The organism is Pantoea sp. ICBG 828 (assembly GCF_002928355.1).
Lineage (GTDB): Bacteria > Pseudomonadota > Gammaproteobacteria > Enterobacterales > Enterobacteriaceae > Pantoea > Pantoea dispersa.
The window spans coordinates 1-113,181 of the sequence record NZ_POWN01000010.1; the positions used below are offsets into that span (position 1 = coordinate 1).

At 58.1% G+C, this 113,181-nt stretch carries 107 protein-coding genes and 1 tRNA gene (1 of these 108 only partly in view); 49 read left to right on the forward strand and 59 right to left on the reverse strand.

Features of this window, described 5'->3' with window-relative positions:
- The first annotated feature begins 490 nt into the window (after positions 1-490).
- The 11 genes from glmU (at position 491) to C1Y43_RS20230 (ending at position 11,969) form a co-directional block, all read left to right on the forward strand.
- Entirely contained in the window at positions 491-1,861 is a 1,371-nt protein-coding gene (glmU, locus tag C1Y43_RS20180) for a bifunctional UDP-N-acetylglucosamine diphosphorylase/glucosamine-1-phosphate N-acetyltransferase GlmU (protein WP_104189482.1), read from the forward strand.
- 180 nt (positions 1,862-2,041) lie between these two features.
- Entirely contained in the window at positions 2,042-3,871 is a 1,830-nt protein-coding gene (gene glmS / locus C1Y43_RS20185; RefSeq protein WP_104189484.1) for a glutamine--fructose-6-phosphate transaminase (isomerizing), read from the forward strand.
- A 233-nt stretch (positions 3,872-4,104) separates the two neighbouring features.
- The gene (locus tag C1Y43_RS20190; RefSeq protein ID WP_058775623.1) at positions 4,105-4,587 is read left to right on the forward strand and encodes a fimbrial protein; all 483 of its coding nucleotides are present in this window, start codon (positions 4,105-4,107) and stop codon (positions 4,585-4,587) included.
- A complete protein-coding gene (locus C1Y43_RS20195) occupies positions 4,588-5,079 on the forward strand; it encodes a fimbrial protein (protein WP_104189486.1) in 492 nt (163 codons plus the stop codon).
- 35 nt (positions 5,080-5,114) lie between these two features.
- Entirely contained in the window at positions 5,115-5,924 is an 810-nt protein-coding gene (locus C1Y43_RS20200) for a hypothetical protein (protein WP_104094320.1), read from the forward strand.
- Positions 5,925-6,067: 143 nt separating this feature from the next.
- On the forward strand, positions 6,068-7,111 hold the full coding sequence (pstS, locus tag C1Y43_RS20205) for a phosphate ABC transporter substrate-binding protein PstS (protein ID WP_021506928.1): 1,044 nt from the start codon (positions 6,068-6,070) through the stop codon (positions 7,109-7,111).
- An 86-nt stretch (positions 7,112-7,197) separates the two neighbouring features.
- Positions 7,198-8,160 carry a phosphate ABC transporter permease PstC gene (gene pstC / locus C1Y43_RS20210; RefSeq protein WP_104189488.1) on the forward strand — a complete coding sequence of 321 codons (963 nt, stop codon included), beginning with the start codon at positions 7,198-7,200 and terminating at the stop codon, positions 8,158-8,160.
- Positions 8,157-9,044, forward strand: a complete 888-nt coding sequence (gene pstA / locus C1Y43_RS20215) for a phosphate ABC transporter permease PstA (protein WP_104189490.1) — start codon at positions 8,157-8,159, stop codon at positions 9,042-9,044. Before pstC ends, pstA begins: the two co-directional genes overlap by 4 nt.
- Positions 9,045-9,088: 44 nt before the next feature.
- Positions 9,089-9,862, forward strand: a complete 774-nt coding sequence (pstB, locus tag C1Y43_RS20220; protein WP_021506925.1) for a phosphate ABC transporter ATP-binding protein PstB — start codon at positions 9,089-9,091, stop codon at positions 9,860-9,862.
- A gap of 14 nt (positions 9,863-9,876) precedes the next feature.
- Positions 9,877-10,611: a phosphate signaling complex protein PhoU gene (phoU, locus tag C1Y43_RS20225; protein WP_021506924.1), complete on the forward strand. Its 735-nt coding sequence runs from the start codon at positions 9,877-9,879 to the stop codon at positions 10,609-10,611.
- A gap of 119 nt (positions 10,612-10,730) precedes the next feature.
- The gene (locus C1Y43_RS20230) at positions 10,731-11,969 is read left to right on the forward strand and encodes an MFS transporter (protein ID WP_104189492.1); all 1,239 of its coding nucleotides are present in this window, start codon (positions 10,731-10,733) and stop codon (positions 11,967-11,969) included.
- A gap of 313 nt (positions 11,970-12,282) precedes the next feature.
- On the opposite strand, the gene yieH is transcribed toward C1Y43_RS20230, so the two are convergent.
- Positions 12,283-12,945: a 6-phosphogluconate phosphatase gene (yieH, locus tag C1Y43_RS20235; protein ID WP_104189494.1), complete on the reverse strand. Its 663-nt coding sequence runs from the start codon at positions 12,943-12,945 to the stop codon at positions 12,283-12,285.
- Positions 12,946-13,096: 151 nt separating this feature from the next.
- Here yieH and C1Y43_RS20240 point away from each other — a divergent pair, with 151 nt between their 5' ends.
- The gene (locus C1Y43_RS20240) at positions 13,097-14,410 is read left to right on the forward strand and encodes an NCS2 family permease (RefSeq protein ID WP_058770726.1); all 1,314 of its coding nucleotides are present in this window, start codon (positions 13,097-13,099) and stop codon (positions 14,408-14,410) included.
- 27 nt (positions 14,411-14,437) lie between these two features.
- Here the strand turns inward: C1Y43_RS20240 and C1Y43_RS20245 are convergent, their stop codons facing one another.
- Positions 14,438-15,202 carry a 4'-phosphopantetheinyl transferase superfamily protein gene (locus C1Y43_RS20245; RefSeq protein WP_031279602.1) on the reverse strand — a complete coding sequence of 255 codons (765 nt, stop codon included), beginning with the start codon at positions 15,200-15,202 and terminating at the stop codon, positions 14,438-14,440.
- 293 nt (positions 15,203-15,495) lie between these two features.
- Here C1Y43_RS20245 and C1Y43_RS20250 point away from each other — a divergent pair, with 293 nt between their 5' ends.
- Positions 15,496-16,005, forward strand: a complete 510-nt coding sequence (locus tag C1Y43_RS20250) for a flavin reductase family protein (RefSeq protein WP_031279601.1) — start codon at positions 15,496-15,498, stop codon at positions 16,003-16,005.
- A 41-nt stretch (positions 16,006-16,046) separates the two neighbouring features.
- Here the strand turns inward: C1Y43_RS20250 and C1Y43_RS20255 are convergent, their stop codons facing one another.
- The 8 genes from C1Y43_RS20255 to rpmH form a co-directional block, all read right to left on the reverse strand.
- Entirely contained in the window at positions 16,047-16,637 is a 591-nt protein-coding gene (locus tag C1Y43_RS20255) for a malonic semialdehyde reductase (protein ID WP_021506918.1), read from the reverse strand.
- 149 nt (positions 16,638-16,786) lie between these two features.
- Positions 16,787-18,097, reverse strand: coding sequence for a type II toxin-antitoxin system HipA family toxin (locus C1Y43_RS20260; RefSeq protein WP_104094319.1), 1,311 nt, complete (start codon positions 18,095-18,097; stop codon positions 16,787-16,789).
- Positions 18,097-18,354: a helix-turn-helix domain-containing protein gene (locus C1Y43_RS20265; protein WP_104189496.1), complete on the reverse strand. Its 258-nt coding sequence runs from the start codon at positions 18,352-18,354 to the stop codon at positions 18,097-18,099. Before C1Y43_RS20265 ends, C1Y43_RS20260 begins: the two co-directional genes overlap by 1 nt.
- A gap of 207 nt (positions 18,355-18,561) precedes the next feature.
- A complete protein-coding gene (mnmE, locus tag C1Y43_RS20270; protein ID WP_021506917.1) occupies positions 18,562-19,926 on the reverse strand; it encodes a tRNA uridine-5-carboxymethylaminomethyl(34) synthesis GTPase MnmE in 1,365 nt (454 codons plus the stop codon).
- A gap of 80 nt (positions 19,927-20,006) precedes the next feature.
- Complete coding sequence (yidC, locus tag C1Y43_RS20275; RefSeq protein WP_021506916.1) at positions 20,007-21,653, reverse strand: membrane protein insertase YidC; 1,647 nt, start codon at positions 21,651-21,653, stop codon at positions 20,007-20,009.
- A gap of 2 nt (positions 21,654-21,655) precedes the next feature.
- A complete protein-coding gene (gene yidD / locus C1Y43_RS20280; protein ID WP_071813586.1) occupies positions 21,656-21,913 on the reverse strand; it encodes a membrane protein insertion efficiency factor YidD in 258 nt (85 codons plus the stop codon).
- Positions 21,877-22,236 carry a ribonuclease P protein component gene (gene rnpA, locus C1Y43_RS20285; protein WP_040679622.1) on the reverse strand — a complete coding sequence of 120 codons (360 nt, stop codon included), beginning with the start codon at positions 22,234-22,236 and terminating at the stop codon, positions 21,877-21,879. Before rnpA ends, yidD begins: the two co-directional genes overlap by 37 nt.
- Positions 22,237-22,251: 15 nt before the next feature.
- Positions 22,252-22,392: a 50S ribosomal protein L34 gene (gene rpmH, locus C1Y43_RS20290; protein ID WP_000831330.1), complete on the reverse strand. Its 141-nt coding sequence runs from the start codon at positions 22,390-22,392 to the stop codon at positions 22,252-22,254.
- Between the two features lie 601 nt (positions 22,393-22,993).
- On the opposite strand from rpmH, the gene dnaA reads away from it, so the two are divergent.
- The 4 genes from dnaA to gyrB all read left to right on the forward strand — a co-directional run bounded on the left by dnaA (position 22,994) and on the right by gyrB (position 29,186).
- Complete coding sequence (gene dnaA / locus C1Y43_RS20295; protein WP_031279599.1) at positions 22,994-24,397, forward strand: chromosomal replication initiator protein DnaA; 1,404 nt, start codon at positions 22,994-22,996, stop codon at positions 24,395-24,397.
- A gap of 5 nt (positions 24,398-24,402) precedes the next feature.
- A complete protein-coding gene (gene dnaN / locus C1Y43_RS20300) occupies positions 24,403-25,503 on the forward strand; it encodes a DNA polymerase III subunit beta (protein WP_010617831.1) in 1,101 nt (366 codons plus the stop codon).
- Positions 25,504-25,674: 171 nt separating this feature from the next.
- Positions 25,675-26,760 (forward strand): DNA replication/repair protein RecF, encoded by a 1,086-nt coding sequence (gene recF / locus C1Y43_RS20310; protein ID WP_058758201.1) that lies wholly within the window; start codon positions 25,675-25,677, stop codon positions 26,758-26,760.
- Positions 26,761-26,777: 17 nt separating this feature from the next.
- Positions 26,778-29,186: a DNA topoisomerase (ATP-hydrolyzing) subunit B gene (gyrB, locus tag C1Y43_RS20315; RefSeq protein ID WP_104189500.1), complete on the forward strand. Its 2,409-nt coding sequence runs from the start codon at positions 26,778-26,780 to the stop codon at positions 29,184-29,186.
- A 42-nt stretch (positions 29,187-29,228) separates the two neighbouring features.
- Here gyrB and C1Y43_RS20320 read toward each other — a convergent pair whose 3' ends face one another.
- Both C1Y43_RS20320 and C1Y43_RS20325 read right to left on the reverse strand, forming a co-directional pair.
- Positions 29,229-29,534, reverse strand: a complete 306-nt coding sequence (locus C1Y43_RS20320) for a helix-turn-helix domain-containing protein (RefSeq protein ID WP_058758199.1) — start codon at positions 29,532-29,534, stop codon at positions 29,229-29,231.
- Positions 29,531-29,884 (reverse strand): type II toxin-antitoxin system RelE/ParE family toxin, encoded by a 354-nt coding sequence (locus C1Y43_RS20325; protein ID WP_058758198.1) that lies wholly within the window; start codon positions 29,882-29,884, stop codon positions 29,531-29,533. Before C1Y43_RS20325 ends, C1Y43_RS20320 begins: the two co-directional genes overlap by 4 nt.
- 206 nt (positions 29,885-30,090) lie before the next feature.
- Between C1Y43_RS20325 and yidA the strand changes: the two genes are divergently transcribed.
- From yidA to C1Y43_RS20360, 7 genes are all read left to right on the forward strand, one after another.
- Positions 30,091-30,900, forward strand: a complete 810-nt coding sequence (yidA, locus tag C1Y43_RS20330; protein WP_058758197.1) for a sugar-phosphatase — start codon at positions 30,091-30,093, stop codon at positions 30,898-30,900.
- A gap of 215 nt (positions 30,901-31,115) precedes the next feature.
- Positions 31,116-31,814: a FadR/GntR family transcriptional regulator gene (locus C1Y43_RS20335; RefSeq protein WP_021506909.1), complete on the forward strand. Its 699-nt coding sequence runs from the start codon at positions 31,116-31,118 to the stop codon at positions 31,812-31,814.
- Complete coding sequence (locus C1Y43_RS20340; RefSeq protein WP_058758195.1) at positions 31,811-32,689, forward strand: 2-dehydro-3-deoxygalactonokinase; 879 nt, start codon at positions 31,811-31,813, stop codon at positions 32,687-32,689. The genes C1Y43_RS20335 and C1Y43_RS20340 overlap by 4 nt, the downstream gene beginning before the upstream one ends.
- On the forward strand, positions 32,673-33,290 hold the full coding sequence (locus tag C1Y43_RS20345; protein WP_021506907.1) for a 2-dehydro-3-deoxy-6-phosphogalactonate aldolase: 618 nt from the start codon (positions 32,673-32,675) through the stop codon (positions 33,288-33,290). The genes C1Y43_RS20340 and C1Y43_RS20345 overlap by 17 nt, the downstream gene beginning before the upstream one ends.
- On the forward strand, positions 33,287-34,435 hold the full coding sequence (gene dgoD / locus C1Y43_RS20350; RefSeq protein WP_104189502.1) for a galactonate dehydratase: 1,149 nt from the start codon (positions 33,287-33,289) through the stop codon (positions 34,433-34,435). The genes C1Y43_RS20345 and dgoD overlap by 4 nt, the downstream gene beginning before the upstream one ends.
- Positions 34,436-34,679: 244 nt before the next feature.
- Positions 34,680-35,972 (forward strand): MFS transporter, encoded by a 1,293-nt coding sequence (locus tag C1Y43_RS20355; protein WP_104189504.1) that lies wholly within the window; start codon positions 34,680-34,682, stop codon positions 35,970-35,972.
- Positions 35,973-36,078: 106 nt separating this feature from the next.
- A complete protein-coding gene (locus C1Y43_RS20360) occupies positions 36,079-37,341 on the forward strand; it encodes a DUF3748 domain-containing protein (RefSeq protein ID WP_104189506.1) in 1,263 nt (420 codons plus the stop codon).
- Here C1Y43_RS20360 and C1Y43_RS20365 read toward each other — a convergent pair.
- Positions 37,319-37,678, reverse strand: a complete 360-nt coding sequence (locus C1Y43_RS20365) for a YceK/YidQ family lipoprotein (protein WP_040679624.1) — start codon at positions 37,676-37,678, stop codon at positions 37,319-37,321. The two genes, C1Y43_RS20360 and C1Y43_RS20365, sit on opposite strands and share 23 nt — an antisense overlap.
- Before the next feature lie 285 nt (positions 37,679-37,963).
- On the opposite strand from C1Y43_RS20365, the gene ibpA reads away from it, so the two are divergent.
- Positions 37,964-38,380, forward strand: coding sequence for a small heat shock chaperone IbpA (ibpA, locus tag C1Y43_RS20370; protein ID WP_010617843.1), 417 nt, complete (start codon positions 37,964-37,966; stop codon positions 38,378-38,380).
- A gap of 58 nt (positions 38,381-38,438) precedes the next feature.
- Here ibpA and C1Y43_RS20375 read toward each other — a convergent pair whose 3' ends face one another.
- Genes C1Y43_RS20375 through C1Y43_RS20400 form a run of 6 tightly spaced genes read right to left on the reverse strand, consistent with a single transcriptional unit; the run spans position 38,439 to position 44,157 of the window.
- The gene (locus C1Y43_RS20375; RefSeq protein WP_021506902.1) at positions 38,439-39,344 is read right to left on the reverse strand and encodes an EamA family transporter; all 906 of its coding nucleotides are present in this window, start codon (positions 39,342-39,344) and stop codon (positions 38,439-38,441) included.
- A 21-nt stretch (positions 39,345-39,365) separates the two neighbouring features.
- A complete protein-coding gene (locus tag C1Y43_RS20380; protein WP_021506901.1) occupies positions 39,366-39,866 on the reverse strand; it encodes a YbaK/EbsC family protein in 501 nt (166 codons plus the stop codon).
- A gap of 26 nt (positions 39,867-39,892) precedes the next feature.
- A complete protein-coding gene (locus C1Y43_RS20385; RefSeq protein ID WP_021506900.1) occupies positions 39,893-40,693 on the reverse strand; it encodes a hypothetical protein in 801 nt (266 codons plus the stop codon).
- Between the two features lie 4 nt (positions 40,694-40,697).
- On the reverse strand, positions 40,698-41,408 hold the full coding sequence (locus C1Y43_RS20390) for a class II glutamine amidotransferase (protein WP_031279597.1): 711 nt from the start codon (positions 41,406-41,408) through the stop codon (positions 40,698-40,700).
- Positions 41,396-42,673, reverse strand: coding sequence for an acetyl-CoA carboxylase biotin carboxylase subunit family protein (locus C1Y43_RS20395; RefSeq protein ID WP_021506898.1), 1,278 nt, complete (start codon positions 42,671-42,673; stop codon positions 41,396-41,398). The genes C1Y43_RS20390 and C1Y43_RS20395 overlap by 13 nt, the downstream gene beginning before the upstream one ends.
- A gap of 17 nt (positions 42,674-42,690) precedes the next feature.
- The gene (locus tag C1Y43_RS20400) at positions 42,691-44,157 is read right to left on the reverse strand and encodes a hypothetical protein (protein ID WP_104189508.1); all 1,467 of its coding nucleotides are present in this window, start codon (positions 44,155-44,157) and stop codon (positions 42,691-42,693) included.
- A 171-nt stretch (positions 44,158-44,328) separates the two neighbouring features.
- On the opposite strand from C1Y43_RS20400, the gene C1Y43_RS20405 reads away from it, so the two are divergent.
- Positions 44,329-45,774 (forward strand): PLP-dependent aminotransferase family protein, encoded by a 1,446-nt coding sequence (locus tag C1Y43_RS20405; RefSeq protein WP_058770738.1) that lies wholly within the window; start codon positions 44,329-44,331, stop codon positions 45,772-45,774.
- Here C1Y43_RS20405 and C1Y43_RS20410 read toward each other — a convergent pair.
- From C1Y43_RS20410 to C1Y43_RS20450, 9 genes are all read right to left on the reverse strand, one after another.
- The gene (locus tag C1Y43_RS20410) at positions 45,771-47,018 is read right to left on the reverse strand and encodes a valine--pyruvate transaminase (protein WP_104094311.1); all 1,248 of its coding nucleotides are present in this window, start codon (positions 47,016-47,018) and stop codon (positions 45,771-45,773) included. The genes C1Y43_RS20405 and C1Y43_RS20410 overlap by 4 nt on opposite strands.
- Before the next feature lie 80 nt (positions 47,019-47,098).
- Positions 47,099-48,073 carry a glyoxylate/hydroxypyruvate reductase GhrB gene (ghrB, locus tag C1Y43_RS20415; protein WP_058770740.1) on the reverse strand — a complete coding sequence of 325 codons (975 nt, stop codon included), beginning with the start codon at positions 48,071-48,073 and terminating at the stop codon, positions 47,099-47,101.
- Between the two features lie 66 nt (positions 48,074-48,139).
- Positions 48,140-49,423 carry an MFS transporter gene (locus C1Y43_RS20420; protein WP_104189510.1) on the reverse strand — a complete coding sequence of 428 codons (1,284 nt, stop codon included), beginning with the start codon at positions 49,421-49,423 and terminating at the stop codon, positions 48,140-48,142.
- Positions 49,424-49,598: 175 nt separating this feature from the next.
- Positions 49,599-50,546 carry a sugar kinase gene (locus C1Y43_RS20425; protein ID WP_058758183.1) on the reverse strand — a complete coding sequence of 316 codons (948 nt, stop codon included), beginning with the start codon at positions 50,544-50,546 and terminating at the stop codon, positions 49,599-49,601.
- Positions 50,547-50,556: 10 nt separating this feature from the next.
- A complete protein-coding gene (locus tag C1Y43_RS20430) occupies positions 50,557-51,306 on the reverse strand; it encodes a sugar phosphate isomerase/epimerase (protein WP_104189512.1) in 750 nt (249 codons plus the stop codon).
- A gap of 158 nt (positions 51,307-51,464) precedes the next feature.
- Complete coding sequence (locus tag C1Y43_RS20435; RefSeq protein WP_104189514.1) at positions 51,465-52,490, reverse strand: LacI family DNA-binding transcriptional regulator; 1,026 nt, start codon at positions 52,488-52,490, stop codon at positions 51,465-51,467.
- 58 nt (positions 52,491-52,548) lie between these two features.
- Positions 52,549-53,553, reverse strand: coding sequence for a LacI family DNA-binding transcriptional regulator (locus C1Y43_RS20440; protein WP_104189516.1), 1,005 nt, complete (start codon positions 53,551-53,553; stop codon positions 52,549-52,551).
- Between the two features lie 153 nt (positions 53,554-53,706).
- Positions 53,707-54,369, reverse strand: coding sequence for an OmpA family lipoprotein (locus C1Y43_RS20445; RefSeq protein ID WP_021506888.1), 663 nt, complete (start codon positions 54,367-54,369; stop codon positions 53,707-53,709).
- Positions 54,370-54,478: 109 nt separating this feature from the next.
- Positions 54,479-55,039, reverse strand: a complete 561-nt coding sequence (locus C1Y43_RS20450; RefSeq protein WP_104189518.1) for a DNA-3-methyladenine glycosylase I — start codon at positions 55,037-55,039, stop codon at positions 54,479-54,481.
- A 187-nt stretch (positions 55,040-55,226) separates the two neighbouring features.
- On the opposite strand from C1Y43_RS20450, the gene C1Y43_RS20455 reads away from it, so the two are divergent.
- From C1Y43_RS20455 to C1Y43_RS20480, 6 genes are all read left to right on the forward strand, one after another.
- Positions 55,227-55,916, forward strand: a complete 690-nt coding sequence (locus C1Y43_RS20455; protein ID WP_104189520.1) for an autotransporter domain-containing protein — start codon at positions 55,227-55,229, stop codon at positions 55,914-55,916.
- Between the two features lie 78 nt (positions 55,917-55,994).
- Positions 55,995-56,672: a hypothetical protein gene (locus C1Y43_RS20460; RefSeq protein ID WP_104189521.1), complete on the forward strand. Its 678-nt coding sequence runs from the start codon at positions 55,995-55,997 to the stop codon at positions 56,670-56,672.
- Positions 56,673-56,773: 101 nt separating this feature from the next.
- A complete protein-coding gene (dnaT, locus tag C1Y43_RS20465) occupies positions 56,774-57,310 on the forward strand; it encodes a primosomal protein DnaT (protein WP_104189523.1) in 537 nt (178 codons plus the stop codon).
- The gene (dnaC, locus tag C1Y43_RS20470) at positions 57,310-58,050 is read left to right on the forward strand and encodes a DNA replication protein DnaC (RefSeq protein WP_021506883.1); all 741 of its coding nucleotides are present in this window, start codon (positions 57,310-57,312) and stop codon (positions 58,048-58,050) included. Before dnaT ends, dnaC begins: the two co-directional genes overlap by 1 nt.
- Before the next feature lie 99 nt (positions 58,051-58,149).
- Complete coding sequence (locus C1Y43_RS20475; RefSeq protein ID WP_021506882.1) at positions 58,150-59,280, forward strand: ROK family protein; 1,131 nt, start codon at positions 58,150-58,152, stop codon at positions 59,278-59,280.
- A gap of 79 nt (positions 59,281-59,359) precedes the next feature.
- Positions 59,360-60,352: a LacI family DNA-binding transcriptional regulator gene (locus C1Y43_RS20480; protein ID WP_104189525.1), complete on the forward strand. Its 993-nt coding sequence runs from the start codon at positions 59,360-59,362 to the stop codon at positions 60,350-60,352.
- Positions 60,353-60,400: 48 nt separating this feature from the next.
- On the opposite strand, the gene C1Y43_RS20485 is transcribed toward C1Y43_RS20480, so the two are convergent.
- Positions 60,401-61,438: an acyltransferase gene (locus C1Y43_RS20485; protein ID WP_058758174.1), complete on the reverse strand. Its 1,038-nt coding sequence runs from the start codon at positions 61,436-61,438 to the stop codon at positions 60,401-60,403.
- Between C1Y43_RS20485 and C1Y43_RS24000 the strand changes: the two genes are divergently transcribed.
- Positions 61,328-61,657: a hypothetical protein gene (locus tag C1Y43_RS24000; protein ID WP_164861029.1), complete on the forward strand. Its 330-nt coding sequence runs from the start codon at positions 61,328-61,330 to the stop codon at positions 61,655-61,657. The two genes, C1Y43_RS20485 and C1Y43_RS24000, sit on opposite strands and share 111 nt — an antisense overlap.
- 26 nt (positions 61,658-61,683) lie before the next feature.
- Here the strand turns inward: C1Y43_RS24000 and C1Y43_RS20490 are convergent, their stop codons facing one another.
- On the reverse strand, positions 61,684-62,760 hold the full coding sequence (locus tag C1Y43_RS20490) for an EpsG family protein (RefSeq protein ID WP_223815726.1): 1,077 nt from the start codon (positions 62,758-62,760) through the stop codon (positions 61,684-61,686).
- A gap of 490 nt (positions 62,761-63,250) precedes the next feature.
- On the opposite strand from C1Y43_RS20490, the gene C1Y43_RS20495 reads away from it, so the two are divergent.
- Positions 63,251-63,994, forward strand: a complete 744-nt coding sequence (locus C1Y43_RS20495; protein ID WP_312023511.1) for an alpha/beta hydrolase — start codon at positions 63,251-63,253, stop codon at positions 63,992-63,994.
- A 9-nt stretch (positions 63,995-64,003) separates the two neighbouring features.
- Here C1Y43_RS20495 and C1Y43_RS20500 read toward each other — a convergent pair whose 3' ends face one another.
- Both C1Y43_RS20500 and C1Y43_RS20505 read right to left on the reverse strand, forming a co-directional pair.
- Positions 64,004-67,192 (reverse strand): transporter substrate-binding domain-containing protein, encoded by a 3,189-nt coding sequence (locus C1Y43_RS20500; RefSeq protein ID WP_104189527.1) that lies wholly within the window; start codon positions 67,190-67,192, stop codon positions 64,004-64,006.
- Complete coding sequence (locus C1Y43_RS20505; protein ID WP_233209872.1) at positions 67,189-67,857, reverse strand: response regulator; 669 nt, start codon at positions 67,855-67,857, stop codon at positions 67,189-67,191. Before C1Y43_RS20505 ends, C1Y43_RS20500 begins: the two co-directional genes overlap by 4 nt.
- A 363-nt stretch (positions 67,858-68,220) precedes the next feature.
- Here C1Y43_RS20505 and C1Y43_RS20510 point away from each other — a divergent pair, with 363 nt between their 5' ends.
- Positions 68,221-68,685 (forward strand): Rrf2 family transcriptional regulator, encoded by a 465-nt coding sequence (locus C1Y43_RS20510; RefSeq protein ID WP_104189531.1) that lies wholly within the window; start codon positions 68,221-68,223, stop codon positions 68,683-68,685.
- Positions 68,686-68,697: 12 nt separating this feature from the next.
- Here the strand turns inward: C1Y43_RS20510 and C1Y43_RS20515 are convergent, their stop codons facing one another.
- On the reverse strand, positions 68,698-69,075 hold the full coding sequence (locus tag C1Y43_RS20515; protein WP_021506874.1) for a hypothetical protein: 378 nt from the start codon (positions 69,073-69,075) through the stop codon (positions 68,698-68,700).
- A 233-nt stretch (positions 69,076-69,308) separates the two neighbouring features.
- Between C1Y43_RS20515 and C1Y43_RS20520 the strand changes: the two genes are divergently transcribed.
- Positions 69,309-69,707: a helix-turn-helix domain-containing protein gene (locus C1Y43_RS20520; RefSeq protein WP_104189533.1), complete on the forward strand. Its 399-nt coding sequence runs from the start codon at positions 69,309-69,311 to the stop codon at positions 69,705-69,707.
- Here the strand turns inward: C1Y43_RS20520 and C1Y43_RS20525 are convergent.
- From C1Y43_RS20525 to xylF, 6 genes are all read right to left on the reverse strand, one after another.
- Entirely contained in the window at positions 69,664-70,512 is an 849-nt protein-coding gene (locus tag C1Y43_RS20525; protein ID WP_058775596.1) for an AraC family transcriptional regulator, read from the reverse strand. The two genes, C1Y43_RS20520 and C1Y43_RS20525, sit on opposite strands and share 44 nt — an antisense overlap.
- 20 nt (positions 70,513-70,532) lie before the next feature.
- Positions 70,533-70,627: transfer RNA gene (locus C1Y43_RS20530), tRNA-Sec, on the reverse strand.
- Between the two features lie 60 nt (positions 70,628-70,687).
- Complete coding sequence (xylR, locus tag C1Y43_RS20535; protein ID WP_021506871.1) at positions 70,688-71,866, reverse strand: D-xylose utilization transcriptional activator XylR; 1,179 nt, start codon at positions 71,864-71,866, stop codon at positions 70,688-70,690.
- A gap of 93 nt (positions 71,867-71,959) precedes the next feature.
- A complete protein-coding gene (gene xylH / locus C1Y43_RS20540) occupies positions 71,960-73,141 on the reverse strand; it encodes a xylose ABC transporter permease XylH (protein ID WP_058758166.1) in 1,182 nt (393 codons plus the stop codon).
- Positions 73,134-74,654, reverse strand: coding sequence for a xylose ABC transporter ATP-binding protein (locus C1Y43_RS20545; RefSeq protein WP_058758165.1), 1,521 nt, complete (start codon positions 74,652-74,654; stop codon positions 73,134-73,136). Before C1Y43_RS20545 ends, xylH begins: the two co-directional genes overlap by 8 nt.
- Positions 74,655-74,681: 27 nt before the next feature.
- Positions 74,682-75,674: a D-xylose ABC transporter substrate-binding protein gene (xylF, locus tag C1Y43_RS20550; protein ID WP_058781905.1), complete on the reverse strand. Its 993-nt coding sequence runs from the start codon at positions 75,672-75,674 to the stop codon at positions 74,682-74,684.
- A gap of 358 nt (positions 75,675-76,032) precedes the next feature.
- Between xylF and xylA the strand changes: the two genes are divergently transcribed.
- The 3 genes from xylA to C1Y43_RS20565 all read left to right on the forward strand — a co-directional run bounded on the left by xylA (position 76,033) and on the right by C1Y43_RS20565 (position 79,888).
- Positions 76,033-77,355 (forward strand): xylose isomerase, encoded by a 1,323-nt coding sequence (gene xylA / locus C1Y43_RS20555; protein ID WP_058775593.1) that lies wholly within the window; start codon positions 76,033-76,035, stop codon positions 77,353-77,355.
- Between the two features lie 17 nt (positions 77,356-77,372).
- Positions 77,373-78,815: a xylulokinase gene (gene xylB, locus C1Y43_RS20560; protein WP_104189535.1), complete on the forward strand. Its 1,443-nt coding sequence runs from the start codon at positions 77,373-77,375 to the stop codon at positions 78,813-78,815.
- A gap of 140 nt (positions 78,816-78,955) precedes the next feature.
- A complete protein-coding gene (locus C1Y43_RS20565) occupies positions 78,956-79,888 on the forward strand; it encodes a GlxA family transcriptional regulator (RefSeq protein ID WP_058770764.1) in 933 nt (310 codons plus the stop codon).
- Here C1Y43_RS20565 and C1Y43_RS20570 read toward each other — a convergent pair.
- Positions 79,873-80,868, reverse strand: coding sequence for an acyltransferase (locus tag C1Y43_RS20570; RefSeq protein WP_058775591.1), 996 nt, complete (start codon positions 80,866-80,868; stop codon positions 79,873-79,875). The two genes, C1Y43_RS20565 and C1Y43_RS20570, sit on opposite strands and share 16 nt — an antisense overlap.
- 204 nt (positions 80,869-81,072) lie before the next feature.
- Between C1Y43_RS20570 and glyQ the strand changes: the two genes are divergently transcribed.
- Together glyQ and glyS are read left to right on the forward strand one after the other, a co-directional pair.
- On the forward strand, positions 81,073-81,984 hold the full coding sequence (gene glyQ / locus C1Y43_RS20575; protein WP_021506863.1) for a glycine--tRNA ligase subunit alpha: 912 nt from the start codon (positions 81,073-81,075) through the stop codon (positions 81,982-81,984).
- Positions 81,985-81,993: 9 nt separating this feature from the next.
- Positions 81,994-84,063, forward strand: a complete 2,070-nt coding sequence (gene glyS, locus C1Y43_RS20580) for a glycine--tRNA ligase subunit beta (RefSeq protein ID WP_058775590.1) — start codon at positions 81,994-81,996, stop codon at positions 84,061-84,063.
- A gap of 50 nt (positions 84,064-84,113) precedes the next feature.
- Here glyS and selB read toward each other — a convergent pair whose 3' ends face one another.
- From selB to fdnG, 7 genes are all read right to left on the reverse strand, one after another.
- Entirely contained in the window at positions 84,114-85,967 is a 1,854-nt protein-coding gene (selB, locus tag C1Y43_RS20585) for a selenocysteine-specific translation elongation factor (RefSeq protein ID WP_104189537.1), read from the reverse strand.
- Positions 85,964-87,343, reverse strand: coding sequence for an L-seryl-tRNA(Sec) selenium transferase (gene selA / locus C1Y43_RS20590; RefSeq protein ID WP_104189538.1), 1,380 nt, complete (start codon positions 87,341-87,343; stop codon positions 85,964-85,966). Before selA ends, selB begins: the two co-directional genes overlap by 4 nt.
- A gap of 8 nt (positions 87,344-87,351) precedes the next feature.
- Positions 87,352-87,963: a glutathione S-transferase gene (locus C1Y43_RS20595; protein ID WP_021506859.1), complete on the reverse strand. Its 612-nt coding sequence runs from the start codon at positions 87,961-87,963 to the stop codon at positions 87,352-87,354.
- Between the two features lie 115 nt (positions 87,964-88,078).
- Positions 88,079-89,005 (reverse strand): formate dehydrogenase accessory protein FdhE, encoded by a 927-nt coding sequence (gene fdhE, locus C1Y43_RS20600; RefSeq protein WP_104189540.1) that lies wholly within the window; start codon positions 89,003-89,005, stop codon positions 88,079-88,081.
- Entirely contained in the window at positions 89,005-89,646 is a 642-nt protein-coding gene (gene fdoI / locus C1Y43_RS20605) for a formate dehydrogenase cytochrome b556 subunit (protein WP_031279592.1), read from the reverse strand. The genes fdhE and fdoI overlap by 1 nt, the downstream gene beginning before the upstream one ends.
- Complete coding sequence (gene fdxH, locus C1Y43_RS20610) at positions 89,646-90,545, reverse strand: formate dehydrogenase subunit beta (RefSeq protein ID WP_021506856.1); 900 nt, start codon at positions 90,543-90,545, stop codon at positions 89,646-89,648. The genes fdoI and fdxH overlap by 1 nt, the downstream gene beginning before the upstream one ends.
- A gap of 12 nt (positions 90,546-90,557) precedes the next feature.
- Positions 90,558-93,605 (reverse strand): formate dehydrogenase-N subunit alpha, encoded by a 3,048-nt coding sequence (fdnG, locus tag C1Y43_RS20615; protein WP_081049407.1) that lies wholly within the window; start codon positions 93,603-93,605, stop codon positions 90,558-90,560.
- Between the two features lie 143 nt (positions 93,606-93,748).
- Here fdnG and fdhD point away from each other — a divergent pair, with 143 nt between their 5' ends.
- Together fdhD and C1Y43_RS20625 are read left to right on the forward strand one after the other, a co-directional pair.
- Entirely contained in the window at positions 93,749-94,579 is an 831-nt protein-coding gene (gene fdhD, locus C1Y43_RS20620) for a formate dehydrogenase accessory sulfurtransferase FdhD (protein ID WP_058758153.1), read from the forward strand.
- A gap of 205 nt (positions 94,580-94,784) precedes the next feature.
- Positions 94,785-95,900, forward strand: coding sequence for a glycosyltransferase family 9 protein (locus C1Y43_RS20625; RefSeq protein ID WP_104189542.1), 1,116 nt, complete (start codon positions 94,785-94,787; stop codon positions 95,898-95,900).
- A gap of 51 nt (positions 95,901-95,951) precedes the next feature.
- Here the strand turns inward: C1Y43_RS20625 and C1Y43_RS20630 are convergent, their stop codons facing one another.
- Complete coding sequence (locus tag C1Y43_RS20630) at positions 95,952-96,725, reverse strand: DeoR/GlpR family DNA-binding transcription regulator (protein WP_088516188.1); 774 nt, start codon at positions 96,723-96,725, stop codon at positions 95,952-95,954.
- Between the two features lie 173 nt (positions 96,726-96,898).
- Here C1Y43_RS20630 and C1Y43_RS20635 point away from each other — a divergent pair, with 173 nt between their 5' ends.
- Complete coding sequence (locus C1Y43_RS20635) at positions 96,899-98,239, forward strand: aspartate aminotransferase family protein (protein WP_104189544.1); 1,341 nt, start codon at positions 96,899-96,901, stop codon at positions 98,237-98,239.
- Positions 98,240-98,329: 90 nt separating this feature from the next.
- Here C1Y43_RS20635 and alsE read toward each other — a convergent pair whose 3' ends face one another.
- From alsE to C1Y43_RS20655, 4 genes are read right to left on the reverse strand one after another with little or no spacing between them, the layout of a single operon-like run.
- On the reverse strand, positions 98,330-99,010 hold the full coding sequence (gene alsE / locus C1Y43_RS20640; protein WP_021506849.1) for a D-allulose 6-phosphate 3-epimerase: 681 nt from the start codon (positions 99,008-99,010) through the stop codon (positions 98,330-98,332).
- A gap of 49 nt (positions 99,011-99,059) precedes the next feature.
- Positions 99,060-100,322 (reverse strand): PTS ascorbate transporter subunit IIC, encoded by a 1,263-nt coding sequence (locus tag C1Y43_RS20645; RefSeq protein ID WP_058758148.1) that lies wholly within the window; start codon positions 100,320-100,322, stop codon positions 99,060-99,062.
- A gap of 35 nt (positions 100,323-100,357) precedes the next feature.
- Positions 100,358-100,624, reverse strand: coding sequence for a PTS sugar transporter subunit IIB (locus C1Y43_RS20650; RefSeq protein WP_021313417.1), 267 nt, complete (start codon positions 100,622-100,624; stop codon positions 100,358-100,360).
- A 19-nt stretch (positions 100,625-100,643) separates the two neighbouring features.
- The gene (locus C1Y43_RS20655) at positions 100,644-101,084 is read right to left on the reverse strand and encodes a PTS sugar transporter subunit IIA (protein ID WP_021506847.1); all 441 of its coding nucleotides are present in this window, start codon (positions 101,082-101,084) and stop codon (positions 100,644-100,646) included.
- A gap of 312 nt (positions 101,085-101,396) precedes the next feature.
- Here C1Y43_RS20655 and C1Y43_RS20660 point away from each other — a divergent pair, with 312 nt between their 5' ends.
- From C1Y43_RS20660 to C1Y43_RS20670, 3 genes are all read left to right on the forward strand, one after another.
- A complete protein-coding gene (locus tag C1Y43_RS20660) occupies positions 101,397-102,422 on the forward strand; it encodes a LacI family DNA-binding transcriptional regulator (RefSeq protein ID WP_021506846.1) in 1,026 nt (341 codons plus the stop codon).
- Positions 102,423-102,580: 158 nt separating this feature from the next.
- Positions 102,581-103,198, forward strand: coding sequence for a superoxide dismutase [Mn] (gene sodA / locus C1Y43_RS20665; RefSeq protein WP_021506845.1), 618 nt, complete (start codon positions 102,581-102,583; stop codon positions 103,196-103,198).
- A 177-nt stretch (positions 103,199-103,375) separates the two neighbouring features.
- Complete coding sequence (locus tag C1Y43_RS20670) at positions 103,376-104,338, forward strand: VirK/YbjX family protein (RefSeq protein ID WP_104189546.1); 963 nt, start codon at positions 103,376-103,378, stop codon at positions 104,336-104,338.
- 6 nt (positions 104,339-104,344) lie between these two features.
- On the opposite strand, the gene C1Y43_RS20675 is transcribed toward C1Y43_RS20670, so the two are convergent.
- From C1Y43_RS20675 to priA, 6 genes are all read right to left on the reverse strand, one after another.
- Complete coding sequence (locus C1Y43_RS20675) at positions 104,345-104,707, reverse strand: YibL family ribosome-associated protein (RefSeq protein WP_021506843.1); 363 nt, start codon at positions 104,705-104,707, stop codon at positions 104,345-104,347.
- Positions 104,708-104,856: 149 nt separating this feature from the next.
- On the reverse strand, positions 104,857-106,191 hold the full coding sequence (gene hslU, locus C1Y43_RS20680) for an HslU--HslV peptidase ATPase subunit (RefSeq protein ID WP_021506842.1): 1,335 nt from the start codon (positions 106,189-106,191) through the stop codon (positions 104,857-104,859).
- 11 nt (positions 106,192-106,202) lie between these two features.
- Entirely contained in the window at positions 106,203-106,733 is a 531-nt protein-coding gene (gene hslV, locus C1Y43_RS20685; RefSeq protein ID WP_031279590.1) for an ATP-dependent protease subunit HslV, read from the reverse strand.
- 142 nt (positions 106,734-106,875) lie between these two features.
- Complete coding sequence (gene ftsN / locus C1Y43_RS20690) at positions 106,876-107,784, reverse strand: cell division protein FtsN (RefSeq protein ID WP_104189548.1); 909 nt, start codon at positions 107,782-107,784, stop codon at positions 106,876-106,878.
- A gap of 153 nt (positions 107,785-107,937) precedes the next feature.
- Complete coding sequence (gene cytR / locus C1Y43_RS20695; protein ID WP_021506839.1) at positions 107,938-108,975, reverse strand: DNA-binding transcriptional regulator CytR; 1,038 nt, start codon at positions 108,973-108,975, stop codon at positions 107,938-107,940.
- 166 nt (positions 108,976-109,141) lie between these two features.
- On the reverse strand, positions 109,142-111,340 hold the full coding sequence (gene priA, locus C1Y43_RS20700) for a primosomal protein N' (protein WP_104189550.1): 2,199 nt from the start codon (positions 111,338-111,340) through the stop codon (positions 109,142-109,144).
- 276 nt (positions 111,341-111,616) lie between these two features.
- On the opposite strand from priA, the gene rpmE reads away from it, so the two are divergent.
- On the forward strand, positions 111,617-111,832 hold the full coding sequence (gene rpmE, locus C1Y43_RS20705; RefSeq protein WP_021506837.1) for a 50S ribosomal protein L31: 216 nt from the start codon (positions 111,617-111,619) through the stop codon (positions 111,830-111,832).
- Positions 111,833-111,909: 77 nt separating this feature from the next.
- Here rpmE and metJ read toward each other — a convergent pair whose 3' ends face one another.
- On the reverse strand, positions 111,910-112,227 hold the full coding sequence (gene metJ / locus C1Y43_RS20710; protein ID WP_007885403.1) for a met regulon transcriptional regulator MetJ: 318 nt from the start codon (positions 112,225-112,227) through the stop codon (positions 111,910-111,912).
- Positions 112,228-112,506: 279 nt separating this feature from the next.
- On the opposite strand from metJ, the gene metB reads away from it, so the two are divergent.
- Positions 112,507-113,181: the 5' portion of a cystathionine gamma-synthase gene (metB, locus tag C1Y43_RS20715; RefSeq protein ID WP_021506836.1), read on the forward strand. Its footprint extends 486 nt past the window's final position; the window shows 675 of its 1,161 coding nt (coding positions 1-675); the start codon lies at positions 112,507-112,509; its stop codon lies beyond the right edge, outside the window.

Below are 113,181 nucleotides of genomic sequence, written 5' to 3' on the forward strand. Positions count from 1 at the left end.
AGGCATACGGGTTTGCATAGATTCTCCTTAACAGCACAGGGAAACCGCCATGACCATCCTTATGGATGCGTGCTCGGGGCACAGGATACCGTCCGGTCTTGAAGGCGGGAGTTAAGTTGCCGGGGATAAATCTACGAAGCAGGCTTTATGCCCAGGGGGCGCCCCCATCTCACCAGCAACTTCCCGATGATCAGTCGGGGATCATCATACCCGGAGGAGAATGATCGGGATATAAGGGGCGCCATTCATGGCGACCAAATGTCGGTACGCATAAATGCGCATGCTGTCCAAAACCGCACAATCACCCCGTAGGGGCGCCATTTATGGCGACCGAAAATGGCGCAACGCCCTTACCTTATGCCCTCCGCGGCGACCCGTGCTGGCCACTCGCCACCACTCATCCTCTTCCGCTAATTTCGCACGGAGAAAAATGTAGTAATCTCAGGGGTAAACCTTACACTTTCGAAAGCTAAATTGAGTCAGGATAGTTATGTCGACAAGCGCAATGAGCGTGGTGATCCTCGCCGCTGGCAAAGGCACCCGCATGTATTCCGATCTGCCTAAGGTGCTGCACAGCCTGGCAGGTAAACCAATGGTGCAACACGTTATTGATGCCGCTACCGGCCTCGGCGCACAGCAGGTGCATCTGGTCTACGGCCACGGCGGTGAATTGCTGCAGGAGAAACTGGCGCATAACCCGCTGAACTGGGTGTTGCAGGCGGAACAGCTCGGCACCGGCCATGCCATGCAGCAGGCGGCACCGTTCTTCGCCGATGACGAAGATATCCTGATGCTGTACGGCGATGTCCCGCTGATCGCCCAGGAAACCCTGCAGCGTCTGCGCGACGCCAAACCCGCTGGCGGCATCGGGCTGCTCACCGTGGTGCTGGATAACCCCACCGGCTACGGACGCATCGTGCGCGAAAACGGCACCATCACCGGCATCGTGGAGCAAAAAGATGCGTCAGCCGAACAGCTGAAGATTCAGGAGATCAACACCGGCATCCTGATCGCCAACGGTGCCGACCTGAAGCGCTGGCTGGCGCAGCTCAACAACCACAATGCGCAGGGCGAATTCTACATCACCGATATCATCGCCATGGCGCATCAGGAAGGCCGCGTGATCAACGCAGTGCACCCGACGCGTATCAGCGAAACCGACGGCGTGAACAATCGTCTGCAGCTTTCCACTCTGGAGCGCACTTATCAACGCGAGCAGGCAGAAAAGCTGCTGCTGGCTGGCGTCATGCTGCGCGATCCGGCGCGCTTCGATCTGCGCGGTACGCTGCAGCACGGTCGTGATGTCGATATTGATACCAACGTGATCATTGAAGGTAACGTCACGCTGGGCCATCGGGTAAAAATTGGCGCTGGCTGCATCATTAAAAACAGCGTGATTGCCGATGACTGCGAAATCAGCCCTTATTCGGTGATTGAAGATGCCACGCTGGCCGCCGCCTGCACCGTCGGGCCGTTTGCGCGCCTGCGTCCGGGCAGCGAACTGGCTGAACAGGCGCACGTCGGCAACTTCGTCGAGATGAAGAAAGCGACGCTGGGTAAAGGCTCTAAGGCCGGCCATCTGTCGTACCTCGGGGATGCGGAGATTGGCGCGGGCGTGAATATCGGTGCCGGCACCATCACCTGCAACTACGACGGTGCCAACAAGTTTAAAACCATTATCGGCGACAACGTGTTTGTCGGCTCGGACACCCAGCTGGTGGCCCCGGTCAGCGTAGCGGCGGGCGCCACCATCGCCGCCGGCACAACGGTGATGAAAGACGTTACCGCTGCCGATCTGGTCTATAACCGCAAAGAGCAAAATCAGAAGTCTGGCTGGCAGCGTCCGGTTAAGAAAAAATAAATGTCAGGGCCGGCAAAGATCGGCCCGGTATTAAAAACCCGACATATTCCGGTTTTCAGGCAGCTAACGCACCTGCAACCTGGAATAGGAAGGGATATCCCCCACTCTCTACAAGGCTCGGGGAACAATCAGGTCAGATGACAACGCAATGGCCGAAAGCCATGACGTCAGGAAATTACTATGTGTGGAATTGTTGGTGCAGTAGCGCAGCGTGATATCGCAGAAATTCTGCTGGAAGGGCTGCGTCGTCTTGAGTATCGCGGTTATGACTCTGCCGGTCTGGCGGTTGTCGATCGCCAGGGCCACATGACGCGGTTGCGTCGTCTGGGTAAAGTGGCCAATCTGGCAGAAGCGGCGGAGCAGCAGCCGCTGATTGGCGGAACCGGCATCGCGCACACCCGCTGGGCGACGCACGGTGAGCCGTCGGAAGCCAATGCGCACCCGCACGTCTCAGAGCACATTATTATTGTGCACAACGGCATCATTGAGAACCACGAACCGCTGCGTGAGCAGATGATCGCACGCGGTTACCGCTTTGCCTCCGAAACCGATACCGAAGTGGTGGCGCACCTGGTGCACTGGGAGCAGAAACAGGGCGGTACGCTGCGCGAAGTGGTACTGCGGGTGATCCCGCAACTGCGCGGGGCGTATGGCATGGTGATCATGGACAGCCGCGATCCGTCGGTGCTGGTGGCTGCGCGTTCCGGCAGCCCGCTGGTGATTGGCCGCGGCGTGGGCGAAAACTTTATCGCTTCCGATCAGCTGGCGCTGCTGCCGGTGACCCGCCGCTTTATCTACCTCGAAGAGGGGGATATTGCCGAAATTACCCGCCGCGAAGTGACGATTATCGATCGCCACGGTAACCAGGCACAGCGCGCGGAGATCGAATCCAATGCGCAGTACGATGCCGGCGACAAAGGCGTTTACCGCCATTACATGCAGAAAGAGATCTACGAACAGCCGAACGCCATCAAAAACACGCTGGCCGGCCGCTTTCATGACGGCATTGTTGATCTCAGCGAACTGGGCGCTAACGCGGAAACGCTGCTGAGCCAGGTGGAACACATCCAGATCATCGCCTGCGGCACTTCCTACAACTCCGGCATGGTGTCGCGTTACTGGTTTGAGTCGCTGGCCAACATCCCGTGTGACGTGGAAATCGCCTCCGAATTCCGCTATCGCAAATCTGCGGTGCGTAAAAACAGCCTGCTGATCACCCTGTCGCAATCCGGTGAAACCGCCGATACGCTGGCAGCGCTGCGCCTGTCCAAAGAGCTGGGCTATCTCGGTTCGCTGGCCATCTGCAACGTGGCCGGTTCGTCACTGGTGCGTGAGTCAGATCTGGCGCTGATGACCAAAGCCGGCACCGAAATTGGCGTGGCCTCGACCAAAGCATTCACCACCCAGCTGACGGTACTGCTGATGCTAGTGGCGAAGCTGGGCCGTCTGCACGGCATGCGCGCTGACACCGAGCATGAGATTGTCCATGCGCTGCAGGCACTGCCGAGCCGCATTGAACAGATGCTGGCGCAGGATAAAGTGATCGAGAATCTCGCCGAAGGCTTCTCTGACAAGCATCACGCGCTGTTCCTCGGCCGTGGCGATCAGTATCCGATTGCCATGGAAGGGGCGCTGAAGCTGAAAGAGATCTCCTATATCCACGCCGAAGCTTATGCGGCGGGCGAGCTGAAGCACGGTCCGCTGGCGCTGATTGATGCCGATATGCCGGTGATTGTGGTGGCACCAAACAACGAGCTGCTGGAGAAGCTGAAATCCAACATCGAAGAGGTGCGCGCGCGCGGCGGTCTGCTGTATGTGTTTGCCGACCAGAATGCCGGTTTCAGCGACAGCGAAGGCATGAAAATCATCCCGCTGCCGCACGTTGAAGAGGTGATTGCCCCAATCTTCTACACCGTGCCGCTGCAGCTGCTCTCCTACCACGTGGCGCTGATCAAAGGCACCGACGTCGACCAGCCGCGTAACCTGGCGAAATCGGTTACGGTGGAATAAGCGTAGCCCGGTCTGGAAACAGGCCGGTTTTTTTAACTCATTGTTGTTCCGATTAAATTAATCGTGAATTCTGTGAACGTTGTGAATTAATTTTTTCCTGATATGTGAAATCAACTTTCATAATTCGCTGGCTCTCCTTCACTTCTTTTTTGTTTAACTTTAATTTAACCTTTCAGTCATAAGCTTTCTGATGCATGTAGCAAGCCAAACTCGTTCTCTGCATGTAGGAATTTATGGCGCGTTATTTCATATTTACTTTTTTGTGTCTGATGCTTTTATCCGATGCACTGGCATCGTCATTCAGTGTGAATATTTCCGGTAACGTGATGGTACCTGCCGACTGTAAAATAAATAATGGTATGCCGATTAGTGTTAATTTCGGTGATGTGCGCACCGATAAAATAGATGGGAAAGCGTATCAGCAACCTGTGTCATTTACGCTTTCCTGCACTAATCTTCCCTCTAATGCGCTTAAACTCCAGCTACAGGGGAATGCAGCCAGCTTTGATAGCGGTGCGTTACGCGCATCAGTCAGCGGTTTAGGTATTGCGTTTTTTAAGTCTAACGCTGAAAGGTTAAATATTAATACCAGCTGGGTAAACTTTACTTATCCCGCGCTGCCGGTTATTACGGCCGTCCCGGTGAAAGATAACAGCAGTAGTTTAACGGGTGGAAGTTTTACTTCAGCGGCAACACTGGTAGTGGAACTGCAATAAATGAAACGTACGTGGTTAATGGCACTATTGCTGCCCGCTATGCTGAAGTATAGCGCAGTGGCTGCTTTCAGCGTGCAGGCTAACTTCAGTGGAAAACTCATCGAGCCGCCGTTATGTCAGATTAACGGCGAAAAGCCAATTCTAGTGGAGTTTGGTTCAGTGGTTATTTCCCAAATCAATGGCGACAGCTACAGAAAACCTGTCTCCTGGACGTTAACCTGTAGCAATAATCCCGATAAGAGTATGCGTGTACAAATCAGTGGCACCGGAAGCGCATTTAATTCTGCTTTGCTGGCGACCAGCCAGCGTGATTTGGCGATTCAGATATTAAGCGGTAAAAATGGCGAAAACGCCCTGGCACTGAATAACTGGCTGCCGTTTACCTTTCCTGCGCTGCCCGTCATTCAGGTGGTACCGGTGAAAAAAAACGCCGCGGTGTTAACCAGCGGTGACTTTTCTGCTTTTGCTGCGCTGGTGGTTGAGTACCAGTAGATGATCGGCGTTGACGCAACCACAGGATTAGACCAATGCTAACAGGGCTTGTTTTCCGCTATCTGGCTTTTTTCGCTGGCCTGCTGCTGTTCTTTTCAGCGCAAGCGATGGAAGCCCCGCGCGTGGATGGCATTCGCTGGGTCAACGCAAGCCAGGTTGAAATTACCTGGTCAGTGGTGGATGTCGGTATGATATCCGGCTATGCCCGCTGTAACTCTTCAGAGAGAACCTGCGCAGCAGGCATCGGTGTCAGCGCCTGGTTTATCGGGCATGGCACCGTATTCAGCGCTGCGGGCGGGCCACAAATTTACGTCGATCAGGGCGAGAGCCTGGCCTCGGTGGCTGAACGTTTTATCCGTTTTAATGGTCGGGGTGGCAAGTTTCTGCGTAACTCAGATACCCGTTATTACAGTTCATACTGCGGCAGCTTTGTGACAGCCTCCGCGACCGTAACTGACTATTCCGGAATGGTTGCGCCCTGGGCACCTTGCGTCAACATTCCGGTGGTGCCGGTATCCTGTTCGGTAAGCGGAGCCGCGCTGAATATTAATCATGGTACGCTGGCCCCGGCCGCCGTTAATGGCGCCAAAGCCAGCGTTAACTTCTCGCTTTTCTGCAACCGTGATGTGAATATCAGTTTTGCGCTTGCCGGTGGGATCAATATCCTCAAACTGAGCAACAACATCAGTACGCTGTTATCACTGGCTGACGGGAGTCTGAATAAACCGCGATTAGTGCGGGCTAACGTGACGACGCCGTTCACGCTGATTTCGACGCTCTCCTCAACAACCCCCAGTCCCGGTAACTTTACCGGCAGCACGGTGGTTTTCATTAATTACCTCTGATTTGCCAGCCGACCCGGTTGTCATATAACTGTCACAATTCGTACATTTCACTGTCATCAAACTGTCCTATTTTGCCTCCAGCAGCAATCAATGACTCTTACTAAAACGGCGTCAAGCCTGATTTTTAATCCCCTGGAGGGAACATGACACTGATGCGTAGCACCGTAGCCCGAATTCTCGCCGCCACCTTCGCAGTAAGCGCGGTTTCTGCTTTTGCAGCCACCGACCTGACAGGCGCAGGCGGGACGTTCCCGGCACCGGTTTATGCCAAGTGGGCAGCAGAGTATCAGCAAGCCACCGGTAGCAAAATCAACTATCAGGGTATTGGTTCCTCGGGTGGCGTGAAGCAAATCATCGCCAAAACCGTGGATTTCGGTGCGTCCGATGCGCCGATGAAAGAAGAAGATCTGCAGAAAAATGGCCTGTTCCAGTTCCCGACGGTGATCGGTGGCGTGGTGCTGGCGGTGAACATTCCCGGCGTTAAATCTGGTGAGCTGACGCTCGACGGTAAAACGGTCGGCGACATCTATCTCGGCACCATCAAAAAGTGGAACGATCCGGCGATCACCAAACTGAACCCGGGCGTGAAGCTGCCAGACACCAACATCAACGTGGTGCGCCGCGCGGATGGTTCCGGCACCTCTTTCGTCTTCACCAGCTACCTGTCTAAAGTGAATGAGACCTGGAACAGCAAAATCGGTAAAGGCAACACCGTCAACTGGCCAACCGGTCTGGGCGGTAAAGGTAATGACGGCGTGGCCGCGTTTGTACAGCGTCTGCCAGGCTCGATTGGCTACGTAGAGTACGCCTACGCCAAACAGAACAACCTGACTTACACCAAACTGGTTGATGCCGATGGCAAGCCAGTGGCACCGAGCGAAGCCAGCTTTGCGAACGCCGCCAAAGGCGCTGACTGGAGCAAATCCTTTGCCCAGGACCTGACCTTCCAGAAAGGCAACGACGCATGGCCGATCACTTCAACCACCTTCATCCTGATCTACAAAGAGCAGGCGAATGCAGAGAAGGGCAGTGAAGTGCTGAAGTTCTTTGACTGGGCGTACAAAGGCGGCAGCAAAACGGCTACGGCGCTGGATTACGCTGCGCTGCCAGAGAGCGTAGCGAATCAGATTCGTGCTGCCTGGAAAGCCAACATCAAAGACAGTTCCGGTAAAGCGCTGTACCAGTAAGTGTATGACCCGGCCAGCGTCCGCGCTGGCCAGCCTGATGGGCGGCCTTGTTGCCGCCCTGATTACCCTCTGAGATCGAGAATTCTATGGCTGCCACTAAGCCGACGTTTAAAGCACCGGGCAAGCAAGGCGACATGATATTCGGCGCGCTGGTGAAGCTCTCCGCGCTAATCGTGTTACTGCTGCTGGGTGGCATTATCGTCTCCCTGATTTTCTCCTCCTGGCCGAGCATCCAGAAATTTGGCTTCTCCTTTCTGTGGACCAAAACCTGGGATGCGCCAAACGAAGAATTTGGTGCGCTGGTGCCGATTTACGGCACCCTCATGACCTCACTGATTGCCTTAATCATCGCGGTGCCGGTGAGTTTCGGTATCGCCCTGTTTCTGACCGAACTGGCGCCAAACTGGCTGCGCCGTCCGCTGGGTACCGCGATTGAGCTGCTGGCGGCCATTCCCAGCATCGTGTACGGCATGTGGGGCCTGTTTATCTTTGCTCCGCTGTTCGCGGAGTATTTCCAGACGCCGGTTGGCGACGTGCTGGCAAATATCCCGATCGTCGGCGCGCTGTTCTCCGGTCCGGCCTTCGGCATCGGCATTCTGGCGGCGGGCGTGATCCTCGCCATCATGATCATCCCTTACATCGCCTCGGTGATGCGCGATGTGTTCGAACAGACGCCGGTAATGATGAAAGAGTCAGCCTACGGCATCGGCTGTACCACCTGGGAAGTGATCTGGCGCATCGTGCTGCCGTTTACCAAAAACGGCGTGATCGGCGGCGTGATGCTGGGGCTCGGCCGCGCGCTGGGCGAAACCATGGCGGTCACCTTTATCATCGGTAATACCTACCAGCTGGACAGCGCGTCGCTGTTTATGCCCGGCAACAGTATCACCTCAGCGCTGGCGAACGAGTTCGCCGAAGCCGAATCCGGCGTGCACGTGGCGGCGCTGATGGAGCTTGGCCTGATTCTGTTCGTGATTACCTTTATCGTTCTGGCGATCTCCAAACTGATGATCCTGCGTCTGGCGAAGAGTGAAGGAGCCCGTTCATGACAGCAATTGAAATGCAGGCGCGCGCCGAGCTGGAAGCCTCACGCCGTAAAATGCAGGCGTGGCGCAGCACCAAAAACAAAATTGCCCTGACGCTCTCGCTGCTGACCATGGCGTTCGGCCTGTTCTGGCTGATCTGGATTTTGTTCACCACCGTCACGAAAGGGATCGATGGCCTGAGCTGGACGCTGTTAACCGAATCCACGCCGCCGCCCAACACCGCGGGCGGTGGTCTGGCGAACGCCCTGGCGGGCAGCGGCCTGCTGATCTTCTGGTCCACCTTCTTTGGCACGCCGCTGGGCATTCTGGCGGGTATCTACCTGGCAGAATATGGCCGCAAGCACTGGCTGGCGGAAGTGATTCGCTTCATCAACGACATCCTGCTGTCCGCACCGTCAATTGTGGTCGGCCTGTTCGTGTACACCATCGTGGTGGCGCAGATGCAGCACTTCTCCGGCTGGGCCGGTGTGATAGCGCTGGCGCTGCTACAGGTGCCTATTGTGATTCGTACCACCGAGAACATGCTGCGGCTGGTGCCGGACAGCATGCGTGAAGCGGCTTATGCGCTGGGCACGCCGAAGTGGAAGATGATCTCAGCTATTACGCTGAAAGCCTCGGTCTCCGGCATCATTACCGGTGTGCTGCTGGCGATTGCGCGCATTGCCGGTGAAACCGCACCGCTGCTGTTCACCGCGCTGTCGAACCAGTTCTGGAGCACCGACATGATGCAGCCGCTGGCCAACCTGCCGGTGACCATCTTCAAATTCGCCATGAGCCCGTTTGCCGAATGGCAGAGCCTGGCGTGGGCCGGTGTGCTGATTATTACGCTGTGCGTGCTGCTGCTGAACATCGTGGCGCGCGTGATTTTCGCCAAAGGCAAACACTAATTTTCCGGCGCGGCTTCGGCGGCGCTGCACATGAGAGATGAGCAATGAGTATGGCAACTCCTTCTGCCGGTAAAATTCAGGTGCGCAATCTGAACTTCCACTACGGTAAGTTCCACGCGCTGAAGAACATTAATCTGGATATCGCCAAAAACCAGGTGACGGCGTTTATCGGTCCGTCGGGCTGCGGCAAATCCACCCTGCTGCGCACCTTCAACAAAATGTACTCGCTCTATCCGGAGCAGCGTGCTGAGGGTGAAATTCTGCTGGATGGCGACAACATTCTGGCATCGCATCAGGATATCGCCCTGCTGCGCGCGCGCGTCGGCATGGTGTTCCAGAAGCCGACGCCGTTCCCGATGTCGATTTATGACAACATCGCCTTTGGCGTGCGGCTGTTTGAGAAGCTGTCGCGTGCCGATATGGATGAGCGCGTGCAGTGGGCGCTGAGCAAAGCCGCGCTGTGGAATGAAACCAAAGACAAGCTGCACCAGAGCGGTTACAGTCTCTCCGGCGGTCAGCAGCAGCGCCTGTGCATCGCGCGCGGCATCGCGATTCGCCCGGAAGTGCTGCTGCTGGATGAGCCATGTTCGGCGCTGGACCCGATCTCTACCGGACGCATCGAAGAGCTGATCACCGAGCTGAAGCAGGATTACACCGTGGTCATCGTGACCCACAACATGCAGCAGGCGGCGCGCTGTTCCGATCACACGGCGTTTATGTATCTGGGCGAGCTGATTGAGTTCAGCGACACCGACACGCTGTTTACCAAGCCAGCGCAGAAGCAGACAGAAGATTACATCACCGGTCGTTACGGCTGATTCAGGAGAGAAACATGGATAATTTAAATCTGAACAAACATATCTCCGGTCAGTTCAACGCGGAGCTGGAGCACATTCGTACTCAGGTGATGATCATGGGTGGCATGGTGGAGCAGCAGCTTACCGATGCCATCACCGCGATGCATAACCAGGATGGCGAACTGGCACGCCGGGTGATCGACGGTGACCAGAAGGTCAACATGATGGAAGTGGAGATTGATGAAGCCTGTGTGCGCATCATCGCCAAGCGTCAGCCTACCGCCAGCGACCTGCGTCTGGTGATGGCGATCATCAAAACCATTTCGGAGCTGGAACGCATCGGCGACGTGGCGGAGAAGATCAGCCGTACCGCGCTGGAGAAGTTCGGTCAGCAGCATCTGCCGCTGCTGGTGAGCCTTGAGTCGCTCGGGCATCACACCGTGCAGATGCTGCACGACGTGCTGGATGCCTTCGCGCGCATGGATCTCAACGAAGCCATTAAGATCTACCGCGAAGACAAAAAGGTGGATAAAGAGTACGAAGGCATTGTGCGCCAGCTGATGACCTACATGATGGAAGATCCGCGCACCATTCCCAGCGTGCTCACCGCGCTGTTCTGCGCGCGTGCCATCGAGCGTATCGGTGACCGCTGCCAGAACATCTGCGAAATTATCTTCTATTTCGTGAAAGGTCAGGATTTCCGTCACGTTGGCGGTGACAAGCTGGATGAACTGCTGTCGGGCGACGACGGCAGCAATAAACCCTCCTGATTGACGTGATGACTGCCTGTTAGCGCTGAGGCTGACAGGCAGTGCGCTTGATTTCTGCCTGTTCTCAACCTGCCGCTCTCTTTATACTTGGCGCACATTTTTCTGCCAGGTGCTGTTTTATGTCCTCTGCAAATAACAACAAAACCGCCGTTACGCCGGCGAAAGCGATGGTGGCTGCCGTCAGCGGCTATGCCATGGATGGATTTGATCTGCTGATTCTGGGCTTTATGCTGCCGGCGATCAGCGTGTCGCTGGCGCTGGATGCGTCGCAGGCCGGCTCGCTGGTAACCTGGACGCTGATCGGCGCGGTGGTCGGCGGCATTGTGTTTGGTCATCTGAGCGATCGCTATGGCCGCATCCGCATTCTGACCGTCACCATCCTGATGTTCTCGCTGTTCACCGGGCTGTGCGCTGTTGCGCAGGGCTACTGGGATCTGCTGGCGTATCGTACGCTGGCCGGCATGGGGCTGGGCGGTGAGTTTGGCATCGGCATGGCGCTGATTGCCGAAGCCTGGCCGAAGGAGAAGCGCAACCGCGCCTCGGCGTGGGTGGGTATCGGCTGGCAGCTCGGCGTATTGCTGGCGGCCTTTATCACGCCGCTGCTGCTGAGCGTGATTGGCTGGCGCGGTATGTTCCTGGTTGGCCTGCTGCCGGCGCTGGTGTCGTTTGTGATTCGCCGCAGCATGGGCGAGCCGGAAGCCTTCACCCGCCATGTGGAAAAAGCCCCGCAGCTCTCCTTTTCCGCGCGCATTAAACTGCTGTTTGCCGATCGCGCCACCAGCAAAGCCAGCCTCGGCATTCTGATTCTTTGTTCGGTGCAGAATTTCGGTTATTACGGCCTGATGATCTGGATGCCAAGCTATCTCTCTTCCAGCTTCGGCTTCAGCCTGACCAAATCCGGCCTGTGGACGGCCGTTACGGTGGTGGGCATGACGTTTGGTATCTGGCTGTTCGGCGTGCTGGCGGACCGCTTTGCGCGCTGGAAGATTTTCCTGCTGTACCAGTTTGGCGCCGTGGCGATGGTGGTGGTTTACGCCCAGCTGCGCGACCCGACGGTGATGCTGTTTACCGGTGCCATCATGGGGATGTTTGTTAACGGCATGATTGGCGGCTACGGCGCGCTGATCTCGGACACTTTCCCACCGCAGGCGCGCGCCACTGCGCAGAATGTGTTGTTTAACCTCGGCCGCGGCGTCGGCGGTTTCGGCCCGCTGGTGATCGGCATGCTGGCCACGCATATTTCGTTCACTGCTGCGATTACGCTGCTGGCGCTGATTTACCTGCTGGATATTGTCGCTACGCTGTTCCTGCTGCCAAAAAGCCAGGGCAATGAGGATTCGCTGGGCGCGATTGGGTGATTTTTTCCCCTCACCCTAACCCTCTCCCGCAAACGGGAGAGGGAACCGCTCAGTGCGGTTTCATAAACCTGTACTTCACCTTAACACCCGCTCGATCGGCCCCTTCTCCCGCAAACGGGAGAGGGAACCGCTCAGTGCGGTTTCATAAACCTGTGCTTCACCTTAACACCCGCTCGATCGGCCCCTTCTCCCGCAAACGGGAGAGGGAACCGTTCAGTGCGGTTTTACAAACCTGTGCTTCACCTTAACACCCGCTCGATCGGCCCCTTCTCCCGCTGGCGGGAGAAGGCTGGGATGAGGGGGCTGCGCGCACCTACCTGACCAAATCCCAGCCACGTGCACGCCACAGTGCTGGCAGCTGCGCCATATCGTCAAAACGCGTCACCAGCGGGTGATCAATCACCGGATTGTGTGCATCGGCACAGTAATAAAACACCGGTATGCCAGCGGCGATGCCAGCCCGCGCGCCAGCCTCTGAATCATCCACCAGAATGCACTTTTCAATCGGCACCTGCATCTGTTCCGCCGCGTGATACATCAGCTCCGGATCCGGCTTCCAGTGATTAATGTCATAGCCGCTGTACAGGCGTCCGCTCAGATACGGCAGCATGCCGGTCAGCCCCAGTGAATGCTCCATCTTCTTCACCGTACCGTTCGACACCACGCACATCGGCACCTTCACTCGCTCCACCAGCGCTCTGGCGCCGGCAATCGGCTGCAGATCAAGATCAAACAGGCGCGCCACTTCCGCGCGGTAGGCACTTTCCACCTCAGCCAGCTGCAGCGTCACCTGATGCTGTGCCGTCACATCGCGGATGATGTCGTAAAGCTTCACCCCTTTGTACTGCTCAAACATCTGCTGCAGCGAGAGTTCGATACCGTAACGGGCAAAGGTGTTGACGTAGGACTGCGTGCAGATCACTTCGCTGTCGACCAGCGTGCCATCGCAATCAAAAAAGATACATTCAACTGACATCGCACCTCATCCTTTTAGTAAACAATAAGCTGTCACTCTAGCGCACTCAGCGCAGAAAGCGACCCCAGGCAACCGGTTGCGAAAAATCAGTGTTTTGCGGCGCTAAAGTCTATAGGATACGCGGCGATAAATTTTTCATCGGAACAGCGAAATGAACGAGCAGGGCCTTTTGCAGCGTATTTTCAGGCTGCAGGAACACGGAACCACCGCGCGCACCGAAGTGATTGCCGGTTTCACTACTTTCCTGACGATGGTGTACATCGTCTTCGTTAACCCGCAGATTCTTGGTGCCGCAGGCATGGACACCCAGGCGGTGTTTGTCACCACCTGCGTGATTGCTGCGTTCGGCAGCATCCTGATGGGGCTGGTGGCCAATCTGCCGGTGGCGCTGGCACCGGCCATGGGCCTCAACGCCTTCTTTGCCTTTGTGGTGGTGGGTGCGATGGGCTACTCGTGGCAGGTTGGTATGGGCGCGATCTTCTGGGGCGCGCTGGGGCTGCTGATCCTGACGCTGCTGCGCGTACGCTACTGGATGATCGCCAATATTCCGCTCAGCCTGCGCGTGGGCATCACCGCCGGTATTGGTCTGTTCATCGCCATGATGGGGCTGAAAAACGCCGGCATTATTGTGCCCAACGCGGACACCATCGTGACCGTCGGCAACCTGGCCTCGCACAACGTGCTGCTCGGCGCGCTCGGCTTCTTTATCATTGCGATTCTGGCGTCGCGCAACATCCACGCGGCGGTGCTGGTTTCTATTGTAGTGACCACCGCGATCGGTCTGCTGCTGGGCGACGTGAAGTTTACCGGGCTGTTCGCCGCGCCGCCGGCTATCACCTCGGTGGTCGGCCAGGTCGATATCAAAGGCGCGTTCAACGTGAGCATGGCGGGCGTGATCTTTGCCTTCATGCTGGTCAATCTGTTTGACTCATCCGGTACGCTGATTGGCGTAACTGATAAAGCGGGCCTGACCGATGAGAAAGGTACTTTTCCGCGCATGAAACAGGCGCTGTACGTGGATAGCATCAGCTCCGTCACCGGTTCGCTGATCGGCACCTCTTCGGTGACGGCGTACATCGAAAGCTCATCCGGCGTGGCGATTGGTGGCCGTACCGGCCTGATGGCGGTAGTGACCGGCATCCTGTTCCTGCTGGTGATGTTCCTGTCGCCGCTGGCTGCCATGGTGCCCGCCTATGCGGCGGCCGGCGCGCTGATTTATGTCGGCGTACTGATGACGGCTTCGCTGGCGCGCGTGCGCTGGGACGATCTCACCGAAGCGGTGCCGGCGTTTGTCACGGCGGCGATGATGCCGTTCAGCTTCTCGATCACCGAAGGTATTGCGCTCGGTTTTATTTCTTACTGCGTGATGAAACTCGGCACCGGACGCTGGCGTGAAATCAGCCCGTGCGTGGTGGTGGTGGCGCTGCTGTTTGTGCTGAAAATCGCTTTTATCGACGCGCACTAAACGCAACAGGCCGCGGGTGCGGCCTGGTTATCCGGGATGCCTGACTTCCGGCTGACTGGCGACACGCTCGCCGGGCAGGCTGGTGAGGCGCAGGGTGCGCGGCCCGATGTTGGGTTTGCTCATCTCCACATCGCGCAGCGACTGCCACTGCTGCTGCGCATCAATCTCCCACAGCCGTAAACGCTCAGTGCCGGGCGACAGCGCGCAGGACCACACCAGCGTCGGCTCGGCATCACACACCGCCTGAATATCGGGATAGACGCTGGATCGCAGCCGGCCGGCCGCCGGATGCAGCCGCAGCGCATCAATACCGCTGTTGGCTTCGCCGGTCAGTTTGAGGATGCTCTGGCGTAGCGTCCAGATCTGCGTCACCGCTTCCATAAAATCCTGCTGGGCGTTAATCCACGCCTTTTCACCCGATGACAGCCCCTGCGTGAGGGCATCCTGCGCCTGACGGCTATGCGCCCGGACGATTTCCATATCCAGGCCAGCGCGCCCGCCTTCTTCCGCCAGCAGCACGCCGACCATGTTACCGGCATAGGAGATACTGAAGTCAGGCAGATTAGGATCGGCAAAGCAGGGACGACCGCTGCTGCTGGCGATCAGCGGTGGCAGGTCACGAATACCATAGACGCGCAGCATCAGCTGGGCCAGCAGCGCGCGTGCGGCAAGAAAGCGGCCGCGGCGCTTATCAGGCAGGTGCCCGGCGCTGGTCATCACATCCTGTGGAACCCGCATGGTCTCTGGGGTGAGGGGCGGGTTAACCACCCAACGAACAAAATGACTAGCCATCTGTCGCTCCGTGAAAATGGTCGGATAATCATCAGGGCTATTGTAAGAATTTTCTCATGGGTTTGCATCCGGCTTACGCTGGATAGCCAGTAAATTCAGATAAGGACGAGGCGAATCTCATTGCCATGAGCTGCAATTGAATATGAGGCTTTTGCACATTGGTGTCGGATGGGGTGCCGAAGCGGCGGATGTGGTGTAGGATTTGGACAGGAAAGAGCTGCACAATGAAGTGCTTAAATTATTCACCTATCTGCCAATCGTGCGCATCGCAAACCATGCACGTCGGAGTTGTTATGTCTGTTACCTCTCTTGCTCGCCAGGAATCGATCTCGCTGGATGAATTTCGTCACGGCATGCGCCGTCTCACTGCCGGTGTCTCGCTGGTGACCACCTCATCCAGCGGAGAAAAGTTCGGGCTGATCGCCACCTCGGTCAGCTCGCTGGCAGCGGAACCGCCCAGCCTGCTGGTCTGCGTTAACCGCAGCGCATCAAGCCACGATGCCATTCTGCAGGCGGGCTACTTTGCCGTGAACGTTCTGCGCGAGCAGCACGATGACCTATGCGCGCAATTCAGCTCGCCGACGCGCCGTGCTGAGCGTTTCCAGAGCGGTGAATGGCAAACCCTTAATACGGGCGCGCCCGTGCTGGCTGATGCGCTGGTGAGCTTCGATTGTCAGCTGGAAAAAACGGTGGAGTGGAACACCCACAGCGTGCTGCTGGCGCGTATCGTGGGTATTGCGCTGCCGGGCGAAGCGACAGCGCCGATGGTCTACTTCAACAGCGGTTTTCACTCGCTGGGCTAAGTCATGGCGCAGCGCGTCGGGCGGCTGCGCGGCTTAACGCATCAGGCAAATTTGCTGGCTTCGTCAAAGCTCAGACGCGGCAGGCGCGGATGCAGCTTGCTGGCTTCGCCATAGCCGAGGTTGATCAGTAAGTTGACCTGCCAGTTATTTTCGCTGAAGAACGCGGCGTTAACTTTAGCCGGATCAAAACCGGACATCGGGCCGGCATCGAGTCCCAGCGAGCGGGCCGCCAGAATCAGATAGCCCGCCTGCAGGCTGCTGTTGCGAAACGCGGTCTCTTTGGCCAAATCCGGGCTGCTGGTAAACCAGCTGCGTGCATCGCCATGCGGGAACAGTTTTGGCAGTGCTTCATAAAAGGTCGGATCCCACGCCACAATCACCGTCACCGGTGCCGCCATGGTCTTATCCACATTGCCTGAGGAGAGCGCCGGCTTCAGCTTCTCTTTACCTTCCTGAGACGTCACGAACACAAAGCGGCCCGGCGAGCAGTTGGCTGAGGTCGGCCCCAGCGCCGTCAGCGCATAGAGCTGCTTCAGCACCTCCTGCGAAATCGGTTTATCCTGCCAGTAGCTATGGGTGCGGGCTTCAGTAAACAGCGCGTTCAGCGCCACGCTGTCGAGCGGTGTACTCATGTTTCTCTCCTGTTCAGGCAACAACCTGCGCCTGATTTTTAGCATGAATAATGGATGTGGCCGCTGCGTTTACGCGGCGACCCTCAACCGTTATACGACAAAGGCGAAGGCGCGCCAAATAACAAACACGCATGACAACCGTTGAACGTTTACTGCTGCAGACGCGCGGCCCGCGCCTTAAAGCCATTGAGGATGGTCTGGCTCACGCGTAACGGGAAGGCTGCAGGGATTTGCTCCTGCACGCGTTGGATCACTTCTGGCGTTCTGGCTCTGAACTCATCGAGGATGTGTGCCATCGCCGTCAGGGCAAATTTTGTCGTTTTTGCGGTTTCTATAAAATGGCGGGGAAAAATGTGTTCGATGGCGGCTTTCCGGCCTTTGCTCCCGTTCAGTCCCATTGCCAGCTTTGCATCACGAATGTGTAATCCCGCACCGCCAATCACGGGATAAATGGAAAGAATGTCGTAAAACGGCGTCAGGCGAAAACGTCCTTCCGCTTCGATAAAAATAGAAAAGTTTTTGGCATGGCCATCGGTGGCCGCCAGCAGCCAAAACAGGACCTGAGCTTTCATGAAATCATATCGATCCTGTTCTGCATTAACTGAATTCAGGAGATAATCCATAATCGCAGAAATGCCCGGGCCGCCGTGGCTTTCATATTTTCCTGCTGCGGGCACATTCAGCACCTGACAAAAATCTTCCTGGGGTAACCGCATGATCCACTGTCCATCCGATGCATAACGCCGATCAAACCGCTCCACGGCCAGTGCTTTAATTTTCCCGGTGTTTACGATAAAGCAAGGGGGAACTGCCAGGCCAAATTCTCTGGCAATCAGCGTACAAAGCCACTCATTCTCCACGCTATCTGAAAGATCGATGCGATGCGAATGGCTCTGAATATTGCCAATCGGCAATTTTAAAATGTGGGTGGTGGGCGTATTGCCCTGCGGCAGGCACCACTGTTGATCGATGCGTAACAGCGCCGTTTTCTCCTGCGCGCCAGCCAGTGAAATACGAAAATCCGTCAGCTCTTCCAGCATGCCAAGCGGTGCGCCTGACTGATAGCCTGAAAGGATTTTTTCCAGTTCGCTATCGCTTAACCGGCGGTAATCGATCGTTCGGACAGTGTGCGGTTTACTGTCAGGCGGTAACAATTGCAGCGCACCAATGGTGTCGCTGCCGACTTTTGCGAGTAAGTCAAAGGGCTGGGTGGAGCTGGCCTGATAGCGAGACAGAATACGTGCGCGAATTTCAGGGTTATCAGGCAGCAGGTTATCAAAAAAGTTATAGACCTCCGCGCCCTTGTAAGGCTGGTGGCGCAAAGGCATGGAGAGGGATATCGGTCGGCTACCCGGCTGATTCAGCCAGCTCTCATAATATCTGAAGGTGTGTGCACCGGTTGCTGCCCTGCTGAAAACGCCTGTCCGATAGCCGTTCATGTAGACATCCAGTTCTGTCATCACCACTCCTCCTTCCAGCCGTCCGGGTCCTGTTTGGCCGATGGCAAACCACGGGGTTTTATCTCCATTTCCAGATCCAGAGCAGCGAGAATACGAAACAGTGTGTCCAGTCGGGTGGTTTCTGGCTGTAGCTCGAAGCTCGAGACGGTATCCTGGCGTATACCAATTTTGCTGGCGACTTTCGCTTGCGAGAGTGCCTCTGTGAGTCTTCTATCTTTGAGATATGAACTTAATTGTTTGGCGCTGGTGATTTTCATAGCGGCGCTCCAGTCTGGCAATCGTGATACCATTACACGCTATTGCGTGTGAAGCAAGGTTTACCCGCTATCGCAGGTAAGCCCGGCTTCACGCGCAACTGGCGGTAGTGAACTGGGGTTAACGCGGGTTAATAATACCGGGAAGAACAGCGTGGAGTGGCTGACGAACGGTAAAGACGCCGCCAGCCATTAATATAAAGGTTTGTTTTACTTACCAATACAAAAGCTGGAAAAAATCCGGCCCAGCAGATCGTCGGAGGTAAACTCGCCGGTGATTTCACTCAGCGCCTGCTGCGCCAGCCGTAGCTCTTCGGCCAGCAGTTCGCCCGCCCAGGCTCCCAGCAGCTGATCTTTGCCTTGCTGTAAGTGAGTGGCTGCTAACTCCAGCGCCTGCAGATGGCGGCGACGCGCGAGGAAGCCGCCTTCCATATTGCCGGCGAAGCCCATGCTCTGTTTCAGGTGCTCGCGCAGCGTATCGACGCCAGCGCCGGTGCGCGCCGACAGACGAATAAGTGAGTGGCCATTTACTTCTGTCAGGCCCAGCGTTTCACCCGTCATGTCCGCTTTATTACGTACCACGGTAATTGGCAACGCGGCCGGTAAGCGCGCCACGAAATCAGGCCAGATGGCGGCGGCTTCAGTGGCGTCAGTGGTGGTGCCATCCACCATGAACAGGACGCGATCCGCCTGCTCAATCTCCTGCCAGGCGCGTTCAATGCCGATACGTTCCACTTCGTCGCTGGCTTCACGCAAACCGGCAGTATCGATGATGTGCAGCGGCATGCCGTCGATGTGGATGTGCTCGCGCAGCACGTCACGCGTGGTGCCGGCGATATCCGTGACGATCGCTGCTTCGCGTCCGGCCAGTGCGTTGAGCAGGCTCGATTTCCCGGCGTTGGGACGACCGGCAATCACCACTTTCATCCCTTCACGCAGCAGGCTGCCCTGACGCGCTTCGGCGCGGACGCCGTTGAGATCGCCGATCACCGCATTCAGCTGCGCTTCGATTTTGCCGTCGGAAAGGAAGTCGATCTCCTCATCCGGAAAATCAATCGCCGCTTCCACATAGATGCGCAGGTGAGTAAGTGCTTCCACTAACGCATTAACGCGCAGTGAAAAGGCACCCTGCAGCGAGTTGACGGCGGAGCGGGCGGCCTGCTCGGAGCTGGCATCAATCAGATCGGCAATCGCTTCAGCCTGCGCCAGGTCGAGCTTGTCATTCAGAAAGGCGCGTTCCGAGAACTCGCCCGGCTGCGCAATGCGCACACCCGGCAGCGCCACAATGCGCTTCAGCAGCAGATCGAGAATCACCGGACCGCCGTGGCCCTGCAGCTCCAGCACATCTTCGCCGGTAAAGGAGTTCGGACCCGGGAACCACAGCGCGATGCCCTGATCCAGCACGCTGCCATCAGCATCGTTAAAGGGCAGATAGTCGGCGTAGCGCGGCTTTGGCAGCTTGCCCAGCACGGCCTGCGCCACCTCAGCGGCTTTGCCACCGGAAATACGCAGAATACCGACGCCACCACGGCCGGGAGGCGTCGCCTGGGCAACAATAGTGTCACTGTGGCTCATAAGTACCTTCTTCCAAAAAAAACAGGGCGGCATAAATGCCGCCCCTGGAGATGTTGCGTCCTGCTCAGCGTTGCCGGGCGTTACGCTTTCTTCTTGTCGCGGCTGTGTAAACCACGCTTTTCCAGCCCGCGATAAATCAGCTGCTGCTGGAGAATGGTTACCAGGTTGCTGACGATGTAGTACAGCACCAGACCTGACGGGAACCACAGGAAGAACACGGTAAAGATAACCGGCATGTAAGTCATGATCTTCTGCTGCATCGGATCGGTCACGGTGGTCGGTGACATCTTCTGAATGAAGAACATGGTGATACCCATGATGACCGGCAGAATGTAGTACGGGTCCTGCGCGGACAGGTCATGGATCCACAGTACAAACGGAGCATGACGCAGTTCAACGGAACCGGACAGCATGTAGTACAGCGCCAGGAAGATTGGCATCTGGATAACCAGTGGCAGACAGCCGCCCAGCGGGTTCACTTTCTCCGCCTTATACAGCGCCATCATCTCCTGGCTCTGCTTCTGCTTATCATCACCCAGACGTTCACGCATGGCCTGAATCTTCGGCTGCAGCATACGCATCTTGGCCATCGAGGTGTACTGCGCTTTGGTCAGCGGGTACATGATGCCACGCACGATGAAGGTGATAACGATAATGGAGAAGCCCCAGTTACCGATAAAGCTGTGCAGGAATTTCAGCAGCTTAAACAGCGGCTGAGAGATGAACCACAGCCAGCCGTAATCCACAGTCAGATCGAGGTGCGGCGCGATAGCGGCCATTTTGTCCTGGATTTCCGGACCCACCCACAGAGTGGCACCGAGATCCTGCTGCGCGCCGGCGGCGATGGTCACAGGCGCCGACTTATAGCCGATTGCCGCCACACCATTGCCGAGATTGCTGGTGTACAGCGTATTGTTACCCTGAGTGCGCGGCACCCATGCGGTCGCAAAATACTGCTGCAGCATCGCCACCCAGCCGTTGCTGGTGGTGGTGTTCAGGTTCTCGTTATCAGCGATGGTATCGAATTTGTATTTTTCATACTTCGCATCGCTGGTCGAGTAAGCGGCACCACGGAAAGTGTGCAGCGCAAAGTTATTGCTGCCGGTATCGCGATGCTTCGGCAGATCGATCGTCTGCTTCAGCTGACCAAACATCGCCACTTCCAGCGGCTGCTGCGAGGCGTTATTGATGTTGTAGTCGACGTTAACCGCGAATTCGCCACGTTTGAACACGAAGGTTTTGGTGTAAACCACGCCGTTCTCACCGGTCCAGCTCAGCGGCACGCGCAGCTCGGTCTGGCCATCGGCCATCTCGAAGTGATCCTGGGAAGCGGTATACAGCGGACGTGCGCCGTTGTTCGGGTTATCCGGACCGTTACGGCCGGTTAAGCCGCTCTGCGCCTGATAAACGAAGGCCGGAGTGGTTTCCAGCAGCTGGAACGGCGCGTCTGAACCCAGTTTGTCCGGGTAAGTCAGCAGCTGTGCCTGCTCGATATCACCGCCGCGGGTATTAATGTTGAGTGACAGGACATCAGTCTTAACGGTGATCGTTTTGCCCTGGCCGCTAGCCGGCACGCCGGAAGAGGCGGCATCACCCGCTGCGCTGCTTGTGTTCTGCGTGGTCTGGGTCTGCTGTGGCTGCGGAGCGTGGTCCGTCTGCCAGGCTTGCCAGATCATAAAAGACACGAACAGAAAAGCGATGAGAAAGAGATTGCGTTGCGAATCCATCGTTAATGTTCTCTGGTATCAAAGGTTTTTGGCGGCACCGGATCGTCGCCACCCGGGTTCAAAGGGTGGCATTTTAATACGCGTTTAATCGTCAACCAACTGCCTTTTAACATGCCGAAGCGGCGTACAGCTTCCACCCCATACTGCGAGCAGGTGGGATGGAACCGGCAATGAGGTCCCAGCAGTGGGCTGATGGCGCGTTGATAAACGCGTATCAGGGCGATCAGGAGCCGCGCGCCAGGCGACAGTGACGACGCCATAATTTCTCCAACGCTTCCGTCAGTGCACGGTTATCGAGGTCAGCAATCCCTTTTTTCGCCACGATGACAAAATCCATCGGCGGTAGCTCGTGTTGACGCAAACGAAAGCTTTCGCGGGTCAATCGCTTGATCCGGTTGCGTTCATGGGCGCGTTTCACGTGCTTCTTGGCGACGGTAAGACCGATGCGGGGATGCCCCAGCGAATTAAGGCGGCCGAGGATGGTGATTTGCGGCGTGCCAGCCCGAAGAGGTTGCTGGAAGACGAAAGTGAAATGAGCGGGAGTTAACAAACGTAACTCCCTGGGAAATGCGAGCTTAACCACGAGGGTTAGCTTTTATTACTTAGAAACGGTCAGACGAGCACGGCCTTTAGCACGACGACGTGCCAGAACCTGACGACCATTTTTAGTAGCCATACGAGCACGGAAGCCGTGAGAACGGTTGCGCTTCAGTACGGACGGTTGAAAAGTGCGTTTCATGGCGATTTCTACCTAAACTTGAAAAATTTCACTGGGTGACGCGTTTTCGGGCCAGTAAAACGACCGACGCCTCAATGTGTCTTTAATAAAGAGGCGGGATTGTAATAATTGTACAGTCCGGAGTCAATTTACTTCGCTGGGCGCGAGACCTGAAAACTCTGATACAGCCCGCTAATTCCGGGCATCAAAGCTTCACGCGCCAATGCCGGGTGGGGAATTATACGGGCTATAAAGGAAAGCGCAAGGATCGTCCAGGATCTTCTTGCGATCGCCGCGCCGATCGTAACGGCAAAAATGCGAGCGCGGTGGAAAATTTCTCGCTTTCAGCCTGATCCCCGCTCGCTTTTTCCGCAGACGGCGTAAACTGATGCATGCCTGGACACCCTGTGGATAAAATGGATCAAAACTGTGTAGAAAGGGAAGATCTCTGAGGCGCTTTGCGCTATGATCCGCCCTTCCGCTGACGATCCTCCTTGCGATCGCCGGGGATGACTACCGCGGATAGCGGTCGCAGGCGCTTTCTGACCGCCTGTGTCAAAAAAGACAGTTTCTATTATTAGCGCCTGAAATTCTTATCGATTTTGTACGAGTGGAGTCCGCCGTGTCACTTACGCTTTGGCAACAGTGTCTTGCCCGTTTGCAGGATGAGCTTCCTGCCACCGAATTCAGCATGTGGATTCGTCCGCTGCAGGCTGAATTGAACGACAATACGCTGGCCTTGTATGCACCAAATCGGTTTGTACTCGACTGGGTTCGGGATAAATATCTCAATAGTATCAATGGGCTGCTGAATGAATTCTGCGGTGCGAACGTGCCGCTGCTGCGTTTTGAGGTCGGCACGCGCCCGGTTGCGCCGGTGGCTGCTACGCAACCCGCCATGGCCAGCAGCGTCAGCGCGCCCGCACCGGCTGAGAATCGTCCGGCACCGGCACAGCCGCTGCGCCCGAGCTGGGATTCGGTTCCGGCACCGGCTGATGTGACCTACCGCTCGAACGTGAATAACCGCCACAACTTCGACAACTTCGTTGAGGGTAAGTCCAACCAGCTGGCGCGCGCGGCGGCACGTCAGGTGGCGGATAATCCTGGTGGCGCTTATAACCCGCTGTTCCTGTATGGCGGCACCGGCCTTGGCAAAACGCACCTGCTGCACGCGGTGGGCAACGGCATCATCGCGCGCAAGCCGAATGCCAAAGTGGTTTATATGCACTCTGAACGCTTCGTGCAGGATATGGTGAAAGCGCTGCAGAACAACGCCATCGAGGAGTTTAAGCGCTACTACCGTTCGGTGGACGCGTTGCTGATCGATGATATTCAGTTCTTTGCCAATAAAGAGCGCTCGCAGGAAGAGTTTTTCCACACCTTCAACGCGCTGCTGGAAGGTAATCAGCAGATCATCCTGACCTCGGATCGTTACCCGAAAGAGATCAACGGGGTGGAAGATCGTCTGAAATCACGCTTTGGCTGGGGATTAACCGTGGCGATCGAGCCGCCTGAGCTGGAGACGCGTGTCGCGATCCTGATGAAAAAGGCGGACGAAAACGACATCCGTCTGCCGGGCGAAGTGGCCTTCTTTATTGCCAAGCGTCTGCGCTCTAACGTGCGTGAGCTGGAAGGGGCACTGAATCGTGTGATTGCCAATGCCAACTTTACCGGGCGTGCCATTACCATCGATTTTGTGCGCGAAGCGCTGCGCGACCTGCTGGCACTGCAGGAAAAGCTGGTGACCATCGACAACATCCAGAAGACGGTGGCCGAGTACTACAAAATTAAAGTGGCGGATTTGCTGTCGAAGCGCCGTTCGCGCTCGGTAGCGCGTCCGCGTCAAATGGCGATGGCGATGGCCAAAGAGCTCACCAACCACAGCCTGCCGGAAATTGGCGATGCGTTTGGTGGCCGTGACCATACCACCGTGCTTCATGCCTGCCGTAAAATCGAGCAGCTGCGTGAAGAGAGCCACGACATCAAAGAAGATTTCTCTAACCTCATTCGAACATTATCTTCCTGACGCATATGAAATTTATTGTTGAACGTGAGCAGTTGCTGAAGCCGCTGCAACAGGTGAGTGGCCCGCTTGGCGGACGCCCGACGCTGCCGATCCTCGGAAATTTACTGCTGCAGGTGAATGAAGGCACGCTGCTGCTGACCGGTACCGATCTTGAGATGGAGATGGTGGCGCGCGTGGCGCTGACCCAGCCGCACGAACCGGGCGCGACGACCGTGCCGGCGCGTAAGTTTCTTGATATCTGCCGTGGCCTGCCTGAAGGCGCAGAGATCAGTCTGACGCTGGAAGGTGACCGCATGCTGGTGCGCTCCGGCCGCAGCCGCTTTTCGCTGTCGACGCTGCCAGCCAGCGACTTCCCGAATCTCGACGACTGGCAGAGCGAAGTGGAATTCACGTTGCCGCAGGCCACGCTCAAACGCCTGATTGAAGCCACGCAGTTCTCCATGGCGCATCAGGATGTGCGTTACTATCTCAACGGCATGCTGTTCGAGACCGAAGGCGAAGAGCTGCGCACCGTTGCCACTGACGGCCATCGTCTGGCGGTCTGTTCGATGCCTGTCGGACAGGCGCTGCCGAACCATTCGGTGATCGTACCGCGTAAAGGTGTGATTGAGCTGGTTCGTCTGCTGGACGGCGGTGAAACGCCGCTGCAGGTGCAGATTGGCAGCAGCAACATTCGCGCGCATGTCGGCGACTTCATCTTTACGTCGAAGCTGGTTGATGGCCGTTTCCCGGATTATCGCCGCGTGTTGCCGAAGAATCCTGACAAAGCGCTGGAAGCGGGCTGCGATCTGCTGAAACAGGCTTTTGCCCGCGCGGCGATCCTGTCGAACGAGAAGTTTCGCGGTGTTCGCATCTATATCACCGAAAATCAGCTGCGCATCACCGCCAATAACCCGGAGCAGGAAGAGGCGGAAGAGATGCTGGACGTGTCGTACAGCGGCACCGAGCTGGAGATTGGTTTTAACGTCAGCTACGTGCTGGATGTGCTGAACGCGCTGAAGTGCGAAAACGTGCGTCTGCTGCTGACCGATTCGGTTTCCAGCGTGCAGATTGAAGATGTAGCCAGTCCGGCTGCGGCCTACGTCGTTATGCCCATGCGTTTGTAATAGAAAATATCGGCCTGGCTTACTTGCCATTCTGGTCCCGGGCAGTGCTCGCCCCTGGTCACATACTTCAGTATGCTCCCAGGGCCTGCGCGCTGGCCGTGGCCAGACTGCCTGCGCCGCCAACGGCCTGGATTGTTAATGTTAGGCAACCCCCTCTGGCTGGATTGATTCATGGCTTTAACCCGCCTCCTGATTAAAGATTTTCGTAATATCGAGCAGGCCGATCTCACGCTGGCGCCGGGCTTTAATTTTCTTGTGGGCGCCAACGGCAGCGGTAAAACCAGCGTGCTGGAGGCGATTTATACGCTGGGCCACGGCCGTGCATTTCGCAGTTTGCAGGCCGGACGCGTGATTCGTCACGATCAGGACGCGTTTGTGTTGCACGGGCGGATTGAAGGCAGCGAGCGCGAGCTGGCGGTCGGCCTGAGTAAAAACCGCGCCGGCGACAGCAAAGTCCGCATCGACGGCAGCGACGGCCACAAAGTCGCCGAGCTGGCGCAGCTGCTGCCGATGCAACTGATTACGCCAGAGGGGTTTACTTTGCTCAACGGCGGCCCCAAATACCGTAGAGCCTACATCGACTGGGGCTGCTTTCATGCTTATCCCGGTTTCTTTCTGGCCTGGAGCAATCTGCGTCGCCTGCTGAAACAGCGCAACGCGGCGCTGCGCCAGGTCGCGCGCTACAGCCAGATCCGGCCATGGGATCAGGAGCTGGTGCCGCTGGCAGAACAGATCAGCGCCTGGCGCGCTGAATACAGCGCAGCCATTGCCAGCGAAATCACCGCCACCTGCAGCCAGTTTTTACCGGAGTTTGCGCTGAGCTTCTCCTTCCAGCGCGGCTGGGACAAAGAGAGCGACTTCGGCGAGCTGCTGGAGCGCAACTTCGAGCGCGATCGTGCGCTCACCTACACCGCCAGCGGTCCGCACAAAGCCGATTTTCGGATTCGTGCTGAAGGCACGCCGGTGGAAGATTTACTCTCACGCGGTCAGTTAAAGCTGCTGATGTGTGCGTTGCGGTTAGCGCAGGGCGAGTACCTGACGCGCAGCAGCGGACGTCGCTGTTTGTACCTGATTGACGACTTCGCCTCCGAGCTGGATGACACCCGTCGTCGCCTGCTGGCGGAACGCCTGAAAGCCACGCAGGCTCAGGTGTTTGTCAGCGCCATTGGTGTCGAGCATGTAATCGACATGAGCGACGAAAAGGGCAAGATGTTCCGCGTGGAACAGGGTAAAATAGCGGTTCAACCTGAAGATTAAATGAGCGAGAAACGTTGATGTCGAATTCTTATGACTCCTCAAGTATCAAAGTCCTGAAAGGGCTTGATGCGGTACGCAAACGCCCGGGTATGTACATCGGCGATACGGATGACGGCACCGGTCTGCATCACATGGTATTCGAGGTCGTGGATAACGCCATCGACGAAGCGCTCGCCGGCCACTGTAGGGATATCGTGGTCACCATCCATGCCGACAACTCTGTCTCCGTACAGGATGACGGCCGTGGTATTCCGACCGGTATCCACCCGGAAGAGGGCGTCTCTGCTGCCGAAGTGATCATGACCGTACTGCATGCCGGCGGTAAGTTTGATGACAACTCTTATAAAGTTTCCGGTGGTCTGCACGGCGTCGGCGTATCGGTGGTGAACGCCCTGTCGCAGAAGCTGGAACTGACCATTCGTCGCGACGGCAAAGTGCATCAGCAAACCTACGTGCACGGTGTGCCGCAGGCGCCGCTGGCGGTGACCGGCGATACCGACGCTACCGGTACGCGCGTGCGTTTCTGGCCGAGCCACGATACGTTCACCAACGTCACCGATTTTGAATATGAAATCCTGGCGAAGCGTCTGCGCGAGCTGTCATTCCTTAACTCCGGCGTGTCGATTCGCCTGGAAGACAAGCGCGACGATAAAAACGACCATTACCACTACGAAGGTGGTATCAAAGCGTTCGTTGAATATCTCAACCGCAACAAGAACCCGATTCACCCGAATGTGTTCTACTTCTCCACCGAAAAAGACGGTATCGGCGTCGAAGTTGCGCTGCAGTGGAACGACGGTTTCCAGGAAAACATCTACTGCTTCACCAACAATATTCCGCAGCGCGACGGCGGAACGCACCTTGCCGGTTTCCGCGCGGCGATGACGCGTACGCTCAACGCCTACATGGACAAAGAAGGTTACAGCAAAAAAGCCAAAGTCAGCGCTACCGGTGACGACGCGCGTGAAGGGCTGGTGGCAGTGGTTTCGGTGAAGGTGCCGGATCCGAAATTCTCCTCTCAGACCAAAGACAAGCTGGTCTCTTCCGAGGTGAAATCGGCGGTGGAACAGCAGATGAACGAACTGCTGAGCGAATACCTGCTGGAAAATCCGTCTGACGCCAAAATCGTGGTCGGTAAAATCATCGATGCCGCGCGTGCGCGTGAAGCCGCGCGTCGTGCACGTGAAATGACCCGCCGTAAAGGCGCGCTGGACCTGGCGGGCCTGCCGGGCAAGCTGGCGGACTGTCAGGAGCGCGATCCGGCGCTGTCTGAAATCTACCTGGTGGAGGGTGACTCTGCAGGCGGTTCCGCCAAGCAGGGACGTAACCGTAAGAACCAGGCGATTCTGCCGCTGAAAGGTAAAATCCTTAACGTGGAGAAAGCGCGTTTCGACAAGATGCTCTCTTCTCAGGAAGTCGCCACGCTGATCACCGCGCTGGGCTGCGGTATCGGCCGCGATGAGTACAACCCGGACAAGTTGCGCTATCACAGCATCATCATCATGACCGATGCGGACGTCGATGGTTCGCACATCCGTACGCTGCTGCTGACCTTCTTCTATCGCCAGATGCCGGAAATCATCGAGCGTGGCCACGTCTACATCGCGCAGCCACCGCTGTACAAGGTGAAGAAGGGCAAGCAGGAGCAGTACATTAAAGATGACGACGCGATGGATCAGTATCAGATTGCCATCGCGCTGGACGGCGCCACGCTGCACACCAACGCCAGCGCACCGGCGCTGGGCGGCGAGCCGCTGGAAAGCCTGGTGGCGGAATACAACAGCACCCAGAAGATGATCAAGCGTATGGAGCGCCGCTTCCCGTCTGCGCTGCTGCGCGCGCTGGTTTATCATCCAACCCTGAGCGATCTCAGCGATCAGACAGCAGTGACCGCATGGCTGGAGAGCCTGGTGGCTTACCTGAACGAGCGCGAAGCGCATGGCAGCAGCTATGTGGCACAGGTGCGGGAAAACCGCGAACAGCAGCGCTTTGAGCCGGTGCTGCGCGTGCGTACTCACGGTGTTGATACCGATTATCCGCTGGACAGCGAGTTCATTGACGGCGCGGAATACCGCAAAATCTGTGCACTCGGCGCGCATCTGCGTGGTCTGATTGAAGAGGATGCCTACATCGAGCGTGGCGAGCGCCGTCAGCCGGTTGCCAGCTTCGAGCAGGCGATTGACTGGCTGGTGAAAGAGTCGCGCCGCGGTCTGTCAGTGCAGCGCTATAAAGGTCTGGGCGAGATGAACCCGGATCAGCTGTGGGAAACCACCATGGATCCGGACAGCCGCCGCATGCTGCGCGTCACCATCAAAGACGCCATCGCCGCCGACCAGCTGTTCACCACGCTGATGGGCGATGCGGTTGAACCGCGCCGCGCCTTCATCGAAGAGAACGCGCTGAAAGCCGCCAACATCGATATCTGATATCGCAAAACCCTTCCCAAACGGGAAGGGTTTTTTGTTTTATTAAACGCGCAGAATTCTTCCACCCGAGCCGTCCGGCATTTCAATCAGCAGGCTTAGCTTGCCGCCCATCGCTTCAATGTAGCGCTTAATGGTGATCAGACGCTGATCGGCGCCGCCCTGCTCAATTTGCGTGATACGCGGCTGCTTAACCCCCATCGCTTCCGCAACGGTTCTCTGCGATAACGCTAACTCTTCCCGCAGCAGTTGCAGGCCGGTTTCGAGAATCAGCTCATCTGCCATCAGCTGAATGTCAGCTTGCTCAGCTTCAGTAAACTCACTCTCGATAAATTTTTGTAAGTCGTTCATGAATGATTTTCCTCTGCGTTATTGAGGTAAGCCGTGAACAATTGATCTGCAAGGCATATCATCCGCGCATAAAATTGTTTGTCTCCGGATTTATTGCCAGCACACAAAATGACCGCTTTGCGTTGCGTGTCGAATGCGTATAGCGCCCGAATTGGCTGACCAGCGTACTGTATTCTCAGTTCTTTCATGTTGTGGAAGCGTGATCCGTTAACCGTATCGGCATAGGGCCGTGGCAGCAACGGGCCATAATGCTGCAGGTTTAACAGGGCCGCAGCGATGCGTTTTTTCAGTTTGTTGTCCTGTGCCCGCAACCATTCCCGGAAGGTGTCGGTAAAAATGATTTCCCACATAACGCAATCTCCATATAAGTGATTGCTTATAGTAATTTATAAGCAATAACTTATATGATCAAGCGAATCAGCAGAAGTAAAACACCAAATGCTCAAACTGGATAATGCTGCACAAAGCATGACAGGCGTTATCTGCCGATTAACTGGTCAATGTGAGCTGAATCGCGCTAGCATTAAAGCCAGACCCTGAATTAACCGAGGACGTTATGGCGATAAAACTGATTGCGATCGATATGGACGGCACGCTGCTGAATCCGCAGCACGAAATCACGGCGGGCGTCAAAGCGGCGATTGGCCGGGCGCGGGATAAAGGTGTGTCGATCGTGCTGGCCACCGGACGCCCGTTTGTTGGTGTGGAGCGCTACCTGATGGAGCTGGATCTGCGTCAGCCGGGGCAGTATTGCATCAGCAACAACGGCGCACTGGCGCACAGCGCGGACAGCGGTGAGGTGGTGGCTGAGAAGACGCTTGGCTTTGATGACTATCTCTACCTGGAGCAGCTGGCGCGCGACCTTGGGGTACATTTTCAGGCGTTCGACAAATCCTTCCTCTACACGCCAAATAAAGACATCAGTGAATACACCATTCACGAAGCCAGCCTGACCGGCATTCCGGTGCGCTATCGCGCCGTAGAAGAGATGGACCCGGCGACGCGCTTCCCGAAACTGATGATGATCGATAAACCGGAGCTACTGGATAAAGCCATCGCCGCCTTACCGGCGCGCGCCCGCGACAGTTATACCATTCTGAAAAGTGCACCTTACTATCTCGAAATCCTTAATCCGCTGGTCAACAAAGGCTACGGCGTAAAAATGCTGGCGGAGAAACTCGGCCTGCAGCCGTCAGAAGTGATGGCGATTGGCGATCAGGAAAACGATCTGGCGATGATTGAATACGCCGGCACCGGCGTGGCGATGGGCAATGCGATTGATTCCGTGAAGCAGATTGCGCAGTTCGTGACCAAGACCAATATGGAAGATGGTGTCGCGCACGCCATTGAAGAGCTAGTGCTGTAACCCTCCTCTGATGCGGGCGGCGTTCTGCTGCCCGTCACTTCTCTGCTGAATTTTTGCTGTCAGTGCGCCGATGGGTTGTCTGTTTTGTGATCCATATTGTAGTACAAACAATATATATGGTACTACAATCGCCGCTACAGAATGCGTCAGGGATTGGGCTTTGCACTACGAAAGCAGTAATCTGATTTCTCACGCCTTTCATGGAATCGAACACGATGACGCAGGAACCACTGAGTAAAACAGAGCGCATCATCCAGACGCTGGGTGAAGAGATTGTGGCCGGAAAATATGTGCCGGGCGCCGCGCTGCCGGCGGAAGCGGAGCTGTGCGAGCGATTTTCAACCTCGCGCAACATTATCCGCGAAGTATATCGCTCCCTGATGGCTAAACGCCTGATGGAGATGAAGCGCTATCGCGGCGCGTTTGTCACTTCACGTAACCAGTGGAACTATCTCGACAGCGATGTACTGCAGTGGGCGCTGGCGCACGATCACGATCCGCGCCTGATTGCGGCCATGAACGAGGTGCGCGTGCTGGTGGAGCCGCAGATTGCGCGCTGGTCGGCCGAGCGGGCAACGTCGACCGATCTGGCGGCGATTGAGCTGGCCTACAACGATATGGTGGCCAACCACCTCAACCGTGATGCCTTTAACGACGCAGATATCCGCTATCACGAAGCGGTGATGGCCTCGGTGCATAACCCGGTGCTGCAGCAGCTCAATGTGGCGATCAGCCAGCTGCAAAAAGCGGTGTTTGCGCAAACCTACATGGCGGACTCCGGCAACATGCCGCGCACGTTAGCCGAACATAAAGCGCTGTTCGATGCCATTCGTCACCAGGATGGCGATGCGGCGGAACAGGCGGCGAAGGCGATGATTGCCAGCTCAACCGCCCGACTCAAGGAGATTTTGTGACGCGTTATATCGCCATTGACTGGGGCTCCACCAACCTGCGCGCCTGGTATTACCGCGCCGGTGAATGCGTCGATGAGCGCCGTTCGGAAGCGGGCGTGACGCGCCTCGGCGACCGCACGCCTGCTCAGGTGTTTGCCACCATTACCGACGGCTGGCCGGTGGCCGAAGTCCCGGTGATCATGGCCGGCATGGTGGGCAGCAACGCTGGCTGGCTGGCAGTGCCTTATCTCGCCTGCCCGGTGGCGCTCAATGCATTAAGCGATCGCCTGACCTGCGTGGAAGGAAAAGCGTGGATTGTGCCGGGACTGAGCGTCGAACGTGACGACAACTACAACGTAATGCGCGGTGAAGAAACCCAGCTGCTTGGCGCGGTCACGCTGCAGCCCGCGCCGCTGTATGTCATGCCGGGCACGCACGCTAAGTGGGTGCAGATGGAACAGGATCGCGTCATCGATTTTCGCACCGTGATGACTGGCGAGCTGCACCATTTACTGCTGAAGCAGTCGCTGATTGGCGCCGGTTTACCCGCGCAGGAAGCCAGTCCGGACGCGTTCCGGGACGGTTTGCAGATTGGTAGCCACGACCGCTCAATTCTGGCGCGCCTGTTTGAAGTGCGTGCCGCCCACGTGCTCGGCGCGCGCGATCGTCGCCATATCAGTGATTTTCTCTCTGGCCTGTTAATCGGCCATGAAGTGGCGCAGATGACGCAGCAGTTAACGCATAGCCGCCAGCCGATTGTCATTATCGCCGGCAGCGCGCTGGCACAGCGTTATCAGCAGGCACTGGCCTTTATCGGAACAGATTCAGTCACGCTGGAGGGCGATCGCGCTTTCCAGCACGGAATAAGGAGTATTGCGCATGTCCTGGCCCACTAAACTTCCGCTGATCGCCATTCTGCGTGGCATCACGCCGGATGAAGCTGAAGCGCACGTCGCGGCGTTAATCGACGCCGGTTTCGATGCGATTGAAATTCCGCTCAACTCGCCTGAGTGGGCGAAAAGTATCGGCGCGATGGTGCAAACCTTCGGCGATAAAGCGCTGATCGGAGCCGGCACCGTGCTGCAGGCGACGCAGGTCGATCAGCTGGCGGCGCTCAACAGCAAGCTGGTGGTGACGCCCAATACCGATGCTGCGGTGATTCGCCAGGCCGTGGCGCACGGCATGCTGGTAGCTGCAGGCTGTGCCACCGCCAGCGAGGCCTTTACCGCGCTGCAGGCTGGGGCGCAGGCGCTGAAAATTTTCCCGTCGTCGGCGTTTGGTCCGGGCTACATCAAAGCGCTGAAAGCGGTGCTGCCGCCGGAGGTGCCGGTCTTTGCCGTGGGTGGCGTTACGCCGGAAAACCTGCATGAATTTATCGCCGCCGGTTGCGTCGGGGCTGGCCTGGGCAGCGATCTCTATCGCGCCGGTCAGCCGCTGTCGCGCACCGTGGAGAAGGCCCGCGCATTTATTGCTGCCTATAAGGACGCTGTACGATGAAAATTACGAAACTGACCACTTATCGCCTGCCGCCGCGCTGGATGTTCCTGAAAATTGAAACCGACGAAGGCATCATCGGCTGGGGCGAGCCGGTGATTGAAGGGCGCGCGCGCAGCGTCGAAGCGGCGGTGCATGAGCTGTCGGAATATCTGATTGGGCAGGATCCGGCGCGGATTAATGATCTGTGGCAGGTGATGTATCGCGGCGGTTTTTATCGTGGCGGCCCGATTTTAATGAGCGCCATTGCCGGTATCGATCAGGCGCTGTGGGATATTAAAGGCAAAGCGCTGGGCGTGCCGGTGTATCAGCTGCTGGGCGGTCTGGTGCGTGACAGTATCAAAGCATACAGCTGGGTGGGCGGCGATCGTCCGGCTGAAGTGATTGATGGCATTAAGAAATTACGTGGTATCGGCTTTGACACCTTCAAACTCAACGGCTGTGAAGAGATGGGCATCATTGACAATTCTCGTCAGGTCGATGCCGCTGTTGACACCGTCGCGCAGATCCGCGAAGCCTTTGGCAGTGACATTGAGTTTGGCCTCGATTTCCACGGTCGCGTCAGCGCGCCGATGGCCAAAGTGCTGATCAAAGAGCTGGAGCCGTATCGCCCGCTGTTTATTGAAGAACCGGTGCTGGCCGAGCAGGCAGAATACTATCCGCGCCTGGCGGCGCAGACGCATCTGCCGATTGCCGCAGGCGAACGCATGTTCTCCCGCTTCGAGTTCAAGCGCGTGCTGGAAGCCGGTGGGCTGGCGATTCTGCAGCCGGATCTGTCTCACGCCGGTGGCATCACCGAATGCTACAAAATCGCGGCGATGGCCGAGTCCTACGACGTGGCGCTGGCGCCGCACTGTCCGCTGGGGCCGATTGCGCTGGCTGCCTGTCTGCATGTCGACTTCGTGTCGCGTAACGCGGTGTTCCAGGAGCAGAGCATGGGCATTCACTATAATCAGGGCGCTGAACTGCTCGATTACGTGATCAATAAAGATGATTTTAAAATGGATGACGGCCATTTCTATCCGTTAAATAAACCCGGCCTCGGTGTGGAAATTAATGAAGAGCTGGTCATTGCGCGCAGTAAAAATGCGCCAGACTGGCGTAACCCATTATGGCGCTTTCCGGATGGATCGGTAGCCGAGTGGTAATAACCGTGGTATTGCGCCCGGTCGCTGCGTTTACCGATTTATAACAGCGCCGATTATCAGGCGATTAAACATCTGACTATTTAAACCATGTGCGGAATATATAAGGCACAGGGCAGCGCTCAACCTGTTTTCACCGCGCTGCCAGTTTACCGCTGCTGCGGCTTTTATCTTCGATAACCTTACCCTGTGTTGGCTGCGGCGTGTTTCGGCACGTCCGCCAGCTGACATCTGACGGAGAAACACCATGGATCTCTCTGCTGTTCAGGCGAAACCTACGCGTCGCCGTTATATTACGCTGCTGATGATTTTTATTACGGTGGTCATTTGTTATGTCGATCGCGCTAATTTAGCCGTGGCCTCGGCGCATATTCAGCAGGAATTTGGCATCAGCAAAGCAGAAATGGGGTATGTGTTTTCTGCTTTTGCCTGGTTATATACGCTGTGCCAGATTCCCGGCGGCTGGTTTCTCGATCGCGTAGGCTCACGCCTGACCTATTTTATCGCTATTCTCGGCTGGTCGGTGGCGACATTATTGCAGGGATTCGCCAGCGGCTTATTATCGCTGATAGGTCTGCGCGCCATTACCGGTATTTTTGAAGCGCCGGCTTTCCCGACCAATAACCGCCTGGTTACCAGCTGGTTCCCGGAACAGGAGCGCGCTTCGGCCGTCGGTTTTTACACCTCCGGTCAGTTTGTCGGCCTGGCGTTTCTCACGCCGCTGCTGATCTGGATTCAGGAACTGCTGAGCTGGCACTGGGTGTTTATCATCACCGGCGGGATTGGCATTGTCTGGTCGCTGGTGTGGATGAAGGTTTACCAGGCACCGAGCCAGAGCAAAGGCATCAATCAGGCCGAGCTGGATTACATTCGTGCCGGTGGCGCGATGGTCGACGGCGATGCGCCCAGCGAGAAAAAAGCACGCGTTAAACTCACCGCGGCCGACTGGAAACTGGTGTTTCATCGCAAGCTGTGCGGCGTGTATCTCGGCCAGTTTGCAGTGACCTCAACGCTGTGGTTTTTCCTCACCTGGTTCCCCAACTACCTGACGCAGGAGAAACATATCGCCGCGCTGACGGCCGGCTTTATGACTACCGTGCCGTTTCTCGCCGCCTTTGTTGGCGTGATCCTCTCCGGGATGGTGGCCGATCGTCTGGTGCGCAGCGGCCGCTCGCTCGGCTTTGCCCGCAAGACGCCGATCATCTGCGGCCTGCTGATCTCCACCTGCATTATGGGCGCAAACTACACCAACGATCCGCTGTGGATTATGGTGCTGATGGCGCTGGCCTTTTTCGGTAACGGGTTCGCGTCCATCACCTGGTCGCTGGTCTCGTCGCTGGCGCCGGTACGCCTGATCGGCCTGACCGGCGGCATGTTTAACTTTATCGGCGGCCTCGGTGGCATCACGGTACCGCTGGTGGTGGGGTATCTGGCGCAGGATTACGGCTTTGCGCCCGCGCTGGTGTACATCTCCGTCGTTGCGCTGATTGGCGCGCTCTCTTACATCCTGCTGGTGGGGGATGTGCAGCGCGTGGGCTAAGCTTCCGGGTGCGCATGCCTGCGCACCCGCATTAGCTGCTCAGCTTTTGCTTAACTGAACGGCATCACGTAATTTGTCCGGCAACGGTTACATCTGAGGTTGCCCCATGTCAGAAAAACAACTCACCTTTACTCAGCGCCATCATCAGCTGACCAATATCAACGTCTGGACCGCCGACAGCCAGTGGCTGGCATTTGATGTGCGGCCATCCGGCGCCTCATTTACCAGCCTGACCATTGAGCGCGTCAACGTGCACAGCGGCGCGGTCGAGGTGCTGTATCAGGCGCGCGATGGCGCGCACGTCGGCGTGGTGACCGTGAGTCCGGATCTGCCGCCGCGCTATGTCTGTATTCATGGGCCGGAGCATCCCGATGCGCACTGGCACTATGACTTTCATCACCGGCGCGGCGTGATTGTTCAGCAGGGCATCGCAGAGAACCTCGACGCCTGCGATATCACCGCGCCCTACACGCCGGGTGCGCTGCGTGGTGGCTCGCACGTGCATGTGTTCAGTCCGGATGGCTCGCGGCTGAGCTTTACCTATAACGATCACGTAATGCATGAGCGCGATGTGCGTGACGACCTGCGCAACGTCGGCGTGGCGGTGCCGCTGCATCCGGTATGCCCGCCAAAACAGCATCCGCGCGAATATGACGGCAGCCACTACTGCGTGCTGGTGAGCCACACCCGGCGCGATCCACAACCGGGCAGCGATCAGATTGACCGCGCTTATGAAGAGTGCTGGATCGGTGAGCGTGGCTATCAGAAAGCGGACGGCAGCTGGCAGCGCTGGGCCATCGCCTTTATCGGCGATACGCGCAATGCCAGTGGTGAAAAAGTGCCGGAAGTGTTTGTGGTCGATCTGCCTGAGGCGCTGGCGGACTATGCCAGAGCCGGCAATGCACCGCTGCAGGGCACGGCAGAGCAGCTGCCGGCACCGCCGGCTGGCGTGCAGCAGCGGCGCATCACGCACGGTAAAGGGCTGGCGCTGCAGCCGCGCCACTGGTTGCGCGCTGCGCCGGATGGCAGCGCAATCGCCTTTTTGCAGGCTGACGAGCAGGGCATTGTGCAGCTGTGGACAGTCTCACCCAACGGTGGCGCGGCGCGTCAGATCACCTCACTGCGCAGCAGCATTCAGTCTGCTTTCAGCTGGCAGCCGGACGGCGCAGCCATCGCCTTTATCTGTGATAACAGCGTGATGCGTTGTGAGATAGCCAGCGGACAGTGTACGCGCCTTACCGCGCGCAGCGCGCAACCGCCGGGCGGCGACGCGGTGGTGTGGTCGCCGGACGGGAAGCAGATCGCCTACATGCGCGAGGTTGACGGCTGGCGACAGCTGTTCTGCGTCAGTGCGATTCCGCCGGCATAGCCGCCGCGGTGGCCAGGCTGGCCTGGGTGCCAGCCATCTTCTCGCTCTGCAGCACGCGTTCGCGCGGCGAATCTTTGGTTTTATCGTCGTCGGCGCGGAAGTAATCCCACGGCAGCAGCAGCGTATCCATCACCGCCGAAAAGGGCAGATCGATCAGCGCCAGCGGTTTAATCGCCCAGCTGGTATTGTCATCGGTCAGCATCTCTGCGCTGGCGCGCGTGCCGGGGTAGTAACCCTGGCTGGCACCGGTATGCGACATCACGCTGGAGCAGCCTGATGTGGCACAGGCGCAGCAGACCAGCAGGCCGGTGAGCGGAAAGCGTTTCATCATTTTCATCATCATCATCCCTACAGTCATGGCATGGCCCTGGCTGGAGTGTGTCACCTGACATCCGCATAACTCTGTGGTTATGTCCTTCCCGTCAGGCGAAGCGTCCCCTGAGTGTATGCCATATCGTCAGAATTGCTGCAAAAAAAAGCGCATTGCCCCTTGAAAGCGACCTGAGCGCACCCATCTTTAAGCTACGGTCACGACGCGGTCGCCGACAGGGACACCGACGGGCCGGACAACCTGTCCATGGTGGAAGGTTGCCAAAACTTGCTGATTATCAGGAGTCTTATTATGCGTAACTTTGATCTCTCTCCGCTTTATCGTTCTGCTATTGGTTTCGACCGTCTGTTTAACCTGCTTGAGTCCAATCAAAACCAGGCCAACGGCGGCTACCCTCCGTACAACGTCGAGCTGGTAGACGAAAACCACTATCGCATCACCATTGCCGTCGCCGGCTTTGCGCAGAGCGAACTGGATATCACCGCCCATGACAACATGCTGGTGGTGCGCGGCGCCCACCCTGAAGAGCAGCAGGAACGTAAATACCTGTACCAGGGCATCGCAGAACGTAACTTCGAACGCAAATTCCAGCTGGCCGATCACATCGTGGTGCGCGATGCGCGTCTCGAACTGGGCCTGCTGAGTATCGATCTGGAACGCATCGTCCCGGAAGAGGCGAAACCACGCCGGATTGAAATCCTGAAATAAGGCTAACGAAGTAAAGAAAAACGCCGCTGCAACGCGGCGTTTTTTTATGGCTGCATCATCAGGTACGTACCAGCAGGCGCTGGCTCACCATACCGCCAAACACATTCACCAGCAGCCCGAGAATGATCACCGACGCGCCGAGAATCTCCTGTGCCGACAGAGTTTCGCCGAGGATCAGCGCGGCGCTGAGAATACCGACCACCGGCACCAGCAGCGACAGCGGCGCCACGCGCCAGGTTTCGTAGCGGCTGAGCAGATTGCCCCAGATGGCGTAGCCAATGATGGTGGCGAAAAACGCCAGATAGAGCAGTGCCAGCACCGTCTGCAGCGAAATATCCAGCAGGCTGGTGACAATGGCGGATTCGCCCTCGAACCACCACGAACAGGCAAAGAACGGTGCAATCGGCACCAGCGCGCTCCACACCACCAGCGACATCACCGGCACCTTGCGGTTGCGCAGGATAATCTTGTTAGTGATATTGCCCAGCCCCCACGACAGCGCCGCCGCCAGCGTCAGCATCATGGTGGTCAGCGTGATGCCCGCGGTTGTCTGGCCCTCCATACCGGCGGTTGCCAGCATAAACATGCCGAGCGTGGCGACCAGAATGCCGGCGATGTGGTTCCAGCGCAGCTTCTCGGCCAGCAGCAGCGCGCCGAGCAGCAGGGTGAAAAATGCCTGCGCCTGCAGCACCAGCGAAGCCAGCCCGGCTGGCATGCCAAGCTTGATGGCGAGGAACAGAAACGCGAACTGACCAAAGCTGATGGTCATGCCATACACCACCAGCCAGCGCAGCGGAATTGCCGGACGACGCACGAAAAAGATCGCCGGAAACGCCACCAGCGTAAAACGCAGTCCCGCCAGCAAAAAGGGCGGCATGCCCTGCAAACCCAGCTTAATCACCACAAAATTTACGCCCCACGCCACCACGACGCACAGGGCTAACAACATATCTTTCACGGACATACGCATTCCTCAGCGCGGCAATCAGGCGGTTGCCGTCACCGGTGTGGCGATCTCTGCACCGCAGTCATCGCCGATCAGTCGAAAATAATCATCCACATCCAAAGCTACCGAGCGGTCCAGCGCACCGGCGTTAAACCACAGCGTCCCGACATCACGCAGCCGCGCATCCACGCGCAGCGCCAGTCGGTCATCAAAACTAAACGGCGGCACCGCGCCCATCACACACTGCGTCAGCGCTTGTGCCTGCTCAGGGGTGGCAAACGTCGACTTCTTACCGCCAATGGCACGCGCGGCGTGTTTGAAGTTGATTTTGCAGTCGCCGGGTACGATCGCCAGCAGATAGCGCGGCGCGGCGCCGTCCGGCATAGTGACTTCCAGCACCATCGCTTTGGCCGCCTGCTGGAGATCGTTTCCGCGGATGGCGCTGATCACCTCGGTCTGGCCGATGGCCTCATGCTCCACCACGCGGTAGCGGGCCTGCTGCGTATCCAGCAGCGCGATCACTTTGTCATAGGTTGTCATACTGTCTTCCTCGTCTAAGGCCGGGATTAACTCCAGGCAATGGCGTGCTTCATTTTTTTGTCGGTCAGGCCAAAGAAAAAGCCCATGGTGATGCGCGTGTCGCCCTCAACGCGATCGATTTCATGATAAAACGCGGGATTAAACAGATAGATATCGCCACTGCGCGGCGCGAACTCACAGGTCTCGCTGCCGGCGATGACGCCGCTCTGGTAGCCCAGCTCGCCGGGCGTTTTAAAGCGCTCGTCTTCCGGCTGCCATTTCTTATTGAAGATGCGCAGCGCGCCGCCGGCGTTGCACTCCTGCAGGCACACGACGCAGCTCAGCTGATGCAGAATGTGCGTCACCGCCAGACCGCTGCCAGCGGCATCGCGCACGATGTTGTCGTTATGCAGCGGATTAGCGACGCCGTCAGCGTGGAAACGCACAATCGAGCCGGCGTAATCACCCAGTGCCGGTTCGGTGGCGGTTTGCAGACTCTCAAGGCGCAGCGCATGCTGCACCCAGTGGTAAATCTGCGCGCGCAGGGCGTGCAGCGAGGCCGGTAGCGCCGGCTGGATGTCGCGCAGTTCGGTGAAATAGTTTTCCGGCGCGGCGGTGTGCTTCGCCAGATACGGGCCGAGCGTGGTCAGCGCGCCATTTGGATAGTGAGAAACCCGTACCTGCTCGCGGCACTGCTGGAGATCAGCCACCACCGCGGTGCGCACCTCTGGCGTGAGGAAATTGCGCAGCACCAGCAGCGGCACGCGCGCGGTGACGATGTCATCCAGCCAGGTGCTTTCGACGAACATGTTGGGGTTAATGACGCGAATCTGATTGAAAATGGCCATGGGTTCACTCTCCAAATGGAATTTCATGAAGTTCATGGTTGCTCATACGGTGCCATGCTGACGCCGTGCCCAGTGTTGAAACAGGTTCAGAGGAGATAAAGGTGCTGTTGTTCTGCTGACAACGATGCAGGGTGAAATAGTCGGGGTAAGGCGTGTCATCAGGATGCCATTGCCACGCCCAGGCCTTCTCGCGGGTGACGAAAATGGCGTTTGCCGCGCTGCCACCCGGCGCCACCCGGGCCATTTTTTCGCGCAGGTAGTCGCGGGTGAAATCGGCGGGCGTGACGCGGTCGACGATATATTCCAGATATTCAGCGGAATCAAAGCGCGACTGCGCCATGCCCAGCTGCGCATAGACGGTCGGCAAAAAGCCGTTGTGCATCATGTACCACTGGGTGCCGCCGCTGGTGCGCCGCAGCGGATGGGAGAACGCAATGCCCTGGTTTTTGCTGAGCGTGGCGTGACGCACGTGCACCGCCAGAAAGCGGCTGTGCTGCATGCGCGTGACGTCAATGCCTGGCAGTGCTTCGGCAAAGGTGCCGGTGCCATGCAGCGTACGGATCTGACCGTGCTCCAGCCACAGACAGCCCCAGCCGTTGGGATGTTGTTTAATCGGGCCATCGTGCGCGGCGGTTTCACCGCAGCTCATGGCGCGTGCGGCGTCCAGTACCGCAGCGGCGTCAAACTGGCCGTGTGCCAGAATCATTCTGCACATAGTAAATCTCTCCGTGAGGTCAAAGCGGGAACAGCAAGAAGGGCGTGAAACACCGCCAGAATTTCGTCGCGACTGGCGGCAGGCAGACGCAGCGTGGCGAGAATCCCGGCGTGGCGCGTCAGATCGGCGTACAGCGATGAGCGCGGTGAGACCTCCAGCGCCGGTAAGTTGAGCGGTGGCAACAGCTGGCCGCGCTGATGGTCGGTAATCCAGCGCTCGGCGGCGTCATACTGCAGCCGCTGGCGCAACCGCAGCCGGCCGACGGCCTGTGACGGTGAAGCGAAGTGCAGTTCAGGCAGGCCGCGTCCGGCTTCAACCTGAAAGGCTACCTCGGCCCAGTTGATGCCGGTGACCTCTTCCACCAGGTTCACCACACCCATGCCGGACAGGCGAAAGCCCATTTCGAGAAAGTGCGGCTCGCCGTTTACCATAATGAAATCAATGTGGAAAGCGCCGCGCCGGTAGCCGAAGGTTTCACAGCAGAAACTCATCAGGCTGGTGAAGGCGGCGGGCAGCTGCTGCGCCGCCATCGCCACATGGCCGGATTCGTAAAAGCTGATACAGCCGTCGGCCTCGGTATGCTGCTCAATCACCTTCTGGCAGCAGGTCAGCGCCACCGCGTGTCCATTCTCCACCACGCCCTGCAGCGAATATTCGTCGCCGGCCAGCCAGCTTTCGACGATAAAGCCGGTAAAGCCGCGTCCGCCATAGTTCATGGTGTCGAGCAGCCGGGCAATCACCGCATCCAGCTGGCTGGCCTCTTCCACCAGCCAGATGCCCAGCCCGCCGCCGCCGTCGACCGGTTTGATCACGCAGGGATAAAGCAGCGCATCCCGCGCGTCGCCAATGCTGAGCGGTGAGGCAAAGAAGCGAAACTCCGGCTGTGGAAAACGCGGCCAGGCTTTGCGCAGCGCCATGCGCTGTGCATATTTATCCGGCGGGATAAAACCCGGACCGGCATCCGGGCCGGCCAGCAGTTCACGCACCCGGCCAGCGCTGGCGTTGTAAGCCTCAAAACCGGCCAGCACCACCTGTGGATGCTCCAGCAGACCGGCGTGCAGACAGGCATTGAGGACATCCCACGGATTTTCCGGGCGATCGAGACGCACAATCAGATCGAACGGCAGGGCGATGCTGAGCGATTGATAGTCGACAAAATCCCCCATTTCGGCCAGTACGGTAAAATAGCCTTCGCGTTTTGCCACCGCGCAGTAGGGATTTTGCCCGTCGCGCGTGGCGCCAATCTGCAGAAAAATCTTTCTCATCGCGTCGCCTTACCGGGTTAACGCCCGGAAATCACTTCAGTAACGATGTCCTGTAACGCACCGTTGTTAACCTGAATCACCGCTTTGTGCGGGTCGAAACGCAACACGCGCGACAGCGCATCGCCGCGCGCGCCGTCCAGCAGCGAACTCACCGCCGCGCTGCGCCAGCAGTGCCGCATCTGTGCCACGCTGAGGCCAGACAGCTGCGTGAGCTGCTGCGCCAGCGCCACATCCTCGCTCTCTCCGCTCAGTAAGGCGCGCACCGCGGCTTCTTCCGGCGCGGCCGGCAAATGCAGCAGCCAGGCTTTCAGCTGCTGGCCGGCGGCGATAAACGGTGAATAGATCATGCATACCAGTTGGGTTTCACTGAGGCCGAAAGCATCGAGTGCGAACTGCGCGGCGCGCTGGCGTGCGCGGGCAATCGCGGCGTCATCCTGATAGCGCGCGGCCATCTCATCGATCAGCTGCGGCGGAAAGTCCTTCTGCACCATCAGGCCGAGCGCAAAGCGCACATATTCGCGAATGCCTTCGGCGTAGCTGCGCTGCAACAGCGTCTCCGCACGCAGACCGCGAATATGTGCCATTAACGTCGGGTTGCCGCAGTCCGATTCGGAGAAGCTGAACATCAGCTCGTCGAAGCGGAAATGCATGAATTCGGTCAGCAGCGCCCAGTGCGCGCCAGCCTCATAAGCGGTGTCCTGATAGATGTTGAAGAACAGCGGGTCGCGCGCCAGCTGCCAGGTAATGCGATGTGCCGGCGTGACCTGGTCAGCGCCGTAAATGTCGGCGAAGTAGCGAGCCGCCACGCCGTCCAGCGTGTGCAGAAAGCCGCTGAAGCCGCGCGACTTATCGGCCATTGGCGCATCAAACAGTTTTGACAGGTGGCGCGCCCACGCAAGGTAAGCGGTCTGTTCCTGCGGCGAATCGCCGGTGATGATCACATCGACGCCGCCATCGTAATGCGCCGCCAGGCCAAACGAATTCACCATACTCAGGTTGCAGGCGTTGCAGAAGGTGGAGCGCGCGTCGGCACGGAAGCGGTGACCATTCATCAGCACATCGTCGCGGTTCTGCTGGCGCACGCTCTGCGGCATCGGCAAATGGCGATCGAAGGGACGAATCTGCAGCCCGTCGGTCACCAGGCATTCGGTGAACGCGTCGTCATGGATACGCAGCGCGCGATAGACGCGGTCGATGTTTTCCATCACGCTGTCGTTCATGGCGGCATGGCGATTAGTGCTGATGCGCAGCTGAAACGTGCTGTTGCGCTGTTGCCAGATTAACCCCTGAATGTAACGTACGTAGGCCACCATATAGCTGCTGTCTTTGCCGCCGCCATAGGCCAGCAGTACGCGGTTACGTTCGGGATGGTCGGGATCGGGCAGGGCGGCGAGCAGTCGCTGAGCACAGTGCTGGGCGGAATCGAGAATCGCGGGCGTCAGGTATTCTTCAATTTCACTCATCATCGCGGACAGATTATTCATTTTTCACTTCATCCTTTGGCTAATAAAATCGCCGCTGCCGTGCGGGCGACAACGGGCTGGAAAACGGGCCACGAAGGTGCTGCGTGAAGCTGAATTAACAGATGCAGCCTAAAGTACTTTGAATGTAATCTGATGAATACGCACAGATCAGCACGATATGGGGTGGAACAGATGGCGGGTGAAACGCAGGAACAGGAGAGTCAGAGCAGTCGTTACCGTCAGATCGCTGAGCAGATAAAACAGGCCATTCACAGCGGATCGCTGCCGCCCGACAGCCGTTTGCCGTCGGTGCGCACGCTGGCGACGCAGTATCGCGTCAGCATGACCACTGCGCTGAAAACATTACGCACGCTGGAGGATGAGCACTACGCGGTGGCACGGCCGAAGTCTGGCTTTTTTGTCGCACCGCGTCCCACAGAGAAAAAAGTGCCGGCGGTATTCAGCGAGCAGCCGCGCGAAGTGGCGCCGCTGGATGAGCAAACCGAACTGCACCTGGCGATGCTGGGATCGGACTGCCGCGTGCGGCTCGATCTGGCCAACGGCGACATCTCGCTCTATCCGGTGAAAAAAATTGGCCTGCTGATGCGGCAGATGGGTTACAGCAAACCGGCGCTGCTCGGTAATACGGTGAAAGGCACCGGCTATGCGCCGCTCAAGGCGGAAATTGCCCGGCGCGCGGTGGATTATGGCTGCAATATCAGCGCCGATGACATCCTGGTCACTAACGGCTGCATTGAAGCGATTTCGCTGGCGCTGCGCGCCACCACGCGGCCAGGCGATATCGTGGCGGTGGAGTCGCCGTGCTACTTCGTGCTGCTACAGATGCTGCACAACCTCAACCTGCGCGTCATTGAAGTGGAAGCCGGGCCGGAGGGTTACGTCAACGTCGCGAAACTCACCGGGCTGTTCCGGCGTAAAGCGGTGCAGGCCTATCTCACCATCAACAACATCAATAATCCGCTGGGCAAAAGCATCCCCAACGAGCACAAGGCGTATATCGCGCGCCAGGCCGATGAGAATGATGTGGTGATCATTGAGGACGATATCTTTGGCGATACGGCTTTCGGCGAGCGCCGGCCGTTTCCGATGCGCGCCTTCAGCCCGAATGCCATCCTGTGCAGCGGCTTTTCCAAAACCGTGGCGCCTGGCATCCGTATTGGCTGGGTGCACAGCACCAAGTACATGCGCAAAATCGCCTCGCTGAAGTACACCACCAGCATGGGCACGTCGGTGCTGTCGCAGGCGGCGATTGCCGAACTGCTGCGCAGCGGCGGTTACGATGCGCACCTGCGCAAGCTGCGGCGCGAGCTGAAAAATCAGATCCACCATATGCGCCAGGCGGTGCTGCGCTACTTCCCGGCGGGCACGCGTGTGTCGGAGCCGGAGGGCGGTTACGTGCTGTGGGTGGAGATGCCGCAACAGGCGCTGAACGTGCGCGCGCTGTTTCTCAAGGCGCGCAACGCGGGCATCGGCATTGCGCCCGGGCACATCTTCGCCACCGATCACCGCTACGATCACTGCTTCCGGCTCAACGCCGGTTTTGGCTGGAATGCCGAAGTCGAACAGGCGATTCAGCAGCTGGCGCAGTGGTGCCAGCTGTCGTTAAGCGCGGATTAAGCGTTCCAGGCGTTATCCAGCTCTTCCGCCAGAATCTGTACCGCACGCTCAATCTTGTCGCTGTCCGGTACGTAATTCATGCGCATGCACTGATGGGTGTGCGGCCAGGCCTGTTCCAGCCCCGGGAAGAAGAAGTGGCCCGGCACCATCAGCACGCCGCGCGCTTTCAGGCGCTGATACAGCGCTTCTGTGCTGATTGGCAGGTCGCGGAACCACAGCCACAGGAAGATAGCGCCTTCCGGTTTGTGGATCAGGCAGCGATCTTCGCTGATATAGCGGCGAATAATCGCGATAGTTTCACTAACCTTGGCCTGATAGAACGGTTTAATCACTTCCTGCGACAGGCGCAGCAGATCGCCACGTACAATCATCTCGGTGGCAATCGCCGGACCGATGCTGCCTGGCGCCAGACTGATAATACCGTTCATGTTACCAATGGCACTGATCGTGCTCTCATCGGCAACGATAATCCCGCAACGTGCGCCGGGCAGGCCCAGCTTCGACAGGCTCATGCACAGAATGGTGTTGGGGTTCCACAGCGGACGTGCCTCACTGAAGATGATGCCGGGGAACGGCACGCCATAGGCGTTATCAATCAGCAGCGGGACGCCGTGCTGCTGTGCCAGCGCATCCAGCTGCAGCAGTTCGTCATCGGTGATGACGTTGCCGGTTGGATTGGTCGGACGCGACACGCAAATCAGGCCAGTCTCATCATTCAGTGGCAGATGGTCGAAATCGACGTGGTATTTGAACTGGCCTTCCGGCAGCAGTTCAATGTTGGGTTTGGCGGAGATGAACAGATCCTCCTCCAGCCCGGCATCGGCATAGCCGAGGTATTCCGGCGCCAGCGGGAACAGCACGCGCTTTTTGCTGCCGTCGGCGCGGCGGCCGGCGAACAGATTAAACAGGTAAAAGAACGCGCTCTGGCTGCCGTTGGTGAGCGCGATATTTTGTGGCGTCACCGGCCAGCCGAGCTCCTCGCGCAGCAGCGTAGCCAGCGCCTCCAGCAGCAGCGCTTTGCCGCGCGGGCCGTCGTAGTTGCACAGCGCTTCGTTCAGCTTGCCGTCCTGATGCATCTGCAGCAGCAGCTGACTGAAATAATCATTGATGGCCGGAATCTGCGCCGGATTACCGCCGCCCAGCATGATCGTGCCAGGCGTGCGCAGCCCTTCGCCCATATCTTCCATCAGACGAGAGATGCCGGAATGTTGCGTAAATTTGTCGCCGAACTGAGAAAAAGCCATAGGAGGTAAAAACATTGTTATCAGGGGGAAGACCACCATAGCGCCCGCAACCGGCAGGCGCAATGGCTAAAGCCGTGGGATCAGGCCAGGACCTGCGGGTTAACGCAGTTTTTCTCCACTTTACCGCTCAGTGCGGCGATCAGGTTGTCGACCGCATCGCGCGCCATGCCGTAGCGCGTTTCATGCGTGGCGGAGCCGATGTGCGGCAGCGCGACCACGTTCGGCAGCGTGAGGATTTCCGCATCGGCCGGCACCGGCTCGACTTCAAACACATCCAGCCCGGCGGCGTGAATGGTGCCGTCTTTCAGTGCGGCGGTCAGCGCCTGCTCATCGACCACCGGACCGCGTCCGGCGTTGATCAGAATCGCGCTCGGCTTCATCAGTTTCAGCTGTTCCGCACCGATCATATGGTGCGTCTGCTCGGTCAGCGGCAGGCTGATGCAGACAAAATCGCTCTCTTTCAACAGCGTTTCCAGATCGCAGGCGCGCGCGCCAAAGCGGGTTTCCGCCTCTTCATGCTGGCGGCGGGCGTTGTACAGAATGTTCATGCCGAAGCCAAAGTGGGCGCGCTGCGCCAGTGCCAGACCAATGCGGCCCATGCCGAGAATGCCCAGCGTCTTGTGGTGTACGTCGATACCGAAGTGCTCAGCGTCAATACTCTTTTTCCACTCACCGGCTTTGACCCACTTATCCAGCTCGGTGACGCGACGCGCGGTGCTCAGCACCAGCGCCATCATGGTATCGGCCACGGTTTCGGTCAGGACGGTGGGCGTGTGCATCAGCAGAACGTTGCGCTGGTTGAGCGCATCAACGTCAAAGTTGTCATAGCCGACGGAGACGGTAGAACAGGCACGCAGTGCCGGCATGCTGGCCAGCAGCTCATCATTCACTTTGCCGCCGGAGCCCAGCAGACCCTGCGCTGCGGCGAACTGCGCCGCATGCTGTTTCACCGTCTCCGGCGAGACATCTTTCACTTCCGTGACGCTGAAGTGCTGGTCCAGCTTGGCACGCAGGTCATCGGGCAGGCTCTTATACAGAATCACAGCAGGTTTCATTATTTGCTCCCTGTAGAACGTGTGACGGGCGACCTGAGTCGCCCGGAAAAGTCATCGCTTACGCTTTCAGGCGTGCTTCGCCCCGTGAATCGGCGGCGGCGTTTTGTTGGCCGCCGGTTTAACAATCAGCGTCAGCCACACCGACGCCAGTAGCGCAGCACCCATAAAGATGTAGGAGGCGGCAGGACTGCCGGTCGCCCCATTAAGATAGCCTACGATCCATGAACCGATGAAGGAACCCAGTGCGCCCATACTGTTAATCAGCGCCATGGCACCGCCGGAAACGTTGCGCGGCAGCATCTCCGGAATGATGGCGAAGAACGGGCCGTAGGGGGCGTACATCGCACCGCCGGCAATCACCAGCAGCGCATACGACAGCCAGAAGTTGCTGGAACCCACCATCCACGAGCCGAGGAACGCCAGCGCGCCAATCAGCAGCAGCGGCCAGACAAACAGCTTACGGTTTTGCGTCTTGTCCGACGCCCACGACACCACCAGCATGGCGATGGTCGCCACCAGATACGGCACCGCCGACAGCCAGCCCGCTTCAACCATGCCCATCTGCGTGCCGTTACGCAGAATCGACGGCAGCCACAGTACGAAACCGTACACGCCAATGCTCCAGGCAAAATATTGCAGGCACAGCAGGATCACGTTGCGGTTGCGGAAGGCTTCGCTGTAGTTGCGCACCGCTTTAATGTTCTCCTGCTCCTTCTGCAGCTGTGCCTGCAGCGCCGCTTTTTCCTCGTCGCTCATCCATTTAGCCTGGGCCGGTTTGTCCTGCACCAGGAACCACCAGGCAATCGCCCAGATCACCGCCGGAAAGCCCTCAATGATGAACATCTCGCGCCAGCCAAAGGAGTTGATCAGATAGCCCGACACCACCGACATCCACAGCACCGTCACCGGGTTACCGAGGATCAGGAAGGTGTTGGCGCGTGAACGCTCGGATTTGGTAAACCAGTTGCTGATGTAAATCAGCATCGCCGGCATCACCGCCGCTTCCACCACGCCGAGCACAAAGCGAATCGCTGCCAGCATCGGAATATTGCTGACGATGCCGGTCAGCGAGGCACAGCCGCCCCACAGAATCAGACACCAGAAAATCAGTTTTTTTACGCTGCGGCGCTCGGCATAGACCGCGCCGGGGATCTGGAAGAAGAAGTAGCCAAGGAAGAACAGGGCACCGAGCAGCGATGACATGCCTTTGGTGATGCCGAGATCCTCATTTATCCCTGCGGCAGAGGCGAAGCTAAAGTTCGCCCGGTCCAGATACGCCAGACTGTAGGTGATAAACACGATGGGCATGATATACCACCAGCGTTTTGGCGCGATTGTCTGCGATTTCATGGGTGACTCCTCTGGTTGAGGCGGGCGCATTCTGTGGATGCGTCTCGAAATTAGGGTGTAGAGACAGTTTTAGCGTATTGGCACGGCATCGTAGCGGCGCGATTCATCGCGCGTTGTTGACGTTGCGTCCTGCATGTGCGCAATAAATTGCGCCGCTACGGGTCCGTGCGTTTGTTTAATAATCGCCGAGCGCTGCGCGCGTCGGCAGACCTTCGCTGTCACCGGCAACCTGAATCGCCAGCGAACCAATTTTGTTACCGCGCAGAATCGCCTGCGGCAGCGATTTCCCTTCCAGCAGCGCGCTGATCAGCCCGACCGCAAAGCCATCGCCCGCGCCGACGGTATCCACTACGTTCTCCACGTGAATCGGCGCAATCTGGCCCTGTTCGCCCGCGGCGGTTTTATACCAGGCGCCGTCGCTGCCGGTTTTGATCACCACCGCCCGCACGCCTTTGTCGAGGTAGAAATCCGCGATCGCTTCAGGCTGACGGTAGCCGGTCAGAATCAGCCCCTCTTTTTCACCTGGCAGCACCCAGTCGGCGTATTCTGCCAGCAAATTCAGCTGCTTACGCATCTCTTCTTCACTGCGCCACAGCACCGGACGCAGGTTCGGATCAAAGGAGATGGTTTTGCCGCGGGCGCGCATCTCTTTCGCCGCGTGTTTAGCCAGCGCCAGCGAACTATCGGAAAGCGCGGCGGCCACGCCGCTCAGATGCAGATGGCGCGCGCTGCCGAAATAGCTTTCGTCGAAATCATCCGGTGACAGGTGGCTGGCGGCGGAGCCTTTACGGAAATACTCCACTTCCGGATCGGAGCCATCGTCCACGCGCGCTTTGAGCTGAAAACCGGTGCGATAGCGGTTATCAATGGTCACGCAGCGATGGTCGACATGCTCTTTCGCCAGTTGCTGCAGTGTAAAACGGCCGAAGCTGTCGTCGCCGACGCGGCTGACCCAGCCCACCTGCAAACCGAGGCGCGCCAGACCAATCGCCACGTTAAGTTCGGCACCGGCAATGCGCTTCGTGAACTGATCGGCTGCGGCGAGATCGCCGGTTTGCCCGGCAATAAACATCGCCATCGCCTCACCAATGGTGACGACATCCAGCTGAGAGGTGTGTGTCATGCTCAACTCCTTACACCGCGCGCAGCAGATCGACGTAGTGGCGGGTCACCGCCAGTAAATCTGAGCCGGCTAATGGGAACTCAATACCGCGCGGTGCATCGGCCGGCAGCGCCTGCAATAGCGTGCGCCAGCTGTCGTCGGCGTCATCCAGCGCAATGGCGCGGAAGCTGTCACCGTGCGGCACCGCCGCCTTAACATGAATGTAGCTCACGTAGCGACTGAGCTGCGCCGCTGCCTGCAGGGCGTCTTCGCCGGTCCAGCGCCAGTTGCCCATGTCGAAAGTCATATCCAGCGGCAGCGCGGCATCGCAGGCGTGATGGAAGAAGTGCAGCATCGGCGTGAGTTTGCTGTCGGGCGTCTGATCGTTCTCCACCACCAGCGTGACGTGCGAGCCGGCCAGCACTTCAACCAGCTGGCGATCGGCCAGCGAGACATAGTGACCCAGCGCCAGCTTGAGGCGCTGAGCGCCCAGCAGCTCAGCTTCCTGCAGGAACTGCGCCAGACGTGGATTGAGCGCACCATCCGCCTGCCACAGCGCTTCCGGCACTGAATAGCTGACGCTGAGCTGATGCTGGCGCAGCGCGTCGCTAAGCGTATGCAGCTGGCACAATTCGTCGTCGCTGAACAGCTCGCGGCGGATCTCGACGCCATCGGCACCGGCCGCTTTAATCAGCGGCAGCAGCGCTGCCTGGCCGCCCAGTTCTGCCACCTTGTGCGCGCCGTAGGCAGCCGTGACCACAATAATTTCCGCTTTCGACATCTTTCCTCCAGCCTGTCTCGCTGTACTGCCCGCCGCACCGTTTTGCGCCGGACAGCACGTTAATGTGCTGTAAAAAGCTTAATGGAACCGGTTCCAAAGGAAAGTAGCAGAGTGCGGAATTATGATCCTGCTCACGAAGTGAGCCGTTAAAAGCGGGATTAGCGCAGCGGCTGGCTGGAGCCGCGCACAATCAGTTCACCGGAGAAAACCTGCTCGCGGATCGGCTGTTCGCTGCCTTCGATACGCGCGATCACCTGCTCCAGCGCGGCATAGCCGATCTGCCAGGTGGGCTGCTTCAGCGTGGTGATACCGACGCCGGCCAGCGCCGCCCACTCCAGTTCGTCGAAGCCCAGCAGGCCAATGCTCTCGCCCCAGCGCAGCGTCAGGCGCTGTAACGCCCGCGCCACCTGTAACGTCAGCGCACCGTTGGCCGCCATCACCGCGCAGCGTTTGCCCGGATGGCGCTGATGAAACGCCTGCAGCACCTGTTCCAGCTGTGCCGGCTGATGCAACACCACTTCGGCATTCTCTGCCACCACCTGTGGCGCGCCGCTGATGATATCAAAGAAGGCGGCGAGACGTTCGCGGCGGGTATTGACGCTGCCGAGCGGTTCACTGAGAAACAGCAGCGCTTCATAGCCGTTATCCAGCAGATGCCGGGTGGCGATGCGGGCGGCCTCCGGGTTGTTGAGCCCGACCACGTCGCAGGCGAAGTCGGGAATTTTGCGGTCAATCAGCACCATTGGCAGCATCGACTGCTGCAGACGGTTGAGCACCTCTTCATGCATCCCGACCGCATTCACCACAATGCCTTCCACCTGATAGCTGCTGAGCAGCTGCAGGTAGTGCTGTTCGAGATCCACTTCGTTGTTGGTGTTACACATCAGCAGCGTGAAGCCGCGCGCGCGGCACGCGGCTTCAATGCCGCTCAGCACATCCACCGAGTAGGGGTTGGTGATATCGGCAATGATCAGGCCTATCAGCCGGGTGCGGCCGCGTTTGAGTCCGCGCGCCATCTGGCTGGGGCGGTAGTTGAGGTCGGCAATCGCCTGTTCGATACGGGCTTTCAGATCCGGCGAAAGCAGATGAACTTCGCCATTCAGATAGCGGGAAACGCTGGTTTTACCGGTTTTTGCCGTGCGGGCAACGTCACTGATTGTGGCTCGTGGCGGCCTGGTTTTCATCACATACACCTGATTAATTGCATCAGGCGAAGACTATCACAGCGCGGCACCCGCGCAATCACTGTGCGTCAGAAGTGAGGCGCAGCATTGGCTGCCACAGCGTCTGTAACTGCGCGGGCGGCGCGCCTTCCAGCAGCTGCAGCACCATTTCGGCGACGCGTTCGCCAATCCGCTGCTGTGATGATTGCAGAATCGCGTTGACCGGTTGCGTGATAATCGAGTCGTGCGGCAGACCATCGTACACGTAAAGGGGAATTGCCTGCGCGCCGCTCAGACGCCCGGCCTGCTGCAGGGCAATCGCTGCGCCTTCACCGAGCGGGCTGCAGTCGGTAATGATGGCGTCAGGCTGGATAACGTGCGCCAGCCAGGCGCGGGTTTGCTGATAGCCCGCGCGGCGCGAGGGCGGCAGCGCGGCCATCCAGCCAGCCTGCTGCGCGCAGGGCGTGGCGGGCAGCGCGTCGATAAACCCCTGCCGGCGGTCAAGAATGTAGGTGCTGGGCTCGTTACCGCCGAGATAGGCGATGCGCGTATAGCCCTGCTGCTGGCAGTGCTGCGCCGCCAGTAGCGTTCCGGCATGGTTATCATAATCAAACCAGGCGTAAGGCTGCGGCAGCTGACTGCGCCCCAGCGTAAGAAAGCGAAAACCCTTCTGCTGCAGGCGCTGCAATCGTACATCCTGCGGCGTGGTATGGGTGACAATCAGCGCGTCCAGCACGCCGCTGCGCAGCATGCGCAGCAAATTGCGCTGCTGATCCTGCGGTTTGTCGGGGAGCAACAGCAGATCGATCTCGTGCAGGGCAAGGCGCTGATCGAGCGTCAGCAGCATTTCACTGTAGTAGCTGTCGTTGAGTGAGGCATTGCTGACCGGAAAGACCAGCCCGACCGCATTGGCACGGCCGGTCTTCAGGCGGCGCGCGGCGGCATTCGGGCGATAACCGCGCCGGTCGGCTTCCTCTTCGATGCGTTTGCGGGTAGCAGCGGCGACATCATCAAACCCATTCAGCGCGCGGCTCACGGTGGTCACAGAGAGGCCAAGGGCGGAGGCGATAGCTTTGAGTGACATGATGGCTTTCCACTGATCAAATTTTGATCACGCTAGCATAAAGTCATCGCTGGCTCTATCGTCCGGCGACGTTTACGCGTTATCTGCTGCTTTGCGCGTCAATAAGCGCGTAAAAACGCGTAGCCGGCCTGCAGCGGCAGACCGGCCTGTGCCTTAGCCCAGCGGACTCAGGGTAATTTCGACGCGACGGTTTTGTGCTTTACCGGCTTCGGTGCTGTTGCTGGCGACCGGGTTATCCGGGCCCATGCCCTGGGTGCGCAGGCGGTTCTGCGCCACGCCCTGCACGATCAGCGCGCTGGCGACGCTTTCTGCACGCTGCTGCGACAGGCGCATGTTCAGCGCGCGCGTGCCGGTGCTGTCGGTAAAGCCGACCACATTGACGGCGGTTTTCGGATACTCTTTCAGCACCATCGCCACGCCGGTCAGCGTATTTGCGCCGGCCGGTTTCAGGTTGGCGCTGCTGGAGTCAAAAGTCACGTTGTTCGGCATGTTCAGTACGATGTTATCGCCCTGACGCGTTACGCTGACGCCGGTGCCGCGCATCTTGTCGCGCAGTTTGGCTTCCTGCACATCCATGTAATAGCCGACGCCGCCGCCCAGTGCCGCACCGGACGCTGCGCCAATCAGCGCACCTTTACCGCGATCTTTCTTCGACGAAGAGAGCACGCCCACGCCAGCGCCCAGCACCGCGCCCAGACCCGCGCCGATGCCCGATTTCCCGGCCTGCGATTCGCCGGTATAAGGATTGGTGGTACAACCCGACAGCGCCACGCTGCCGCTCATTAACAAGGCCAGCGCCAGTACACGCTTTTTCATGAAAAAGTCCCTCATACGGAAACGGGGAAAACGCCCCAAAACGGCACTATTATGCCGTTCAATGATGGGGAAATTCGTGAGGCGCAGTCTTAATTTGTAAACTTTTGCCTTAAAGATTATCGGGATGGCAGAAACAGCTGGTTTGATGATCGTTTATCAGCCCGCAGGCCTGTAAAAAAGAGTGGCAGGTTGTAGGCCCGACGAATTTAAAACCACGCTTCTTAAGCGCTTTAGACAGCGCAATGGCCGGTTCGGAGGTGGTTGGCGCCAGCTTATAATCCGCGTAATGGTGCAAAATCGGCTGGTTATCGACAAATGACCAGATAAAGCGGGAAAAGTCTTCGCCGGTGGCCTCCAGCGCCAGCAGTGCTTTGGCATTATTGATGATGGCTTCCAGCTTGCCGCGATGGCGGATCAAACCGCTGTTCTGCAGCAGGCGCAGCAGATCGGCCTCATCCATCAGCGCCACCGCCTGCGGATCAAAATCATGAAACGCCTGGCGATAGTTCTCGCGCTTTTTCAGCACGGTGATCCATGACAGGCCAGCCTGTTGCCCCTCCAGACACAGCATCTCAAATAAGGCGCGCTTATCGGTCTGCGGCACGCCCCATTCCGTGTCGTGGTACGCCAGATAAAGCGCATCCTGTGTTACCCAGCCACATCGCTGCATTGCATCACTCCCTAAGCATGAGGAAAAAGCGGTCAGTCGCTTGACGTTTGAAAGAATCGATTAATAGTTAATCAATGGGTGCCGATAATAACGTCATGGACGTTCGCGCTGCAACTGCGTGAGCGCTTCAGGATCATCATCAATTTCAAGGCCAACCCGATCCCTTCCGGCTCGTCAGGAGTCTTTCATGTGGCAGAACAGTCAGCGGACCGGCCAGTGTCTCCTTGCGCTGGCCTTTAGCGGTGGGTGGCTACTGGTGGCGGCCCTGCCGGCGCACGCCTGGGATCAGGCCAGCGAGAGCAGCGCGCCGGATTACAATGCGATACTTGCCGAAAAAATTTCCAGTAATCATCTGATGTTGACAGAAAACCGCGACAGCGATCTGCTTGATGCCGCGCTCAATCCGCCCGGCGGCGGCATGGCGCTGCACAGCGAAACGGCCAGCGTCGGCAACTCGCCGCTGGTGAACCGCTACTCGGCAGGCTGGAACCTGCCGATGAATGACCGCCTGCGCACCGGTCCGGTGGCGCAGTTTGCCGTCGATGATTCCACCCTGAGCTGCGCCGCCTGCGCGCCGGTTGATCGTAATAACGCCGAACACATCGCTTCACTGGGCTGGCGCGTAGATTCCAGTTTTGGCTGGATATCGCCGTGGGCACAGGTGAGTTACAGCCATCAGCTCAGCTTCGACGGCACGGCCGCGCCACGCGATCGGCCGGAAGAGATGAATCGGGAAACGAACTGGATGGATGTCAGCGTCGGTGCCCGTCTGCCGCTCGGCCAGAACATGGCGGCGTTCGCCTCCTTCGCCCAGACCGGCGCGGTTAGCAGCGGCGAACAGTTCATTTACAACCTCGGCGTCAGCGCCAGCTTCTGAAGCGGCATGAAATGAGAAGTGGTGCCAGCCAGCGGAAATATAATAAGCGCGCTAATTATTTTCTGATTTGGTATCACAATGCGCGAAAACATTATTCTTATTAGCCGCGAACTGGCGGCCTTTATCATCAGTGGATTGGTGCTGGTCTTCTGTATGGCGATGGTCTACATCGACGTCAACTGGATGAACGATGCACTGCACGAAACCTCTTTCACCGAAGCGACACAGGAGCTGATGCTGGCGGCCATTGCCGCACTGTTCTTCCTCGCCGCCTGGCAGCGACCGCAGCAGCGCAGCGCGCTGATTCTGGTCGGTGGCTTCTTCAGCTGCATGCTGATTCGTGAAATGGATTTTCTGTTCGACGTGGTGCAGCACGGCGCATGGCTGTGGTTTGCGCTGGCAGCGACCGCGGCCTCGCTGGCGATGGCGCTGCGTCAGCCGCGGCAAATCCTGCCGGGCCTGGCGGCACTGCTGCAGCATCGCAGCTGGCAAATGATGGCCGCCGGGCTGCTGGCGGTGCTGGTGTTCTCGCGGCTGTTTGGCATGCATGAGCTGTGGCAGCAACTGATGCTGGATGGCTATAACCGCGTGGTGAAGAACATGGCGGAAGAGGGCAGCGAGCTGTTTGGCTACAGCCTGTGTCTGGTGGCATCGCTGCGCTATCTGTGGCAAACCCGCCCGGCGCTGGCAACGGCACGCGCCAGCCGTCGCGCGGTCAGCATTGAGGCGGCTGAACCGCACTTCGCCTCGCGCTAAATCCGCGCGGTTTTATGGCGATCCCCGGTGCTAAAACAGGTACACTGACCGCTTAGCACCGGGTCGCCGGTGCACCGGGTGAGTCAACGTCAGGTTTCTTCATGTCAGTCAAAATCTTATCTTCAACGCTGGTGGGGCTGGACGGCTTTTGCCACAATCCCCTCACCACGCTGCAGCAGGCCGATAACGGCACGCTGGCGGTGCTGCACAATAATGTTCCGGCGTTTTACGCGATCACGCCGCAGCGTCTCGCGCACCTGCTGGCGCTGGAAGCGGCGGCGCAGCAGCCGAATGATGTCACGCTGGACGACAGCCTGTTTCACAGCGACGCCGCGCCGGTCGCCGTGCCGGTGGGCAAGTTCGCCATGTATTCGGGCTGGCAGCCGGACAGCGACTTCCAGCGCCAGGCAGCGATCTGGGGCGTGGCGCTGAGCGAGCCGGTGACCGCCGCAGAGCTGGCGGCTTTCGTCGCCTACTGGCAGGCAGAGGGCCGGCTGTTTCACCATGTACAGTGGCAGCAGAAACTGGCGCGCAGCGTGCAGATGAACCGCGCCGCCAACGGCGGTCAGCCAAAGCGCGATATCACCCAGATCAGCAATACTGATTATGATATTCCCGATGGATTCCGAGGTGAGTAATGAAAACGCCGAACGATCTTTTCAGTCGCCTGAAAAAAATTATGCCCGCGGATGTGCAGCCAAAGTTTAAAAACGGCGCCGAGCTGCTGGCGTGGAATCAGGAGCAGGGCCGGCTGCGCTCAGAAGCGATTGTGCGCGAAAACCGCGCCATGAAGATGCAGCGCATCATGGGCCGCTCCGGCATCCGTGAGTTGCACATGAACTGCTCGTTCGACAACTACCGCGTCGAAAATGACGGCCAGCGCAAGGCGCTCAGTCTGGCGCGTGAATACGCCGCCGGCTTTGAGAACAGCATCGCCAGCTTCGTGTTTTCTGGTCGTCCTGGCACTGGCAAAAACCATCTGGCGGCGGCGATTGGTAACGATCTGATTCTGCGCGGTAAAAGCGTGCTGATTGTCACGGTGGCCGATCTGATGTCGAGCATGAAAGGCACCTTCAGCGGCGGCAGCGACCTGACCGAAGAGCGGCTGCTGCAGGATCTCAGCCATGTCGATCTGCTGGTGATCGATGAGATCGGCATGCAGAGCGAATCGCGCTACGAGAAAGTGATCATCAATCAGATTGTTGATCGCCGTTCGTCGTCAAAGCGGCCGACCGGCATGCTCTCCAACCTCGATCCGGCCGGCATGAATACGCTGCTTGGCGAACGGGTGATGGATCGCATGCGCCTCGGTAATAGCCTGTGGGTGCGTTTTGACTGGGAAAGTTACCGCAGCCGCGTGCGCGGCGACGAGTACTGATACGCGGCAGAAGCGGTAAAAACCCGGTTTTACCGGCGATTAACCGCCGGTGCGGGCTGCTAAACTTACACCTATTACTCTTTGCCAGGTGAGGGTGCGATGAAAGCAGCCGGGAAAGGACCAGCGGTACTTCGACTGAACAACCTCAAGCGGGTGATGACGCAGCTGCGTACCACCCGCATCACTTCCCGCCAGGATCTGGCGCTGGCGCTCGACCTGAGCAAAAACACCGTTTCCCTGATTATCGATGACCTGCTGGCGCAGGGGCTGATTCACGAGCTTGGCCCGGTCAGCGTGGCGGCGGCCGGCCGGCCCAAAATTGAGATCGAACTGCGCGCGGGTCAGCTGAAAAGTGCGGGCATCATGGTGGAGCGCCAGGCGATTCACTGGCGCGTGTGCGACTACTTTTCGCGCGTGGTGGCCGAGCAAACCTGGCGCACCGAAACGGCCGATGCCGACGGGCTGCTGCACGAGCTGACGGAAGTGTGTCAGACGCTGCGCGCGGCGCATCCGGCGCTGCTGGGCGTCGCCATCGGTTTTCCCGGCATCATTGATTCTCAGCGCGGGCGGGTGCACTTTTCTGCGCCGCTCGGCTGGCAGGATGTCGATGTGCTGACGCCGCTGCGGCGCGGCGTTGAGCTGCCGCTGCGCATCATGAATAACGTCAAAGCGGCCGCGCTGCTGGCGGTGCAGCAGCTGGAGCTCAATAAAGCGCAAAGCCACTTCTATCTGCGCATCGCCGACGGCGTGGGCGGCGCACTGGTGGAGCGCGGCGAGGTGTTCAGCGGCAGCAGCTGGACCGCCGGTGAGATCGGTCATCTGAGCGTGCAGCCCAACGGCGCGCGCTGCAGCTGCGGGCGACAGGGTTGTCTGGAGACGCTGGTCAGCCTGCCGGCGATCCAGCAGCAGCTGGCCCGACGTAAGCCCGGCTTACGCTGGCAGTCTGGCGACAGCGAACCGGAGATTGTGTATGAGCTGATGGCGCAGACCGGCCGCTATCTCGGCCATGCGCTGAGCCAGGTGATGCAGCTGGTCAATCCGGCCAGCATCATCATTGACGGCCCGTGGAATGCGCAACCGGCGTTTGTGCAGGCGGTACAGCAGGCGGCACAGGCCGGCACGCTGGCGTTTACCTTTGCCCATACCGCGCTGCACTTTCTGCCGCAGCGCATCGATCCGGCCAACGGCCTGGCACTGGCGGTGATTGAGCACTACGAACGAGCGGTATGACCGGCGGAGCAGCGTTTCTTTTTTGACTCGCCAGCGGGCATAATACGTTGATTGACAGGCTCTCTTTGCGGACCGCGCAATGAAAACGCAGCGCATCACTCTGGACGATATTGCGACTCTCGCTGGGGTCACCAAGATGACGGTGAGCCGCTATCTGCGCACGCCGGAAAAGGTGAAGGCGGAAACGGCGGCAAAAATTGCCAGCGTGATGGCCGAAATCGGTTATGTCGCTGAGCAGGAAAACAGCGCGGCGTCGCGGCACAATCCGCCGCGCATCGGCGTGCTCATCCCCTCATTCAATAATCAAATCTTTGCCGATCTGCTGGCCGGTATCGAATCGGTCACCAGCGCCCACGGCTATCAGACGCTGGTGGTCAACTACGACTACAATCCGCAGCGCGAAGAAGAGCAGATTGCCACGGTGCTGGCTTTTAACGTGCAGGGATTGATTCTGACCGAGTCGGTGCACACCGTGCGCGCGGAAAAGTATCTTAACGCGGCCACCATTCCGGTCGCCGAAGTGATGGGACTGAGCGAGACGCGCGGGCGCATCAATGTCGGCTTTGATAACTACCGTGCCGGCTACGACATGACCGCGATGCTGCTGGCCAGCGGCAAACGGCGGGTGATTTATTTTGGCTCAATGTCCGATCGCCGTGACCAGCAGCGCTACGCCGGCTATTGCGATGCCGTGGCGGCGGCCGGATTGCCGGCCGGACGCATCGTTCCGAACAAAGTCTCTTCGGTGTCGATTGGCACCGGCATGATGACGCTGGCGCGCCAGCTCTATCCGCAGATGGATGCCATTCTCTGTACCAACGATGATCTGGCGGTCGGCGTGCTGCAGGAGTGTCAGGCGGCAGGCATTGCAGTGCCGCAGGCGCTGGCGATTGCCGGATTCCACGGACTGGAGATTGGTCAGGCGACAACGCCGCGGCTGGCCAGTGTGATTACACCGCGCTTCGAGATGGGCAAAGTGGCAACGGAAATTGTGCTGAAGAAGATTAACCAGCAGCCCACCATTGAACAGGTGGATTTGCATTATCAGCTGTCGATGGGCGCCACCATTTGAGCGGTGGCGCTTTGGTGCAGGCGCGACGTGCGCCTGCATGATTAACGCTTAGTCGCGTGCAGCGGTGGGCGGCACAATCGACGGCTGAGCGTGATGGGTGCGTTTCAGGAAACGGCTCTCCAGCAAATTCCACGAGGTGTAAGCCAGCGCCAGTGTCATCACAATTGTCAGCCCCAGACCAGCAAACGCGTTGGCATCGAACACACCGAAATGCTGCAGCACCTGAATAATCGGCCAGTGATAGAGGTACATGCCGTAAGAGAGATCGCCGTACTGGCTGATTTTAATCTCTTTACACAGGCTGGTGCAGAACAGAATCACTACCGCCGAAAACGCCACCGGCTCAACGATAAACGCGTAATCCGTGCTCTTGAACAGCAGGAACACCACCAGCGACACAATGGTGATCTCTTTCAGACGGTCAAAGGTTGGCTGATGCACCGCCAGCAGGCTGCCAAAGAAGAAGTAGGACGACAGCGCAATAAACTGCTTGGCCAGCGTATCGGCTTTCGGCCCGCTGTACAGCGCGGTGAAGTAGAAGTACCAGGCGCAGGAGATAATAAAAATCACGCTCCACACCTTCAGCGGGCTTCGCTTCAGCAACGGCACGATAAAGGGCAGCAGCACGTAGAGCGTCAGCTCGGCTTTGATGGTCCACAGTGAACCATCCAGCGGCTGATTGGGGTTGTTGGTAAACACGCCCGGCAGCGACGGCTGAATAAAGTTAAGAAACGAGAAGTTGGCGACCAGATATTTAAGGGTTTCTTTATTTTTCAGGAAGTCCATCAGCGGCAGGGTAGTAAGACACATGCCAATCACAAAACACATGATGATGGTGAAAATATAAGCCGGCAATATACGTTGTGCGCGCTTAATAAAATAGGACGTCAGCGATTTACTTCTTAAGTAACTTTTTGCAATAAGAAAACCACTTATTGCGAAAAATCCTTTGACGGCAAAATCACTATTGAGAAAATGCGCCAGGAAACGGATATCGGCGTTTCTCGTCACCTCAGCGGAATGCACCAGCATTACGATAAAGGCGAGGGAAAGTCGTACGATGTCAAAATTGTTTTTTTCGTTCATGTCAGCATTCTTTCATTGAGTGACGACGTGCCAGGAAAAGCCATGAAAGACTTTGCATGGTTGCTTCGGAATATTCTTATCACAGGTGTTCTGCGTGAGCAGATGCAATCTATTAGAATTTTAATCCTCATAAAAAGCAAGCAATGTTCAGGACCAGTAAAATATTCGGATTTTCCCTGGATGACGATGAGAAAGGGCTTATTAATGAAAAAACGCTAACCAGTTGGCTAGCGTTATTTCTGGACCTAACGGAACAGCTGGAAGGTGCGTGACACCTCATAGCCGACAATCGACTGCTTGCTCGATACGGTGTTGTAGTAGAGATAGTACAGCACCATCAGAATGGTGACAGCCACGGCAAGTACCTTCTTCAGCTTTCTGGTTTCCCAGATACACAGCGAAATAAGCACCGGCTCAACCTGCAGCAAATAGTTCGCCAGACGACCACCAGAAGCGTAATCCTGTAGCGCCATCCTCAGGCCACTGCCGATGGCAAAAGTGATCACCAGAATGTAATAGGTATTAAACTTTTCCGGGTCGAAATTTTTAATTTTATCGCTCAGCAACATGTAGCTGAAGATAAAGACGAAGCCGATATTCTTCAGGTTCGACAGGGTCAGAATACCCTGTTCCTGGCGAGAATCGGCATCGGCATAGCCCATGGCCCTGTCGCCCAGCGCACCGAGGTGGCTGGAGAGCGCGGCGATCAGCGCTGAACTGCCGAGAAACGCCAGCGGCAGGCTGGCGACCACGATAGCAATCGGGATGTATTTGTTTTTACGCACAATCATCGCCAGCGGAATCAGCAGCGCGACAATCGCGGTGGCGTGGCTGATAAACGACAGGATGAAGGTGGTGATCATGCCAGACTTGCTGCGCCGCGACATGTGCCAGACGAAGCCCATTAAAAACGCCGAACATAAACCGAAGCGAATCTGGTTCATGTCTTTGTTGATAAACAGGTGCGCAGAGTAGACGGCGAGGGCCACCAGCGGCAGCGGTGTCAGCTTACGGAAGTAGTGCGCATTGACACCAACAGCGATGACCGCGAAGACAAAGATGAAAATGTCCGGATTAGCGGTAAAGATACGTGTCGCGCCGGCAATGGCGTAAATGGCTGGTTCATAACGGAATTCCACGACCGCACGCCAGAAACCTTCGATAATAATTTTATCGATAAACTGGGCATAGAAGTCGCGATACTGGAAGTCATCAAGGCCGGTTCCCAGGCCACGAATACCGCCAAAAGTAAAAAGTACTACAACGGCAACAAAATAAAGCCACGTCCTGATTTGCGCTGTGTTTTCATTTTTACTTAACATGATTTCGACAATAGCGACGAAAGTCAGGCTAAGACTTATGATCCAGTAAATTCCCATGGTCACAGATTCTTATAGTTTAAAATTCACTTATAACATACGGTCTTGTTAACGTAAACATGAGAAAAGTCTAATTTTTTCTGGTCCGATATTATATTGAATAGGTTTTGCCATATTTATTTGCTACCGTTTCCACAGACATTTTTTGATGAGTACGTTTTTTTCATTATCTCGCGGGGAGCCGGAGCGTCACTGAGCGATTTTATCCGCTCAGTTTGACTTTTGTTACTGTTTTTATTCAGGATTTGGAGCCAGTGCGATGAGAGGGTTGCGGATATTTAGCCTGTTTTTTTTACTGTATCTTCCGGCCGCGTTTGCCAATAAGGAAATTCCGATCTGGCCAGATGAAGTGTCAGCAAATAATAAATTTATTAATTTTAGTAAAAACCCGGCCATTAATAACCGGGCTGTTACCCACGTCGATGCGCCACAAATGATTTATGTTCCGGCAACAGGAAAAAATAATCATGCGGCGGTGCTAATCATTCCCGGTGGGGGTTTTTCTTATATTATGAAAGATCTTGAAGGGCTGGACGTGGCCAACGTGCTTAGCCAGCAGGGCTACGCTTCATTTGTGTTAATTTATCGTCTGCCACACGACGGTTCAGCGCAGTATCGCCAGCAGGCTTTTGCCGATACCCAGCGAGCGCTGCGGCTGATTCGGGCCAATGCGCAGCAGTACCAGGTAGCGCCTGACCGCATTGGCGTGATGGGCTTTTCCGCCGGTGCCTTTCTCGCCGCCAATCTGAGCAACACTCCCGATGAAGCTAACTATCAGGCCGTCGATGCGCAGGATAAGGTGTCGGCGCGCCCGGATTTCAGCGCCCTCATCTATCCGGTGCTGTCGCTGAAACAGGGCGTGACCCACCCAGGCACGCGCGCGGCGCTGTACGGAAAAGATCTCAGTGCCCAGCAAATGGCGCAGCTTTCGCAGGAAGATCGCGTCAGCGCACACACGCCGCCGACTTTTCTGGTGCAGGCGCTGAACGATGGCACCGCCTCACCGCAAAACGCGCTGGGCATGTTCAGCGCCCTGCGGCAGAACAAGGTCAACGTGGAGCTGCATCTGTTCCAGCAGGGCGGTCACGGCTTTGGCACCGGGCAGAAGCAACATCTGCCGGTGCAAAACTGGCTCACCCTGTTCCACGCCTGGCAAAGCAGCCTGGTGAAGCCGTAAGCGGGATGTTTATTGCTTTACAACACGATTGAACGGCAGCCAGCAATCAATGGCCAGCTGTAGCTGCTCGATACGCGTAGTCAGGCCAGCCAGACCCACGCTGAGCAGGTCGCCATCGTGCGCATCGACGCAGGCTTGCTCCAGCTGCTGGCAAAGCTGATTGATATCTGCCGCATAGATAATTTGAGCTGCGCCGGCCTGCCGGTGCAGCGTGCGTGCCAGCGCGGGCCACTGCTGCTGCGCCAGTTCCTGCTGGGCCTGTTGCAAATCGCGCTGATTCTCTTCGCATACCCTGAGCAGCAGTTTTGCCACCATATCGTCATCGTGGTGCACCATGGCGCGCAGTTGCGGCAAAGACAGCAATGCCGGCAGGGCAGCAGGCTGCGCCAGGGCAGCGTTAAGCTGATCCGGATGCAGCGGCTTAAACAGGCACGCATCCATACCAGCCGCGAGGCCGCGTTCGCGCGTCTCAGCCAGTGCACTGCCGGTAAGTCCGATGATTTTGTGACGATAACCACGGCGACGTAACACACTGGTCAGCGTAAAACCATCCATCTGCGGCATATGGCAATCGGTGATTACCGCGTCAATCTGCTGTGTTGCGATGATCTCAGCTGCGAGGTCAGGCTGGCCGATCGCGGTAACACGATGCTGCAGCGCTTCCAGCTGACGGGTCAGCAGCAAACAATTCGCCGGATGATCGTCAACCACCAGGATATGCAGTGCCGGCACGGCGGGCGGCGCATCAGTCGCGCACAGGGTTACCGGCGGCGGTGCGCGACTCGGTAGCGGCAGCGTGACGTGAACCAGGGTGCCTTCACCCGGCTCGCTGTGCAGGCGCATGCTGCCCTGCATCTGTTGCAGCAGCTGCGCGCTGATCACCAGTCCCAGTCCGCAGCCGGTTTGCTGACGACCGGCTGTGGTCTGCGCAAACGGCTGAAACAGCTGTTGCTGCTCGTGTTCACTGATGCCAATGCCGCTATCCTGCACTTCAATTTCCAGCACCAGTTCGCCAGTGGCGTTTTGCTCACCGCTGAGATACACCGCCACGTTTCCCTGCGGCGTGAATTTAATGGCGTTGCTGATGTAATTGGCGATCACCTGACGCAGGCGCGGCGCATCAACCCAGACTTCAAGATCAGGCAGCGTAGTGTGATAGGTAAGCGTAAGGTTTTTTTCATGCGCCAGCCCCTGATAGAGCTGCAGTACCGGCTGGCACAGGGTCGCGATGCTATGCCACTGCGGTGCCAGCGTCAGCTGCCCGCGCTCAATCTTCGCCATATCCAGAATATCGCCCACCAGGCCGCTTAATGCCTGTGCCGATTGCCATGCAGTCAGCAGCGCCTCGCTGGCACCGGCCTTACGCGCTTCCAGCGCCAGCAGGCCGATGATCGCGTTGACCGGATTGCGAATCTCATGGCTCACGGTAGCAACCCAACGGCTTTTGGCCTGATTTTCACGATCGGCACGATCGCGGGCGATCTGCAATTGCCGCTGCGCCCGGCGGCGGCGGCGGATTTCCCGGCCGCGCTGATACACCCAGAGCAGGCAGGCGAGGGAGACGACGGCTGCCACGCCCGCCAGCGCATAAAATGGCGTGCGATACAGTGGCCAGCTGCTGGCCGTCACCTCGGGCGTACCCTGCCAGCGGCTGGTGAGCTGCGAGATATCACTGGGTAATATTTCATTCAGGGCCTTATTCATGATGCTGAGCAGCTCGGGATCGCCAGCGTGCACGGCGAAACTGATGTGAGCGGGCTGGGTGCCGACGCGCTGGGCAATGCGCATCCGTCCGGAAAAATAGCGTTTGATCAGGTAAGCGGCGCCCAGCTGGTTATGCACCATGCCATCGGCTTTGCCTTCCAACACTTGCTGCATGCCGAGACTGGCGTTGTCCACCAGCTGTAGCTGTACTTCAGGATAGTGTTGCTGCAGCCAGCCAATGACCGGGCTGCCTTTCATTACGCTGATACGTAAGCCCGAGTGCAGCGCGGCGGGTGCACCCGCGGTAGCGGCAGTAATCAGCACAAACGGCGTGTGCAGCCACGGCTGGGTAAAACGGCCTGGCCACTGCGCGTTATAGGAGAGTGCGGCTACCATGTCGATTTTATGCTGTTGAAGCTGCATCAGGAGCGTGTCTTCGTGATACTCCGGCACGGCGACAAAATTGATACCGGTGCGCAGGTGGATTTGGTGCAGCAATTCGGCACTGATGCCCTGAAACTGGTTACGCCCATCCAGCAGTGCCAGTGGCGCAAAAAACGGATTAAAACCCACGCGCACGCTACCGTGCTGCTGTAGCCAGCGCTGTTCAGCAGCCGTAAGTGCCAGCGGTTGCTGCAGACGCCAGATGTCCGGGCGCTGTGTCCACTGGCGTGAGATCGCGCGATGCTGCTCTGCGGGGATCGCCGCGATGACGCGATTTATGGCACGCAGCAATACCGGCCTGCGCTGACTCACCAGTAGCCGACTGGCATCCTGTGCGCGTGGGGCGAGAATGTCGGCCAGCGCCAGCTGATTGAGGTAGTTGCGTTCAATTAAAAAGCTGGCGGAGGTCAGATTATCGAGCGCGTAATCCGCCTCGCCGGTCGCCAGCGCCGACAGTGCGACGCGACTGGAGGCATAACGCATGATGTGCGCCTGAGGAAATTGCGCCCGGATTACGCTGTCGCTGAGATAGTGCTGGTCCACCGCCAGTCTGACTGGCGCTGCATAAGGCACCGGCTGCATGGCGCGATCGCGCTGGGTTACCACCACCGGTCGGTTGATCAGCAGATTGTGTGAGGCGTCCAGCTGGGCGTTGGAAGGCACAGTGTTCCCGGCTTTGCTAAACAGCATATCAGCCTGGTCGGCAGCGATAGCGGCCAGCGCCGCGTCACGATCGGTATAGCGCAGCATCTCTATCCGCATGCCAAGTGCCTGGCTAATCAGCCGGGCGTAATCAGCAAATACGCCTTCCACGTTTTTTTCCTCAGATGACATATCAAGGAAGGTGAGATAAGGCGGAATATCGGGCGCCCACAGCGCAATGCGCAGCGTGGGCAACTGACGCAATGCCTGCCAGTCGTCCTGAGACAGTTGCGGTATCAGCGGTGCCAGCGGTTCCCGCTCCAGCGGAATATAGAGCTGTGGCATCGGCTGCGCCACTGTGGGGCTGCAGCACAGCACCAGTCCGATAAACATCAGCAGACGGATCATGAGGCTTCCATTTGATTGCGATGCACGAAAGCAAATAAATCACTCATGGTTTTGCAGTGCAGTTTATCCATTAACCGGCTTTTATAAGTGCTGACGGTTTTATTACTGACGCCCATCCGCGCCGCGATGCGCATATTATTCAGGCCCTTAATAATGTGATGAAAAACCTGAAACTCCTGTGGTGACAACGATTCAATCATTTTTTTCTCCGCCTGCGTGCTTTCCTGCTCCATTTGCTGCATAAAACCGCCCAGCGGGAAATAACCGTAACCACGTTGTGTCGCCTGAATAGCAGTGGCGATCTCTGGCATATCGGTTTTTTTACTGACAAAGCCATTGGCGCCGCTGCGCAGGCTCTGCACGGCATACACGTTTTCATTTTTCCCGGAAATAACGATGATTTTTCCTGGAAAACTCTGATCGCGCAATGACTTAACCACTTCAATTCCGTCCAGCGACGGCAGGTCGATATCAATGATGACGATATCCGGCTGCTGCTGCTGAATCAACGTTACCGCTTCCCGGCCATCGGCGCTTTCGGCCAGCACTGTATGTCCATTTTGTTCCAGCAAATAACGAACGGCCATCCGCGCGATCGGATGGTCATCAACCACAACGACCTGAGCCATAGTTAACCTTTTCCTGATGAGTGAATGACAGGTCAAACTTTAGCCGCTCGTTGAATTATATATATTGCGTATGATCAAGAACAATAAAATAATTATTTGTAGTCTATGTCCTACAAGATTAAATTAATTATAAAAGGGAAGTGGTTATTCCGCCTGGAGGAGTTATCTTTCCTGGTGGGAAATAAATATTCCCTTTCTTTCACTCAGTTCATTAATTAATTAACTGATGCCCAATCGCCTTTTCACCGTAATTTCTTTTACTGTGGCGGTCTGCCTTTTCCCATTTGGCAGCCTGATTAACGCGGATGCCTGGTCAGGGCGCTATCCACCCTCAGCCGGGATAAATTGTTGCCGCCAGCGTGGTTTGCTACAGTAGCGGGAATTTCAGAGGAAACGTCCATGCCACGCGATAACCGCCTGTCCCGCTCGCTGCACGCGCTCATTCATCTTGATCGTCACGTTAAACGCGCTACTTCCGATGCCATGGCAAAAATGCTCGGCACCAACCCGGTGGTGGTGCGTCGTATGATGTCAGGGCTGCGTGAAAAGGGGTATCTGGTGTCGGAAAAGGGGCACGGCGGCGGCTGGGAGCTGCGCGCGGACCTGCGCGATATCACGCTGCTGGATGTGTACCAGGCCATCGGCTCCCCGGCGCTGTTCAGCATTGGCCCGACGGCCGATCCTTCGCCCTGCCTGGTGGAACATGCGGTGGACGCCCGGCTTGACCAGGCGCTGGGTGAAGCCGAAGCGCTACTGCTGCAGCGCTTCAGCCAGATTACCGTGGCGGACATCGCCGACGATTACCTGCAAAAAATGGCCAGCCTTGGGCTGGATCCGCACATCTTTCCGCGCTGCAGCGACTAGCCGGCGCGGCCGTTAATCCTGCTTCTGCAATTTGATCTGCGCGTCATGCTTCATCACATGCGTGGTGACGGCGGCCTGAAACACTTTAAACATCATACCGCTGACAAACGTGGTCAGCGTCAGCGTGATGAAGGCTGTCATGATCCAGTCGACCAGCGGCCAACCGCTGTTCAGCAGCGTCGGGTGGTAAATCAGCATCGCGGCAAACACCACCCAATGGCTCAGGCAATAGAAACAGTGAAACAGATGACCGAGCAAGGCGTGTTTGCGTGCGGTCCAGGCGCGCAAACCGGCAAACAGTTCGGTCTGTGTCATGGTCATCGCGATGCTGGCTGAGGCCAGCGCAATCGCCAGGCACACACCCGTGTCAGAGAGTAAAAAGGCATGCATAGATTTTCTCCTTTGTGACGATTGGCGCAGCGGAAAGAACGGCGGCTTATCCATCATGTAACTTAAAATATTACATGATGTGTGCTGGCGCAACAGCGTGTTCTCCCCGCCAGAGTAGTGGCATGTAAATTGGCGAGTTATCGCTATTTATTGGCTTTATGCGCAAACACAGCCAGTCGTCCTGTTTTTACAATGTCGCAGATTGAGTCGCACCACGGCATCAGGAGGAGAGGATGGATATTCACGCAGCCGTTATGCATCAGCTGATGATGTGGATAGAGGCGAATATTGAACAAAAGCTCATGCTGGAGACGGTCGCGCGGCGGGCCGGTTATTCGCAGTGGCATTTGCAGCGGCTGTTCCGCAGCTACACTGGCGTGGCGCTGGGAGCCTATATCCGTGAACGCAAGCTGACGGCTTCCGTCATCACCCTGCTCAGCAGTAATACGTCGCTGATGCAGATTGCGCTGCAGTTTGGCTTCGATTCACAGCAAACCTACTGCCGCACCTTTCGGCGCATGTTTGACCTGCCGCCCGGCGCGTTTCGCCGCAAATACCGGCACAGCCTGCCACCGATTGACGGTCCGGCTAGCCTGCTGATGCTGCATTCGCAGAGTCGGCTGGCGTCGTAAAGTATTTGCCTGGCGTTGAGCCGAAGGCGGCGCGAAACGCGCTGATATAGCTGCTGACGCTGTCGAAGCCCACCTGCCAGGCAACCTGCTGCACGCTGTGGCCTGCCGCCAGCCCTTCCAGCGATTTCAGCAGGCGCGACACCTGACGATATTTACTCAGGCTCATGCCAACCGCGCTGGACCAGTGGCGACTCAGGCTGCGCGCGCTCAGACCAGCCCACTGCGCCAGCTCCGGCCCGGTGCGTGTATCAGCCGGATCGTCCATCAGCAGGCGTGCAATCTGCCGCAGGCGTGGCTCTTCCGGCAGCGGCAGGGTGAGTTCCTGCGGCGTGGATTCGTACAGTTCATCAAGAAACACCTGACCCAACCGGGCATAGCGCGCGCTGCTCCACAGTTCAGGCTCCAGCACCGCCAGCCGTTCAGCCAGCGGCTCCAGTACTGTCGGGCAGGAGAGCAGCACCGGCCGATCCGGCAGCGGCGCAGCCAGCGCTTCGTCAATCAGTACCGTCCAGCCCAGCACGCGCCCCGGCCCGACAAGGGCGTGGTCAAACCACGGCGGAATCCAGCCGACCAGCCGCGGCGGATTAGCAAATATGCCCGACGAGGTGTTCACCGTCATCAATCCCTGGCGCAGACAAAACAGCTGACCGGCGGCATGACGATGCGTGCGTCGCTCGCGATCCAGCTCCTTCGACAGTGACACGGCAATGACTTTGGGCGCATCCGGTCGCATCAGCCGCTGGCGCAGCTCTTCCTTACGCGGATCGCCAGAGAACGGAAGGTTGTCGGATGGATGGATGAGCATGGCCGGGCCTGAGTGGTGAGTGGCGGAAGATCACAGGAGTCGAACCTGCCCGGGACCGCTGGCGGCCCCAACCGGATTTGAAATCCGGCCGCCTCACCGGAGACGACGATCTTCCTTTGAAGATGCCGCGCAGTATAGCGGCAATTGGCGGCAAAATCTTGATCGCAGCGGGGCGTTATTGCACCTTCTCGCCGTGATGCTGCCGATACTCCTTTGGCGTGGTGGCGTAGCTTTTCTTAAACACCGAATAGAAGTACTGCAGGGAAGGATAGCCGCACATCTGCGAAATTTCATTAATATTTAATGAAGAGCAGGCCAGCAGTTCACGCGCTTTCTCCAGCTTCTCGCGGTGAATCATGGCGTGAATGGTGTCGCCGGTCTCATCGCGAAAACGCTTTTCCAGATTGGAGCGCGACATGCCAATCGCATCCAGCACCTGTTCGACCTTGATGCCTTTACAGGCGTTAAAGCGGATGTAATGCATCGCCTGAATCACCGCCGGATCGCGCAGCGAGCGAAAATCGGTAGAGCGGCGGGCAATGACTTTCACCGGCGGCACCAGAATGCGTTGCAAGGGCAGCGTTTGCCGATCGAGCAGGCGATGCAACAGCTTGGCGGCCTGATAACCCATCTGGCGTGTGCCCTGGGCCACCGAAGAGAGCGCCACGCGGGACAGATAGCGTGTCAGCTCTTCGTTATCAATGCCGATTACGCTGAGCTTCTCCGGCACCGGTATTTTCAGGTGTTCACAAGCCTGTAGCAAATGACGCGCACGCGCGTCGGTCACCGCGATAATGCCGGTCTGCGGCGGCAGCGTTTGCAGCCAGTCGGCGAGGCGGTTTTGCGCGTGCTGCCAGTTTTCCGGCGCGGTTTCCATCCCCTGATACACCACGCCCTGATAGCGCTCGCGCATCACCAGCTGGCGAAACGCCTGCTCGCGCTCCTGCGCCCAGCGTTTGCCGCTGGCGGCGGGCAGGCCGTAAAACGCAAAGCGATGAATGCCTTTCTCTTTCAGGTGCAGAAAGGCACTCTCCACCAGCGCAGCGTTGTCGGTGGCGATGTAGTGCACCGGCGGATAATCCTGCTGCCGGTGATAAGAGCCACCAACACCGACAATCGGCACCGGCACATTGCTGAGCAGGCTCTCGATCGAGCTGTCGTCGTAATCCGCAATGACGCCGTCGCCCAGCCATTCGCGGATGTTGTCGATGCGGCAGCGGAAATCCTCTTCAATGAAGATATCCCAGTCGGTTTGCGAAGCCTGCAGATACTCGCCAACCCCTTCTACCACCTGGCGGTCATACACCTTGTTGGCGTTAAACAGCAGCGTAATACGGTAACGTTTTTCGTGCATCGTGGCGCGCTCCCTTAAACCTGTTGCGCATTGCATAGCACGGCGGAAAAGGCAGCAGAAATTGTTTGCGCCACATTGTGATCGCCCACGCGATTACACCCGGCGGCGCGTGGCCGTATCCATCCACACCGCCAGCAGTAAAATCGCCCCTTTGACGATGTACTGCCAGAAGGTCGGCACGTCCATCATGCTCATGCCGTTATCCAGAGACGCCATGATGAAGGCGCCCATCACCGCACCGGCCACCGAACCGACGCCGCCCGCCAGGCTGGTGCCGCCAATCACGCAGGCAGCGATGGCGTCCAGTTCGGCAATATTGCCCGCCGAGGGCGAGCCAGCACCCAGACGTGAGCTGAGGATCAGGCCGGCGATAGCCACCATGACGCCGTTGATGGCGAACACCGCCAGCTTGGTGCGCGCCACGTTGATGCCCGACAGGCGCGCTGCATCAATGTTGCCGCCGATGGCGTAAATCCGTCGTCCGAAGGCGGTGCGCGTGGCCATAAACATGCCGCCGAGCAGCAGCAGTGCCAGCAGCAGGACCGGTGTCGGCACGCCGCGGTAATCGTTCAGTAACCAGATGGCACCCAGCACCAGAACAGCGGTAATCGCCTGGCGTGCCACCGTGCCGCTGGCGGCTGGTTGTGATAACCCCAGCTGCTGGCGACGCAGCCGCAGCCGCCATTGCCAGAGAATAAACAGCGCCAGACCGGCGAAGCCGAAGCCAAAGCCAACACCGCCCGGCAAATAGCTTTGCCCGATCTGCGACATCGCCGGCGTTGTTGGCGCTACGGTGGTGCCATCGGTAATACCAACCAGAATGCCGCGAAACGCCAGCATGCCCGCCAGCGTGACGATGAACGAGGGCACTTTACGGTACGCGACCCACCAGCCATTCCAGGTGCCCAGCAACAGGCCAAGCACCAGCGTTACCACGATGGTCAGCGGTAGCGGCCAGCCGAGCCAGACGTCAAAGATGGCCGCGGCACCGCCCAGCAGGCCCATCATCGAACCGACGGAAAGGTCGATCTCCGCCGAGATAATGACAAACACCATGCCCACCGCGAGGATGCCGGTGATGGCGGTCTGGCGCAGCAGGTTAGAGACGTTACGTGGGCTAAGCCAGGCACCGTCGGTGGTCCAGGTGAAGAACAGAGCGATAAGCACAATCGCTCCCAGCATCACCAGCACCTGCAGATTGAAGCGCGGAAACTTGCCCGGCGCTGGCTTGCCCGGGGTACCGGACAGGCTCTGGCTACTTTCAGTTTTAAGCATAATGTTCGCTCCGCAGGGCAGCTTCCATGACCTGCTCCTGAGTCAGGTTGTCGTTAATCAAATCGGCTTTGATTTGCCCTTCGTGCATCACCAATACGCGGTCACTCAGACCCAGCACTTCAGGCAGTTCAGAGGAGATAACAATCACCGCGATGCCCTGCTGCACCAGCGCGTTAATCAGCAGATAGATCTCCTGGCGAGCGCCGACGTCGATGCCGCGCGTCGGTTCGTCCAGAATCAAAATGCGCGGATTGAGCAGCAGGCATTTGGCGAGGATCGCTTTTTGCTGATTACCCCCGCTGAGGCGGCCAATCGCCAGCTCGGGTGAGGAGGTTTTGACACGCAGACGGCGGATAGCATCGTTGATCGCCTGCTGTTCCTGGGCTTCATCCAGCGTGGAGAAGCGATGGCTGTATTGATCCAGCGCGGCCAGCGTGATGTTTTTCCCCACGCCCATCAGTGGCACGATGCCATCTTTTTTCCGGTCCTCCGGCACCATGGCGATGCCGTGCGCAATCGCGGCCCGGCAATCGTCGATCTTCACCTGCTGGCCATCAATCCAGATTTCGCCCTGCCAGCGACCGGGCCAGACACCAAACAGGCACTGGACCGTTTCGGTGCGTCCTGCGCCCACCAGCCCGGCAATACCGAGAATTTCGCCGCGCTTCAGGCTGAACGACACATTATTAACGCGGCGCACATGGCGGTTGACCGGATGCCAGGCGGTGAGGTTTTCGACTTTCAGTACCGTTTCGCCGATCTCGTGCGGCTGGTGCGGATAGAGTGCGGTGAGCTCGCGACCCACCATCATCGTGATGATGTCATCTTCACTCAGCCCGGCCGCTGGCCGTGTGGCGATGTGCTGACCATCGCGAATCACACAGATGGTGTCCGAAATCGCTTTGACCTCATTAAGCTTGTGGGAGATGTAGATGCAGGCAATACCGTGCTCGCGCAGGTTAGTGATAATCCCAAGCAGCACTTCGGTTTCCTGTTCGGTGAGCGACGAGGTCGGTTCATCGAGGATTAGCAATCGCACCTGCTTATTCAGCGCCCGCGCGATCTCTACCAGCTGCTGCTGGCCGAGGCCGAGCTCGCCAACTTTGGTGGCAGGCGAAACGTTAAGTTTGACCCGCTCCAGCAGCTGCTGGCAGCGCAGCGTCATGGTTTCATCATCGACCATACCGAAGCGACCCAGCTCGGCACCGAGGAAAATGTTCTCCATGACCGTAAGCTGCCGCACCAGCGCCAGCTCCTGATGAATAATCACAATGCCTTTGCGCTCGGTGTCGCGGATGGTTTGCGCCTCGATGCGATCGCCGGCAAAGCGAATCTCGCCGTCAAATTCGCCGTGCGGGTAAAGCCCGCACAGCACTTTCATCAGCGTCGATTTACCCGAGCCGTTCTCACCGCACAGCGACATGACTTCACCGGCTTCGAGCCGCAGGCTGACGGCATCCAGCGCTTTCACCGCGCCGAAACGCTTGGTGATGTTGTTCATTTCCAGCAGCATCGATCTGCTCCTTCGCGTTTCAGGCGCTTAGAGTTCGCTCTGTTTATGGAAGCCGTCTTTCACTACGGTGCTTTCGATGTTGTCTTTGTTGACCGGAATCGGCTTCAGCAGGCGCGACTGCACCTCTTTCAGGCCATTATTCAGCTTGCTGTTGCTGGCGGGCGTTTTGCCATCGCCCAGTTCCACTGCAATTTTTGCCGCTTCGGTGGCAAGTTCGGTGATGGGTTTGTACACCGTCATGGTTTGCGTGCCGTTCATGATGCGTTTGATGGCGGCGAGATCGGCATCCTGACCGGAAATGGCGACTTTGCCCGCCAGTCCCTGCGCGCTCAGCGCCTGAATGGCCCCACCGGCGGTGGCATCGTTGGAGGCAACGACGGCATCAATGTGGTTGCTGTTAGCGGTCAGCGCGTTTTCCATGATTTTCAGCGCATTCTCTGGCAGCCAGGCATCAACCCACTGATCGCCCACCACTTTAATGCTGCCGTTATCGATGTAAGGTTTTAACACTTTCATCTGGCCGGCACGGAACAGACGTGCATTATTATCCACCGGCGATCCACCCATCAAAAAGTAGTTACCTTTAGGTACCTGTTTAACCAGACTTTCGGCCTGCAGTTCGCCGACTTTTTCATTATCAAACGAGATATAAAAATCGATGTCGGCATTATTAATCATGCGGTCATAAGCGAGGACTTTAATGCCTTCGCGTTTCGCTTCGGCCACCACATTACTCAATACCTGACCGTTATAAGGAATGATGACCAGCACATCGACACCGCGGTTGATCATATTTTCAATCTGCGAGATTTGCGTCTCTTCATTGCCGTTGGCCGACTGGACAAATACTTTGGCCCCAGACTTTTCCGCCTGGCTGACAAAAATGTCCCGGTCTTTCTGCCAGCGTTCCAGACGTAAATCATCGATCGCCATACCGATTTTCACTTCTTTCGCCAGCCCGGCGTGGCTGAACAGGGCCAGTGCAGCGCTGAGGGCTAACAGCGTGTGTCTCATTTTCATCATGGTCATCCTGTAGGTTGAGGCTATTGTCGTTGTAAGGCTATGAACCAGGGCGGATGAATTGTTGCCCCGCGACGTGAACAACATCAATTACTGATTTTTATCCTGCTATTACGTTTTTTTGTTTATTTGTGATTCTTTGAGCGCGATCGAAATTTTACGCGGCCATCTGTTAAATCTTGCAGCGGCGCTGCGCGCCGGCACGCGATGTAATTAAATACATGGATTTGCGAGCTGTCGCACAAATAATAATTATCTTAAGTTCAGTGTGAAATATCGTAATTGAGCTGAACGCTTACGCCTCCGCAAAATAACGCTTCACTGCTGACCATTCGGGTCTGATGCTAAGGAGCACAACATGCACGCTTATTTCGACCAGCTTGAGCGCGTTGGTTATGAAGGGGCCAATACCACTAACGCACTGGCGTTTCGCCATTACAATCCGCAGGAAGTGATTCTGGGTAAAACCATGGCGGAACACCTGCGTTTTGCCGCCTGTTACTGGCACACGTTCTGCTGGAACGGGGCGGATATGTTCGGCGTGGGGGCCTTTGATCGCCCGTGGCAGAAAAATGGCGATGCGCTGCAGCTGGCGAAGCTCAAAGCGGATGTGGCGTTCGAGTTCTTTTACAAACTCAACGTGCCTTATTACTGCTTCCATGATGTCGATGTGTCACCGGAAGGTGATTCGCTGCGCAGCTACCAGGAAAACCTGGCGGTAATGACAGATAAGCTGCTGGAAAAACAGCAGGAAACCGGCGTCAGATTGCTGTGGGGCACCGCGAACTGCTTTACGCATCCCCGCTATGCGGCTGGCGCGGCGACCAGCCCGGATCCGGAAATTTTCGCCTGGGCAGCCAGCCAGGTGTGCAGCGCGATGCAGGCGACGCAGACGCTGGGCGGTGAAAACTATGTGCTGTGGGGCGGACGCGAAGGATACGAGACGCTGCTGAATACCGATTTGCGGCAGGAGCGCGAGCAGATCGGGCGCTTCATGCAGATGGTGGTGGAGCACAAGCATAAAATCGGTTTCCAGGGGATGCTGCTGATTGAGCCGAAGCCGCAGGAGCCGACTAAACATCAGTATGACTTTGATGTCGCGACGGTCTACGGTTTCCTCCGCCAGTTTGGCCTGGAAAAAGAGATCAAAGTGAATGTGGAAGCCAACCATGCCACGCTGGCGGGTCACTCTTTCCATCATGAAATTGCGACGGCGATTGCGCTGGGCATCTTCGGTTCGGTCGATGCCAACCGCGGTGACAGCCAGTGCGGCTGGGATACCGATCAGTTCCCGAACAGCGTCGAAGAAAACGCGCTGGTGATGTACGAAATCCTCAAAGCGGGCGGGTTCACCACCGGCGGCTTAAACTTTGATGCCAAAGTACGGCGCCAGAGCACCGACAAATACGATCTGTTTTATGGCCACATCGGCGCGATGGATACCATGGCGCTGGCGCTGAAAGTGGCGGCGCGTATGGTGAGCGATGGTGAGCTGGATAAGCGCGTGGCGCAGCGCTATAGCGGCTGGAATGGTGAGTTCGGCCAGCAAATTCTGAAAGGCGAGTTTTCTCTTGCCTCGCTGGCGGCGCATGCTCAGCAGCAGCAACTCAATCCGCAGCATCGCAGCGGACGCCAGGAGCAGCTGGAAAATCTGGTGAATCACTATTTGTATAATTTCTAATCCATCGGGAGCGAAGCATGGTTATCGGGATCGATTTAGGCACCTCCGGCGTCAAAGTGGCGCTGCTGGATGCGCACGGCCAGGTTCAGGCAACGGCCAGCGCGCCGCTGCAGGTGACGCGTCCGCAGCCGCTATGGAGCGAACAGGATCCCGAAAGCTGGTGGCAGGCCACCGATAGTGCCATGCAGGCGCTGGCGCAGCAGCACGATTTACGCCACGTCAGCGCCATCGGTTTTAGCGGCCAGATGCACGGCGCGACGCTGCTGGACGCCGCGCATCAGGTGTTGCGTCCGGCGATATTGTGGAACGACGGGCGCAGTAGCGCGCAGTGTCACGAGCTGGAGCAGCGCGTGCCGTCGTCGCGTCAGATTACCGGCAACCTGATGATGCCGGGTTTTACCGCGCCCAAATTGTTGTGGGTGCAGCAGCATGAACCGGCGATATTTGCGCAGGTAGCAAAAGTGCTGCTGCCGAAAGATTATCTGCGCTGGCGGATGAGCGGCGATTTCGCCACCGATATGTCAGATGCGGCCGGAACGATGTGGCTGGATGTGGCACAGCGCGACTGGAGCGATGCAATGCTGGCGGCGTGCGGGCTGAACCGCAGCCACATGCCGCAGTTGTTTGAAGGCAACCAGATTACCGGCACGCTGCTGGCGGAAATTGCGGCACGCTGGGGGATGGAGCCGGTGCCGCTGGTGGCCGGCGGCGGCGACAATGCGGCTGGCGCCGTCGGCGTTGGCATGGTTGAGCCAGGACAGGGCATGCTGTCGCTCGGCACCTCCGGCGTCTATTTTCTGGTGAGCGAAGGCTATCTCAGCAATCCGCAACGCGCCGTGCACAGTTTCTGTCATGCGCTGCCGCAGCGCTGGCATCTGATGTCGGTGATGCTGAGTGCCGCCGCCTGTCTGGACTGGGCCGCTGCGCTGACCGGCTGCGATGATGTGCCGCACCTGCTGGCCGAAGCTGAACGCGCCAGCGCGCAGGCCACGCCGGTATGGTTTTTGCCTTATCTTTCCGGCGAGCGCACGCCGCACAATAATCCGCAGGCACAGGGGGCTTTCTTTGGCCTGACGCACCAGCACGGCCGGCCGGAACTGGCGCGCGCGGTGCTGGAAGGTGTGGGTTTTGCGCTGGCGGAAGGCATGGATGCGGTGCATGAGTGTGGCGTACTGCCCAACACGGTGATGCTGATTGGCGGCGGTGCGCGCAGCACGTACTGGCGGCAGATGCTGGCGGACATCAGCGGGCTGACGCTGGATTATTGTCACGGCGGCGAGGTGGGGCCGGCGCTCGGTGCCGCACGCCTGGCGCAGCTGGCGGTGGACCCGGCCAGCGAATGGCCGGCACCGGCGTTAGTGCAGCGCCATCAGCCGGACGCCGCGCAGCATCAGGCCTATCAGCCGCGCCGTGCGCGCTTTGCGCAGCTATACCAGCAGCTGTTGCCACTGATGTCCTGATTTGGCTGACGCATGGCCGGATGAGGTCGCAAGGCGTGAACAGAGTCGGGTATGATGGGAAGAATCGATGAAGATACGTGGCCGGATTTGGCTGCGCATCTTCGCCCATCATTACCCCTTCATCGCCTGAGGAACCCACCATGCCGCAGCCCGTCTATTTTCTTGTCCTGCCGGGCGTTATGGCGCTCGACCTCACCGGGCCGGCAGAGACGCTGCAGCTGGCGGGCGGACATTTTGCGCTGCACTACATCGGCCCGCAGGCGAGCGTCACCTGCTCGACCGGCATGACCATTGCGGATATTGCACCGCTGCCCGCCACGCTACCCGATAACAGTCTGCTGATTGTGCCCGGCGTGTTCGATTCCCGCATCTGGTTCGATACCGGGGCAGCCGGGCAGGCGCGCGACTGGCTGCGCCAGCAACACGGCGCGATTCATACGCGGCGCATTACCCTTGTGTGTATTTGCTCCGGCGCGCTGCTCTCCGCGCAGGCTGGCCTGCTGGATGGCGTACAGTGCACCACGCACCATGATGTGTTGCCGCGCCTGAAAGCTGCCGCGCCGGCTGCGCTGGTGAAAGACAACCGCGTGTTTGTGGAAGATGCCGGCATCTGGACCAGCGCGGGGATTACTGCCGGTATCGATCTGGCGCTGCACCTGATCAATCGTCTGTGCGGCGCGCGGCAGGCGCTAACGGTGGCGCGGGAGATGGTGGTGTGGTTCCGCCGCTCGGGTGACGATCCGCAACTCTCGCCGTGGCTGCGTTATCGTAATCATCTGCATCCGGCGATTCATCGCGCGCAGGACGCGATGATTGCGCATCCGGAACATGACTGGTCGCTGGGCGCGCTGGCCGAACGCGCCCACGTCAGCGAGCGCCATCTGACGCGCCTGTTTCGCCAGCATCTGGGTATCAGCGTGCGGGAATACCACGAGCAGCTGCGGCTGGTGATTGCGCGCCAGCGCCAGCAGCAGGGGGAAGCGGCGGAAAAAGCGGCGCTGGCCGCCGGCTTCTCCTCGGCACGCCAGCTGCGCCGCGCCCGGCAGCGCTGGGACGATCAGCTCACCAGATGATGCTTGTCCACGCGTTTCAGCAACATCGCCAGCAGCAGGCTGCCCAGCAGGGTTACGCCAAAGACCCACGGCAGATCGAGCCACGGCCGCGACATATCGTCGTAATGATGGGTACGCAGATAGTGAATGAACAGCGCATGGAAACCATAAATCGGCAGCGAATAGCGTGAAATGGTTGCCAGCAGCGGCAGCGGCCGGTGGTTCAGCACATTTTTAAACAGCACCAGCAGGCTTATCGCCGCGATAAACACCAGTGGGCCACAGTAAAGATACCAGGTGTCATTAAACGCGCCGTTAATCTTCAGCATCTGTCTGGTGCCAAGTGCGATACCGATGACGCAGGCGATAAAACTCAGCCCGGCCAGCCAGCTGATGCCGCGCCTGTCGGTATCCATCACGCCAATTGCCCGTCCAAGCAGCGCGTACAGCAGGTAGTAAATCGAGTCGCCGCTGACATACAGATTGACCGGCAGCCAGTGGAACGGCCCCAGCGACTGGCTGACGGTGTTCGGATTGGCGATTACCGCGAGGATCAGCACCAGCAGCGCCACATAGCGCGGCGGCACGTTTTTCACCTGAATCAGCGGAGACAGCAGGTAGATGCCGATAATGGCGAAGAAGAACCACAGATGGTAGAACACCGGCTTCTGCAACAGCTTCAGCAGCGATCGGCCTTCGCTGATCGGCGTCAGCCAGGTGATGTAGGCCAGCGCGACGGCGCTGTAGAACAGCAGGCACAGCACAATGCGCAGCAGATGGCGGCCCTGTGCGCTGCGTTCGCCAAAGAACAGATAACCGGAAATCATGAAGAACAGCGGCACGCAGACGCGCGAAGCCGAGTTAAGCAGATTGGCGACGTCCCAGCTGGGTCCGGTGACTGCCATCGGTCCGGTAATGTACCAGGTGGTGGTGTGAATGACGATCACCATCAGACAGGCGACCGCGCGTAAGTTATCAATCCAGCAGATTTTTTGCGACATGGCTTCCTCGTGCGTACTCCGTGCGAAGAAGGGTAGCCAGTGCACAGCGGGCCAACAACCCCCGCAGCCTGGATTTCGGAGCTCTCTGTTAACCGCCGCATAACCGCACCCGCCTGCGCCAGGATTTCCGGCTGCACAATGCGCGGTCAAAGGGTATACTGTCGCACTCTTTTTAAATCCACCCGTATCGCGTGCGAATTCAACATGCAAAAGTTTGATACCAAGACCTTTCAGGGCCTGATCCTGACCTTGCAGGATTACTGGGCGCGTCAGGGCTGCACCATCGTCCAACCGCTGGACATGGAAGTGGGCGCTGGCACTTCTCACCCTATGACTTGCCTGCGTGCTCTCGGGCCAGAGCCGATGGCGAGCGCCTACGTGCAGCCATCGCGCCGTCCCACCGATGGCCGCTACGGTGAAAACCCGAACCGTTTACAGCACTACTACCAGTTCCAGGTGGTGATTAAGCCGAACCCGGACAACCTTCAGGAGCTGTACCTCGGATCGCTGAAAGAGCTCGGTATCGACCCTGGCGTGCATGACATTCGCTTCGTCGAAGATAACTGGGAAAACCCAACGCTGGGCGCCTGGGGACTCGGCTGGGAAGTGTGGCTGAACGGCATGGAAGTCACGCAGTTCACCTACTTCCAGCAGGTCGGCGGCCTGGAGTGTAAGCCGGTGACCGGCGAGATCACCTACGGTCTGGAGCGCCTGGCGATGTACATCCAGGGCGTGGACAGCGTGTACGATCTCACCTGGAGCGACGGCGCGTTCGGCAAAACCACCTACGGTGACGTGTTCCACCAGAACGAAGTGGAGCAGTCGACCTACAACTTTGAGTACGCCGACGTCGATTTCCTGTTCAGCTGCTTCGAGCAGTATGAAAAAGAGGCACAGCAGCTGCTGGCGCTGGAAAAACCGCTGCCGCTGCCGGCCTATGAGCGCATTCTCAAAGCCGCGCACAGCTTCAACCTGCTTGATGCGCGCAAGGCGATCTCGGTCACCGAGCGCCAGCGCTATATCCTGCGTATCCGCACCCTGACGAAAGCCGTGGCGGAAGCCTATTATGCCTCCCGCGAGGCGCTCGGCTTCCCTATGTGCAACCGTAATAAGTAAGAGGCAGCCATGACCGATAAAACTTTCCTGGTGGAAATTGGCACCGAAGAGTTGCCTCCGAAAGCCCTGCGCAGCCTGGCAGAAGCCTTTGCTGCGCACTTTACCGCTGAGCTCGACAGTGCCGGTCTGGCGCATGGCGACGTCAGCTGGTTTGCGGCACCGCGCCGTCTGGCGCTGAAAGTGGCACAGCTGGCGGCCGCGCAGCCCGATCGTGAAGTAGAAAAGCGCGGCCCGGCCGTCGCTGCGGCGTTTGATGCCGAAGGCAAGCCGACTAAAGCGGCAGAAGGCTGGGCACGTGGCAACGGCATCACCGTAGAGCAGGCTGAGCGTCTCAGCACTGACAAAGGCGAGTGGCTGGTGCATCGTGCTGCGGTAAAAGGCGAAAGCGCGCAGGCGCTGCTGCCGGCGATGGTCGCGACCGCGCTGAGCAAGCTGCCGATTCCAAAACTGATGCGCTGGGGTGCCAGCGACGTGCAGTTCGTGCGTCCGGTGCACACCGTGACGCTGCTGCTGGGTGATGAGCTGATTCCGGCCACCATCCTCGGTATTCAGTCCGATCGCGTCATTCGCGGCCACCGCTTCATGGGCGAGCCGGAATTGACGCTGGACAACGCCGATCAATATCCGCAGCTGCTGCAGGAGCGCGGTAAAGTGATCGCCGATTACGCCACGCGTAAAGCCAAAATCAAAGCCGATGCCGAAGCTGCCGCGCAGCAGCTGGGCGGTAAAGCCGACCTGAGCGACAGCCTGCTGGAAGAGGTGGCTTCGCTGGTGGAGTGGCCGGTGGTACTGACGGCGAAGTTTGAAGAGAAGTTCCTCGCGGTACCGGCTGAAGCGCTGGTGTACACCATGAAAGGGGATCAGAAATACTTCCCGGTGTACGCCGAAGACGGCCAGCTGCTGCCAAACTTCATCTTCGTCACTAACATTGAATCGCGCGATCCGCAGCAGATCATTGCCGGTAATGAAAAAGTGGTGCGTCCGCGTCTGGCCGATGCCGAGTTCTTCTTCAACACCGACCGCAAAAAGCGTCTGGAAGATAACCTGCCGCGTCTGGAAACCGTGCTGTTCCAGAAAGAGCTGGGTACGCTGCGTGACAAAACCGACCGTATTCAGGCGCTGGCCGGCTGGATTGCCGCGCAGATTGGCGCTGATGTCAATCACGCCACGCGCGCCGGGCTGCTGTCGAAGTGCGACCTGATGACCAATATGGTGTTCGAGTTCACCGACACCCAGGGTGTGATGGGCATGCACTACGCGCGCCACGATGGCGAAGCGGAAGATGTGGCGGTCGCACTTAACGAGCAGTATCAGCCGCGTTTCGCCGGTGACGATCTGCCGTCCAGCCCGGTGGCCTGCGCTGTGGCGATTGCCGATAAAATGGATACCCTGGCCGGTATCTTCGGCATCGGACAGCATCCGAAAGGCGATAAAGACCCGTTTGCACTGCGTCGTGCCGCGCTGGGCGTGCTGCGTATCATCGTTGAGAAGAACCTGCCGCTCGATCTGCAAACCCTGACGGAAGAAGCGGTGCGCCTGTATGGCAGCAAGCTGAGCAACACCAACGTTGTTGATGATGTCATCGACTTCATGCTGGGCCGTTTCCGCGCCTGGTATCAGGAAGAGGGCCACAGCGTTGACACCATTCAGGCGGTGCTGGCGCGTCGTCCAACCCGTCCGGCCGATTTCGATGCACGTATGAAGGCGGTTTCGCACTTCCGTACGCTGGAAGCGGCTTCGGCGCTGGCGGCGGCTAACAAGCGCGTGTCGAATATCCTGGCGAAAGCCACCGAAACCCTGAACGACAGCGTGCAGGCGTCCCTGCTGAAAGAGAACGCTGAAATTCAGCTGGCGACCTTTGTCACCGCGCTGGGCGACAAGCTGCAGCCGTACTTTGCGGAAGGCCGCTATCAGGATGCTCTGGTGGAGCTGGCGCAGCTGCGCGAAGCGGTGGATAACTTCTTCGACAACGTCATGGTGAATGCCGATGACGAAGCGGTGCGTATCAATCGCCTGACGCTGCTGGCGCAACTGCGCGAGCTGTTCCTGCAGGTGGCGGACATTTCGCTGCTGCAGTAAGCGATGGGCAGAAGTGAACCGAAGGGACGAGCAATCGTCCCTTTTTTGTTTCAGGCGGCAGAAGAGGTGAACAGGCGCGCGTCGCGCAGCAGGTGATCGTTACCGCGACGGCGGGTAAAGCCGCTGCGGTCAAAGAATTCCAGAATCTGCACCGCGACTTTGCGGCCGGTACCCAGCTGGTTGCGGAAGTCAGCGGCGCTGGTGCTGCCTCCGGCGGCCGCGCGCTGACGAATCAGATCGGCGAAGATCTGGATCTGCGCGCTGCGGTAGTAGCGATCGCGCACGATCGCCGTGATATGGCCGAGACGCGCCGCGGTGAGCAATAAACCGCGAATTTGCTCTTCATCCTGCTGCAGCGCATCGGCAATATCGCGCACCCACAGCGGCTGGTCGCTGAACAGCGGCTCGACCTGCTGCCACAGCGTGGCTTCCTGCGGATTAAAGCGCGGCGCGAAGTCGGGCAGGTGCAGCCAGCCCTGTTTCTGCCGCAACTCGCCTTGTGCCAGCATCTGGTCAATTAATCCCGGCACCAGCGGTGCCGGCGCATGCGGCAGCGCCACACGACGCAGGCGATCGTGGCCGATGCCCGGCAGCTCCGGATGCTGCTGGTGAAAGGCGCTCAGCGCTTCCCGTAAACGCTGCTGCCAGGCGCTGGCCATGGTGTCGCTCATCAGGCTGGTCCCCAGCCGTACCGGATTCAGCGGCAGCAGCAGCGCGTCCAGCGCCGGCGCAGTGAGCTGGCGCGCCCAGCCGAGCTCGTCATACGCGGCCGGTTGATACGCCAGATGCGCCTGCAGGCTGGCGCTGTCATCGCGCGCCGCGGCCAGTTGCTGTAGCCACTGCAGGTAGTCCGGCTGGCGTTTACCGCGCTTTTTGCTGTCGCACAGCAGTACGCGTCCGCCGCCCAGCGTGTGCTGCGCATTGCTGTCGCGAATAATTATCCGATCGTTTTCCGCCAGCCACAGCGGCTGGCTGAGCACCAGTTCAGCCACATCGTTCGTGAGCTGCGTTAAGCGGCCGGTGACGTGGCTGGCCGCGTGATGCAGATGCACCGGCTGTGAGGCCGTTTTCAGCGGTTGCAGCAGGCGCAGTGCGACGATCAGCCGCTGCGTGCCGGCGGGACGTGGCTGCGCCAGCAGCCAGTCGCCGCGCGTAATCTGTGCCTTCTCCACGTCACCGACGATATTCAGCGCGATGCGCTCGCCCGCCTGGGCGCGCGTCACCGGCTGGTTCTGCGCATGCAGCGCCCGCACGCGCAGCGGCAGGTTCAGGCTGCTGAGCCACAGCGTGTCGCCCACCCTGACTTCACCGCTCAGCGCGGTGCCGGTGGCCACCAGCCCGGTGCCTTTCAGCGTGAAAGCGCGGTCGATGGCGAGGCGGAAACGGCGGCCAGGCTCAAATGCCGGTGCGTTCAGGCTGCTGAGGTGCTGGCGCAGCGTTTCAATGCCCTGCAGCGTATGGCTGCTGGTAACAAACTGCGCTGCCGCTGGCCAGCCGAGCTGCTGCGTGAGCTGTGCGACCTGCTGCTGCACCTCCGCAATGCGTGCGGCGTCAACGCGGTCGGCTTTGGTGAGCGCCACGCTCAGCGGCGGCTGTCCGGCGAGGCTCAGCAGCTGTAAATGCTCATGCGTCTGCGGCATCACGCCATCGTCACAGGCCACCACCAGCAGCGCATGATGGATGCCGCCGATGCCGGCCAGCATGTTAGCGAGAAATTTTTCATGGCCAGGCACATCAATGAAGCCCAGCGTGCGGCCATCGGGCTGCGGCCAGTAGGCATAACCGAGATCGATGGTCATGCCGCGCCGTTTCTCTTCCGGCAGGCGATCGGCATCAACACCGGTCAGGGCCTGCAACAGCGCGGTTTTACCGTGATCGACATGTCCGGCCGTGGCAATAATCATGGTACTAAGGTCCGTATCAGGGCGGCTTCGTCATCAAGGCAGCGTAAATCCAGCCACAGTTTGCCCTCCTGCAGACGACCAATCACCGGGCGTGCCAGCTGGCGCCAGCGCTGCGCCAGGGCGTTGAGCTGGCTGCCGTGACCGTCGCGTGGCGTGAAGGTGATAGCAAAGCTGGGCAGACGTTCGACCGGCAGCGAACCGCTGCCAATTTGCGAGGAACAGGCGGCGATCGCCAGCGAAAAATCGGCGCTGAAGGCGTGCTCCAGCGCCGGCATCAGACGTTCAGCCTGTTGCAGAATATCGTGCGCGCTGCGCGTCAGCAGGCGCAGTGTCGGCAGCGCCTCGTGCAGGGTTTCCGGCTGACGGTAGAGCTGCAGCGTCGCTTCCAGCGCCGCCAGCGTCATTTTATCGACGCGCAGTGCGCGCTTCAGCGGATGCTGTTGCAGCTGGTCAATCAGCGCTTTTTTGCCGACGATAATCCCGGCCTGCGGGCCACCCAGCAGTTTGTCACCGGAGAAACTCACCAGGCTCACGCCGGCCGCAATCAGCTGCTGCGGCATCGGTTCAGGCGGCAACCCGTACGCCGTCATATCCACCAGCGAACCGCTGCCGAGATCGCTGATCACCGGCAGGCCGTGCGCGTCGCCTAACTGCACCAGCTCGGCTTCAGACACGGCATGGGTAAAGCCCTGAATCTGGTAATTACTGGTGTGTACCTTCATCAGCAGGCCGCTATCCCCGGCGATGGCGCCGCGATAATCCTTCAGATGGGTGCGATTGGTGGTGCCAACCTCCACCAATCGGCAGCCCGCCTGGCGCATCACGTCAGGGATACGGAATGCGCCGCCGATCTCCACCAGTTCGCCGCGCGACATAATCACGTCGCGACCCGCTGCCAGGCTGGCCAGCATCAGCAGTACCGCAGCGGCGTTGTTATTGACGATACAGGCAGCTTCGGCGCCGGTTAGCTCGCACAGCAGTGCGCTGACTGCGCGATCGCGATGACCGCGCGCCGCGTCGTCCAGCGCATACTCCAGCGTTACCGGCTGGCGCAGACAGGCGCTGACCGCCGCGATGGCGCGATCGCTGAGCTGCGCGCGCCCCAGATTGGTGTGCAGCACGGTGCCGGTCAGGTTAAACACCGGGCGCAGCGCGCTTTGCTGCTGCTGCTGCGCGCGGCGCAGCGCTTCATCCGGCCAGCTGGCGTGCCAGTGCGGTAACGATTGATGTTGCTGAATGTGGTCGCGCGCCTCCTGCTGCATGCCGCGCAGCTGGCGCGTGATAAAGGCGGTACCGGATTGTGCCAGCAGCGGCTGCAGCGCCGGATCGCGCAGCAGGCTGTCGATGGCAGGGAGCTGACTGTAGAGGGCTTTCATCACATCACTTAGTGGGTGGGCGGAACCGTACGGGCAAAGCTTTCCCGCTCGAACAGCGTTTCTGCCAGTTTAACCAGCGCCGGGCGATTGACGCACCAGTTGGGCAGCACGCGGCGAAAATTGAGATAGCCCAGGGTGCAGCCGGTAGCGATATCGGCGAGGTTGAGCGTGCCGCTGTTGAGCAACTCGCCCTGTGCGGCGGCGGTTTCCAGCGCGTCGAGGCCGCGCGCGATTTTCTCGCGATTACGTAGCAGCACCTCTTCCGATTGCCGATCGCCGGGACGCATCTGTTCGCGCACGATCATCACCGCCGCATCATTGATGCCGTCGGCCAGCTTCTCCAGCTGGCGGATCTGCAGGGCGCGCAGTGCGTCGTCGGGCAGCAGGGCAGGCGCATCGCCACGCAGTTCAATCACCTGAGCAATAATTGAGGAGTCAAACCAGGTCAGCTGCTGGTCATCAATGAAGGCCGGCACTTTACCCAGCGGATTGTACTGCGGGACGTGGCTGTCAGGCTCCCACGGAGAGTGGTTGACGAATTCAAACACCAGGCCCTTTTCCAGCAGGATCACTGAGATTTTGCGCACAAACGGGCTGGTATAGCTGCCAATCAGTTTCATCGAAGCCTCCGTGTGAATGATCAATTCAGGCAACAGGGATGACGCAGGTGAATAAACCTGGTCGCCATGAATGGCGACCCTACCATGTCCGGCGTCCAATCATGCGCACGTGGCATCAATCCCCGGGAAACATAAACGGATTCAGGCTGCTGCGCGCGAATCCTTCCTGCTCCATGCGGGCATCCAGCACCAGCGAGGCGAGATCGTCGGCCACCGGTTCCAGCGCCGGATCTTTCTCCTGGTATAGCATCTTCAGATAGGTACCGCAGTCGCCGCAGCTTTCGGCTTTCACGGCGGCCTGCTCGCTGTCCAGCGACCAGTAATGCAGATCGCGCGTTTGCTCGCAGTTCGAGCACTTGCTGCGCACCACGTACCACTCGCTTTCGCACAGGTTACAGTGCAGATAGCGCAGACCCTGCTGGCCAACGTCCATGTGCACCACGCTGGCGACCGGCACACTGGCGCACACCGGGCAGAACTGACGGTGCTCGCCATAATCGGCCCGCGCTTTGCCGGGGATCATCGCTGCCATCTGCGCCCAGTAAATTGATAGCGCCGCCCAGATGAACGGGGCTTTATCACTGCTGACCTGGGCGAAGTCGCCTTCCAGCAGCGCGCTGGCAAGAGTTTCCAGCTCGGTTGACGAGGCCTTCTCCAGATTCTCCAGCACCGCCAGCGCCTGGCCGCTCATCTCTGGCTTCAGCTCGGCGATCAGCGAATGCAGCAGCCGCTGCCAGTGCACATCGCGCGGGTAAGTGTGGATATCCAGCGGCGGTTTGCCCTGCTGCGCGCTCTCTGCCAGCCGCTGATGCAGATCGATCTGCAGCGGATGGTCATACAGCACGATTTCCTGGGCCTGCGCGATCACCGCGGCAAAACGCAGGTAGTCGCCCAGCGGATTTTTCGCCGCCAGATCACGCAACCGCGCCGCACGGCGGCTGTAGAGATTTTTCAGCCGGGGGAAAAGTAACGGCGGAACTTGCTCCGCCGTGTTCTTTTCGCTCTTCTCCAGCTGCTCCTGCGGGATGATGCGAATACTCATCAGGGACGTTTTTCCTGTTGTGTTTGGCGTTGGCGCTGCTCGCGATACCAGCGTGGGTGATGTTTCTTCGCCCACGCGGCCGGTACCCAGCCCTCAACCATGGCGGTAATGGTGCCTTTCACCCACAGGGCGGCATAAATATGCACCATAATCGTCATGATCAGTGCCACAGCCGAGACCGAATGCACCACCAGCGCGGCGCGAATCAGCGGAATGGTGAAGTACCCGGCGAACCAGGGGCGCCAGATGACAATTCCGCTCGCCAGCAGCAAGACTAAGCTGATGATAGCAGCCCAGAACACACACTTCTGCCCGAAGTTGTATTTCCCGGTATCGCCCACCTCTTCATTACGCACGATTTTGCGGATATTTTTCGCCCATACCAGATCGTCGCGCTGGATAAGATTATGCTTCCAGTAGCGTAAGAACATGATAATAAAGGCTGCAAACATCACCACGCCGACGAACGGGTGCAGAATACGCGCCAGCTGTGGCGTGCCGAGCACATGCATCAGCCAGTTAAACGACGGGAAAAAGAAACCCAGTCCGCTGAGCGCGGCAAACACAAAACAGAACGCGACAATCCAGTGATTGATGCGTTCCGGCGCGCTGTAGCGCACCAGACGATCGCGCTTTTTCATCATTCGCGCTCCTCTTTTTCATGCAGGTTTTCGTCGTCGTCCTCTTCCACCCGGTTCGGACCGACACCAACGTAGTGGAACACCGCGGCGGCGAAGGTGGCGGCAAAGCCGATAGCAGCCAGCGGTTTCCAGACGCCTTTCCAGAAGGTGACCGCCGGGCTGATGCTCGGGTTGGCCGGCAGGCCGTGATACAGCTGCGGTTTGTCGGCGTGGTGCAGCACATACATGACGTGCGTGCCGCCGACGCCAGCCGGATCGTACAGCCCGGCGTTGGCATAGCCGCGCGTGTTCAGCTCGGCGACGCGATCGGCAGCCAGCTGCTGCATATCGCTTTTGCTGCCGAAGTGAATCGCCCCGGTCGGACAGGTTTTCACGCACGCCGGTTCCTGACCGACGTTAACGCGATCGACGCATAACGTGCATTTATACACGCGGTTGTCGTCTTTATTCAGCCGCGGCACGTCAAACGGACAGCCGGCAATGCAGTAGCCGCAGCCAATGCACTGTTCCGACTGAAAATCGACGATCCCGTTCGCGTACTGAATAATCGCGCCTTCCGACGGGCAGGCTTTCAGGCAGCCGGGATCGGCGCAGTGCATGCAGCCATCCTTGCGGATCAGCCACTCCAGCTTGCCGTTCTCCTCGACTTCCGAGAAACGCATCACCGTCCAGGATTTGGCGGTCAAATCCGCCGGGTTGTCATACACCCCGACGTTATGACCGACCTCGTCGCGGATGTCGTTCCACTCTGAACACGCGACCTGACACGCCTTACAGCCGATGCAGGTGGTAACGTCGATCAGTTTCGCCACTTCCTGCTGATGGTCACGCGCCTGCGGGGCAGGCGTGAAACCATTGGTGGCGGAGCGGCGGATAATGTCTTGCGATTGATAAGCCATCTTCGTTCTCCGTTACACCTTCTCAACGTTAACCAGGAACGCCTTAAACTCCGGCGTTTGCGTGTTGGCGTCACCGACAAACGGCGTCAGGGTATTGGCGATAAAGCCTTTTTTCGCCACGCCCTGATAGCCCCAGTGAATCGGGATGCCAATGGTATCGACAGTTTTGCCATCGACGTTGAGCGGCCGCAGGCGCTTGGTGACCACCGCTTTGGCTTTGATATAGCCGCGGTTGGAGCTCACTTTCACCGTATCGCCCTGGGCGATGCCGAGCTTGTTCGCCAGCTTCTCGCCAATCTCCACAAACTGTTCCGGCTGCGCGATAGCGTTGAGCAACGCGTGTTTGGTCCAGTAATGGAAATGCTCGGTCAGACGATACGTGGTGCCGACATACGGGAACTGCTCCGCTTTGCCCATCGCCGCAAGATCGTCTTTGAACACGCGCGCGGCCGGGTTGGAGACCACGTCAGGATGCAGCGGGTTGGTGCCGAGCGGCGTTTCAAACGGCTCGTAGTGCTCCGGGAACGGTCCCTCTGCCATTTTGTCGATGGCGAACAGGCGGCCCATGCCTTCCGGCTGCATGATAAACGGCCCGACGTTACTGCCCGGCGCGGCCGTGCTGTAGTCCGGAATATCCATACCGCCCCACTTGCTGCCATCCCATTTGAGGATCTGGCGTTTCGGATCCCACGGGTTGCCCTGCGGGTCGGCGGAGGCGCGGTTATACAGGATGCGGCGGTTCAGCGGCCACGCCCAGCTCCAGTTCAGCGTATTGCCCAGCCCGCTCGGATCGGTGTTATCGCGGCGCGCCATCTGGTTACCGTCCGGTGTCCAGCTACCGGCGAAAATCCAGCAGCCGCTGCTGGTGCTGCCGTCATCTTTCAGATGGGCAAAGGTGCTGAGCTGCTGGCCTTTTTTCACCAGTAGCGTGCCTTTGTCATCGTAGATGTCCGCCAGCGCCTTGCCGTTGCTCTCCATCGCCACCTCTTCCGAGGCCGGATTGTCGGGCGTCAGGTAGTTCCAGGTCATGTTCAGCACCGGCTCTGGCTGTGCACCGCCTTCACGCGCATACATCTCACGCAGGCGCAGATAGATACCGGAGAGAATTTCACCGTCGTTGAGCGCTTCGCCCGGCGCATCCTGACCTTTCCAGTGCCACTGCAGCCAGCGGCCGGAGTTGACGATTGAGCCGTTCTCCTCGGCAAAGCAGGTCGACGGCAGACGGAACACTTCGGTCTGAATCTGCGCCGGATCGACATCGTTAAACTCGCCGTGGTTTTGCCAGAAGGTCGAGGTTTCGGTGTTGAGCGGGTCGATGGTGACGAGGAACTTCAGCTTCGACAGCGAATCGATCACTTTGCGCTTGTTCGGGAACGACGCCACCGGGTTAAAGCCCTGGCACAGATAGCCGTTGACCTTGCCCTGCGACATCATCTCAAAGTACTGCAGCACGTCGTAGCCTTTGTCCCACTTCGGCAGCCAGTCAAAGCCCCAGCTGTTCTCCGCCTGCGCTTTATCGCCAAAGAAGGCTTTCATCATGCTGACGAAGAATTTCGGGTAGTTGCCCCAGTAATTCACCTGGCCCGGCAGCGTCGGCTTCGGCGTGTTTGCCGCCAGATAGCTGGTGAGATCGGTCTGTTTTTCCGACGGCAGCGTCATATAGCCCGGCAGGCTTTGCGACAGCAGGCCGAGATCGGTCAGACCCTGAATATTGGAGTGTCCGCGCAGCGCATTGACGCCGCCGCCGGCCATCCCCATATTGCCCAGCAGCAGCTGGATCATCGCCATGGTGCGGATGTTCTGCGCCCCGACGGAGTGCTGTGTCCAGCCCAGCGCATACAGGAACGAGGTGGTGCGGTCGCGCGCGCTGGTTTCGCCAATCAGCTCACAGACGTGCAGGAAATCCGCTTTTGGCGTGCCGCAGATGCGCTCGACCATTTCCGGCGTATAACGGCTGACGTGCTGCTTCAGCAGATTCCAGACGCAGCGCGGATGGCTCAGGCTGTCATCGCGTTTGGCAAAGCCGTCGTCGCCCAGCTCGTAGTTCCAGCTGGTTTTGTCATATTTGCGATTGGCTTCGTCGTAGCCGCTGAACAGGCCATCGTCGAAATGGTAATCCTCCCGCACGATCAGGCTGGCATTGGTATACGCCTGCACATATTCATGCTGGATTTTGTCATTCTGCAGCAGCCACAGCAGCACACCCGACAGGAAGGCAATGTCGGTGCCGGGGCGAATAGGCGTGTAAAAGTCTGCCACCGATGCCGTGCGCGTGAAGCGCGGATCGATAACAATCAGTTTGGCTTTGTTGTGAATTTTGGCTTCCATCGCCCAGCGGAAACCGACCGGATGCGCCTCAGCAGCGTTTCCGCCCATCACCACAACCAGATTGGCATTACGGATGTCGACCCAGTGGTTGGTCATCGCACCGCGACCAAATGTTGGAGCAAGACTTGCTACCGTTGGTCCGTGTCAGACGCGTGCCTGGTTGTCGACCGCCAGCATACCGAGCGATCGGGTAAATTTTTGCGTTAAGTAGCCGGTTTCGTTGCTGGAGGCCGAAGCGCACAGCATGCCGGTGGAGAGCCAGCGGTTTACCGTCACGCCGGCGGCGTTCTGCGCGATAAAGTTGGCGTCGCGATCGGCTTTCATCAGCTGCGCGATGCGCGTAAAGGCGTCATCCCAGCTGATGCGCTGCCATTTGTCGGAGCCTGGCGCACGGTATTCCGGATATTTCAGACGGCTGTCGCTGTGGACAAAATCAAGCAGGCCCGCGCCTTTCGGACAGAGCGCGCCGCGGCTCACCGGATGGTCCGGATCCCCTTCGATGTGGAAAATGGTCTCTTTGGCGTTTTTCGCGCCATCGCCGAGGCTGTACATTAACAGGCCACAGCCGACTGAGCAGTAAGTGCAGGTATTACGGGTTTCGCGGGCACGCAGCAACTTATACTGCCGTGTTTCCGCCAGCGCGGCTTCCGGCGTAAAGCCGAGCAGGGCTGCCGTGGTTCCTGCCATACCGCCAGCGCAGATCTTGAAGAATTTTCTTCGGCTGACGTTCATGGGTAATCCTTGAGTCGACATTGCTGTAATAATTTTTTTGCGCTGGATGGAGCCGGGGTTCAGAATGGCTCCACGCAGGATTGCGTCAAAAGCGACCTGATATTACCACTACTTTAATGTGGTTGTTATGCGAGACGAGAGAAGTGAAAGCGAAACAGCAAAAAAGTAACCAGAATGTGAATGAGATCGCAGGACTGAGCCAGACCACCGTATGGCAGCGCCACGCGATTACTGAAGCGGAAAGCGACTGGCTGGCGCAGGAAGTGCCGGTGGCGCTGGTCTACAACGGCATTTCACACGTGGTGATGATGGCGACGCCGGATAATCTGCAGGCTTTTGCGCTCGGTTTTTCGCTCTCCGAAGGCATTATTGAGCAACCCGGCGAGATCTATGGCATGGATGTGGTGCCGGGCTGCAATGGGTTCGAAGTGCAGATCGAACTCTCCAGTAGGCGTTTTATGGCGCTGAAGGCGCAGCGTCGCGCCATGGCGGGCCGCACCGGTTGCGGTGTATGCGGGGTGGAGCAGCTGGATCAAATCGGCAAGCCGGTGCAGCCGCTGCCGTTTACGCAGACCTTCGATCTGGCCTGCCTCGATAACGGGCTGGCACAGCTGCGCGATTTCCAGCCCATCGGCAATCTGACCGGCTGTACGCACGCCGCCGCGTGGATGTCGCCGCAGGGCGAACTGCAGGGCGGCTGCGAAGACGTGGGTCGCCATGTGGCGCTGGATAAGCTGCTGGGTCAGCGCAGCCAGCAGCACTGGCAGCAGGGCGCGGTGCTGGTTTCCAGCCGCGCCAGCTATGAGATGGTGCAAAAATCTGCCATGTGCGGCGTAGAGATCCTGTTTGCCGTCTCGGCCGCCACCCAGCTGGCGGTTGAGGTGGCCGAGCGCTGTAACCTGACGCTGGTGGGTTTTTCTAAACCGGGACGCGCCACGGTGTACAGCCATCCGCAGCGTCTGATCAACGGTTGATGTGCGATATATGCCGGGAATCTCACCGTTCGCGGCATGCGGCGTACCGGGAGGTGTCAGGCAATCTTTTATTACGCTGCGCTTTTTCTGGTTAGCCTGCTAAATAATATGCATGCAATAGTTTTTAATGTGACATTCTTTTCGATAGGAATGAAGAAGTTGATGCGCTATCATTAACGTCTCAATCAATAATAATATATCCATTATGGCTTTAATTAAAAAGCTGCGGCAGCTGAATCGCAGGCGTAATTATTTAAAGAAAGAGATTAAATATTCTCTTGATCTTTATTTTGCAGCAAGGAAATGGAAAAAGTCTTCATGCCACAAACAGAATAAACAGGATATCAAATCCATTCTGCTGGTTCGCAATGAAGGTAAAATCGGCGATGCCATTGTTTCTACGTGTTTTCTCAGAGCGCTGTTTGAAGCCGGGTATCGTGTAGATATTCTGGCGGTAAAGGAGAATGAGAGCCTTTTCCGACACAACCCGTATATTCACAACATCTATCTCTCGGAGAGTTTCAGCGATTGTCATCAGCGCGATAAATATGACACCGCCATCGGGAATGAGGTCGTTACCCTTCTGAGAGACAATGCTTACGATTTATTGATCGATACGGCTATCTGGCAAACCGCGCTGTATATGCCCAAAATGATTGCCGATATCAATCCTAAAATGACGCTGGGTTTCAACAAGCCTGGCTGGCTTAAACCTTACGATATCAACATTCAGTTCGATCACCTTAATAACCACGTTAAAAATATCTATCGTGCGGTTCTTGACTATCTTCAGGTTGAGACGGTTGATGGGCTGAATTATGAAATATTTTATCCTGAGCGCATTGATGCCGAAATTCACCAGTCCGGCATGTTTTCCGCTGATGAGCACAATATTTTAATCAATATTTATGCCAGTCATGCCGATCGTGACCTCTCTGAGCAGCAGCTGAATGAGCTAATCGGGGCGATTGTCAGGCACAATGCGGCCACCAATATCGTGGTGCTCGATCACAAAGGCGCGCTGGAACAGGCGTCGCTGCACCCCGCGAAGTTATACCGCGTTCCCTCGCTGTATCACGCTTTCGCTGCGGTTAAGAAAAGTGATTGCGTGATTACTCCCGATACCGCCGTGGTGCATATCTCGGCGGCTTATAACAAAGCCCTGGTTGGCATCTATCAGGACTCACTGAAAAATAATCAGCTGTGGTCGCCTGGCTACAGTAACGGCCATCAGATATTTTCCGATGAGTTTGTTTTTAAAAATGACGGACGGCTGGTTGAGAAAATAAGCCAAAAAATCCATACGCTGGTTCAGCCATAATCGATGAGGTCACTGTGCCGTCAGTACGGTGACCGTGCATCGGGCAGTTCCTTACACCACCTGCACCGCTAACGCCTGCTGCAGAGCGCTGAGCGCACCGGGCTTTGCCGCGCCGCCGTCGCAAATCAACAGATCGATATCGCCGACAGGGGCGTACTGGGTACGGCTGATCACGCCGAGTTTGCTGTGATCCGCCAGCAGCAGGGTGCGGCTGGCCTGCTGTACCATGGCGTGCGCGATGGCGGCTTCATGCGGATGGAAACTGCTGGCGCCGTTTCGTGCGTCGATGCCGACCGGTGACAGCAGCGCCACGTCGGCGCGATATCGATAAATTTCCCCCACCGTCATTTCTCCCCGCGTCTGCTGCGCGCCGGCCATCATCATGCCGCCCAGCAGCAGCACCTGGTTATTCAGGGTTTCATGCTCTTCGGCCGCGCTAAGCGCCAGTGCCGCCTGCAGACTGTTGGTGATGATGGTCAGGCCGGACATGGTGCGCAGCTCTTCAGCCAGCAGCGTGGTGGTGGTGCCGGCATCGAGGAACAGCGTCTGGCCGGGCTGCAGATGTTGTACCGCCGCGGCGGCAATCGCGCGTTTCTCTCTGGCCTGTGCGTTACGGCGCACCTGCAGCGGTGGCTCCGGCGGGCTCTCCAGCGCCACCAGACCGCCATGTACGCGGCGCGCCAGCCCCTGCGCCTCAAGCGAAATGATATCGCGCCGTGCCGTTTCCCGTGAAATGCCCAGCTCTTTGATGATGCGTTCAGTGCTGAGCTGATGTTGCGTGCTCAGCAGCGCGCGGATGCGATGTAAACGGGTTTCCTGCAGCATGACGTTTCCCTGTGGCAGAGCGAAGCTGGGCCTAAGCTTACCTGAGTGTCATCGTGGCGTCATGTGTATTTGGTTGTATTTGTGTATTTGGTTGCATTTCTCACTAAAGCAGGCATGATGTTCGCAGAGATCAGGCTGCAAACACCCCTTTCACCTTCGCAACGGGAGTTACCATGGTTACACGTTCCACCATCATGGATACCAACAGTTTTCGCGCCGAACACGCCGACGCGCTGGATCCGGCCACCCGCACTCTGACGGACAAGCGCAGCAAAGTGCTGGGCGAATCGTATCGTCTGTTTTATCGCAAGCCGGTGCATCTGGTGCGCGGCGAAGGGCAGTATTTGTGGGATGCGGCGGGTAACAAATATCTGGATGTGTATAACAATGTGGCGAGCATCGGCCACTGCCATCCGGCGGTCATTGAGGCGGTGAATCAGCAGATGAAGATGCTGAACACGCACACGCGTTATTTGCACGAGCGCATTCTTGATTACAGCGAAGCGTTGCTGGCGACCACGCCGGAAGCCATCGATCGCGCCATGTATATGTGTACCGGCTCAGAAGCCAACGATTTGGCGATTCGCGTGGCGCGCGCCTGGAGCGGCGGCACCGGCATTATTGTCTCGCAGGAGGCGTACCACGGTACCAGTGATTTGACCTCTGGCGCGTCACCGGCGCTGGGTAGCGGTCAGCCGCTGGCCGCGACCACCCGCCTGGTGCCACCACCGGATGCTTATCGTGTCGATGCGCCCGACCTCGGGGCATGGTTCGCCGATCAGATACAGCAGCAGATTGATGACATGAAAGCGCACGGCATTAAATTCGCCGGTTTCCTCGCCGACTCGATCTTCTCCTCCGACGGCGTGCTGCCTAATCCGCGCGGATTCCTGCAGCAAGCGGTGGATGTGGTGCATGCTAACGGCGGTATTTTTATCGCTGATGAAGTGCAGCCCGGCTTTGCCCGCACCGGCGATGCCTTCTGGGGCTTTGCCCGTCACGGCGTGGTGCCGGATGTGGTCACCACCGGTAAGCCGATGGGCAACGGTATTCCGGTTTCCGGCCTGCTGGCGAAAAGCGACGTGCTGGCCGCGTTCAGCGATGAGATCCCTTATTTCAATACTTTCGGCGGCAACCCGGTGGCAATGGCCGCTGCGCAGGCGGTGCTGACGGTGATTCAGGAAGAGGGGCTGCAGGAGCATAGCCGCGTGGTCGGCGCACAGCTGCTGGCGGAGCTGCAGAAGCTGATGGATCGCCATGACTGCATTGGTGATGTGCGCGGTGCCGGGCTGTTTATCGGGTTTGAGCTGGTGCAGGATCGCAGCAGTAAGACGCCGGACAAATCGCTGGCGCTGGATTTGATCGAGAAGCTGCGCGATCACCATGTGCTGACGTCGGTGGCCGGGCCGTACGGCAACGTGCTGAAACTGCGTCCGCCGCTGGCGTTCCAGAGCGGTGATATCGACTGGCTGGTGGGAGCGCTGGATAAGTCGCTGACCGAGCTGGGGCGTTAATTATTCAGATCAGGTCGCCATGAATGGCAACTCATCAGCATAATGTACCAGATGCGCGTTGATGCGCATCTGGCAGGGCGTGAAAGGAGATCACGCCGCGGCAGTTTCCTGGGCAAAAATCTGCTCCATCTTCTGCCACGCCTGTGCCACATCATCATCGAGATTGAACAGGCCGGAGGTGCCGACAATAAACACGTCGACGCCCGAGGCGGCAATCTGCTTAAAGGTGCGCGCATTGCACGACCCATCGATTTCGGTCAGATAGTGATAACCGTGCGTTTCCCGCATAGCTATCAGCTGGCGAATTTTGTTCAGCGTTTCCGGAATAAATTTCTGCCCGGCGAAGCCGGGATCGACCGACATCACCGTCACTTTATCCAGCAGATGCGCATATTCACGAATGCTGTCGGCTGGCGTAGCCGGATTCAGCACCACGCCGCAGCGACGGCCAGCCTCTTTAATTTGCGTCAGCAGGCGAAAAATTTTGTTATTCGCCGTCTCCGGATGGAAACTGATAATATCCGCACCGGCATCAATGCACATCGGAATAATATCTTCCGGGTGGTTCACCATTAAATGCACATCAATCGGCACATCGGTAATTTTACGCAGGTTCTCAATAAAGAACGGCGACAGCGTAATATTCTTAACATAGCTGCCATCCATAATATCGACATGATAGAACGAGGCGCTGGCGTTCATCGCTTCGATCTGCTCGCGGAAGCGGGTCAAATCCATGCACATCAGGGACGGTGAAAAGCGGGCGTTCATGCTGATTTCCTCATTACGCAAACAGCGCCCGCAGGCGCTGTCTGTGACATCAATGGAAGAACGAAATAATATGGCCGAGCACAATGCCGACGATACCGAAGTCCGCATCACCAAAGGTGGTGGACGCGAAGCCAAGGTCACCCATCAGCGGCAGCAGAATGGCGGGCAGGAAGGAGATCAGCAGCCCCTGGACAAAGGAACCGATGATGGCACCGCGCCGTCCGCCGGTGATGTTGCCGTAGACGCCGGCGGTCGCGCCGCAGAAGAAGTGCGGTACCAGGCCCGGCACAATCACGCTCAGACCGAACAGCGGGCACAGGAACATGCTGATCAGACCGGCGGCGAAGCTGCACAGGAAGCCGATGATCACGGCGTTCGGCGCGAACGGGAAGACCGTCGGACAATCCAGCGCCGGTTTTGCGTTCGGCACCAGTTTATCGGCGATGCCTTTGAACGCCGGGACGATCTCGGCAATCACCATGCGTACACCGGCAAGAATGATGTAAACACCCGCAGCAAAGGTGATTGACTGGATAATGGCAAAGACGATGAAGTTCTGGCCGCCGCTCACCTGGCTTTCGGTAAACTCTTTACCGGCGACCAGCACCAGCGCGACAAATAGAATCATCATGGTCAGCGAAATTGCCACGGACGAGTCGCGCAGGAAGTTGAGGGTTTTCGGTACTTTCAGCTCTTCAATTGACGGGCTGCCTTTGCCCACCGCTTTGCCGACCAGCGCTGACAACAGGTAGCCGGTCGAGCCAAAGTGGCCCAGCGCCAGATCGTCCGAGTTGGTGATTTTGCGGGTGAACGGCTGCAGAATCGCCGGACATACCACCATCATGGTGCCGAGAATCAGCGAACCGATCAGCACCAGCCAGAAGCCGTGCACGCCGCCCACTGACAGGATCACCGCCAGCATGGCTGACATATACAGCGTATGGTGCCCGGTCAGGAAGATGTATTTCAGCGGCGTGATGCGCGCCAGCACAATATTCACCAGCATACCGAACACCATGATCATCGCGGTTTCGGTACCGTAGTTTTTCTGTGCCAGCGCGGCCATCGCGTCGGTATTCGGCACCACGCCCTGAATATTGAACGAGTGCTCGAATAGCTGGCTGAAGATGGTCAGGGTGGCCGCAATTAAGTTGGCCCCGGCGATAAGAATAACAAAACCCATGATGGTTTTTAGCGTACCGGAAATCACATCGGACACCGGTTTCTTTTGCAGTAATAAACCAATCAGGGAAAAAAGGCCGACAAGTATAGCGGGTGTTCCAAGAACATCCTTAATTATAAACTGCAGCATAAATTACTCCGTGTGAGTAAATTTCGTCGGGTCAATTACAGGTTGTCGGCGAGAATTTCTTTAATTCTGGCGTTATCCAGTAAATTGCTCAGGCCAAATACCTGTGCGCTGTGGCTCGACAGCTGGTCAGCAATATCTTTGGCGCTGATAATGATGTCGGCCTGCTCAGATTTGGCGGAGGTTAAATCGGTATGACCCACTTCAGCCTCTTTACCCAGCTCCTTAATAATTTTCTTCACGTTCATTTCCACAATGAAGCTGCTGCCTAAACCGTTTCCACACACAATCAGTACTTTTTTCATTTTCAGGTTTCTCTGGTGATTAATCTTTAATGACAGCTTCAATCGCTGGCAGGGTCGATGCCGACAGCAACTGCTGCAGGCGGGATTCGTCGCTGAACACCTCAGCCAGCGCGGTGATCATCTGAATATGATCGTCGCCAGACAGGGCGCACAGCATAATAACGACAAACACCGGGTCGTTTTCATCGGCGGCAAAATTCACACCTTGTTTTACGTGCAGCAGCGACAGGCCGTTTTTGCGCGCACCCTGTTCCGGACGCGCATGCGGCATCGCCAGACCCGGCGCCAGCACATAATAGGGACCCAGCTCAGCATGCGAGGTAAAGATCGCATCCAGATAGGCCGGGGTAATTGCCCCCTCCGCCAGCAGCGGCTCGGCCGATAAACGCACCGCTTCCTGCCAGTCGCTAACGTCGTCTATTACCCGGATATGTTGCGGTGTCAGCCATTGAGTGAGCATCAGTAATTCCTGTTTATTCGTCGATGCGGTGCACTGTAGGTGATTTTATCGCCTGGGTTCTGTGATGTTGCTCGCAAAAGTTAGCGCTAACACGAGTGATGTTAAAAAGTGTGTTAGCGATAACATTTTTGCGCGCGCGGTTTGTCACGCTGAGGCCGGGGTGACATGCTCAGGCCAGCGAAAATTACGCAGCCAATGAGACATGCCCGATTCTGTGGTTTTTAACATGGCACCAATTTGCTTTTGGTTTTAAGCTGCGTGCGGATAAATCGAGCGCTACCCGGAACCAGCAGGGTAGAGACAGGAGAACGCATGACAGAAAAACGACGGCGCAGTACCGGCAAAAGCACGCTGGCCGATGTTGCCCGTTTGGTCGGTGTCAGCGCCATGACGGCGTCGCGCGCTTTGCGTATGCCGGAGAAAGTGTCGCCCGAAATTCGCGCAAGGATCGACGCGGCCGTCGCGGAACTGGCCTATGTGCCCAACGTGCAGGCGCGTAACCTGGCGTCAGCCTCGTCGCGGCTGATCACCATGGTGGTACCCTCATTTGCGACGCCGGGCAGCGCGATTGTGTCAGAGGCACTGCAGGAGGTGCTGCGGCCGCAGGGCTATAACATGATGCTGGCCGAAGCCAATCACTCGGCGGCGGAGGAGAGCGAGCTGATCGAGATGCTGCTCTCCTACAACCCGGCCGCGATGGTGCACTTCAATTTCGACAATGCCGCCGAAGCGCAGCGCCTGCTGAGCAACTCCGGCCTTCCGGTGATGGACATCGGCGGCGTGCATCAGGATTCTGCCGGCATCAGCATCGGCGTGGACTATGCGAAAGCCATTCGCCAGCTGGTAAACAGCCTGGTGGAGCGCGGCTATCGTCATCCCGGCCTGCTGTGCACACAAACGCACAGCACTATTTTCCGTCAGCTGCTCAATGGCTGGCACAGCGGAATGCTGGCGCTGAATCTGGCACCGCACCGCGTAGTGACCTCACCGAAAATGCCCACCTTTGCCGCCGGCCACAGCCTGCTGGCAGAGATCCGTCTCACCTGGCCGGAACTGGACGTCCTGATCTGTACCAGCGATGAAGTGGCGTGCGGCGCTATCATGGCCTGTCACGCGGCGGGCGTCTCGGTGCCCAGCCAGCTGGCGATTGCCAGCATCGGCGGTGGCCCGCTGGCGGCGGTGTGTTCGCCGCCGCTGACCAGCATTGTGCTGCCGTACGAGGAGATGGGGCGCATGGCCGGTAAACGCCTGCTGGCGGCGCTCAACGGCGACGAACCGCCTGCCATCAATGAGTTGCCGGTGCAGCTTAAGCTGCGCGCCAGTACGCACAAGGTGTAGCCGTGTGTGCGCACCTTTTGCCAGATTGATCAAATCCTTATCATTACTAAGGCATTGATAACCCTTTTCCGGATCATGATTTTAACTATAATGATCCGACTGCTTATGCGGCACACCAGCAAGGTTGTGCTGCCAAACACTAAATGGAGAGGAAGAACATGAGTTATTCACTGCCATCCCTGCCGTACGCCTACGACGCACTGGAACCGCACTTCGACAAGCAGACGATGGAAATCCATCACACTAAACATCACCAGACCTACGTTAACAACGCCAACGCGGCGCTGGAAGGTACCGAATTCGCAAACCTGCCGGTTGATGAACTGATCACCAAACTGGATCAGCTGCCAGCAGACAAAAAAGGCCCACTGCGTAACAACGCTGGCGGCCACGCTAACCACAGCCTGTTCTGGAAAGGCCTGAAAACCGGCACCACGCTGCAGGGCGACCTGAAAGCGGCAATCGAAAAAGATTTCGGTAGCGTTGAGAAATTCCAGGAAGAGTTCGAGAAAGCGGCTGCGACCCGTTTTGGCTCTGGCTGGGCGTGGCTGGTGAAAAAAGGCGACAAGCTGGCGGTCGTTTCAACCGCTAACCAGGACAACCCGCTGATGGGCGAAGCCATCGCTGGCGTGTCTGGTTTCCCAATCATCGGTCTGGATGTGTGGGAGCACGCTTACTATCTGAAGTATCAGAACAAGCGCCCTGACTACATCAAAGCGTTCTGGAACGTGGTGAACTGGGACGAAGCAGCGGCACGTTTCGCCTCGGCAAAATAAGTTCTGGCTTACGCTATGTGAATAACCGGTGCCTGCGTGCACCGGTTTTTTTATCGCCATCTTAAACCGCAGCTCAACAAACTCCACGTCATGACCAGGCTAAAGTGGTTATTAACGCGCCGTTGATAATTTGGGGCATACAGTAGCCTTCAGTTATCTCGCGACGTAAAAATAATCATGTCTATTATTACACATTCTGAGCCGGACTCCGTTTCGTCGGCCGCGCTGTTTATACCTTTAGTCAGTGGAAAGCTGCGGCCAAATAAGCTGTGGAATAGCCAGCAATTTCGCCTGAAATTTGCCTTAAGGTCAGCGGTATTTCCACTGACCACCTTTAATTATCTCCATCAGCTGGCCAAACTCTCTTTTCTGCCGCAACTGTTAAACAGCCAGGGCTTACTGCCGGCTAAGCCGCATCGTCCCTATTTGCGCGCCGGTTTCAGCGTGGCGCAGCGTGCGCAGGCGATTCTCGATCATTATCAATTAATGGATAAGCTGGCGAATAATCAGCTGCGCCAGTTGCTGCTGAGCCCGAGCGGTAATCTCCTTGCCCGTTTCGACGGCAAAAACGAGGAGCAGTTTGCGATTTATTGCTGCTCTGGCCATTACGACCGGGAAGGGGAAATTACGCTGCTGCTTAATTATCAGGACATGACGCTGGCCTCGCTGTCATTCTCTATTATTCAGGAACAGCAGCAGCGCACGCTATTAATTGGGGGCTTGCAGGGGCCGCGGAAACATATTTCCAGTGACGTTATTCGCGATGCCACCAAAGCCGCGCACGGCGTATTTCCCAAGCGTCTGCTGATGGAAGCGGTATTTATTCTGGCGGCACAGTGCGGCGTACAGGCCATTACCGCGGTTGGCGATACCACCCATGTTTTCCGCAGTCTGCGCTACCGTCACAGCAAAGGTGATAAATTCTTTGCCAGCTATAGCGAGTTCTGGCTGTCACTGGGCGGGGAAATGCGGGGTGATGAGCTGTTTACGCTGCCGCTGAGCATGGCACGTAAAGATCTGGAAGAGATTGCCAGCAAGAAGCGCGCGGAGTATCGCCGCCGCTATGCCTTGCTGGATACGCTGGCGCAGCAGGTGCTGCAGGCTGCCGGGGCAGAACGCGACGTGGCCCACGCCGCGTAACGGCAATCAGAACGGCTGCTTCGCGTAGCCGGTCATCACCTTCAGCCCCATCTCGCGTCCCAGCGCGGTCATCGGGTGTACCACCACCAGGCCGCGCACGCTTTTCTTCAGCGCGCCCATGTTCGCCTGCTCTTTTTTGGTGATTTCACGGCTGAACGGCAGCTTTTTCAGCTGCTGGGCTTCTTTGCTCAGCTTCTCTTCGCGCACGTTGCGCAGACGCTCAATTTCCTGCACCAGCGTCTCTTTCTCTTTCAGCAGCGCGCCAAGCTTTTCGGCATCGCCCGCTTCCAGCAGCTGCGGTTCTTTGCGATTCAGCGCGTCCAGCTGGTCGCTGAGACGTTTAATCTCGGCTTTTTCTTGTTCTTTCATTGGGAAAACTCATTAAGGAAAACAGGCAAAGGATACATCAAATCCGCCCGCTTTTGCAGCGCAGCGACAACAGAGGCAACGGGATAATCGGGTGCAGCGCGGCGTGCGGGCAAAAAAATACCCAGCGCAAGGCTGGGTATTGACTGGAATTACAGAATGAAGCGGCTGAGATCTTCGTCGGCCACCAGTTCATCCAGATGCTGACCAACGTATTCGGCATCGATGGTGATCGATTCGCCGTGGCGATCGCTGGCGTCGTAGGAGATGTCTTCCATCAGACGCTCCAGCACGGTGTGCAGACGACGTGCACCGATGTTCTCGGTGGTTTCGTTCACCTGCCACGCCGCTTCGGCGATGCGACGGATGCCGTCTTCAGTGAATTCTACGTTAACGCCTTCGGTGCCCATCAGCGCTTTGTACTGTACGGTCACGGACGCGTTCGGCTCGGTCAGGATGCGTTCGAAATCATTGACCGTCAGCGCCTGCAGCTCAACGCGAATCGGCAGACGACCCTGCAGCTCCGGAATCAGATCCGACGGGCTGGCCACCTGGAACGCACCGGAGGCGATAAACAGGATATGGTCGGTTTTGACCATGCCGTGTTTAGTGGACACGGTGCAGCCTTCCACCAGCGGCAGTAGATCGCGCTGTACGCCTTCACGTGACACATCCGGGCCCGACGACTGGCCGCCGCGCTTACAGATTTTGTCGATTTCGTCGATGAACACGATACCGTGCTGTTCAACCGCGTCGATGGCGTCCTGCTTCAGCTCTTCCGGATTCACCAGCTTGGCCGCTTCTTCTTCAATCAGCAGCTTCATCGCATCTTTGATTTTCAGCTTACGCGGTTTCTGCTTCTGGCCGCCGAGGTTCTGGAACATCGACTGCAGCTGGCTGGTCATCTCTTCCATGCCCGGAGGCGCCATGATTTCAACGCCCATCGGCGCAGCAGCCAGATCGATCTCAATCTCTTTGTCATCCAGCTGGCCTTCGCGCAGCTTTTTGCGGAACGACTGGCGCGCGGCGGACGGCTCAGCGCTCTGCTCCGGCTGGCCCCAGTTGTTTTTCGCTGGCGGGATCAGCACATCCAGAATGCGATCTTCTGCCATCTCTTCAGCGCGGTATTTGTTTTTCTCGATCGCCTGGCTGCGCACCATCTTGATGGCGGAGTCCGTCAGATCGCGAATAATCGAATCCACTTCTTTCCCGACATAGCCCACTTCGGTGAATTTAGTGGCTTCAACTTTGATGAATGGCGCATTGGCCAGCTTCGCCAGACGGCGGGCGATTTCGGTTTTACCGACGCCGGTCGGGCCGATCATCAGGATGTTTTTTGGGGTCACTTCATGGCGCAGCTCTTCGTCAAGCTGCATGCGGCGCCAGCGGTTACGCAGCGCAATGGCGACCGCTTTTTTGGCGCCGTCCTGGCCGATGATGAAGCGGTTAAGCTCGCTGACAATCTCGCGTGGAGTCATCTCAGACATGGTTTTGGTCCTTACGCCTTAGACGGTAATTCTTCGTAGTTAATGTTGTGGTTGGTGTAGATGCAGATATCACCGGCGATATTCAGCGCTTTGGCTACGATATCGTGCGCACCCATCTCCGTGTTCTCCAGCAGCGCGCGGGCGGCTGCCTGGGCGTAAGGCCCGCCGGAACCGATGGCAATCAGGTCATTTTCCGGCTGAATCACGTCACCGTTACCGCTGATGATCAGCGAGGAGTTCTCATCGGCAACCGCCAGCAGCGCTTCAAGGCGGCGCAGCATCCGGTCAGTACGCCAGTCTTTCGCCAGTTCGACCGCGGCTTTCACCAGATGGCCCTGATGCATCTCCAGTTTGCGTTCGAACAGTTCAAACAGGGTAAAGGCATCTGCGGTGCCGCCAGCAAAGCCCGCGATCACTTTGTCGTTGTAAAGACGACGCACCTTTTTAACATTGCCTTTCATTACGGTATTGCCGAGCGTCGCCTGGCCATCACCGCCGATCACGACCCGGCCGTTGCGTCGTACACTTACTATTGTTGTCACGGGCAGACCCCTTGTTGCAGTGGAAAAAAGACACCGCGCAGCGTGCGCGGCGTATCATGCAACCAGATATGGGGTAATCCTGTGGGGTTTCAACCCCCGGCAATATCTGATGCTGCAAATTGCCGGGGGCGAGCAGGGAGGGTTAAGGCAGGGCGAGCGGAATACAGCTGCTGTGGCCGGAGCTGTGCAGGCGCTTCACCGTGCTGTCTGCGCTGCTGCGGTCTTTAAACGGCCCAATCACTACGCGATTCCAGCCGCCGCCAGTCGTGATGCGGCTTTCGAAACCTTCAAACGCCAGACCGGCGCGTACCGATTCCGCCTGATCGGTACCTTTAAATGAGCCACACTGCACCATCCAGCGCTGGGTGCTCGCTTTCTCTTCCGTTTTGGCTTTGGCGCTCTCCTGCGGCTTCGCCGGCTCGCGAGTGATCGGCGCGGCCTGTTGCTGCTGCTGGCGTGCCGCCTGCTGCTGCAATTCCTGCTGGCGCTGCTGCTGCTGCAACTGTTGCTGACGCTGCTGCTGCTGCTGCTGTAACTGCTGCTGACGCTGCAACTGCTGTTGTTGCTGTTGTGCCTGCTGCTGACGCTGCAGCGTTTGCTGGCGCTGAGCCGGGGTTTGTTCGTTCCACGGCACTTCATTCAGCTGGGTTGGCTGCTGGCGCATATCGGCCTGCATCTGCTCCAGCAGCTGACGCTGTTCGTCGGTCAGCTGGGTTTGCGACTTGATTTCGCCACCGGCAGACGGCTCGGTGGGCGACGGCACGGTCACCTGACGATTTTCCAGCTCTTTGATGTACTTCCAGCGCTCTTCCGGCTTCGGCGGCAGGCCATTACCGTTGCCTTTATGATTCGGAATCACCGGTGTTTCTTCTTTTTTGTGATGCGAGATGAACCATAAACCACCGGCAAAGGTCACCAGCACTGCCACGGCCAGTACTATCATCAGCTTTGAAGTGCCGGAGCCGCCTTTGCTTTTCTTGCTGCGGCCTGCGGGTTTTTTGCGACGCGTCCCTGTTGAACGCCCGCGGCCTACGTAATCTCTCTGTGCCACTTTCGTTCTGATACCCTTCAAAAAAATGCCACTGGGCGTGTAAATGGGGTGTTAATTTTGCCCGGCAAGGAATGCGTCATGTTACTCAAGGGCTGGAACTTTGACCAGCACAGTCTGCCTTCAGAATCTGCTGAAAATGCAGGGTTCCCGCATTCATTTTTCGCGTTTTGCTGCCGGTGCAGTACTGCCGCGGACGCGGAGTTCGGCGTCGAGCAGACGTGAACCGTTGTTGACCCGTTTGCCCTGCAGCTCATCCAGCAGCAGCAGCATCGCTTCGCGGCCAATGGCAAAACGCGGCTGTGCCACGGTGGTCAGGGGCGGATCGTAGTATTGCGCCAGCTCGATATCATCGAAGCCGACCACCGACAGATCCTGCGGAATACGCATTCCCAGCTTACGCGCCTGATTCATCGCGCCCAGCGCCATCAGATCGCTATGGCAGAACAGGGCTTTCGGCGGCTGCGGCAGGCTCATCAGCTGCTTCAGCGCGCTGGCACCGGCTTCAAAGGTAAAGTCGCCGTGCACAATCAGCGTGGGATCGATGGCGATATTGCTGCGGCGCAGCGCCTGGATGTAGCCCTGCAGCCGATACTGGCTGAGCGGGATATGTTCCGGTCCGGTGATGCAGGCGATCTGCCGATGGCCCAGCTGTAACAGGTGATTCACCGCTTCAAAGGCCGCGGTCAGGTTATCGATATGCACCGTGGGCAGCGCCATCTCCGGCGCGAACTCGTTGCCCATCACCATGGGCGGCAGATTGCGCTGATCTTCAATGCCGGCGTCAAACGGCAGCTGAGAACCCAGCAGTACCATGCCGTCAATCTGGCGCGTCAGCATCAGGTTAAGGAAGGTTTTCTCCTGCTGATCCTGATGCGCGCAGTCACCAATCAGCACCAGATAGCCTTCCTGCGCGGCGGTCACTTCCACGCCGCGGATAATCTCGCTGAAGAAAGGGTCACAGATGTCCGGCACAATCACCAGAATGGTTTGCGTGTCGCCGCGTTTGGCGTTGCGCGCCAGACCGTGCGGCGCATAGCCGACGGCCTGCACCGCCTGTTCTACTTTCTGCCGGGTCGCGGCGGAGACTTTTTCCGGATTCATCAGCGCGCGCGAGACCGTGGCGGTGGAGACGCCAGCCTGCTCGGCCACATCTTTCATGGTGGCTGCCGATGAGGGTTGCTTCTGATCCAACGTTAACTCCTGACGCGGTACAGCGCATAGATATTCACACATAGCCGGCCCAGTGCCGGGACGGGCACTATTGTTAACCCAACGCCGTGTGAGGTTGTTACTTAATTTGCATAAAAATTGTGACTTGTGCGACTTTTTTCGATCTGGCTCGCAGATGTGGCGCGGCTTAACTCTCGGTGGGGTCGATATCCAGCGTCCATTTGACTTTGCGCGCGGCGGGCAGGGTGCTGACCAGCGGCAGTGAACTGCTCAGCAACTGCTGCAGCCGCTTGCGTGACGGATGCTGTAGTAGCAGTTGCCAGCGCCAGCGTCCGCTGCGCTTCGGTGCCAGCGCCGGCACCGGCCCCATCAGCCACATCGCCTCATCTTTGAGCGGGCTGGCTTCCAGCAGGTTACGCAGCTGAGTAAGGAACTCCGCCGCCTGCGCGTTATCAAGATCTTCAGCGCGAAACAGTGCGTGGCTGGTCCACGGCGGCAGCTGAACCGACTGGCGCTCCAGCAGCGTCTGATCGGCAAACGCAAAATAGCCGCGATGCAGCAGCGTTTGCAGCAGTGGATGTTCCGGATGGTGCGTCTGTAGTAACACTTCGCCCTGCTTACCGGCGCGGCCGGCGCGGCCGGCGACCTGCGTGTAGAGCTGGGCAAAGCGCTCGGCGGCACGGAAATCGGCAGAAAACAGCGCGCCATCGACATCCAGCAGCGATACCAGCGTCACGTCCGGGAAGTGATGGCCTTTGGCCAGCATCTGCGTGCCGACCAGAATGCGCGCTCCGCCGCGATGCACATCGGCCAGATGCTGCTCCAGCGCGCCTTTGCGGCTGGTGGTGTCGCGATCGATGCGCGACACCGGTACGCCAGGAAACAGCGTGCTGAGCTGCTGCTCCAGCTGTTCCGTGCCCACGCCGACCGGCAGCAGATGGGTGGAACCGCAGCCCGGACACTGATGCGGCAGCGGACGCTGGCTGTCGCAGTGGTGACAGCGCAACTGACGATGCTGCTGATGCAGCGTGTAATAACTGTCGCAGCGCTGGCACTCCGCCAGCCAGCCGCAGTCGTGGCACATCAGCGCCGGCGAAAAGCCGCGGCGATTGAGAAACAGCAGAACCTGATTATCCGCCTGCAGGTGCTGGCGCATCTTGCCCAGCAGCGCCGGCGCAAGACCGCCTTTCAGCTGCTGTCCCTTGAGATCGATTAGCTGCTGCAGCGCCGGTTTGGCGTTACCGGCACGTTTGGTCAGGTTGAGCTGGCGATATTTACCGACACGCACGTTGTGCAGCGTCTCCAGCGCCGGCGTCGCCGATCCCATCACAATCGGCACATCTTCTTCGTGAGCGCGGAATACCGCCAGATCGCGCGCCTGGTAGCGCCAGCCTTCCTGCTGTTTGTAGGAGCTGTCGTGTTCTTCATCAATGATGATCACGCCCGGCCGCGCCAGCGGTGTGAACAGCGCGGATCGTGTGCCGATGACAATGGCGGTCTCGCCGCTGCGCGCGCGCAGCCATACCGCCAGACGCTCGCTGTCATTGAGCGCCGAGTGCAGCACATCAATCGGCGCATCGAAGCGTTCACGAAAGCGTGCGATGGTTTGCGGCGTCAGGCCAATTTCCGGCACCAGCACCAGCGCCTGTTTGCCTCGCGCCAGCACATTCTCCAGCACGCTGAGATAGACCTCGGTTTTACCCGATCCGGTAATGCCTGCCAGCAGCCACGCGGCGTAATGTTCATCCTCGCTGCGAATGGCGCCCACCGCCATCGCCTGATCGGTATTCAGCCGCAGCCGTTCACCTTTCACCGCGAAACTGGCGCGCCAGTCGTGCTGCTGTGGCGCATGTTCGCGCAGGTCGCACAGGCCTTTGGCACGCAGTGCCTGCAGCGCGGCATCGGTAAAATCCTGCTCGCCGATCTGGTGACGATACAGCGGCCGCTGACGCAACGCCGCCAGCGCCTGCTGCTGTTTAGGCGCGCGCTTCAGGCTTTCCAGCGCCACTTCGCGCCCGGCTTCGTTCACTACCCACTGCCACAGCGGCGCTTCCTGGGCCGGCTTGCCCTGACGCAGCAGCACCGGCAGCGCATGGCTGAGCACTTCTCCGAGCGGAGAGTGATAGTAGCCGGCGGCCCAGTTGAGGATGCGCCACAGCGCGGGTGAGAACAGCGAGCGGTCGTCGAGCAACGCATCAATCTGCTTCAGCTGGGCAAGGGGAAGATCGCTGGTGGCGTGCGTGCTAACCACGATGCCCGTCATTTTCCGGTTGCCGAACGGTACGCTGACGCGCGCGCCGGCCACCGGCTGCGGCGCATCGGCGGGCAGCAGGTAGTCAAACAGGCGAGGCAGCGGAACGGGCAGGGCAACCTGAACAACGGGCATGTCGATCTCTATCCGGTTCTGTAAAAAGGAGAAGTAGTGTACACGCTGGCGTCACCCCCGTCATACTTCAGCGCGCGGCGGCGCTGGCCGCAGGCGTTTCCCCGGCATGGCAGAGCACGGCGCATTGCGCGGATTTGATCAATGCGCTCATTTTCTGTATACTATGCCGCCTTTGATGAGATGACTCGTCAAAGATACACCATTTATTAACCGCGTGTGGTGCTGTGCAGGTTCGCCTGGCACGGAGAGCGACACGGCCTTTTATGAGGTTCTCCCATGAAACAAGGTATTCACCCGAAATACGAAGCTGTGACCATCACCTGCTCTTGCGGCAACGTGATCAACACCCGTTCAACCATGACTGGTACCCTGAACCTGGACGTGTGCGGCAAATGCCACCCGTTCTACACCGGTAAGCAGCGTGTTGTTGACTCTGGTGGTCGTGTTGATCGCTTCAACAAGCGTTTCAGCATCCCAGGCAGCAAGAAATAAGATTATTTGCCGGCGAATCTTCACGATTCGGTTGCAAGAAAAAACCCAGCCTCGGCTGGGTTTTTTTATTTCTGGCCTCAGTATTCCCAGCTGTCGGGATCGATGCCCATCTCACGCATAATCTGTTTTGCTTCTTCCGGAATCTCGTCGCTGCGCTCTTTACGCAGATCAACATCATTCGGCAGCGGTTGCCCGGTGAAGGCATGCAAAAAGGCTTCGCACAGCAGTTCGCTGTTGGTGGCGTGACGCAGATTGTTCACCTGACGGCGGGTACGCTCATCCGTTAAAATCTTCAGCACTTTCAGCGGGATAGAAACTGTAATCTTCTTAACCTGCTCGCTCTTCTTACCGTGTTCAGCGTAAGGGCTGATATATTCGCCGTTCCATTCAGCCATGGGTTACCTTAATCAATAAAAAGTTGAATATGGGGAAATCCGTTGATTATGCCCGATTTTTCGATGCCTGACCGCTTAAACTGCCGGTTTTATGCTTACACATCGCGTTTCACAGGAAAGCGCGCTGAACACCAGGCGATGACGCGTAATTTTAGCGGGTATTGCGGCTTTGCTCAATCTATACGCAAAGACATTTAGATGTCCAGATGTATTGACGTCCAGTTGCGGAATGTTATTCTGTTGCCACTTTTTTATTACACTTCAGGAACAGTAAGCACCATGACGCGTAAACAGGCAACCATCGCAGTACGCAGCGGTTTGAATGATGACGAGCAATATGGCTGCGTTGTCCCACCGATTCACCTCTCCAGCACCTATAACTTCCTCGATTTCAACGAGCCGCGAGCGCATGACTATTCACGCCGTGGTAACCCGACGCGCGATGTGGTCCAGCGCGCGCTGGCTGAGCTGGAAGGCGGCGCGGGCGCGGTGCTGACCAACACCGGGATGTCGGCGATTCATCTGGTGACGACGGTGTTCCTGAAGCCAGGCGATCTGCTGGTGGCGCCGCACGACTGCTACGGCGGCAGCTATCGTCTGTTTGACAGCCTGAGCAAGCGCGGCGCTTACCGCGTGAAGTTTGTCGATCAGGGCGATGAAGCGGCACTGGCGGCGGCGCTGGCGGAAAAACCAAAGCTGGTGCTGGTCGAAAGCCCGAGCAATCCGCTGCTGCGCGTGGTGGACATTGCGGCCATCTGCGCCGCCGCGCGTGCTGCCGGTGCGGTGAGCGTCGTGGACAACACCTTCCTCAGCCCGGCGCTGCAGAACCCGCTGGCGCTGGGTGCCGATCTGGTGATCCACTCCTGCACCAAATATCTCAATGGTCACTCGGACGTGGTGGCCGGTGCGGTCATCGCTAAAGATCCGGCGCTGGTCACGGAACTCGCCTGGTGG

What these genes read in the sequence shown, in the direction of transcription:
- glmU (WP_104189482.1), top strand. Translation starts at nt 491, where the DNA reads ATGTCGACAAGCGCAATGAGCGTGGTGATCCTCGCCGCTGGCAAAGGC.
- glmS (WP_104189484.1), top strand. Translation starts at nt 2,042, where the DNA reads ATGTGTGGAATTGTTGGTGCAGTAGCGCAGCGTGATATCGCAGAAATT.
- C1Y43_RS20190 (WP_058775623.1), top strand. Translation starts at nt 4,105, where the DNA reads ATGGCGCGTTATTTCATATTTACTTTTTTGTGTCTGATGCTTTTATCC.
- C1Y43_RS20195 (WP_104189486.1), top strand. Translation starts at nt 4,588, where the DNA reads ATGAAACGTACGTGGTTAATGGCACTATTGCTGCCCGCTATGCTGAAG.
- C1Y43_RS20200 (WP_104094320.1), top strand. Translation starts at nt 5,115, where the DNA reads ATGCTAACAGGGCTTGTTTTCCGCTATCTGGCTTTTTTCGCTGGCCTG.
- pstS (WP_021506928.1), top strand. Translation starts at nt 6,068, where the DNA reads ATGACACTGATGCGTAGCACCGTAGCCCGAATTCTCGCCGCCACCTTC.
- pstC (WP_104189488.1), top strand. Translation starts at nt 7,198, where the DNA reads ATGGCTGCCACTAAGCCGACGTTTAAAGCACCGGGCAAGCAAGGCGAC.
- pstA (WP_104189490.1), top strand. Translation starts at nt 8,157, where the DNA reads ATGACAGCAATTGAAATGCAGGCGCGCGCCGAGCTGGAAGCCTCACGC.
- pstB (WP_021506925.1), top strand. Translation starts at nt 9,089, where the DNA reads ATGAGTATGGCAACTCCTTCTGCCGGTAAAATTCAGGTGCGCAATCTG.
- phoU (WP_021506924.1), top strand. Translation starts at nt 9,877, where the DNA reads ATGGATAATTTAAATCTGAACAAACATATCTCCGGTCAGTTCAACGCG.
- C1Y43_RS20230 (WP_104189492.1), top strand. Translation starts at nt 10,731, where the DNA reads ATGTCCTCTGCAAATAACAACAAAACCGCCGTTACGCCGGCGAAAGCG.
- yieH (WP_104189494.1), bottom strand. Translation starts at nt 12,945, where the DNA reads ATGTCAGTTGAATGTATCTTTTTTGATTGCGATGGCACGCTGGTCGAC.
- C1Y43_RS20240 (WP_058770726.1), top strand. Translation starts at nt 13,097, where the DNA reads ATGAACGAGCAGGGCCTTTTGCAGCGTATTTTCAGGCTGCAGGAACAC.
- C1Y43_RS20245 (WP_031279602.1), bottom strand. Translation starts at nt 15,202, where the DNA reads ATGGCTAGTCATTTTGTTCGTTGGGTGGTTAACCCGCCCCTCACCCCA.
- C1Y43_RS20250 (WP_031279601.1), top strand. Translation starts at nt 15,496, where the DNA reads ATGTCTGTTACCTCTCTTGCTCGCCAGGAATCGATCTCGCTGGATGAA.
- C1Y43_RS20255 (WP_021506918.1), bottom strand. Translation starts at nt 16,637, where the DNA reads ATGAGTACACCGCTCGACAGCGTGGCGCTGAACGCGCTGTTTACTGAA.
- C1Y43_RS20260 (WP_104094319.1), bottom strand. Translation starts at nt 18,097, where the DNA reads ATGACAGAACTGGATGTCTACATGAACGGCTATCGGACAGGCGTTTTC.
- C1Y43_RS20265 (WP_104189496.1), bottom strand. Translation starts at nt 18,354, where the DNA reads ATGAAAATCACCAGCGCCAAACAATTAAGTTCATATCTCAAAGATAGA.
- mnmE (WP_021506917.1), bottom strand. Translation starts at nt 19,926, where the DNA reads ATGAGCCACAGTGACACTATTGTTGCCCAGGCGACGCCTCCCGGCCGT.
- yidC (WP_021506916.1), bottom strand. Translation starts at nt 21,653, where the DNA reads ATGGATTCGCAACGCAATCTCTTTCTCATCGCTTTTCTGTTCGTGTCT.
- yidD (WP_071813586.1), bottom strand. Translation starts at nt 21,913, where the DNA reads ATGGCGTCGTCACTGTCGCCTGGCGCGCGGCTCCTGATCGCCCTGATA.
- rpmH (WP_000831330.1), bottom strand. Translation starts at nt 22,392, where the DNA reads ATGAAACGCACTTTTCAACCGTCCGTACTGAAGCGCAACCGTTCTCAC.
- dnaN (WP_010617831.1), top strand. Translation starts at nt 24,403, where the DNA reads ATGAAATTTATTGTTGAACGTGAGCAGTTGCTGAAGCCGCTGCAACAG.
- recF (WP_058758201.1), top strand. Translation starts at nt 25,675, where the DNA reads ATGGCTTTAACCCGCCTCCTGATTAAAGATTTTCGTAATATCGAGCAG.
- gyrB (WP_104189500.1), top strand. Translation starts at nt 26,778, where the DNA reads ATGTCGAATTCTTATGACTCCTCAAGTATCAAAGTCCTGAAAGGGCTT.
- C1Y43_RS20320 (WP_058758199.1), bottom strand. Translation starts at nt 29,534, where the DNA reads ATGAACGACTTACAAAAATTTATCGAGAGTGAGTTTACTGAAGCTGAG.
- C1Y43_RS20325 (WP_058758198.1), bottom strand. Translation starts at nt 29,884, where the DNA reads ATGTGGGAAATCATTTTTACCGACACCTTCCGGGAATGGTTGCGGGCA.
- yidA (WP_058758197.1), top strand. Translation starts at nt 30,091, where the DNA reads ATGGCGATAAAACTGATTGCGATCGATATGGACGGCACGCTGCTGAAT.
- C1Y43_RS20335 (WP_021506909.1), top strand. Translation starts at nt 31,116, where the DNA reads ATGACGCAGGAACCACTGAGTAAAACAGAGCGCATCATCCAGACGCTG.
- C1Y43_RS20345 (WP_021506907.1), top strand. Translation starts at nt 32,673, where the DNA reads ATGTCCTGGCCCACTAAACTTCCGCTGATCGCCATTCTGCGTGGCATC.
- dgoD (WP_104189502.1), top strand. Translation starts at nt 33,287, where the DNA reads ATGAAAATTACGAAACTGACCACTTATCGCCTGCCGCCGCGCTGGATG.
- C1Y43_RS20355 (WP_104189504.1), top strand. Translation starts at nt 34,680, where the DNA reads ATGGATCTCTCTGCTGTTCAGGCGAAACCTACGCGTCGCCGTTATATT.
- C1Y43_RS20360 (WP_104189506.1), top strand. Translation starts at nt 36,079, where the DNA reads ATGTCAGAAAAACAACTCACCTTTACTCAGCGCCATCATCAGCTGACC.
- C1Y43_RS20365 (WP_040679624.1), bottom strand. Translation starts at nt 37,678, where the DNA reads ATGAAAATGATGAAACGCTTTCCGCTCACCGGCCTGCTGGTCTGCTGC.
- ibpA (WP_010617843.1), top strand. Translation starts at nt 37,964, where the DNA reads ATGCGTAACTTTGATCTCTCTCCGCTTTATCGTTCTGCTATTGGTTTC.
- C1Y43_RS20375 (WP_021506902.1), bottom strand. Translation starts at nt 39,344, where the DNA reads ATGTCCGTGAAAGATATGTTGTTAGCCCTGTGCGTCGTGGTGGCGTGG.
- C1Y43_RS20380 (WP_021506901.1), bottom strand. Translation starts at nt 39,866, where the DNA reads ATGACAACCTATGACAAAGTGATCGCGCTGCTGGATACGCAGCAGGCC.
- C1Y43_RS20385 (WP_021506900.1), bottom strand. Translation starts at nt 40,693, where the DNA reads ATGGCCATTTTCAATCAGATTCGCGTCATTAACCCCAACATGTTCGTC.
- C1Y43_RS20390 (WP_031279597.1), bottom strand. Translation starts at nt 41,408, where the DNA reads ATGTGCAGAATGATTCTGGCACACGGCCAGTTTGACGCCGCTGCGGTA.
- C1Y43_RS20395 (WP_021506898.1), bottom strand. Translation starts at nt 42,673, where the DNA reads ATGAGAAAGATTTTTCTGCAGATTGGCGCCACGCGCGACGGGCAAAAT.
- C1Y43_RS20400 (WP_104189508.1), bottom strand. Translation starts at nt 44,157, where the DNA reads ATGAATAATCTGTCCGCGATGATGAGTGAAATTGAAGAATACCTGACG.
- C1Y43_RS20405 (WP_058770738.1), top strand. Translation starts at nt 44,329, where the DNA reads ATGGCGGGTGAAACGCAGGAACAGGAGAGTCAGAGCAGTCGTTACCGT.
- C1Y43_RS20410 (WP_104094311.1), bottom strand. Translation starts at nt 47,018, where the DNA reads ATGGCTTTTTCTCAGTTCGGCGACAAATTTACGCAACATTCCGGCATC.
- ghrB (WP_058770740.1), bottom strand. Translation starts at nt 48,073, where the DNA reads ATGAAACCTGCTGTGATTCTGTATAAGAGCCTGCCCGATGACCTGCGT.
- C1Y43_RS20420 (WP_104189510.1), bottom strand. Translation starts at nt 49,423, where the DNA reads ATGAAATCGCAGACAATCGCGCCAAAACGCTGGTGGTATATCATGCCC.
- C1Y43_RS20425 (WP_058758183.1), bottom strand. Translation starts at nt 50,546, where the DNA reads ATGACACACACCTCTCAGCTGGATGTCGTCACCATTGGTGAGGCGATG.
- C1Y43_RS20430 (WP_104189512.1), bottom strand. Translation starts at nt 51,306, where the DNA reads ATGTCGAAAGCGGAAATTATTGTGGTCACGGCTGCCTACGGCGCGCAC.
- C1Y43_RS20435 (WP_104189514.1), bottom strand. Translation starts at nt 52,490, where the DNA reads ATGAAAACCAGGCCGCCACGAGCCACAATCAGTGACGTTGCCCGCACG.
- C1Y43_RS20440 (WP_104189516.1), bottom strand. Translation starts at nt 53,553, where the DNA reads ATGTCACTCAAAGCTATCGCCTCCGCCCTTGGCCTCTCTGTGACCACC.
- C1Y43_RS20445 (WP_021506888.1), bottom strand. Translation starts at nt 54,369, where the DNA reads ATGAAAAAGCGTGTACTGGCGCTGGCCTTGTTAATGAGCGGCAGCGTG.
- C1Y43_RS20450 (WP_104189518.1), bottom strand. Translation starts at nt 55,039, where the DNA reads ATGCAGCGATGTGGCTGGGTAACACAGGATGCGCTTTATCTGGCGTAC.
- C1Y43_RS20455 (WP_104189520.1), top strand. Translation starts at nt 55,227, where the DNA reads ATGTGGCAGAACAGTCAGCGGACCGGCCAGTGTCTCCTTGCGCTGGCC.
- C1Y43_RS20460 (WP_104189521.1), top strand. Translation starts at nt 55,995, where the DNA reads ATGCGCGAAAACATTATTCTTATTAGCCGCGAACTGGCGGCCTTTATC.
- dnaT (WP_104189523.1), top strand. Translation starts at nt 56,774, where the DNA reads ATGTCAGTCAAAATCTTATCTTCAACGCTGGTGGGGCTGGACGGCTTT.
- dnaC (WP_021506883.1), top strand. Translation starts at nt 57,310, where the DNA reads ATGAAAACGCCGAACGATCTTTTCAGTCGCCTGAAAAAAATTATGCCC.
- C1Y43_RS20475 (WP_021506882.1), top strand. Translation starts at nt 58,150, where the DNA reads ATGAAAGCAGCCGGGAAAGGACCAGCGGTACTTCGACTGAACAACCTC.
- C1Y43_RS20480 (WP_104189525.1), top strand. Translation starts at nt 59,360, where the DNA reads ATGAAAACGCAGCGCATCACTCTGGACGATATTGCGACTCTCGCTGGG.
- C1Y43_RS24000 (WP_164861029.1), top strand. Translation starts at nt 61,328, where the DNA reads ATGCGCCAGGAAACGGATATCGGCGTTTCTCGTCACCTCAGCGGAATG.
- C1Y43_RS20485 (WP_058758174.1), bottom strand. Translation starts at nt 61,438, where the DNA reads ATGAACGAAAAAAACAATTTTGACATCGTACGACTTTCCCTCGCCTTT.
- C1Y43_RS20490 (WP_223815726.1), bottom strand. Translation starts at nt 62,760, where the DNA reads ATGTTAAGTAAAAATGAAAACACAGCGCAAATCAGGACGTGGCTTTAT.
- C1Y43_RS20495 (WP_312023511.1), top strand. Translation starts at nt 63,251, where the DNA reads ATGATTTATGTTCCGGCAACAGGAAAAAATAATCATGCGGCGGTGCTA.
- C1Y43_RS20500 (WP_104189527.1), bottom strand. Translation starts at nt 67,192, where the DNA reads ATGATCCGTCTGCTGATGTTTATCGGACTGGTGCTGTGCTGCAGCCCC.
- C1Y43_RS20510 (WP_104189531.1), top strand. Translation starts at nt 68,221, where the DNA reads ATGCCACGCGATAACCGCCTGTCCCGCTCGCTGCACGCGCTCATTCAT.
- C1Y43_RS20515 (WP_021506874.1), bottom strand. Translation starts at nt 69,075, where the DNA reads ATGCATGCCTTTTTACTCTCTGACACGGGTGTGTGCCTGGCGATTGCG.
- C1Y43_RS20520 (WP_104189533.1), top strand. Translation starts at nt 69,309, where the DNA reads ATGGATATTCACGCAGCCGTTATGCATCAGCTGATGATGTGGATAGAG.
- C1Y43_RS20525 (WP_058775596.1), bottom strand. Translation starts at nt 70,512, where the DNA reads ATGCTCATCCATCCATCCGACAACCTTCCGTTCTCTGGCGATCCGCGT.
- xylR (WP_021506871.1), bottom strand. Translation starts at nt 71,866, where the DNA reads ATGCACGAAAAACGTTACCGTATTACGCTGCTGTTTAACGCCAACAAG.
- xylH (WP_058758166.1), bottom strand. Translation starts at nt 73,141, where the DNA reads ATGCTTAAAACTGAAAGTAGCCAGAGCCTGTCCGGTACCCCGGGCAAG.
- C1Y43_RS20545 (WP_058758165.1), bottom strand. Translation starts at nt 74,654, where the DNA reads ATGCTGCTGGAAATGAACAACATCACCAAGCGTTTCGGCGCGGTGAAA.
- xylF (WP_058781905.1), bottom strand. Translation starts at nt 75,674, where the DNA reads ATGAAAATGAGACACACGCTGTTAGCCCTCAGCGCTGCACTGGCCCTG.
- xylA (WP_058775593.1), top strand. Translation starts at nt 76,033, where the DNA reads ATGCACGCTTATTTCGACCAGCTTGAGCGCGTTGGTTATGAAGGGGCC.
- xylB (WP_104189535.1), top strand. Translation starts at nt 77,373, where the DNA reads ATGGTTATCGGGATCGATTTAGGCACCTCCGGCGTCAAAGTGGCGCTG.
- C1Y43_RS20565 (WP_058770764.1), top strand. Translation starts at nt 78,956, where the DNA reads ATGCCGCAGCCCGTCTATTTTCTTGTCCTGCCGGGCGTTATGGCGCTC.
- C1Y43_RS20570 (WP_058775591.1), bottom strand. Translation starts at nt 80,868, where the DNA reads ATGTCGCAAAAAATCTGCTGGATTGATAACTTACGCGCGGTCGCCTGT.
- glyQ (WP_021506863.1), top strand. Translation starts at nt 81,073, where the DNA reads ATGCAAAAGTTTGATACCAAGACCTTTCAGGGCCTGATCCTGACCTTG.
- glyS (WP_058775590.1), top strand. Translation starts at nt 81,994, where the DNA reads ATGACCGATAAAACTTTCCTGGTGGAAATTGGCACCGAAGAGTTGCCT.
- selB (WP_104189537.1), bottom strand. Translation starts at nt 85,967, where the DNA reads ATGATTATTGCCACGGCCGGACATGTCGATCACGGTAAAACCGCGCTG.
- selA (WP_104189538.1), bottom strand. Translation starts at nt 87,343, where the DNA reads ATGAAAGCCCTCTACAGTCAGCTCCCTGCCATCGACAGCCTGCTGCGC.
- C1Y43_RS20595 (WP_021506859.1), bottom strand. Translation starts at nt 87,963, where the DNA reads ATGAAACTGATTGGCAGCTATACCAGCCCGTTTGTGCGCAAAATCTCA.
- fdhE (WP_104189540.1), bottom strand. Translation starts at nt 89,005, where the DNA reads ATGAGTATTCGCATCATCCCGCAGGAGCAGCTGGAGAAGAGCGAAAAG.
- fdoI (WP_031279592.1), bottom strand. Translation starts at nt 89,646, where the DNA reads ATGAAAAAGCGCGATCGTCTGGTGCGCTACAGCGCGCCGGAACGCATC.
- fdxH (WP_021506856.1), bottom strand. Translation starts at nt 90,545, where the DNA reads ATGGCTTATCAATCGCAAGACATTATCCGCCGCTCCGCCACCAATGGT.
- C1Y43_RS20625 (WP_104189542.1), top strand. Translation starts at nt 94,785, where the DNA reads ATGGCTTTAATTAAAAAGCTGCGGCAGCTGAATCGCAGGCGTAATTAT.
- C1Y43_RS20630 (WP_088516188.1), bottom strand. Translation starts at nt 96,725, where the DNA reads ATGCTGCAGGAAACCCGTTTACATCGCATCCGCGCGCTGCTGAGCACG.
- C1Y43_RS20635 (WP_104189544.1), top strand. Translation starts at nt 96,899, where the DNA reads ATGGTTACACGTTCCACCATCATGGATACCAACAGTTTTCGCGCCGAA.
- alsE (WP_021506849.1), bottom strand. Translation starts at nt 99,010, where the DNA reads ATGAACGCCCGCTTTTCACCGTCCCTGATGTGCATGGATTTGACCCGC.
- C1Y43_RS20645 (WP_058758148.1), bottom strand. Translation starts at nt 100,322, where the DNA reads ATGCTGCAGTTTATAATTAAGGATGTTCTTGGAACACCCGCTATACTT.
- C1Y43_RS20650 (WP_021313417.1), bottom strand. Translation starts at nt 100,624, where the DNA reads ATGAAAAAAGTACTGATTGTGTGTGGAAACGGTTTAGGCAGCAGCTTC.
- C1Y43_RS20655 (WP_021506847.1), bottom strand. Translation starts at nt 101,084, where the DNA reads ATGCTCACTCAATGGCTGACACCGCAACATATCCGGGTAATAGACGAC.
- C1Y43_RS20660 (WP_021506846.1), top strand. Translation starts at nt 101,397, where the DNA reads ATGACAGAAAAACGACGGCGCAGTACCGGCAAAAGCACGCTGGCCGAT.
- sodA (WP_021506845.1), top strand. Translation starts at nt 102,581, where the DNA reads ATGAGTTATTCACTGCCATCCCTGCCGTACGCCTACGACGCACTGGAA.
- C1Y43_RS20670 (WP_104189546.1), top strand. Translation starts at nt 103,376, where the DNA reads ATGTCTATTATTACACATTCTGAGCCGGACTCCGTTTCGTCGGCCGCG.
- C1Y43_RS20675 (WP_021506843.1), bottom strand. Translation starts at nt 104,707, where the DNA reads ATGAAAGAACAAGAAAAAGCCGAGATTAAACGTCTCAGCGACCAGCTG.
- hslU (WP_021506842.1), bottom strand. Translation starts at nt 106,191, where the DNA reads ATGTCTGAGATGACTCCACGCGAGATTGTCAGCGAGCTTAACCGCTTC.
- priA (WP_104189550.1), bottom strand. Translation starts at nt 111,340, where the DNA reads ATGCCCGTTGTTCAGGTTGCCCTGCCCGTTCCGCTGCCTCGCCTGTTT.
- rpmE (WP_021506837.1), top strand. Translation starts at nt 111,617, where the DNA reads ATGAAACAAGGTATTCACCCGAAATACGAAGCTGTGACCATCACCTGC.
- metJ (WP_007885403.1), bottom strand. Translation starts at nt 112,227, where the DNA reads ATGGCTGAATGGAACGGCGAATATATCAGCCCTTACGCTGAACACGGT.